We start from the raw sequence: 106,907 nt of genomic DNA, 5'->3' as shown, positions 1-106,907 counted from the left end.
GTTTGCGAGGAGAGTGACACTTCTGCTTTGCCGATGGGTGACATTATCGCTTTGCGCTTACATGTAAACAGCGTGTAATCCGTCTTATGTTAAAATTAACTTCCGGTCTGTCATGTCGCATCTATTAGGTCACAGGCCTCGGCCTCATGCGCACGGGTCGGATCGACTGGCCATCGAGTGCGTAGCGGCGGCATTGCTACCGGACAAATTCCGTCGCGGCCCCTTACCTTCGGGAAGCCCCGCTGTTACACGGCAACGTATACCAGACAACGGAGATACCCACATGACCCGCGACACCCGACCTGCCCGATGCAACCAGCTCGACCGCCGCAGCTTCCTAGGCCGGGGTGCGGCTGCAGGAGCGGCGCTGGGGCTCGGGGCGTGGCCCTCTGGCGTGATCGCGCAGGCCGAGGCGCAGGGCGGTGTGCTCAGGGCGCGGCTTTATGCGGATATCTCGAACATCGATCCGGCCTTCTGGACCTCGGCTGTGGATGCGCTGGTCATGCGGGCGATCTATGTTCCCGCGCTGGAGCACCAGACCGGCACGCGCGAATTCAATGCCCAGCCCAAGGCGTTCAAGTCCTACGAGGTTCTGGACGACACGCGCATCGCCTTCGAAATCCAGCCCGGACTGATGTATAGCGACGGCTATGGCGAGATGACAGCGGAAGACGCGAAATTCTCCTTCGAGCGGATCGCAGATCCTGAGCTGAAATCTCCCTATATCGACGATTGGGGCGCGCTCGATCACGTGGAGGTGACGGATAAATATACCGGCATCATCCACCTCAAGACGCCGTTCGCGCCGCTTTTTACCACCACCCTGCCGGGGATCAGCGGCGTCATCTTGCCGCGCGCGGCGATCGAGGCGGCGGGCGGGCGGTTCACCACGCAGCCGCCCTGTTTCTCCGGCCCCTACCGCATCCGCGAATGGCAGCCGAAGACCCGCCTGATCCTGGAGCGCAACCCCGACTGGACGCTGGATGCGCCTGGATATGACGAGATTCACCTCTTTCCCATCGAAGACCCCAAGACCGCCGAACTTGGCTTTGAAGCGGGCGATCTTGATTTCACCGAAACCAGCGTTTCGTCCCTGACGCGCTACAAGGATGCGACGCCCGACGGCGCGACATTCGATCAGTATGACGGGCTCAACTACTATTGGATGGGCATCAACGAAGACAATTGGCAGCTTGAGGATCAGCGCGTGCGCCGCGCCATTCAGCTTGCCGTGGATCGCAACGCGGTGGTCGATGCGTCCTTCCTTGGCGGCACGCAGCCCTCGGCGGGGATCGTCGCGCCCGCCCTGCCCGGCGCGCGCGAGGCCAATCTGTACGACCGCGATCTGGATCAGGCGCGCGCCCTGCTCGAAGAGGCTGGCTATGGCGGCGGGTTCCCCCTGACCATCGCGATCCAGCAGACGGCGGAGAACCTTGCCGCCGCGTCGGTGATCCAGGCCAATCTGGCGGAAATCGGCGTTCAGGTGCAGATCAACCAATATGAAAGCGGCACATTCTGGAGCCTCGGCGTTCGGTCCGAAGGCGATCAATGGCAGGATTTGCAACTCTTCCTGATGCGCTTCTCGATGCAGCCCGACCCAAGCTGGGCCACCATGTGGTTCACGCCCGAACAGGTCGGCATCTGGAACTGGCAGGGCTTCGACAATGCCGAATTCGGTGAATTGCACGAGGCTGCGCAGACCGAACTCGATACCGAAAAGCGCGCTGAGATGTACCGCAGGATGCAGGATCTGATGGAGAAATCGGGTGACTTCGTCTTCCTCAGCTTCGTGCCCATCGGCGTGCTTTACCGCAACGATGTCGATCCGGGGCTGAGGCCCGATGGAGAGCCGGTCTTCCCCGAATTCAAGCCCGCCAGCTAAGCGCGGCGCGCACACATGTGGCTCTATTTCCTTAAGCGGCTCGGGCTGGCGGTCATCGTCGTCTTGATCGTGATCGCGGTGCTGTTCGTGATGACCTACGCGATCCCCGGCGATCCGGCGCGGGTCGCGCTTGGCCCGCGCGCGAGCGAGGAACTGGTGGCCGAGTTTCGCGAACGGATCGGGCTGGACCGTCCGATCCTCGTGCAGATGGGCAATTTCTACCTGTCGCTGTTCCAGGGCGATCTGGGCCGCGACGCAATCAGCGGCGAACCGGTGCTGCGCATCCTGCTGTCGCAGTTTCCCGACACGCTCTACCTTGTTTTGGGCGCGGTGATCGTGGCGGTGGTGCCGGGCATCCTTTTGGGGATCATGGCGGCGCGCCATCGCGGCAGCCTGCTCGACCGGGTGACATCGGTGATTTCCGTATCGGTCATGTCGGTTCCGGCCTTCGTGATCGCCATCTACCTGCTGCTGGTCTTTTCGATCCAGCTGGGCTGGTTCCCGGCCATCGGCGCGGGTGAAGGGTTTTGGGACAAGCTGCACCGTCTGGTTCTGCCGTCGCTGGCGCTGGGGTTGGCCTGGATCGGCTATGTCGCGCGGATCCTGCGCGCCTCGATCCTTGAGGAGATGAACGAAAGCCATGTGCGCACCGCGCGGGCCTTCGGGCTGCCCGAAAACCGGATCATGTATGATTACGTGCTGCGCATCGCGATCCTGCCCACCATCACGGTTCTAGGCATCGGCATCGGGCACATGCTGTCCGGCGCGGTCTTTGCCGAGATCGTCTTTGCCCGCCCCGGCATCGGCAAGCTGGTCTTCGACGCGATCATCAGCCGGAACTATCCGCTCGTCACAGGTGCGGTGCTACTGACCACGGTGTTCTTTGTCTTCGTCAACCTGCTGGCCGATCTGCTGATTGCCTGGCTCGATCCGAGGGTGCGCCATGACCTTGCCGGCTGAACCCGATGTGACGCCGCCCCGGCCCTTGAAAAAGCCGCGCGCCAAGGGATCGTTCGCGCGGCTCGTCTCCGACCCGCTGGGGGCGCTGGGGCTGATCCTGATCGCAATCACCGTACTGGGCGCGTGTTTCGCGTTCCTCTCCCCATGGGAGCCGAACGCGCTCAACCCGCTTGACCGGTTTCAGGGGCCATCGGCGGCGCATTGGCTGGGCACTGACAACCTTGGCAGAGACCTTTTGACCCGCGTGCTTTACGGCGCGCAGATCGCGCTGACGCTGTCCATCGGGGCGACGGCGGTGGCGCTGGTGATCGGTGTGGCGGCGGGGCTGATCGCGGGGTATGGGCCGCGCTGGCTTGATAACCTGCTGCTGCTGATCTTCGATGCGCTGAAATCGGTGCCGACGGTCATGCTGGCGCTGGTGCTTGTCACCATTACCGGGCCAAGCGTCTGGGCCGTGCTGCTGGTGGTCGTCATCATCAACGCGCCCGCCTATGGCCGCATGGCGCGCACGCAGACGCTGGCCGTCCGCAACGCCGAATTCATCGACGCCGAACGCGCGCTCGGCGCCAGCGGTGCATGGATCGCCATCCGCCATGTGCTGCCCAACATCCTTGGGCCGATCCTGATCGTGGCGGCGATGGATATTCCCGTGGTCGTGGGCATCGAAGCCGGGATGAGCTTTCTCGGCCTCGGCGTGCGCCCGCCCACGCCCTCCTGGGGCAGCATCCTCTTCGACGGGTTTTCCTATATCCGCGAAAGCCCGTGGCCGGTGATCGCAGGCGGCCTGCCGATTATCATCACCACGCTGGGCTTTACCTTCCTGGGCGAAGCGCTGCGCGACACGTTCGATCCCAAGATCGCGGGGCGCAAATGACTGACAGACCTGCCCTTTCCGTGCGCAACCTCAGCGTAAGCTATGACACGCCCGAAGGCCGCCTGCGCGCGCTGCGCGGCGTCAGCTTCGATGTGCAAAAGGGCGAAATCGCCGGGCTGGTGGGGGAATCGGGCTGCGGGAAATCCACCCTGATGCAGACGATCCTCGGCCTTCTGGGCGGCGCGGCGGCGATTGAAAGCGGCGAAATCTGGCTGGGCGATACCGATCTTCTGACCCTGAACCGCCGCCAGATGCGCAGGCTTCTGGGAGACCGTCTGTCGGCGGTGTTCCAGGACCCGATGAAATCGCTCAACCCGGTGCTGACCATCGGGCGGCAGATGACCGACATCCAGTTCCGCCGCAAGGCCAGCCGCGCGGACAAGCGCGCCCGCGCCATCGAGATGCTGGACAAGGTGCAGATCCCCGATCCGGCAAAGCGGCTGGACCAGTATCCGCATGAATTTTCCGGCGGGATGCGGCAACGCGTGGCCATCGCCATGGCGCTCATGGCCGAACCGGATCTGCTGATCGCGGACGAGCCGACCACTGCGCTCGATGCAACGTTGGAAATCCGCACCATCGAACTTTTGCGCGAATTGCAGGAGGAGATCGGCTGCGCGGTCCTCTTTATCACGCACCATCTGGGCGTCGTGGCCGAACTGTGCGACCGGATCAACATCATGTATGCCGGCGAACTGGTCGAACACGGGGGCACCCGCGCGATTTTCGACGCGCCGCAACATCCCTATACCGAGCTGCTCTTCGCCTGCGATCCCGCCCAGATCAAGGAGCGCAGCCGCGCACTGCCCACCATCCCCGGCACCGTTCCGGGGCTGATCGACGTGCCGCCCGGCTGCGTCTTTGCCCCCCGCTGCCCCAAGCGGTTCGCCCCCTGCGACAGCCTGCATCCGCGCCCCGTCGCCTCGGGCGGGTCCGATCTGGTGCTTTGCCACCTGCGCGATCCAAAGGTGCCGGCATGAGCGCGCTTCTGTCCGTCCGCGATCTGGAGGTCGCCTTTCCCATCGGCGGACTGCTGTCGCGGCTACGCGGCGGACCTGCGGATATTCGCGGCGTTGCGGGCGTGTCCTTCGACCTCGCGGCGGGCGAAACGCTCGCGCTGGTCGGCGAATCCGGCTCCGGCAAGACGACGCTGGCGCGCGCGGTGGCCGGTCTTGGGCGCAACGTGTCGGGCAACGTCACCTTCGAGGGCAAAGACATATTGGCTATGGACGCCGCCGCGCGGCACAGGCTGCGGCGCGATGTGTCCTTCATCTTCCAGGATGCCGTCAGCTCGCTCAGCCCGCGCCTGACAGTGCGCCAACTGCTGGAGGAGCCGTTCCGCATTCATGGCGAGACGCCCGACAACATGGATGCGAAGATTGCAGACCTGCTCGATCTGGTAAGCCTGCCGCCCGCGATGGCGGACAGGCGGCCGCACGAGTTGTCGGGCGGTCAGGCCCGCCGCGTCGGCGTGGCCCGCGCGCTGGCGCTCGATCCAAAGCTGATCATCGCGGATGAGCCGACGGCGGGCCTTGATGTGTCGGTGCAGGGCGAGGTGCTCAACCTGCTCAACGATCTGCGCGAACGGCTGGGTCTGGCGCTGCTTGTCATCACGCATAACCTCAATATCGTGCGCCATATCGCGGATCGCATGGCGATCATGTATCTGGGCCGCTTCGTCGAACTGGGCGAAACGGACACCGTGTTCCACGACCCGCGCCACCCCTATACGGCGGCGCTTTTATCCGCGAACCCGGTCGTCGATCCCGAGGCGGCGCCCGAACGCATCACTCTGGAAGGCGAGATGCCGAGCCTTCTGCGGCGGCCCGCGGGGTGCGAATTTCACGGCCGCTGCCCCTTTGCCCGCGAGCTATGCCGCACCCATGCGCCCGAAGTCACGCAAGACGCGGCGCGGCGGTTCACCTGCCATTACCCTGTCGGCGTCGCGTCCTTTCTGTCCCAAAGCTGAGGTGTCCCATGCCCGGTATCGATGAAGCGCTCTGGGCGCAGGTCACGCCCTATTTGCCCTGGTCCTTGGCAAAGACGGTGCGCAACCGGCGGGTCGATCCGGTCTGGTTCCAGGATGGCGCGGCGTTCTGGTATCGGCGCGAGACAGAAACGTTGCCGGAGTTCATCTGCGTTGAGACGGAAACCGGCACGCGCCGCACCGTTTTCGACAGCGCCGCGCTGGCCAAGGCTCTTGGCGCGGTGACGGACCGGCCCGAAGCGGCGCTGGACCGCATCGAATTGCTCGACCCGGGCGCGGCCCGCATCGCGCTCGATGGCGCGATCTACGGCTTCGATGGCACAGCGCTGGTGCTGGAACGGCCCCGCCGTTGCGGGCCGGATGCGCTGCCCTCCCCCGACGGGCGGCGCGCGCTCTTTCGGCGGGCGGGCGATCTGTGGCTGCGCGATCTGGACAGCGGCGCGGAAACGCGGCTGACCACCACTGGCGCGGCGCATTTCGAATGGGCCAAATCCCCCGATCAGAGCCTTGAGACCCTCCATATCGCCCGGCGCGGCATCTCCCTGCCCCCCGTTGCCGTCTGGTCACCGGATTCGCGCAAGGTGTTGACCCATCAGCTTGACGAACGCCGCGTGCGCCGCCTGCCGCTGGTGCAGCATATCCCCGACGATGGCAGCCTGCGGCCGGTGCTGCACGATCTGCGCGTTGCCTTCACCGGCGATCCCGACCTGCCGATGATCCATCACGCGGTGATCGACGTGCTGTCGGGGCAGATCTCGCATCTGGACGTCCCGCCGCAACACGCCACCGAAACCACGACCATCGAGAAGCTCGAAACCTGGTGGAGCGCGGATAGCGCCCGCCTCTGGCTGCTGGATCATAACCGGTTCGAGACGCGCATCGCGCTGATCGAGGCCGACGCCACCACCGGCCGAACGCGCGAGATCGTGGCGGAGACATGCGAGACATTCGCCGATGTGAACATGGAATTCGGCCGTGTGCCGAATATCCGCATCCTCGATCGCAGCAACGAGGCGATCTGGTTCTCACAAGCGGATGGCTGGGCGCATCTCTACCTCGTCGATCTGGGAACCGGCAAGACGCTGCGGCAGCTCACGCGGGGGCCATGGGTGGTGCGCGACATCCTCGCCGTCGATGAAGCGGCGCGGCGTGTGCTTTTCCTGGCCGGCGGGATCACCGAAGGGGACACGCCCTATCAACGCGCGGTCTGCGCGGTGTCTCTGGACGGCGGCGCGGTGCAGGTCCTCACGCCCGAGCGCGGCGATCACGACGTTGCCATGCGCGCCCCCGGCTGGCGGGATATGGTCGAAGAGGCGCGGCGGCTGACGCCCCAACCGGCAGCGGTTGCGCCCGATGGCCGGCATTTCGTCAGCGCCCGCGCTCCTCTGGACGGCCTGCCCGTGTCTGAACTGCGCCGCGCCGATGGCACGCTGGTCGCGCAGCTGGAAGAGGCGACAGCGCCGCCGGAGGGGATGATCCTGCCCGAGCCGTTCACCGCCACCGCCGCCGATGGCGAGACGGTGATCCACGGCATGATCTGGATGCCCGAAGGCGCGGCAGAGGATCGCTCCATCCCGCTGGTCGAGATGGTCTATCCTGGCCCGCAATGTATCGAAGCGCCACTGTCGGCCTTTCCCGCCGATCCGTCCGAATTCTTCAAGACCGCGCTGGCGGGCGTGTTTGCCAGACTGGGGCTGGCCGCTGTCATCATCGATGCGCGCGGCACGCCGTTCCGGTCCAAGGCGCTCCACGATGCCTGCCACAAGCGCCTGCACGATCCCGGCCATCTGGAGGATCACGCCGCCGCGCTGGAGCAGCTTTGCGCCAGCCGCCCCGCGCTCGACCCGGCGCGCATCGGGATCATGGGCCATTCCGCCGGGGGCCACGCCGCCGCCCGCGCGGTGCTGGCGCATCCCGAGGTGTGGAAAGCTGCCGTCGCCACCGCCGGCAGCCATGATCCGCGCCTTTACAACCATGCCTGGCCGGAAAAGTGGAACGGCCCGCTTGAGCGCTTCCCCGATGGCAGCACCAGCTACGACGCCGCCGCCAACGCGCCGCTGGCGCACCGACTGCAGGGCGCGCTGTTTCTGGGCCATGGCGATATGGACGACAACGTGCATCCCGCCCAGACCCAGCGCCTTGCCGCCGCGCTGATCGACGCGGGCAAGGCGTTCGAGATGCTCATCACGCCGAATGACGATCATTACAGCTTCCCGCGCGCGCCCTACGTTGTGCGCCGCGAGATCGATTTTCTTCTGCGCCACCTGACCTGACCCGCGAAAGGACAGACCATGCCCGACACACCGCTTCGCAAGATCACCCATGACCGGCACATGCAGATCCCACTGGCTGATGGCACGCGGCTTTCGGCGCGCGTCTGGATGCCCGAGGGTGCGAGCGCAAACCCCGTTCCGGCGATCCTCGAATACCTGCCCTATCGCAAATCCGACGGCACCGCCGAACGCGACGCCGGGATGCATCCGTGGATGGCCGAACGCGGCTATGCGTGCCTGCGCGTGGACCGGCGCGGTTGTGGCGACAGCGAAGGGCTGTTCGATGACGAATATTCCGAAACCGAGTTGCAGGATGGCGCGGATGTGATTGCCTGGATCGCCGCGCAGGACTGGTGCAGCGGCGCGGTGGGGATGCAGGGCATTTCATGGGGCGGATTCAACAGCCTGCAACTGGCCGCCCGCGCACCCGACGCGCTGAAGGCGGTGATCACCATCGGCTCGACCGTGGACCGCTATGCGGACGATGTGCATTTCCGGGGCGGGATCGTGCAATCGGACAATATCGGCTGGGCGGCGACGGTGCTGTCGTGGTTCTCCATGCCGCCCGATCCCGAACTGATGGGCGACACATGGCGCGACACATGGCTGACGCGGCTGGACAACACCCCGCCGCTGGCGCGCATCTGGCACGAACACCCGACGCGCGACGCCTATTGGAAACACGGCTCCATCTGCGAAGACTTCGGCGCGATTAGGGCAGCGGTGCTGTCTCTGGGCGGGCTGCATGATGGCTATCGCGACACGATGGGCAAGATCGTCGCCAATCTGAGCGCTCCGGCGCAGGGCATCCTTGGCCCCTGGGGGCATAAATACCCGCATGTCAGCAATATCGGCCCCTCCATCGGCTATCTGCAACTCGCGCTGCGTTGGTGGGATCACTGGCTCAAGGGGGTGAAGAACGGGGCCGAGGATGATCCCGCCTGGCGCGCCTATGTGGTGCAAAGCGAACGGCCCGACACCGGCGCAGACCACCGCGATGGCCGCTGGATCGCCGATACGGGCTATCCCCTGCCAAGTGCGTCGTGGCAAAGCCTGACGCTGGGCACCGATCTGGCGGGCGCCCTGCCCCGCCGCCTTGCGGCCGATCTGCGCCACGGCCAGTGCTGCGGCGAGTTCTTCACCTTCGGCTTTGGCCCCGGCGAATTGCCCGACGATCAGCAGGCGGATGACGCCCGCGCCGCCACGTTCGATGGCGACGCGCTGACCGCCCCGATCGACATTACCGGGCGGCCGCGTTTGCGCCTGCGCCTTGCCGCCGACCAGCCGCGCGCACAGCTTGCCGTGCGGCTCTGCGATCTGCGGCCCGATGGCACCTCCATGCTGATCTCCATGGGGCTGCTCGATCTGCGCAATCGCAACGGGTTCGAGAGCAAAGAGCCGCTGATCTCCGGCGAGGAGATCGAGATCACGCTCGACATGGACGAGACCGCCTATCACGTCCCGGCGGGCCACCGGCTGCGCCTGTCGCTGGCAGGCAGCTATTGGCCCTTCGTCTGGCCCGAACCCGTCGCGGCGGAATTGACTTTCACCGCCGGCAGTCTCGACCTGCCGCTGCGCGCGCCGCGCGACGGTGATGAGATCAGCTTCCCGCCCCCCGTCTCGGCGCCGGGCCGCAAGACCCGCCAATTGCGCGAAGCGACGGGCGATGCCGAAACCGAGACCGATCCGCAAACCGGGCGCATCAGCTACACGATGACGGCCGATCATGGCCGGATCGAAGACCTGGAGACCGGCATCATCACCGCCAGCACCGTGCGCGAATCCTATTCCATCGACCCCGCCGATCCCGCGAACACCGAGGTGCACATCCTCTGGACCCGCAGTTTCGGGCGCGGCGATTGGGAGGTCGCAACCACCGCCGAAACCCGCATGACCGGCCATGCCGACCGGTTCACCATCACGCAGCGCCTTGACGCGCAGGAAGACGGGCAACCGGTGTTTTCGAAAACCTGGCAGGACGACGTGCCAAGATAGGCTTTTTTCTCGATGCAGGTGACGTCAGAGCGCCGCGCTGTGAACGCTTCATAGGCAATTCCCGCATCGCTCTTCACAGTCGAAAACTGGTCCTCATACGCTATCGACAGGGGCGGCCTGCGGTGCTGCCTGCCATCGTTCGGCTCTGGTCGCCCTTTTGGCGATGCACGCGCAAATCGGCACCGGTCGGAAACAAAATCCGCATGGTTGCAGTTGCCTAATTCAATGGCGCGCTATCATCGTCAGCCAAAAGATTGCCGTGGGACCAAAGACATGACGAAACCGCTATCCGCACCGCGGATGCGCCGCGCCGACGGCACCGAGCACCCGCTGTCGATAGACGGGCTGCAGATGCGCTACGGCGACACCGTGGCATTGCAGGATATCTCGCTCGATATCGAATACGGCGAATTCGTTTCCGTTCTCGGCCCATCGGGTTGCGGCAAATCCAGTTTGCTGCGCGCCATCGCGGGCCTTGAGCCGATATGCGGCGGCCGCATCGGCATCGGCGGCAAGGACGTCGCCCTTGTGCGTCCGTCGCAGCGGGGTGTGGCTTTCGTGTTCCAGTCCTACGCGCTCTATCCGCATATGACGGTGCGCGAGAACCTCGCCGCGCCGCTGACCATGACGGAGCTTGGCACATTGGGGCGGATGCCGGGGCTGAACCGGCTTGTCCCGACTGCGCGCCGGGTTCGGGCAAAGATCGACGAGCGGGTGAACACGACCGCCGAGATGCTCGAAATCGGGGCTTTCCTCGATCGGCGTCCCGAAGCCCTGTCCGGGGGGCAGCGTCAGCGCGTTGCGCTTGGCCGGGCGCTCATTCGAGAGCCCGACGTGTTCCTTCTGGACGAGCCGCTTGCAAACCTGGACGCGGCGCTGCGCCAGACCATGCGCGCGGAGTTGCGGAGACTCCAGCGGCGGATCGGCGCCACGACGCTTTTCGTCACCCACGATCAGGCCGAAGCCATGGCGATCAGCGACCGGATCGTTGTGATGTTCGACGGGCGCATCCTGCAAATCGGAACGCCGGACGAGCTTTATCGCAGTCCGGCCACGCTCACGGTCGCCCGCTTCCTGTCACAGCCGCATCTGAACGAATTGCCCGCCACATTCCTTGCCGGAACCATCGGCACGGCGACGCGCGATCATCCGATCCTGATCGGGGGCGCGCCGCTGGGGCAGTCGCAGGGGATCGTCGCGATCCGGCCCGAACATGCGGAGATCCGCGCTGCCGCGCGGCCGGGGCTGCCGAGTATTCCCGTCACGGTGGAGAGCGCGGAACATGGCGGGATCGACAGCCATCTCTTCGTGCGCGACACGTCCGGCCGCCGGCTGGCGATCCGTGTCCCGTCCGAGCGGCTGGCGGATTGGCCACCGGGCGCAGAGGGCATCTTCGGCTTCCGCCTGGACGCGGCGCATCTCTTCGATGAACCGGAGAGCGCCGTGCGGGCGGCCGCGTGACGCGAAGCAGCGCCGAGACCCGCGCGCGCCGTCGCTTCGGCGCGGTGCTCGCGCTGCCGGCGGCCCTACTGCTGCTCATGCTGGTGATCGGCCCGTCGCTGATCGCGCTCGGCCTGTCGGTGACGGATTACCGGCTGGGCATGGACGAGGTGCAATGGGTCGGAGCCGAGAACTATGCCCGGCTGATCGACGATACCGGGCTGCGGCAAAGCATTGTCAATACCGTGTCCTTCGTTCTGGTGGTCGCGCCGCTATCCGTGCTGGGCGGGCTCTGGGTTGCAGTGCTCGTGGCCGGGGCGGGCCGGTTGCAGGGGCTTTTCCAAACCGTCTTCTTCCTTCCCGTCACGGCGACCCTTGTTGCCATGGCGACTGCCTGGGAGGTCGTGCTGCATCCGAGCTTCGGCATGCTCAACGCGCTTCTCGAAACGCTCGGTCTGCCGGCGCAGCGCTTTCTGTCCGACCCGGACCTCGCGCTGTGGACGCTGGCGGCCATCGCGGTGTGGAAGATGCTGGGCTACAACGTGCTGCTGTTCCTCGCAGGCATGGCGACGATCGACCGGCAGCTTTACGAGGCTGCGGCGCTCGATGGGGCCGAGGATGGCTGGCGGCGCTTTACGCTGGTGACCTGGCCGATGCTGGCACCGGTCACGCTGTTCGTCACTGTCATCACGCTGATACGGGCGCTCGGCGAATTCGAGTTGGTGGCGGTCCTGACCAATGGCGGGCCGGACGGGGCGACGGAGATGGTGATCTTCAAGCTTTACCAAGAGGCGTTCCGGTTTTTCGACATCGGCGCGGCCTCGGCGCTTGCCGTGGTCTTCCTGCTTGCCGTGATGGTTTTATCGCTGGCGCAGGTGACGCTGGCGGAGCGGCGAAAATGACCGGCACGGTCCGCATACTGGCGCTGCTGGTCGTGGCAGCGATGACGCTCGTGCCGTTCGTGGTGATGTTCGCGACCTCGCTTGCCGGACCGGCGCAAATCTATGCCGGAGGCCTGCTTCCCGCGCCGGACGCGGCGGCGGCGGCGGACAATTACCGCACCGCATGGACGAACGTGCCGATGCTTCGCTACCTGCTCAATGGCACGGTCGTATGTTCCGCCATTCTCGTCTTGCAGATCACCGTGGCCGCTCCGGCGGGCTATGCGCTTGCGAAACTGCCCTTCAGCGGCAGGCCCGTTCTTCTCGCCGCGACGCTTCTGGCGCTGATGATTCCGATGCAGGTTCCGGCGATCCCGCTTTTCGTGGCGGTGGCGCAGGCGGGGCTTCTCAATTCCTATACCGCGCTGATCGTGCCCTTTGTCATCTCGGCCTTCGCGCTGTTCCTGTTTCGGCAGTTCTTCCTGTCCTACCCCGACGAGGTTCTAGAGGCGGCGCGGCTAGACGGCTTTTCCGAACTGTCCATCGTGTGGCGGCTCATGGTGCCCGCCGCGAAACCGGCCGTCGCCGCCTTCGCCACCATTTCGATCATCAACCACTGGAACGATCTCTACTGGCCGCTCGTCGTCATCACCGAGACCGAGATGATGACGCCACCGGTGGGCATCCTGGCGTTCCGCTCGACCGCCGAGAGCTCCGGCAATCTCGGGGCTCTGATGGCGGGCGGGGTCATCGTCACCGCGCCGCTCGTCATCGCGTTCCTGTTCCTGCAACGCAGCCTGATCCGAGGCCTGACCGCATCCGCACGCACCTGAAACCGTCGAAGGAGACACATATGCGCACGTTCATCATCGCAAGCCTTATGGCGACCGCCGCACCGGCCATCGCCCAGCAAACCGAGGTCACCGTCCTGCACGCATGGGCGCATCACGCCGAATGGCAGCAACAGCTGGCCGACGATTTCATGGCCCAAAACCCCGACATCAAGATCACGATACAGGCCCCTTCCGCCGATTACGACGAAGGGCTGGTCAGTGTCATCCGTCAGGATATGGCCGGCAGCGCCCCTGATCTGTTCCTTGCCGGCAGCCACCTTCTCGGCGAGGTCGCCGCGCGCGATCTGGCACCGCCGATGGATGATGTGATGCAGGGGCGGGACATGGCAGCGCTCGGCTATACCGATGCCGCACTAGCGCTGACGCAGATCGACGGCGTTCAGGTCGGCCTGCCCTGGACCTCATCGACCCCGGTCATGTTCTACAACGCCGAGCTGGTGCGGCAGGCGGGAGGCGATCCGGACGCGATGCCGACGACATGGGACGAGACCATCGCCCTGGCCAAGGCCATCGAGGATCTGGGCGACGATATCGAGGGCATTTACTATCCGCCGGGCGATGATGACTGGATGGTTCAAAGCCTTCTCGCCAGCGCCGGTCTTGCTCCGATCAAGGATGGCACCCTCGCGCTCGAGACCGAGCTGGGGCGCGAGGCCTTCGCGCTTTACGAACGCTTCCATGATGAGGCCGGGCAAGAGGCCATCCCTAACGCCGCCGCGCGCCAGATGATGTATGCCGGTCAGCTCGGTCTCTACTTCAATTCCACTGCCGCCGTGCGGTCCTTCTCCAGGGAGATCGGCGACCGGTTCGAGTGGGGAACCGCGCCGATGCCCACCCTCGTCGAGGGCGGCGGTGTCGCTTCCGGAGGGATGGCGGCGGTCATCCTCGCCGATGATCCGGCGGTGCGCGAGGCGGCGATGGAGTATATCCTCTACGCCACCGGGCCAGAGGGCCAGGCGACCGTGGTGCAGAACACCGGCTACATGCCCGTGAACACGGGAACCGAGGCGATCCTGGCCGATTTCTATGCGGAAAACCCCGCCTGGCGCACCTCGGCCACGCAAATGGACCGGGCTTTGCCCTGGTTCACATGGCCCGGCGAAAACGGCATCCGCATCAGTCAGGAGGTCGTTGACGCGCTCGGCGCCATCGCGAACGGGCGGCAGTCCAGCGACGAGGCCGCGGATCGTCTGGTCGCGGAGATCGGTCGCCTGATCGAGTAACGTCGCCGCTCTTCGTGCAGGGCGGCAGGCTCGTCCGCCCTGCGCACAGCGGCCCCCGACCCCCCCCCGCGTCAGAACTTCGCCGACAGGACCACATCAATGCTGCGCTCCGCGCCGGGAAGCTGGTCGAAGGGTCGATACGCCTCATCGAGGATGTTGTTCACCTGCACCGTCAGCGAGGCGTGATCCGTCAGATCGATGGAGCCGCGCAGGTTGAGCGTGGCCCAGCCATCCGTTTCCTCGACCAGATCACCGGTGGAATTGCGCAGCTTGGCGCGGCTTTCCCCTGTGGCGAAAAGATCGAAGGAAGCGGGCCGTCCGCGCAGATCGAATGCGCGGCGCAGGCCGAGCGTGGCCGAAACCTGCGGCGTGCCGCTGTCATGGGTCGCATAGCCATTGCCATATTGAAGCTCGCGGCCGAGGATCGCCGCCGACAGGTAGGGCGTCAGCCCGTTGCCCAGATCATGCTCGGCATAAATCTCGAAGCCCAGCGTTTCGGCGCCATCGACATTGCGATATTGCGCGCGCCTTTGCTCGCCGTCATCCGGCAGGCGCTGGCGCACGATGTAATCGCTCGCGTCGGTGTAGAAGAGCGTTGCGTCGAAAAGCGTGGCGCCATTGTCGAACCGTGCGCCGATCTCGTAATTATCCGCCGTTTCGGGATCGAGATCGGGGTTCGGCAGCGTCAGTTGCCCGCCTGCCGTGGTCCGGGTGAACAGCTGATTGAGCGTCGGGTAATTGTAGCCCTGCGAGAAGAGCCCGCGCAGGGACCATGTGTCGTTCGGCGTCCAGACGACACCGGCGCTGGCCAGAAATCGATCATCGCTGTTCTCCGAAAGCGGCGCGCTGTCGCTTTCCTCCAGCTCCGCCTCGACATCGTAATACCGCCCGCCGAAATGCAGCGCCCATTGCGGCGACAGGGTGATTTCGTTCTGTGCATAGACCGAGGTGGTGACGATCCGCGCCTCATCGCGGCGCAGCACGGGCGGCGGCGCAAGGGGCGCGCCCGGCAGCGTTGTCTGGCTGCTTGCATCCACATCGAGGAAATCATCCTCGTATTGCGCGCCGAGGATGGTGCGCCAGCTGTCCGCAAGCCGCAACTCCGCCGAGACGTTCAGCCCCCAGGTTTCCTGCTCGTCGTCATTCGCCGTCGCGATCACCGGCGCGCGCGGCCCCGGCGCGATCCGGTTGCGGAACTCGCGCTCGATCGTCTGGTCGAACGCATCCACCTTGAGCGACGGCAGCCAGGCCGCAAGATCGGTGCCCTCGTAGAAGAAACTGAGCCGCCGCAGGTCGCGCTTGGGCAGGTCGATCACGAAATTCGGATCGCCGGTATAGACCTCGGACGACAGATCGAACGCCTGCGCGTCCAGCCCGAAGCTGTGCTTGCCCGTCTCGAAGCCCAGATAGCCCGACAGGTTGCTGTCCTCGACGCCGGAGGGCACCAGCTCCCCCTCACCGGCGGCGAACTTGTTGCCCAGATCGGAGCGCCCCTGGCTCAGCCGCCAGGTGAACCCGCCCCGCCGGCCCGCCACCGAGAGGGATTCGCGAAACCCGTCCACCGCGCCGAAATAGGACAATGTGGCGGAGCCTTCGAAGGGCTCATCCGCGCCGCGCTTGGTGATGATGTTGATCGTGCCGCCGATGGCGCGTTGGCCGCTGATGACGGAGGAGGCGCCGCGCACCACCTCGATCCGCTCGACCGTGGCCGGATCGACGACGACGGGCGGGCCATAGGTCGTGTGATCGGTGATCGCCTGACCGTTGACGAGGATGCGCACGCGCCGCGCCTCCTCGCCCCGGATGCGGATACGGCTGGTCCCCTGCTCCTCGATCCGCACGCCGGGAACGTTGCGCAGGAAATCCGACACGCGCGCTGGCGGGATGCGCGAGATCTCTTGCTCGTCCACCACGGTCACGGCGGAGGGGTTTTCGAAAACGCTCGTCTCCAGGCCGGTTCCCAGCAGGGTCAGCGTGCCGAGATCTGTCGCGCCGCCGTCTTGCTGCGCCGAGGCCGATAGCGCGGACAGCGCAAACGCGCCGCCTGCGAAAATGCCGATAGTGTGAATCTGTGCCATTGCCTTTGTCCTTCGCCGGCCCGCCCGTTTCGGGAACGGTGCAGGGGTCTTGATCGTCGCGGCTGGCAGGGGGCTGGCAGTGACCGAGTGTTTCTGTCGGGTTAGACGCTCTATCGGCAATCGCGCGCGTTCTGTCAGAAAAACATGCGCGAATGTCATGACTATTTCGCCCGTCGCGATCAGGCAGAGGCCATATGCGGCAGCAGCCAGGTGGCCTGCCCCGCCGGCGCGCGGTTGACGCGCAGCGCACAGCCATAGGCGCGCGACAGGATCGCGTCGGTCAGAACCTCGGCGGGTGCGCCGGCCGCGATGATCCGCCCGTCATGCACCATGCGCACCGCATCGGCGAACATCGCCGTCAGGTTCAAATCGTGCATCACCGCGATCACCCCGCCGCCGCGCCGTGCGTAATCGCGCAGCAAGCGCATCACCAGAAGCTGATGCCCGATATCGAGGCTGGAGACAGGCTCGTCCAGCAACAACCAGCGCGGCATGCCCTGCGCCACCGGCTCCCAGACCTGCGTGAGCACGCGGGCCAGTTGCACGCGCTGCTGCTCTCCGCCGGACAGTTCCTGGTAGAACCGCCCGGCATAGCCGGCCAGACCCACCGTATCGAGCGCGCGCAGCGTCAAACGGTCCCGCCCGGCGGAGGTGCCGGCAGTTAGACCGAGCCGTATCACCTCGATCACGGTGAACGGAAAGGCCAGCGTTGCCGCCTGCGGCAATACCGCCCGCAACGCCGCCAGTTCCCATCCCTTCAGCCGCGCGGTATCCTGCCCGTTAACGGTGACGTACCCTGTAAAGGGCACCTCGCCGCATAGCGCGCGCAGCAGCGTGCTCTTGCCCGATCCGTTCGGCCCGACGATGGCGGTGAGCTGCCCGGCCCGCGCCTCGAACGCGGCGCCGTGCAATATGGCGCGCCGCCCGAGCGTGACGGTGATATCATGCCCGGCGAAGATCACAGATCGACCACCATGCGCCGTCGCAGCAGGATCCACAGGAACACCGGCGCGCCCAGGATCGCGGTAACGATGCCGATGGGCAACTCCGCCGGCGAGATCACCGTCCGGCTGACCAGATCGGCGCCGAGCAAAAGGCTCGCCCCCAGAAGCGCCGCGTTGGGCAAGAGCGCGCGGTGATCGGGGCCGGAGGCGAGCCGGAGCAGGTGCGGCACCACGATGCCGATAAAACCGATGCCGCCCGACACCGCCACCGCCGCGCCGGTGGCCCCCGCGACGGCGAGGATGGCCAGCGTCTTGACCCGCTCGACCGCAATGCCCAGATGCCCCGCCGCCGCTTCGCCCAAGGCAAGCGCGTTGAGCCCGCGCGCGAGCAGCGGCGCGCCCACCAGCGCAAGCGCGATGATGGGCGCGGCCGCCAGCAGCTTGGCCCATGTCGCACCGGCCAGCGAGCCGAGGCCCCAGAAAGTCAGATCGCGCAATTGCTGATCGTCGGCGGCATAGACCAGCAGGCCCGACACCGCCCCCGCCAGCGCACCGAGCGCGATGCCGGCAAGCAGCATCGTGGCGACGGATGTGCGACCGCCGCGCGTGGAAACGCGGTAAAGCACGATGGTCGAGAGCCAACCGCCCGCGAAGGCCGCCAGCGGCACGAGATAGGCGCCGAGCGCCGCCATCACGGCCGCCGGCAGCAGCGATGCGCCCAGAACGATGGCCGCGATAGCGCCCAGCCCCGCGCCCGCGCTCACGCCGACAATGCCGGGATCGGCCAGCGGATTGCGGAAGAGCCCCTGCATCACCGCCCCCGACACCGCCAGCGCCGCGCCCACCAACGCCCCCATCAGCGTGCGCGGCAAACGGATGTCCCAAAGGATCGTCCGGTCCACCACCGAAAGCGCCTCTCCGCGTGCGAGGCTCAAGAGCGCGGACCACAGGTTCGTGCCCGCCGCCCCGATGGCAAGGCTCGCCGCCATCACGCAGGCCAGCAGCAGCGCGAGCCAGAGGCTCAGCCGCCGTGCCGCCGCGACGCGGTCCTGCGGCACGGCCCCTGCGCTGCGATCAAAGGTTGCCAGCGTCATCGGGCTCCACCCCGTAAAGCGCATCGGCCAGGTCATGCACGGCTTCGGGCGTGCGCGGGCCAAAGCCTAGAAGGTATTGCCCGCCCATCCGGATCACAGCGCGGGTGCGCCCCGCCGGGGTCGCGGCAATCGCGGGAAGGGCGAAAAGCGCGTCGTACTCGATCATCACCTGCCCGCCCCGCGTCATCATCAGGATCACATCCGGCGCGGCAGCGATCACCGCCTCGTCGCCGACGGGTTTATAGCCCTCGAATGTCTTCAGCGCATTGACCGCACCGGCCATCTCGATCACCGCAGCCGCTTCGGTGCCGCGCCCGGCGGCGAGAAGACGGCCGCCTTGCGCGCTCAGGACGAAGAGCACGCGCTTGCGATCCTCGTCGGCCACGCGTTCGGCCCGCGCAGCGGCACGAGCAAGCTTCGCCTCGACCTCACCCGCAAGCGCCCGCGCCTGCGACTGAACGCCGAGCGCCTTGCCCACGGCGAGGATCTTCTCCGTTATGCCCTCGCCCGTCGGCGCGTCGGGAATCAGCGTGAGCGGCACCCATGCCGCCTTGAGCACGTCCAGCGCCTCGGGCGGGCCGGCATCGGCCTCAGCCAGAACGAGGCCGGGATCTACCGAGAGCACCCCCTCGGGCGAAAGCGCGCGCACATAGCCCACATCGGGAAGTGCCTGCGCCGCCTCGGGGTAATTGGAGGTCGTGTCGCGCGCGACCAGCCGGTGTTCCTGCCCCAGCGCATAGACGATCTCGGTGATCGAGCCGCCGATGGAGACGACATCCGGCTCGCTCGTCTCCGCAGCGGCGCTGCAACTTAGAGCCGCTGCCAGCAGCGCCGCGAGGCCGGTTCTCGGTCCTGCCCCGAACATCACGCCGCCTCGGTGCTTTCCGCGCCCGGCAGCGCGTCGACGATGCTCTTCCACGCCGCGCGGCTGTCGGGCAGATCGCGGCCCGCAGGCACCGGGAAGATCTGAAAGATCAGGCTGCCTTCGGCGTCGAACGCCTCAACCGAGATCGCCGCACCGCGCTTGGTCGGCTTGTCGACGGCATAGACCTCGGCGATATGATCGAGCCGCAGATGCATGTCGAACCCCGGATCGAGCACGTTCTGCCACGGCCCCATCGCCTTGAGCGTTTTCAGCGGGCCGGAGAAGATCTGGATACAGCCCTTGTTGCCCACGAAGATCATGATCGGGATGCCCGCGCCCTGCACATCCCGCAGCATCCGGTCCACCGCCTCGGTCGTCAGCCGCCGCACGAAAGGCGCGCCGACGATGCGATAGGCGCCCAGCCGGTTCATCTTGAGCCGCCCGGCCATGGCGAAGAACTGATGCGTATCGGTCATCTTCGACCACCCGTCGCACAGCGCATCGAGCTTGGCCGGATTGGATTTTGCCGGCTCCGGTGCCGCGCGATCGACGACGTGCAGCGCGTCGGATTGATCCTCGTGACGCAATCCGTCCACCGCGCGGGCGAACGCGGCGTCATCCGAACCATCGCGCAGGAAAATCTTGTGGATCGCATCGCCGGCGGCGTCGAACACTTGCAAACTGCGCCGCACGCCGCCCTCGATGGGCTTTTCCACCGCATAGGCATGTTGCCAGTGCTTGGGGAAAATCCGCAGATCGATCGGCTCGTTCAGAACCATCGCCGCGTGCGGGCCGGGGTGATAATTGGCGTATTGCCCCACAACCTCGCTTACGCAGGAGGCGTTACGCGTCAGCGCCATGACCTCGCCGAACGTGCCGGCGGCGCCGATGATCCCGTCAGGATGGTCCTTGAGCCGCGTTGCGCCCTGCCCGACATGCGCGGCGATCAGCTGCGCCTCGCTGATGCCGAGCGTATCGGCCAGATCGCGCTCGCGCGCCTTGGGGTTTTCGCTGCGCGTCGCGCGAATCTCGGAGGGTGTGGGAGTGTTGTCGAGTGCCATGCAAGCCACCATGCAATAAGGGTTTCGCTGGGTGTCTGGCGAAGGCCACAGCGGCGGCCCATGGCTGGATCGGTCATGCCGGATGCGTGACCTGTTGTTGTTGACACTTTTACTAGGTTAATTTACCTCCTGCAAGGATGAAGACGGGCGCTCTCCCTCACGGCCCGCTCATCGAGCCAGCCACCGGCCAGCCACCAGATCGCAAAGTTCCACACGCAGAGCGCCCTGCCCGGCGCACGTCTTCTGCACGCACAATGAACAGGTGGCCCATGCGTTTGCTTTCGTTTTGTCTTATCGGCCTTGCATTTGCCGGCGCGGCGCAGGCGCAGGACGCGCCGCAACCGAGACTGGCAGTCGAACTCAACGCCGCCGATGATGGCGATGATGCCTGCCGGCTCAGCTTTCTGGTGGAAAACAGCCTTGGCGCCGATCTCGACGAGGCAGTGTTCGAGACCGTGATCTTCGACGCGACAGGTGCGGTGGACCGGCTGACGCTGTTCGACATGCGCGATTTGCCGGAGGGTCGCCCGTGCGTGCGGCAATTCCTGATCGACGGAATCGCCTGCACCGGGATCGGGCGCATCCTCATCAACGGCGCGCAAAGCTGCAGTGGCGCGGGCCTGCCCGAGGGCGCCTGCACGGACAATCTGAACCTGTCCTCGCGCACGGGCATCGAGCTTTTGGGGTGATCATGTTTCAAGACATTCAAACTGCGCTGGTGGAGATCCTCGATCTGGGCGGGCCGGTTGTGGCCGTGCTGCTGGTCGTGTCGATCCTTACGCTGGCGCTCATTCTCTACAAGCTCTGGCAATTCCATGCCGCCGGGGTCGGACGGCACCGGGCGCTCGGCAAAGCGGTCGCCGCATGGGACGACGGCGCGCGCGAGCGAGCGTCGCGGCATCTGGGCGAAAGCACGAGCTACCTTGCCCCGGTGATCGGGCAGGCAATGAACCGCGCGGAACGCAGCGACGGGCTCGTGTCGCAACGGCTCGACGCGGAGGCCGAGGCGCGCTTTGCCCGGCTGGAAGCGGGGTTCAAGCTGCTCGACATGGTGGCGCAGCTCGCGCCGCTGCTGGGGCTGTTCGGCACCGTTCTGGGCATGATCGAAGCGTTCCGCACGCTGCAGGGCGCGGGCAGCACTGTCGATCCCTCGCTTCTGGCAGGCGGCATCTGGGTCGCGCTGCTGACCACCGCCGCCGGGCTGGCCGTGGCCATGCCCGCCGCGCTGGTGCTGTCGTGGTTCGAGGGCCGGATGCACCGCGAACGGGTCTTCGCCGAGCGCAGCTTGCGCACCATTCTCGCTCCCGGCACGCCGGGCCGGGACGTGCAGGCCCATGCCGCTTGAGATCGCCAGACCGCGCCGCCGCCGCTTGTCGATGACATCGCTGATCGATGTCATCTTCCTGCTGCTGCTCTTTTTCATGCTCACCTCGACCTTCTCGCGCTATGGCGAGGTCGAACTCTCTGGCGCGGCACGCGGCGCGGCGGGCGGCGATGATGCGCCACTCTTCCTGTCGGTGGATGAAAGCACGCTGCGCCTCAACGGAGAGCCGGTGGCGATGAACGCGCTGCCGCAACGACTGGCGGCGCGCGGAGAAAGGCGCCTTCTGGTCAGCCTGTCGGGCGAGGTGATCTCGCAACGGTTGATCGACGTTCTGGCCGTGCTTCGCGGTGTCGATGGGCTTGCTGTCACGGTGCTGCAATGAGCCGCCTCGCCCGCCCCGCCGCCGCGCAGACGCGCGAGCCGACCATCGCGCTCATCAATGTCGTGTTCCTGATGCTGATCTTCTTCATGATCGCCGGCACGCTCGCCGCCCCGATGGAGCGCGATCTGACACTCGTGAGAACCGAAACGCTCGAAGGGCGCGCGCCGCCCGATACGCTGGTGATCCATGCCGATGGCCGGCTGAGCTATCGCGGATCGCCCGTGTCGTCGGCGGCCGAATTTCTCGCGCAACAGCCCCGTGGCGGCCAAGGCCAGCCCGTGCGCATCGTGCCTGACCGCGCCTTGCCGGCGCGCCTGCTGGTGCGCCTGTCGAGCGAATTGCGTGCCGCCGGCGCAGAGCGCGTGCTTGTCGTGACCGAACGGGCGCTGCCATGATTCCCCGCTCGCGCTATGTCGCGGCACTTTGCCTGTGCCTCGCCGGCGCGCTGCACGCCGCAATCGCGGTGCTGCCGGCCGATGCGCCCGAACCGGTCGCGATGCAGGGCGGCGGCGCGGCCAGCATCGCGACCCTCGGCAATTCCTTCGCCGATATGGCCGAAGGCGTCTCTGCCCCCGATCCTCAGGACAGCCCGCGCGCAAAAGCGGCAAAGCCGGCAGTCGCCGCGCCATTGCCCCCGGAACCCGTGCAAGCGCCAGTGCCACAGGCCGCCCGCCCCGCGCAGGCAACGCAGATGGCCGCCCTCGCGCCGCGAGACGAAACGCCGCCGCTGGCCGTCCCGGATCGCGCCCCACCCGCCCCGGCAGAGCGCATCGAAGCCGAGCCAGACGGCGCAGCGCCCATCGCCTCCGCACGGCCCCAGCCTCGCCCGGATCGGCCAAAGCCGCAGGCCGCGCCCAGGCGGCAAATTCAGGAAAAAGCGCCCCCGAAACGCGGCAACGCGAGACAAGACGCCCGCGCAGGCGATGCCACCGGACAACGATCGGCGGTGCAGGACCGCGCCGGATCGGGCGGCCGCGCCGCGCAGGCACCCGGCACTGCGGCAGCGGAGAACTACCCCGGACAGGTCATGCGCCAGATCCAGCGCACCCGCCGCGAGCGCGTCAACGCGCGCGGTTCAGCGACGGTCAGCTTTACCATCGCCGGGAATGGCGCACTCGCGGCGATCGGGCTTGCGCGCAGCTCCGGCTCCGAAAGGCTCGACCGCATCGCCCTGCAGCAAATCCGCCGCGCCGCCCCGTTCCCGCCCCCACCCCAAGGCGCACAGCGCAGGTATACGATCCGAATCGACGGACGGTGACACGTGGTTCGCGCCGGACCTGCCGGTCAGGCGCGTTTCCACCGATCCTGGAAGTCGAAGGCATTGTCATAGCCGAACAGGGCCGCAGACCCGCCTGTATGCAGGAACACCACACGGTCGCCCTTCTTGAAATGGCCCTTGCGGATCAGATCGATGAAACCGGCCGCGCCTTTCGCCGAATAGACCGGATCGAGCAGGATGCTTTCGAGTTCGGCAAACATGCGGATCGCGGCGAGCCCGTCCTCGGTCGGGATGCCATAGCCTTCGCCGACATAGTCGGTATTCGCGACGACATCCTCGCGCTGAACGACGCCGGGGCAGCCCAGTTTCTCCGCCGTCTTCAGGGCAAGATTATATACGTTTTCCTCTTGTTTCGCCTTCGGCGCGCGCACGCCTATGCCGAGCAGCGGGATCTGAGCGTTCATCGCCTTGAGCCCCGTGACCAGCCCGGCCTGCGTGCCCGCGCTTCCGGTGGCGTGGACGATGTGATCGATTTTGAGCCCGCGTTCATTGGCCTGTCCCAGCAGCTCGAACGCGCAGTTGACATATCCCAGCGCTCCCGTCGCGTTCGATCCGCCGCCGGGAATGGTGTAGACTTTCTTGCCATCGGCGCGCATCTCGTCGGCCAGCGCCTCCATCTCTGCGTTCATGTCACCGCCGCCGGCGCGCTTTTCGGTGGTCGCACCGTGAAGATGATCGAGCAGCACGTTGCCGTTGTTGTTGTAATTGCTGTTGTCCGAGCCGGTTCGGTCTTCGAGCAGGATATGGCATTTCATGCCCATCTTGGCGGCGAAGGCTGCCGTCTGGCGCGCATGGTTGGATTGCGTGGCGCCTTGAGTCATCACGATCTCTGCGCCTTCCAGTTCGGCTTCGGCCATCAGAAATTCGAGCTTGCGCGTCTTGTTGCCCCCCGTCGATAGCCCGGTGCAGTCGTCGCGTTTGATCCAGATTTCCGGGCCGCCCAGCTCCGCGGTAAGCCGGTCCAGCCGTTCCAGCGGGGTGGGCAGATGGGCGATGAAGCGTCGGGGAAAGCGGGCGAGATGCATGGCAAGGCTCCTTCATATACGTTTGGCGCAAGTTATCGCGGCTCTTCCCCGATTGATAATGCCAATTCGCGTGCGTAAATTGCGCATATTGCAATTTACGGGAAAGGGGCGGTCATGCGGCTTGAATGGATCGACGATATTCTTGCGGTTCTGGATGGCGGCTCTCTGGTCAGCGCGGCCGAACGCAGGTTTCTCACGCAATCGGCCTTCACGCGGCGCGTGCGCATGATCGAGGACGCGCTCGGAACGCCGCTCTTCGATCGCCGCCGCAAGCCGGTCACGCTGCTGCCGGGCGTTGCCGCGCTCGAGCCGGAGCTTCGCGATCTTTCCGCCCGGCTGAAACGTCTGTCCCAGGATTTGCGCCTGTCCGCGAAGCAGGCCGAACGGCCCCTGGTGCTTGCCTGTCAGCATGCGATCACCGCCACCGTATCGCCCCTGATCGTGCAAAAACTGACGGCCGAAGGCGAAACTTCGGTGCGCGTGCGGTCTGGCAACCGGGATGAATGTCTGACGATGCTGGTGTCGAACGATGCGGATTTCGCAATCATGTATGATCTTCCGGGGAATCGCGCCAAGCCGCCGATGCGCGCCTTCGATGAGGTCCAGCTTGGCACGGACGCGCTGGTTCCGGTTTGCACGCCGCGTATCGCCCGGCAGGCGCGTTCGGGCGAGGTTCCGGTGATCGGCTATCCTCCCGATGTGTTCTTCGGACAGGTCTTCAACCGTGCCATCGTGCCAAGGATGCCCGACGGCACCACGCTGTCCATCCGGGCCGAGACCTCCCTGACGCTGGCAATCCTGCAATTCGTGCAGCGTGACATCGGCATCGCGTGGCTTCCCCAGTCCCTGGTCGAGGATCACCTCACCAGTCGCACGCTTCTCAGGCTGAGCGACAGATTGCCAGAGCAGCGTTTGGAAATCCGCCTGATCCGGCTGGCCGAGGATCGCGGCGCGGGCAAGGCTGCGCTGTGGGACAGGCTGGTGAGCAGGTTTACCGTGCCGCCGATCTAAAGCGCCTCCCAGAGCCGACGGCCCGTCTTGTCAAGCCGGTCCAAAGAACAGAAAAGCGATAGCGTCAGCGTCGTTTCCCATTCGGCGCCCCCGGCGGGAGCCAAGGCGCCGCGCGCGATATCGTCCTGCACGGAGAATTCCGGCAGCCAGGCAACGCCGCTTCCGGCAAGGGCACGGCGCTTGATCGCTTCGGCGAGCGCATCCATGTAGCGCAGCTCGAGCGGCGGCTTGCGCATGCCGATGGTCTGATCGACCACCGTTCCGAGAAAGCTGTCGGGATCGTAGCTCAGATAGGGGATTGCCTCCGAACCGGGGGCCGACAGGTTCCAGCCGCGCCTTTCGATTTCACGGGCAGCCGCAACGGGCAAAAGACGTTCGGTGCCGATATCCTTTCGCGCGAACAGGGTTTCGTCCAGCGTCGGGGACACGTCGCGATGCCGGTAATAGAGAAGCAGATCGCATGCCCCTTCCGTCAAAAGCTGGCAGCAGGTCCGAAGGTTGTCTGAATAGATCCTGACGCGGAGATCGGGGCTTTCCCGTTCCAGCGCGGCGATGCGCGGCGCGAGATAATTAACGGAAATCGTGTGAAGCACGGCGATGCGCTGGAAGGCCGTCTTGCCGCGTTCTTCCGCGCGTATCGCCTGCCGCGCATCGGTGAGGCTGGCTACGGTGTCGCGCGCGATGGGAAGGAATTGCTGGCCGGCCTTGGTCAGTTGAACCGGATAGGTCGAGCGTTTGACAAGCGGCACGCCCATCCAGTTTTCGAGCGATTTGATGCGCCGGCTGAAGGCGGGCTGGGTGATGTGCCGTTCCTCCGCCGCGCGCGTGAAGTTGAGCACGCGGCCCAGGCAGACGAAATCCTGTAACCAGTTGATATCCACGATGCCTCCGACACTCGCCTTAAACTATGCAAGCTTTGCATGAATATATCAAACTTCGGAATTGGCGTGCACCATGTGCTTTTGCGTAAGATTGCCCCAAGGTCACACGGCTGCGCATTGCATCGGGCCGGACCGAGACGATGACGTATGATGCGGAGGAGAACCGTCATGCGCCGTCATTCAGAAAGGGAGAAGAAGATGAACCTGTCCTGGACAAGAAACGCGTCCGCCATCGCGCTTGCACTGACCGCGATCGGCGGCGGCGCCCATGCCGAAACGACGCTGCGCCTGTCAACCTATGTGAACGAATCCGATATCCGCTACCAGGGCTTCCAGCATTTCGCCGAACTGGTCGGGGAAAAAACCGGAGGCAGCGTGAATGTCGAGATTTTTCCCTCCTCCACGCTCCACGGGTGGTCGGAAGGGGTGGATGCCGTGCAGGGCGGCGTGTCCGACATGAGCTGGATCAACGCCGATAACCGCCTGCCCTGCTACGCGGTGACCTCGCTCTTTCCGGCGAATGTGAGCCTTGACGAGCAGCCGCAACTCGATGCGGCCTACGCCGATCTCATCCGCGAGGAAGCCGCCGAGGTGAACCTCGTCCCACTGCTGAATTCGAACTATTCCTACGATCAGGAATGGTGGTTCGAAGATCCGGTCGATGATATCGGCAAGCTCGACGGCAAGCTGGTGCGCTCCATCGGGCCGCTGGTCAGCATGATGATCGAAAGCTGGGGCGGCGAGCCGGTTTTCGTCGCGCCGAAAGAGGTGTTTCAATCCGCCGAACGCGGCGTGGTGGATGGCATCAACATGGGCGTTGCCACCTACTCCTCATGGAAGCTTTGGGATGTCATGCCGCACATGATCAATGCCAATCTGTTTTATGGCAACATCATCTACATGATGAACAAGGACAAGTTCGACGCGCTTTCGCCCGAGGAGCAAACGGCGCTGACCGAGGCTGCGGCCGAGACCGAAGCCTGGCTTCAGCCGCGCTACGAAGAATGGGTCGATGAACAGATCGCCGCCGCCATCGAGGCGGGTGGAACCGAAACGACCCTGCCGCCCGAAAAGACCGCCGAGCTGATCGCCAGCGTCAGCGACAAGTGGAACGCCGAGGTCGATGAGGCCTGCGGCGCAGAGCTTGCCGGCGAAATCCGCACGCTGCTGGACACCCACGCGGCGAACTGATCCGTGAAGGGGCGGCCGGCGTCGCGCGCCGCCCGGGATCTTCAACTGCGAACCATGGGAGGAAGGACCGATGGAAGACGGTCTGGATCGTTTCGTGCGATCTGTTGAACGGGTGGTGATCTGGGTGGCCGGGGCCGGCGCGATCATTGTGCTGATTCAGATGCTCTGGATCTCCTACGGGGTTTTCGTGCGCTACGGTCTGGGCAAGCCCGACCGGATGGTAACGGAGGCAACCGCTCTTCTGCTGTTCCCCGTCGCCTTTGCCGGGCTTGCCTATGCGCTGCGCGAGGATGCGTATCCCACTGTCACCATGGTCACCGATCTTTTCGGCCGCAGGGTGCGCAAGGCGCTGCGTGTCGTCAATCTGGCGCTGATGCTGGGGGTGGGGCTCTTCTTTTCCTATGCCGGCATCAGCGCCACGATCCGCGCGTGGAATTCGGGCGTTGCCTCCGAAATCCTGCACTGGCCGCGATATCTGTTCTGGGCACCCGGTGCCGTCGCGCTGGTGCTTTTCTCATTCTATGCCGTGCTGCGCCTGATTCAGGCGATCCGCAAGCCGGCCGAAGCGGAGTATCACTGATGGAATGGTATACCGTCGCACTTGGACTGTTCGGCCTGCTGATGCTGCTCATCGTCATCGGCCTGCCCATCCCCTTCGCGCTTGCCGCGGCGTCCCTGCCGTTCCTGTGGCAGATCCAGGGATTCGAGACATCCATTGTCTCTTCCGAGCTAAAACTATGGGGCGTCTGGATCGATTATATCCTGCTCGCGGTGCCGCTATTCGTGTTTCTGGGCGAATTGATCGGGAAATCGCGGATCGGGCCGAACCTCTATCAGTTCCTTCATCAGGGCGTGCGTCTCAAGGGATCGGCAGCCTATGGCTCCATCGGCGCGAGCGCGGGCTTCGGGGCGGTATGCGGCTCTTCCATGGTCGGCGCTTTGACCATCGGCGGCGTCGCGCTGCCCGAAATGCTGCGTCTGGGATATGGAAAACGGCTGTCGAGCGGCGTTCTTGCGGCGGGCGGCACGTTGTCGGTGCTCATTCCGCCGAGTCTCATCCTGCTGTTCTACGGCATCGTCACCGATCAAAGCATCGGCGATCTGTTCATCGCCGGTGTCATTCCGGGGCTGATCCTCGTGTCGAGCTTCGTCGTTGTCGTTCTGGTCTGGGGTGCGCTCAAGCCCGAGGACATTCCCACAAGCGAAGACGCGACGAAAATGCCGCTGTTGATGATCCTGAGCACGGTCGGCCCGGTCATCCTGATCGGCCTCGTCATCACGGTTGCGATCTATGCCGGCATTGCCACCCCGACCGAAGCGGCCGCGGTCGCGTCCCTGCTGACGGTGGTTCTGGCTTTCGGCGTCGGCGGGCTCACATGGAGCGGTTTCAAACAGGCGCTTTTCTCCACGATGCGGACGATGGGCTATCTCGGCCTGCTGCTCTCGGCCGGTGTGCTGTTCGGCTTCGTTCTGACCTATTACCGCGTGCCGCAGCAATTCACCGAACTCTTCCTTTCGCTCGATCTGTCACCGACGACGGTTCTGATGATTGTCATCGTCTTCTACGTCATTCTCGGCATGTTCCTCGAACCGGTCTCGATGACCTTCATCACCCTGCCGACGATTTATCCCCTCATGAGCGCGGCAGGGTTCGATTTGATCTGGTTCGGGGTCGTCTACACCATCACCATGGAAATCGCCGTGCTCACGCCGCCGGTCGGGCTCAACCTCTATGTCATCCAGGCGATCAGCCGCGAGCAGGTATCCATCGGGGACGTGATCGTCGGCTGCCTGCCTTTCATCGGAGCAATGATCCTTTTGATCGCCATTCTCATCATCGCCCCGCAGGTCGCGTTGTGGCTGCCGGAGCAGATGTGATGATGCAGAACGGCATCCTTCCTCACCGGCGGAGCGGTCAGGGTGTTCCTTTCGTGCTCGTGCACGGGTATCTTGGCGGATCGGCGCAATGGCAGGCGGAGATCGCGCATTTCTCGGACCGGTTCGATGTGATCGCACCGGATCTGCCCGGCTTCGGAGAGGCGTCATCGCTTCGAGGATGTGACCGGATCGGCGATATGGCCGCCGCCATTCTGGGCACACTGGACGGATTGGGCGTGACAGAGTTCATCCTGATGGGCCATTCCATGGGCGGCATGATCGCACAGGAAATCGCCGCCCGCGCCGGCGCGCGGGTGCGCAAGCTGATCCTCTACGGCACCGGTCCGCTCGGTCTTATGCCCGACCGTTTCGAGCCGATCGGTCTGTCGCGCGAGCGTCTCGGATCGGACGGAATCGCCCGGACCGTCTGCCGGATCGGAGCGACATGGTTCCGGCACGGGGAAGAGGCGCCCGGTTTCGCCGTCGTCACCGAGATCGGCCAGCGCGCCAACCCGCAGGCGGCGCGTGCCGCGCTCGATGCGATGGCCGAATGGGACGGCCGCGCGGCCCTGTCCCGGCTCGGTATGCCGACGCTGGTGGTCTGGGGGCATCACGACCAGTCCTACAAGTGGCCGCAGGTCGAAACGCTATGGCGAAACCTGCCGAACGCGACCCTATCGGTCATCCCGGGCGCCTCTCATGCTGCCCATCTGGAAAAACCGCGGCTCTTTCACGCGACGATCGAGGATTTCCTGTTCGATTGAAAAGAAGCAGGCACCCCCCGCTCAGGTCTCGGTTCTGAGCGTCGGATCGAACCGGTCGCGCACCCAGTCTCCGACGAGGCTGATCGACAGGGCGAGCAGAAAGATCACGATGCCCGGAAAGACCGTCAGCCACCACGCCGTCAGAAGCCGGTCGCGCCCTTCGCTCATGATCTGGCCAAGGCTCGTCAGAGGCGATTGCACGCCGAGGCCAAGAAAGCTCAGCGCTGTTTCCAGAAGCACGGTCAGCGGCAGGTTGACGGTGAACTGCACCAGCGCGACGGAGATCACATTCGGCAGGATATGACGCAGGTAGATGCGATAGGGCGAGGCGCCGAGCGCGCGCACTGCGGTGACGTAGCCTTGTTCCCTGGCCGCCAGAACGGCGCCGCGCATCAGGCGCGCGTAGACTTCCCAGCCCGTCAGGCCGATCAGGAAAAGAAACAACGTGAAGCTGCTGTCGAACATCGCCAGCACGAAAAGCGCGACGACGATGATCGGCAGGGAGGCCTGCACATCGATGGCGCCGACGACGATGGTTTCAACGATCCCGCGCCGCGCGGCGGCCAATATGCCAAGAAGCGATCCGAGGATCGCGCCGATCAGCGTGCCGACGACGGCCACGATCAGCGTGATCTGCGCGCCGACCGCGAGACGCACCAGCAAATCGCGCCCGCGCGCATCTGTGCCAAGCGGATAGGTCCAGTCTCCACCAAAGCCCACCGGCGGTTTCAGCCGGTCCATCAGCGACGTTGCGCGGTATTCGTGCGGCGACAGCCATTGCCCGAACAGCGCGAACAGCACGAAGAGGATCAAAAAACCGAAGGCGAGTTTGACCGCCAGCGGGATCGGCGTCTTGCGTTCTGCCATCAGCGCACCCTGATCCTTGGGTCGAGCACCAGATAGAGCAGATCGACGATGAGATTGGCGGTGATCATGGTCGCGGCGATGGCCAGCACCAGAAATTGCACCGTCGCGATATCGCGCGTGGCGACCGACCGCACGAGGAGTTGGCCGACACCTGGCCAGGCAAAGACCTGCTCGGTCACGACCGAGCCGGCGATCAGGCTTCCGACCGACAGACCGACGAGCGTGACGAGGGGGATCGACGCGTTCGGCAAGGCGTGGCGGATCAGGCGCCTGCGATAGGGAATGCCGCGCGCCTCGGCGGCGAGCATGAACGGCTTGTTGATCGTCTCAAGCAGCGAGGACCGGGTGAAGCGCGCGTAGCTTCCCATCGAGGCAAGGCCCAGCGTCAGCGCGGGCGCAAGCACGCCGGCCCCCTGCCCGCCGAGATAGACCTGAAAGGCCAGCGAGCCGATCAGGATCATCCCGAGACCGAAGAGAAAATTCGGCATCGCGAAGGCGAAGACGGAAAACCCCATCACCGCCCGGTCGATCGGCTTGCCCCGGTTCAGCGCGGCAATCGCGCCGAGCGAGAGGCCAAGAACCAACGCGATGAGCAGCGCCGTTCCGCCGAGGTAAAGCGTGGCTGGCAGGCGGTCGAGAAAGACTTGCAGCGCAGGGCGGCCGGAATGGATCGAATAGCCGAAATCGCCCTGAAGGATGCGCCCCAGATAGCCGGTGTATTGCGCCCAGAGCGGCTGGTCGAGCCCGAGCGCGCGGCGGTATTGCTCGATCACCTCCTGCGGCGCGTCAGGTGGGGCGAGCGCGGCGGCCGGATCGCCGGAAAAGCGGATGAAGATGAAGACAAGCGTCACGGTGACAAGCAAAGTGATTGCGGCGCGGGCCAGCCGCGAAAGCACATATCCGATCATGCCGCCAGCCCGCCTTTCCGCCCCGGCGCGGAGTTGAGCAAATCGCGCGTGTAGTCCTTTTGGGGGTGCTCGAAAACCTCTGCGGTCGGCCCCTCTTCGACCACACGGCCGTTCTGCATCACCAGAACCCGGTCCGAGATCGCGGCGGCGACATGCAGGTCATGGGTGATGAACACCATCGAAAATCCGAGCGATTTCTGCAACTCGGTGAACAGATCGAGGATCTGCACCTGAATGGACACATCGAGCGCGGAAACGGCCTCGTCCGCGATCAGAACCTCGGGTTCGAGGACGAGTGCACGGGCGATGCAGATGCGTTGCCTCTGGCCGCCGGAGAATTCCTGCGGATAACGCGCGGCGGCTTGCGGGCCGAGCCCGACACGTTCGAGCATTTGGCGCGCTCGCTCGTGCGCCTGCTTGCGCGGCACGCCGTGGATGATCGGCCCTTCGGCCACCGCGTCGAGCGTCCTGAACCGCGGATCGAGCGCGCCGAACGGGTCTTGCAGCACCACCTGCACCCTGGCCCGGAAATCGCGCAGCGCCCGGCCGCGCTCATGGGTGATGTCCTGCCCCTTGAACGCGATCGTGCCGCTTTCCACGTCCTCGAGCCGCAGCAGGCATTTGGCGAGCGAGGATTTACCCGACCCGCTTTCCCCGACAACGGCAAGCGTCTGCCCCTTGTGCAGGGTCAGGTTCACGTCGCGCACGGCGGCGACCTCTGTGCGATTGAAGAAAAAACCGCGCCTGTAGGTCAGGTTCAGATCGCGCACCGTCAGAACAGGCGCGCCGGCATCCCCACCCTGCGCGCGCCCCTCCAACGAAGCGGCGTCGAGCAGGCGTTTGGTATAGGCGTGTTGCGGTGCGCGCAGAACCGACTCCGCCGCGCCGTGTTCGACGATCAGACCGTCCTTGAGCACGACGACATGATCGGCAATATCCGCGACCACGCCGAAATCATGCGTGATGAACAGGACCGATGTGTCGAACTTCTTCTTCAGTCCGTCGATCAGGTCGAGGATTTCCGCCTGCGTCGTCACGTCGAGCGCGGTGGTCGGCTCGTCCGCGATGAGCAGCGCGGGGTTCAGAAGCAGCGCACCTGCGATGACGATCCGCTGCGCCTGCCCGCCCGACATCTCGTGCGGATAAGATCTGTAGGCGCGGTCGGGGTCGGGCAGTTGCACCGCCGCCAGCATGTCCATCACCCGCTTGCGCCGCTGCGATTGCGGAACACCGTGAACCTGAAGGATCTCTTCGAGCTGGCGGCCGACACGCTGGATCGGGTTCAGGCTCGATACCGCGTCCTGAAACACCATTGCGACCTGCGTGCCGCGCAGCCTGTTGAACCGATCCGACCGCTGCGGCGGGGTTTCGGTGCCTTGCAGGGTGATCCGGCCCCGCTCCATCCGCAGCACCGGGGGGAGCATCCCCATGATCGCCTGCGCGATCACCGATTTGCCCGAGCCGCTCTCCCCCACAAGGCACAGTGTCTGGCCCGGCGCCATGGTCAGATCGATTCCGTCCGCCGCATGATCGCGGTCGGCGCCGGGCGGCAGCGCGATCCGCAGATCGCGCACCTCCAGCACGGGGGGCGTGGGAGAAGCGGCCATTGCGCGTGCGTCAGCCCATGTAGAGCCGGTCAAAGACGGTCACGGAATCGTTGCCCGGATCCCAATCGAGATCCTCGCGCACTCCGTAGCTGACCACGTTGCGCCACAGATACATGCCGGGGGTGACGTTTTCCCATTCCTCGACCAGATCGAGATAGGCCGCCTTGCGCTCCTCGAACTCCTGCGCGGCGGCGAAGCGTTCGCCAAGCTCCAGGAAACGCTCGGTCGGTTTCCATGTCTTGTGTGCTGCCGTGGCGCGGGACGAATTCGGCCCCCAATCGAGCCAGAGCGGGCGGTAGGGATCGCCCGAGAATTCGCTCGACATGGACATGTTGAGCAGGTGGAACGGGCGCTGATAGGCCAGCGAGAAATTGTCCACGATGCGGATGCGGACGTTGACGCCAATGTCGCGCCACTGCTCGACCATAAATTCGGCGGCGACCTCGTAATTGGGATAAAAGCCCCGCACGATATGCCAGATCAGTTCCTCGCCGTCATAATCGCTTTGCGCCAGCAACTCGCGCGCGCGCTCTGGATCGAAACCGTAACGCGCCTTGCGGCCCTCATCGTAATAATCGCCGTATTCCGGGAAATTGAACGGCGCGGGAACAAAGGTCGCCCCATCCCAAAGAGCCGCCGCGATTCCCTCGCGGTCGATGGCGGACACCATCGCCTTGCGCAGGTTGGCATCGGTCAGGGGGTTGTTCGGCAACTCCTCGGTTTCGAGCGTGTTGAAGGCGAACATCGGGTAATTCTCGATGGATTTCTCCATCACCCGCACGCCGGGCGTGTTGCGCACCTGTTCGATCTGGTCCGACGGGATGTTGACGATCACGTCGAACTCCCCCGCGGCCAGCCCCGCATAACGAGTGGAGAATTCCGGCACGATGCGGAAGGTCAGGCTGCTGGCCGGGACAGGCCCGTTCCAGTAGTCGTCGAACGCCTCCGCGCGAAGCTCGGTCGAGGGGTCGAAGGAGACCAGCTTGTAAGGGCCGGTGCCCATCGGGTTTTGCCCGAAGGCATCCTTGCCGACCTCCTCGTAATAGTGCTTGGGCAGAACGAAACCGATGGGCGTGACCATACGGTAGGGAATCGACGGATCGGGCCGTTCCGTCTCGACCTCCACGGTGAGCGGCCCGACGGCCTCGACCCGCACGATCCCGGCGACATAGCGCGTGCCGCGCGGCGCGTCCGGCTCATCGCCCCAGAGGCGCTGCTCGGAGATCGAAAACGCCACGTCCTCGGCGTCCATCACATGCCCGTCATGGAACTTCACCCCCTCGCGTAGCTGGAAGGTCCAGACTGTCGGCGACGTGCGTTCCCAGCTGGTGGCAAGCCACGGCACAAGCTCGGTGCCGTCAGGATCTTCCCAACGGTTTCGGCGCACGAGCGTATCGAAGATGTTGGTATGCACCCGCCCGCCCGATGTGGAGATGCCGATCACCGGGTCCATCGTTTCCCAGAGGTTGTCGACCGCGATGACGAGATCTGGGCGCGCGTCTTGCGCAAGCGCGGCGAGCGGCCGGAACGCCGATGCGGTGCCGATGGCGGCGGCGCTGGCAAGAAGGGTTCTGCGTGTCGTCCTCATGAGATGTCCTTTCGGGTTCGTCAGTTCAGGCCATCATGGCCGGCCACATGATTCAAGTCATAGTCTCGTTCATTCTTCAGCGACGGGATCTGCTCGCGCGCCCGCCTCACATGGTTCAGATCGAGATCGACAACCGCAAGCCCCGGCTCGCGCCCGCCCATGTCGAGCAGAACCTTGCCCCAGGGATCGACGATCATCGAATGGCCCCATGTCTTGCGCCCGTCATCGTGATGTCCGACCTGCGCCGCCGCGACGATGAAGGCGCCGTTCTCGATTGCCCGCGCGCGCAGCAGCGTTTCCCAATGCGCCTCCCCTGTCGGCACGGTGAAGGCCGAGGGCACGAAGATCACCGTCGCGCCGCGCTTTGCGTAGTCGCGGTAAAGGTGCGGGAAGCGCAGATCGTAGCAGATCGTCAATCCCCAAGGCCCCCAAGGGGTCTCCACCAGAACGGCGGTTTGTCCAGCGGCGTAGCGCTTCGATTCGCCCGTGGCCGGACGACCTTCAAGAAAGACATCGAAAAGGTGGATCTTGTCGTAGCCCGCAACGGATGAGCCGTTCGCATCGATCAGGTTCCCGTGGTTGAGAAACCGCCCGTCCCCGCTGGCAATCGGCGTGGAGCCGGTCTGAATCCACAGGCCATGCTCGGCCGCCAGCCGCCTGCAAGCCGCAATGAACGGGTCGTCCTCCTCGCGCGTGATCCGGCTGCGCGCGTCATCGACATCCTTGTTCATCATCCCCGCCGCCTCGGGCAGCGCCAGCAGATCGCAGCCCTTGGCAGCCGCGTGCCGCGCGGCATCCTCGGCAAAGGCGATATTGCCCTCGTGCCGGTTCGTCGACGTCATCTGCGCAAGGCAAACCCGCAGGTTCTCGGCCATTCGCCCACTCCTTCAGCCTGTTACCGTCCAAGCGATGAATACACAGCATAAGCCCGAAAGCACTGGAAACGCGATGGCCTATTTTCGGGTCGGAACGCCTGAAAACCCGATGCCGAACCTTCGCAGGTCGACGAACTTCAGACCTCTGCGGATCAAACCGCTTTTGAAAACGCTGTGGCGTCCGAAGGGCAATATCTCACAAGAAATTCGAAACCGATGCAGCCCCGGACGCGTTGGACACCCTGATATCGCGTAACATCCAAGGATTGCAGACAGGCCATGCGACTCCGTTCATCGCGTCTATCCCACATGGATCGCCGCCGTGGTTTTCCGGGGCGGGCGGCGCCGGGGGAAAGCGCTCCAACTTTTCGGTTCGGTCGCACCTGTGATGGGTGTTAGCCTGTTACGACACGAATAGAAGACGACGCTTTATGCCAGAGACATGGAACACGATATATTGCGGCGCAGCGCCCCTACCCGATGAAATCTGGGCGCGGTGGAATTTCGATCCCGTGCTGGTGGCGGCGCTTCTGGTCCTGGCGGTGCTGCTGCGTCGCTCGCCTTCGGGGCTGCTCGGTGTGGCGGTGCTGGTGGCGGCGTTCGTGTCGCCGCTTTGCGCCTTGTCGTCAGCGCTCTTTGCAGCGCGGACCGTGCATCATGTGCTGATCATTGCGCTCGCTGCGCCGCTTCTGGCATTGGCGGTGCCGGCGCGCAGGCCCGGACCGGCGATGCCGGCGTTCCTCGTTTCGACGGCGGTCCTGTGGCTTTGGCACTGGCCGGCGGCCTATGACGCGGCGTTGTCTTTCGTGCCACTTTATTGGGTGATGCAGCTGTCGCTGCTCGGAGCGTTCTTCTGGTTCTGGCGGGCGGTGCTGCATCCCGCCGGGCCGCTCATGCCGTCGGTCCTGACAATCCTCGCGGGGTGGATGCAGATGGCGCTGCTGGGCGCACTGCTGACCTTTGCGCCCGCGCCGCTTTACGAGGCGCATCTCGTGGCGCCGATGGAATGGGGTCTGACCGCGCTGTCCGATCAACAGCTCGGCGGGCTCATCATGTGGGTGCCCGCGGGCCTTCCGTTCCTGATTTGGGCGGCGCTGTCGATGCGCGGCCTCTGGCGCCGGATGGCGGGAGCCCCCGCATGATCGACGCGCTGGTCCCGGCGATTCCGCATATCAAGGCGCTGCATGTGTCGATGCTGTCGATCTGGTGCGCAGGGCTTTTCGCGCTACCGCTCGTGTTGGCACGGCACGATCCGGCGATCGGTCAGCAGGACTATGCCATCATCCGCCGTGTGGGCCATTACGGGTATATCTTCCTGGTGACGCCATGCGCACTTTTCGCCATTGGCAGCGGGCTTTTGCTTCTGTTCCTGCGCGAAGCGTTCGAGCCCTGGATGTTCGCCAAGCTGGTATTCGTCGCTTTGCTGGTGGCGCTTCACGCCTGGGTCGGGCGCGCGGACATGAGTGTTGCCGAGGACGCCCGCTCCGAAAAGCCCCTTTCGCCGCGTATTCCGCATGTGGCGCTGACGGCGCTGATCGCCGCCATTCTGACGCTCGTTCTGGCCAAGCCGGATCTTGGTGCCATACCGATGCCCGGCTGGCTGACAGAGCCGGTCGGCCTTCACTTGCCTTTCGATGTGCCCAGACGATGATCGAAGACCAAAGCGCCCCCGTGCCAGCCGGTCGCCATGACGACCAGCGTGTTGAAGCCCGAAAGCAGGATGCCATAGGGCAGAACGGCGCTCTCGTAGCCGTAGAGCCGGTATCCCCAGTTCGCCCCCAGAAGCGACAGCAGCAAAACCGCAATCACCGCATGCGTCCATGCAGCGGCGTGAATTCGGATGCCGGAGACCAGCAACAGTTCGGCCGTGCCCGTCGCGGCGGCGATGAGGCCGAACAGGAACGCCGTTCCGGCCGCCCAGACGCCGGCGCGGGCCCAGAAAAGCTCCCCAGACAGCCAGTAGAGCCCGTCGGCCCCCAGCGTGCAGAAGGTCAAAGCCACCGGGAAGGCGACCGTCATCGCATGGAGCGGATGGCCCCATATGCCGATTATCGTTTCGGTCTGGTCGATCCCCGGATAGTCCTCGATCGGATCGTCCAGCGCCTCGATCTCCTGCCGCGTGGATTTCTGCGCCATGTGACGGGTCTCCGTTTTCGTTTCGTCGTCCTGTCGGGCGCCGCGCTTGCCCTTGGCGGATGCGACGCCGCGCTGTCGAGCCTCGATCCCGCCGGTCCGGCGGCAGAGGTCATCGCGCAGCTATGGTGGGTGATGTTGGCGGGAGGCACAATCATCTTTCTGATGGTGATGACCCTTCTTGCGCTATCCTTCCGCAGGGGCAACGAACCGCGGGGGCCGGACGGTGCGGCAGGCGAGCGGTTATGGATCGCCGGGCTGGGGCTTGGGTTCTCCATCACGGTGCTGGCCGCTTTGCTGGGATATGCGCTTTTCGTCGGGGAACGGCTGCTGCCCCGATCCGCGCCCGATGTGGTGGCCGTTTCGGCCGAGGCGCGGCAATGGGCCTGGAGCTTCACCTATACGGACGCGCCGGGCCGCGTGACGCAAGACGTGCTGCATATTCCGGCCGGGCGGCCCGTCGATGTGTCCATCACCAGCGCCGACGTCGTTCACAGCTTCTGGGTGCCGCGTCTGGCCGGCAAACTGGACGCGATCCCCGGACACACGAATGTGCTGCGGATCGAGGCGGCCACTCCCGGCGATTATGCCGGGGTCGGTGCCGAATACAACGGCCCCGGCTATCTGGGGCAGGTCTTTACCGTCCGCGCACATGACGAGCAGGGCTGGCAGGCCTTTCTGGCAGGGGGCACGCCATGAACGCATTGCGCCGCCATCGCGCGCTGACGCGCATCTGGGCCTCGGAGCCGGGCTGGAAAGGCTGGTTCACCACGGTCAACCATACCGATCTGGGGCGGATGTTCCTGACGGTTTCGGTGATCTTTTTCCTGATCGGCGGGCTTCTGGCGATGCTGATCCGCGCGCAGCTCGCCTCGCCGCGTTCGGCCTTCATGGGGGCGGAGACCTATGCGCAGGTCTTTACCATGCATGGCACGATCATGATGTTCCTCTTCGCGATTCCTCTTTTCGAAGGGATGGCGATCTATTTCCTGCCCAAGCTGCTCGGCACGCGCGATCTCGCCTTCCCGCGCCTCACCGCCTACGGCTTCTGGTGCTACGTCTTCGGCGGCGCGATGCTCATCTTCGCGCTGCTGGCCGGGATCGCGCCGGATGGCGGGTGGTTCATGTATCCGCCGCTGACCTCGGCGATCTATTCGCCGGGGATCAACACGGATTTCTGGCTGATCGGCATCACCTTCGTCGAGATTTCGGCGATCTGCGCGGCTGTGGAGTTCACCGTGACGGTGCTGCGCTACCGCGCGCCGGGGATGAGCCTTGCGCAGATGCCGATCTTCGCCTGGTATGCGCTCGTCACCTCGGTGATGATCCTCACGGGCTTTCCCCCGCTCATCCTCGGCTCGATCCTGCTGGAGCTGGAACGCGCCTTCGGCATGCCCTTCTTCCAGGTGGTGCAGGGGGGCGACAGCCTGCTTTGGCAGCATCTGTTCTGGCTATTCGGGCACCCGGAGGTCTACATCATCTTCCTGCCCGCGGCCGGGGTGATCTCGACCATCCTGCCGGTGCTGGCGCGCACGACGCTGCTCGGCTACGGCTGGGTGGTTGCTGCCGCGGTCTCGCTCGGAGTGCTGAGCTTCGGGCTCTGGGTGCACCACATGTTCACCACCGGCATCCCGCATATGGGGCTGGCGTTCTTTTCCGCAGCCTCGACGCTGGTGGCGGTGCCGACGGCGGTGCAGATTTTCGCCTGGATCGGCACGCTCTGGAAGGGACGGCCCCGGCTCGTCCTGCCGATGAAATGGCTGCTCGCTTTCTTTGCCACTTTCGTCATCGGCGGGCTGACCGGCGTCATGGTCGCCGTGGTGCCGTTCGACTGGCAGGTGCATGACACGCATTTCATCGTCGCGCATCTGCATTACGTGCTGATCGGCGGTTTCGTCTTTCCGATGCTGGCGGCGCTCTATTACTGGATGCCGCAGGTGACAGGGCGCAGGCGGTTCTTCAAACTGGGGGAAACGGCGTTCTGGCTCGTTGCGGTCGGGTTTCACGCGACCTTCCTCGCGGTGCATTGGGCCGGGTTGCTGGGCCAGAGGCGGCGCACATGGACTTATGAGGAAGGCCAAGGCTGGGAGATCATCAACCTGGTCGCCTCCGTCGGAGGGTTCGTGACCGCCATCGGCTTCGCACTGGTGATCCTCGACATTTTCATCAACGCCATCGTCGCCACGCGCGGAGCGCGCAACCCGTGGGGCGCCGGCACGCTGGAATGGGCCATGCCGACGCCGCCCGCCGCCTATAATTTCGCCAGCCTGATCGAGGTGCGCGGGCGCAATCCGCTGCATGACGATCCCGATCTGGGCGTCCGCATCGCACGGGGTGAGGGCTATCTCGGAGACCCGGAGCGCGGCGCGCGCGAGACGCTCATGGTGGACGTGTCCACCGGACAGCCCGCGCAGATCGTCACCTTTCCGGGCAATACCGCATTGCCGATCGTGATGGCAGCAGTGACGGGATGCGCGTTTCTGGCCATGCTTCTCAAGCTTTACTGGCTGGTCCCGCTCGCGGTTGCGGGGGTGGCGGCGCTGGTGATGCGCTGGATCTGGGTCCAGCGGCCAAGGCACCCCGCCAGGCATCTCGACGCGGGGCGCGGCCTCACGCTGCCGGTATCCGGCTGGGTAATCGATCCGCCCGGATGGTGGGGGTCGGTGTTCCTGCTGGTGGCCGACGCGACGCTCTTCGGATCGCTGCTCTTCGGCTATGCGTTTCTTTGGACCGTCGCCCCCAACTGGCCGCCCCCCGCCTGGCTCATTGCCGAGGGATGGGGCGTGACACTGGCCGCCGCCGGAATCCTGCTGGCTCCCGCCGGGGCAAGGCTCGCGGCAAGGCGCGCAATGGCAGGTCTTGCGCTCGCGCTGACTGGCGCCGCGTTGATCTCGCTGGCCGCGGCGGGGCTTCTTGCCGCTGCCAACCCCGCCGCACACGCTTTCGATGCGACGGTGACGGTCATAGGCGGCTATATCCTCCTTCACGCCGGTATCACGGCGCTCGCGGCACTTTATTGCGCGGTTCTCACGATCAGGATGCCCGACCCGCCGCCCGGCCCCTTCCGCATCCTGCGGCTCTGGACCGACTACGCCGCCATCGCGGCGCTGATCGGGCTCTCCGCCGCTTGGCTGCCCGGAGCGGTCGCATGATGGATATCCTGCGCCTGTCCCTACCGCTCGCGCTCTGGCTCGCCAGCTTCAGTGCGGTCTACGGGCTTCACGGCCTCATCTGCTCGGGCAAATGGGCGTCGCTCGGGCTGACCGAACTTTCGGCCCGCGCCGCCCTCCTCATAGCGACTGCGCTCGCCGTTGCGGTTCAGGCCGCGCTGGTCTTCGCCTTGCGCAGCCCGCCATTCGCCTCGCCCTCGCCCTCGCTTCGCCGGGTCTCGCTCACCCTTGCCATCGTCGCCCTGATCGCCACAGGATGGACGCTCTTCCCGGCGGCACTGATGACGATGTGCGGACCGGCCGACTGGTAGGCGTCATCACAAACCTCGCACGGCCTTCGCTCACGATGCCAGGGGTTCATTCAGACGATCCAACGCGCTGAACCGTGCCGTATGCTTGTCCACTTGGTAACAGTCTGCATGGTCCGGCGCGGTGCGGGCCAGCCTGTCCACGGACTCGATGATCGCATCCGCCTTGGCGTCGCTCATCAGGGCAGAGAAATTCAGCCGCACCCAACCGGGCTTGGCGGTTTCCTCTCCACGCTCAAGCGCGGCAATGGTGGCATCCGACGCGGCGCGATCGAGCCCGAGCAGCCGGTGGCCGTAAGGTCCGGCGCAGGCGCAGCCGCCTCTCGCCTGGACGCCGGCCAGATCGCTCAGCAGGCGGGTGAAGAACTGGTGGTGAACAAGCCCGCCCTGCCCGTCGCGGACCTGAAAGGAGAAGATCGGCAGCGCTTCGGCCTCCGGCTGTCCGAGCAACACGATCCGGTCATTGGCGCGCCAGACCTTCAGCGCCCTTTCCCGCAGCTGCGCCTGCCGCACCGTGAGCCAATCCTGCCCCAGCGCCTCCTTGACGAGCAGCGCCAGCGCAGCGCGGATGTCGCCGATCACATTGGGCGTGCCACCCTCCTCGCGCGCGGCAAGCCGGCCCGAATAGACATGCCCCCAGGGCGAGACGAAACTGACCGTGCCACCACCGGGCAGCGTCGGGGCGCTGCGCTGTGCGATCTCGTCGCGGATCACGGCCACGCCGCTGGCACCCGGCCCTCCGGGGAACTTGTGGCTTGAAAAGACGATGGCATCCTTCTGCGCATCGCTGCCGGCGCGCATGTCCATCTCGCAATAGGGGCCGGCGCAGCCGTAATCCCAGATCGCCAGCGCCCCATGCGCGCGCAGCGTCCGGGTCACGGCATCGACATCGCTCAGCGCGCCGGTCACGTTGGACGCCGCCGAGAAACTGCCGACGATCCTCGCCGCGCCGCGCGCGTGTTCCAGCGCGCGGACCAGATCGTCCAGATCCACCCCGCCACCCTGCGCTTCGGCGATCTCGACCACCTCTGCGCCGCTCTCGCGCCAAGGCAGGATGTTGGAATGATGCTCATACGGCCCGATAAGCACGACCGCCCGACGGCCCGCGCGCACCAGCGCTGCCAGATCGAGCAAACCGACGATCCGGTTGATCCCGGCGGTCGAGCCGGCGCCCGTAAACACGACGCTCATCCCCGGCGCGGCCCCGGTCAGGCGGGCGATTTCGGCCCGCGCGGCCTCGCGCAGCTTGCTCATGTATGCGCCGCAGAACGACGCCTGCGTGTGGGTGTTGGCATAATAGGGCAGCACCCGGTCCCGGATGAAATCCTCAACCTGCGCAAGCGCGCGGCCCGAAGCGACGTAATCGGCATAAATCATCGTGCGCGGTCCGAACGGCCCGTCGATCCGCAAATCCTCGCCAATCAACCCGGCGCGAATACGGTCATGGATATCTGCACCGCTCAGCATCGTCTTGAATTCGTCGAGCGCGGTCATGAAGCCTCCTTGCCATCGCTGTGGTTCATGCAGGATGAACCAAACATACGCAGATATCTTCACAGATTTTGGCCCTTGATCTGTCACTAACGGGTCATATGATCGACATATGACCGAACGTATGGATCATTTCGATTTTCGCATCCTCGAAGAGTTGCAGCGCGATGCGGGACAATCGCAACGCGCGCTCGCCGATAAGGTCGGCCTGTCGCAAAACGCCTGCTGGCGCAGGCTCAAGGCTTTGGAAAGCTCCGGCGTGATCCGCGGGCGCACCGTGGTCATCGACCGCGAGCGAATGGGCGCGGGTTTCGTCGTCTTTTCGCTCATCAAGACGCGTCATCACTCCGCCGATTGGCTGCGCGGCTTTCGCAACCATGTGTCGGCAATTCCCGAAGTGATCGATTTCTACCGCATCGGCGGTGAATACGATTACCTGCTCAAGATCATCGTCAGCGACATGGCGGGCTATGACCGCGTCTACAAGCGTCTGATCGAAACGATCGAACTTGAAACCGTAACGTCCTATTTCGCGATGGAAAGCATCGAGGAACAGCGCCCTATCCCGCTGCGATAGCGAAAGACTGACTGCCAGAAGCCCGCTACGCGCTTGCGCGACGCGGGCCGGGGCGGGTCAGAACAGCACCTCGGGAAGCCATGTCGCCAGATCGGGCAGCAGCCAGATCAGCGCGATGCCGACGATCTGCAGGCAGATGAAGGGCAGGACGCCGGCATAGATTTGCCCGGTCGTGACCTCTCTGGGCGCCGCGCCGCGCAGGTAGAAGAGCGAGAAGCCGAAAGGCGGCGTCAGAAAGGAGGTTTGCAGGTTCACCGCGATCAGCACGCCGAGCCAGATCGGGTCATGGCCCAGAAGGATCAGCGAGGGCGTGACCAGCGGCAGCACGATCACCGAAATTTCGACGAAATCCAGGAAAAAGCCCAGAACGAAGATCACGATCATGCAGAAGACAAGCGCGCCATTCGCGCCGCCCGGCATTTCGGCAAGGATCGCGGCCACGCGCTCCTCTCCGCCCAGACCGATGAAGACGAGGCTGAAAAACCCGGCGGCGATGATGGTTGCAAAGATCATGGAGGTCATCGTCATGGTCGATCCGACCGCCTCCTGCATCACGCGCTTTCGCAGCGCAGCGCGCAGGGCCAGTAGCACCGCCAGCGCACCGAGGATGGCGAGCCCGGCGTAAAAGAGCCCGAGCGTGTAGGCACCCATCGTCAGGTCGCTACGCTGAAAGCGGACGGGAAACGCGCCTGCGAGCAGCCCCAACAGGATCAGCGCGACCGTTCCGAGCACGATGATGCTGCGGGCCGCGCCGGTGCGATGCCCCGTCATCAGCAGCGCGCCGACCGCCCCGACAGAGGCCGCTTCGGTGGGCGTCGCGATGCCGCCGAGAATGGCGCCCAGAACCGCCACGATCAGCAGCACGGGCGGGATCACGGCACCGACAACCTCGCGCCAATCGGGCTTTGCCATGTCCCCCGGGGCCGGGGGCATGTCCCTGGGGCGCAGGATGCCGCGCGCGACGATATAGATCAGGTACAGGCAGACCAGCACCAGACCGGGGATCACGGCGGCGGCAAAGAACTGGCCGACCGACAGCGCCTCCACCGAGAATTTGCCCTGCTCGTATTGCGCCTGCTGAAACGACGTGGACATGACGTCCGCCAGGATGATGAGCAGCGTCGAGGGCGGGATGATCTGCCCCAGCGTGCCGGCGGTGCACACGATGCCCGACGCGACGCGCGCGTCATATCCCGCGCGCAGCATGGTCGGCAACGCGATCATGCCCATCGCCACAACGGTCGCCCCGACGATGCCGGTGGAGGCCGCCAGCAAGGTGCCGACCAGCACAACCGATATCCCGAGACCTCCGCGAAGCTGCCCGAAAAGGCGCCCCATCGTATCGAGCAATTCCTCGGCGATGCGGCTTTTCTCCAGAAGTGCGCCCATCAGCACGAAAAGCGGGATCGCGATCAACACCGGATTGGTGAGAACCCCGAACACCCGCTGGCCCAGTGCGCCAAGCAGCCCGATATCCATTTGCCCCAGCGCCCATCCGAGATAGGCGAAGATCACCGCGACGCCTGCGATGCTGAACGAGACCGGAAAGCCAAGCAGGATGGCGGCCATTAGCGCCGCGAACATGATCAGGTCGAGATATTCGATCATCGGCTCTCTTTCACGGCCAGCAGGCGGATCAGCAGGGCCAGCGATTGCAGCATGACCAGAACGCAGAAGGCCGGGATCAGGGATTTGAGCAGGAACACCGCCTCGATCCCGCCGACCGAGATCGGCCCTTCGAGGATCGCCCAGGAATTGCGCACCGAGGGCCATGACCAGTAGATCAGCGCCAGCATCGACGGCATGAGAAGGCAGAGATGGCCGAAAATGTCGATCCGCCGCCGCGTGCGGCGCGAGGCTTTGGCATAGAACACATCGACCCGCACGTGCTTGTCGACCAGGAGCGTATAACCCGCCGCCAGCATGAAAAGCGCGGCGTGCATGTAAAGGACGCTTTCCTGAACCGCGATGGAGTTGACCCCGAACGCGTAGCGTCCGATGACGATGGCGAACTGCACCAGCATCATCGCCAGCGCCAGCCAGCGCACCACCCAGGCCACGCCCGTGTTCACCTTGTCCAGCGCGTTCGCCAGCTGCTCCATCCTGCCCCCTCGCCGGAAAAGGACAGGGGCGCGATCATCGTCGCGCCCCTCTCAATGGGTTCAGTAGCCCATCACCATATTGCGGGCGTTCATCTGGCCGTTATCGGCATAAACCATGTATTGGCCGACCAGATCGCGATAGGCGACGAAGCTTTCGGTGATCCGCTTGACCAGTTCGTCATCGTCGTTGCGCAGATCGTCGATCACGCCCTCTGCGGCCTTGCCCATGGCCATAATGACATCCTCGGGGAACATCTTGACCTGAACGCCATGCTCGGAAACCATCGATTGCAGCGCTTGCGCGTGCTTGGTCGTGTATTCCGTCCAGACCTGGTTATAGAGGCTATCGCAAGCGACCTTGACCACCTCTTTAAGATCGTCCGGCAACTCGTTGAATACACTCATGTTGACGCCGCATTCCTCGGCGGAGGACGGCTCGCCGACGCCGGGCCAGTAGTAGTTCTTCGCGACCTGGTAATAGCCAAGCGCGCTGTCGGTCCACGGGCCGATGAATTCGCCCGCATCGAGCGCGCCGGTCTGGAGCGCCTGGAACATGTCCGGCCCGCCCATCGCTTCGGCCGCCATGCCCAGTTTGGCAGCCATTTCCGAGGCGAGGCCCGTGGTTCGGAACTTCATGCCTTTCAGATCTTCGGCGGAGTTGATTTCCTCGCGGAACCAGCCACCCCATTGCGGGCCGGAATTGCCGCACAGGAACGGCTTGATGCCGAAGCGGCCATACATCTCGTCATAAAGCGCCTGACCGCCGCCATGCACCATCCAGCCGACCTGTTCATCCGCGCGCAGACCAAAGGGTTGCGAGCCGAAAAGCAGGATGCCCTTGGATTTGGAGCCCCAATAGGCCGGAACGGCGTGATACAGTTCCGCCGTGCCTTCGCTTACCGCGTCGAACACGCCGCGACCGGGAACAAGCTCTCCGGCGGGGTAGAGCTTCACCTCGATCCGGCCCCCCGAAAGCGTGGTGATGCGGTCGGCAAGCTGCTGCGCGGCGACGCCCGGTCCGGGCAGGTTCTTGGGCCATGCCGTGACCATCTTCCACTGGCGCTTGTCCTGCGCGATGGCAGGGGTGGCCAGAGCCGCAGCGGCGGTGCCGATGGCGCTGGTTGTCAGGAATGTCCGTCTTTGCATGTGCCTCTCCTCCAGTCGGGCGATCGCGACCTTGGGCGGGGCTTGGCCGCGCCAAGGTAACATTGTGCTTATTGCTATTATGTAAATACATAAGCAAGTCAATCATTGCAGCGCAAAAAGCCGATTATGCCAGCAAACCTCTCGCGATGATTGTGCGCTGAATCTCGGACGACCCTTCATAGATGCGGAAAATCCGCAGATCGCGCAAGTAACGCTCGAGCGGGAAATCACGGGTGTAGCCATAGCCGCCATGGATCTGCAGCGCCCGGTCCGCGATCCGCCACGCCGCTTCGCTGGCATAAAGCTTGGCAAAGGCGGATTCGCTGGAATAGCGCACGCCGGTGCCGCGCAAGGTGGCCGCCTGCATCGCCAGCGCGCGGGCGGCCGCCAGTTCGGTCGCGCAATCGGCGAGCATCCATTGCAGTCCCTGGAAATCGGCAATGGGATGACCGCCGACCATGCGTTCCTTGGCGTAGGAAATCGCGGCCTGCAGCGCCGCATCCGCAATCCCGGTCGCCTGCGCGGCAACCTCGATCCGGCCATTGTCGAGAACCTTCATGGCGGTGCGAAAGCCCGTTCCTTCCTCGCCAAGACGGTTTTCCTCGGGCACCCAGCAATCGAAACTGATGCCGAAGACATGCCCGCCCTTGAGGCCCATCGTCTTTTCATGCGGCGCAACCGAAACGCCCTCGGTCTTCTTCGGCTCCACGACAAAGGCGCTGACGCCGCGCGCGCCGGCATCGGGATCGGTCTTGGCATAGACGACGATAAAATCGGCGGCCCCGGCGTTCGAGATGAAGCATTTGGAGCCCTTGATCCGGTATCCGCCCTCTTCCCGCTTGGCCGTGGTGCGCATATCCGCCGGGTTCGATCCGGCCTGCGGTTCGGTCAGGGCGAACGCGCCCAGAGCCGTGCCTGCCGCAGCGTCGGGCAGTATACGCGCATGAAGATCGGCATCCGCCCCGATCAGCAGCGAATCCGTCGCCAGGAAATGCGCCGTCAGCATGGACGCGGTGGACCCGCACGCCCCGGCAACCGCCTCGACCGCGGCATAGAGCGCGGGGCCGGAGAGGCCGATGCCGCCATGCTCTTCGGGCAGGTTGAGGCCCATGAGCCCCATCCCGGCCATCGCGTCCAGATGCACGGTGGCAAAAAGCGCCTTCTCGTCGATCCGGGCGGCGTCGGGGGCCAGCACTTCGGTCGAGAAGCGTTCGATCTGCGCGACAAGCGCGCGTTCGTCCTCGCTCATGGGGTAGGTGGTCATGCGTTTCGATCCTTTGTCAGACTGTCCAGAATGTCGGCCGCATCGGCATTGAGCGCCGGAGCCGGTTTGCGCCCGCCGCGCGGCGCGCCGCTGAAATGCACCGGCTGTTCGGGGATGTTGAGCGGGCCCAGATCGGGATGCGCAACCTCGGAGGCCAACCCCCGCTCGCGCGCCTGCGGCGAGGCCCAGGCTTCAGCGACGGATTCAATGGGCGATGAGGGGATGCCCGCGGAGGATAACGCCTCGACGACCCGCTCCACCGGCAGGGTGCCGGCCCATAGGTCGATATATTCGGCCAGCGCAGGTTCGTTCTCGCGGCGCAGGGCGTCGCTGGTGAAGCGGGGATCGCTTGAAAGCGCAGGCTGGCCGATCACATTGCAGAAACTGGCGAAGAGCCGGTCGTTCAGAACCGCGACCGCGAAATGCCCGTCCGCCGCCGGATAGGTGCCGAAGGGCGCCGATAGCGGATGGCGGTTGCCGGTGCGCACGGGCGCCTGCCCGTCCATCAGCGTGCGGCAGGCCAGAATGGGCATCATCGACACCAGCGCATCGAACAGCGCCACATCGACATGCCGCCCCTGCCCGGTCCGGCTGCGCTCGAAAAGCGCGACCATCGTGCCCCAAGCGGCGAACAGCCCGCCTGCCACGTCTCCCAGAGCCTCGCCCACCATCGTCGGCGCGCCATCGGGCTCGCCCGTCGCGTCCATCAGACCGCTCATCGCCTGCACGATGATGTCATAGGCGGGTTTTTTCGTGTTCGGCCCGGTCTGCCCGAAACCGCTGAGCGAAACATAGACCAGATGCGGAAACGCATCGTTGAGCGCGTCATAACTCAGACCCAGCTTCTCCATCACGCCGGGGCGGAAATTCTCGATCAGCACATCGCAATCGGCCAGAAGCGCCTTCACGGTCGCAATCGCCTCGGGCGATTTCAGATCGAGCGCGACGGACCGCTTGCCCCGGTTGATCGCCTGAAAGAGGAGGCTTTCGCCATCCTTGAACGGGCCGATATGTCGGTAATCGTCACCATGCGCGGCCTCGATCTTGATCACATCCGCGCCAAGGTCGGCCATCATGGCGGTGCAATAGGGGCCGGCCAGAACGCGCGTGAAATCGAGCACGCGCACCCCGCTCAGGGGCTTTTGCGATTGGCTGTCGGGGGGCTGGGTGCTCATCAGGTTCTCCGGTGTCATCCGGTTGAGCATAGGCCGCGTCATGCTATAAGCGAAAATACACATTCCTGATAGAGCGATGAATGCAGCCTATACCCATCAGCCTGCGCCAGATCGACTACGTGATCGCCGCTGCCGAAGCGGGCAGCACCGCCGCCGCCGCGCGGGCGCTCAATGTCTCGCAACCTTCGGTCTCGCTCGCCATCGCCAAGGTCGAGGATCATTTCGGCCGCCCGCTTTTCGCGCGCAGCGCCGGGCAAGGCATCGCGCCGACCGAATTCGGGCGGCGCAAGCTGGGCGAATTGCGCAGCCTGCGCATTCAGGCGCTTTCGGCTCTGGATCAGCGCGGCAGCAGCTCGGACATTCTGAACCTCGGCGTTTTTTCAACGCTCGGCCCGCGCTATGCGCCCGCACTGGTGAGCGGCTTTCAGGAAACCGAACCGCACGCGCGGATCACGCTGCACGAGGGCGATCTGGGCCACCTGACGCACTGGCTGGAAACCGGGCGGATCGATCTCGCGCTAATTTACGATTTCGGCCTGCCCTCCGCGCTGGAGATCACGCCGCTGGCCGATGTGCGCCCCTACGGGCTTGTCGCGCGCGCGCATCCGCTGGCCGGGCGCGGGACGGTGGCGATGGCCGAATTGCTGGCCGATCCGCTGATCCTGATGAACCTGCCGCACAGCCGCGATTATTTCCTGACGCTGGCGCAGATGAACGGCATCCGCCCGCGCATCGCGCAGGAAACCGGCTCGGTCGAGATGCTGCGCGCGATGGTGGCCAACGCAATGGGCGTCGGGCTGCTCGCCACCGATATCGCGCAGGACACCGCCTGCGACGGCAAGCCGCTCGCCCGGCTGGAGCTGTCGGACCCGCTCGTGCCGCACCGCATCGCGCTGGCGCGCGCCCCGCATCCGCACATCGCGCCGCTGGTTGCGGCGTTTCAGGCCCATGCCGCCCGCGCCTTCGCCGCCTGACGTCATGTCTGGCCTTTTGCGCATTATGTCCATATCTTTCGCATCCAAACGGTCGGGAAATCCCGAGGTCGCACGGTCGAAAGGCAGGGCATGTCCATAACCTATCGCGAGGTGAAAGCCGATATCCTGCGCCAGATCACGCGCGGCGATCTGCCCCCCGGCAGCGCCATGCCGAACGAGGTCGATCTTGCCGCCAGCTACGGCTGCGCGCGCGCTACCGTCAACCGGGCGATGCGCGAGCTGGCCGATGACGGGATCATCGAACGCCGCCGCAAGGCCGGCACGCGCGTCCGGCAAAGCCCGCTTCGGCAGGTGCGGCTGAACATCCCCATCGTCGGGCAGGAGATCGAGGAGGCAGGCGCGGCCTACCGCTATGCGCTGGTGCAATGCGGGGCCGAACCCGCCCCGGACTGGCTGCGCGCGCGCATGGCGCTGAAACGGGCGGACCGGGTGCTGCACCTGATCTGCATGCATTACGCCGATGGCGCGCCCTACCAGCACGAGGACCGCTGGATCAACCTGACCGCCCTGCCCGAAGCCGAGGCGCATGATTTCTCAGGGATCGGCCCCAATGAATGGCTCGTTTCGACCGTGCCCTTCACCGACGCGCAAATCAGCTTTCAAGCCGTTCAGGCCGCGCCGGCGATTGCCGATTACCTCGGATGTGCCGAGGGCGACGCGCTGTTCCAGACAGAGCGGACGACATGGCTAGACGGTCAGACGATCACCTTCGTTCAACTGACCTACCGCCGGGGCCACCGCGTGACGATGCAGTATTAGGCTTTTCAGCCGTCGTTAGCCGTAAGCCGCATCAACGATGATCTCGACTTTCAGTTCGGGCCGCGCGAGCTTCGCCTCACCGCAGGCACGGGCAGGCGCGTGACCATCGGGCACCCAGGCGTTCCAGACTTCGTTCAACCCGTCGAAATCGCTCATATCGGCCAGCCAGATCGTCGCGCGCAGCATCTTTTCGCGGGAAGATCCCGCCCTGGTCAGAAGCGCATCGACGCGGCGGAGACATTCGGCGGTCTGGTCTTGAATGGTCTCGCCCTCTCCGACCTGTCCGGTGATATAGGCGATGCCATTGTATTTCACGATTTTCGACGACCGTGCGCCGGTATCGATGCGTTCGATCATGGTGGGGTCTCCTGTAATTCAAACGGGGGGCGGAACGCGCCCCCCGCGGATCATTACAGAATCCCCGGCAGGTTCAATCCGTTCTCCCGCGCGCACTCCTTGGCGTCCTCGTAGCCAGCATCGGCGTGGCGCATCACGCCGGTGGCCGGATCGTTCCACAGCACACGCTCGATCCGGCGATCCGCGTCTTCGGTGCCGTCGCAGCAGATCACCATGCCGGAATGCTGCGAAAAGCCCATGCCGACGCCGCCGCCGTGGTGCAGCGACACCCATGTCGCGCCCGAGGCGGTGTTGAGCAAGGCATTGAGCAGCGGCCAATCGGACACGGCGTCGGAGCCGTCCTTCATCGCCTCGGTCTCACGGTTGGGCGAAGCCACGGAGCCGGAGTCCAGATGGTCGCGGCCGATCACGATGGGTGCCTTCAACTCGCCATTGCGCACCATTTCATTGAACGCCAGCCCCAGCTTGTGGCGCACGCCCAGACCGACCCAGCAGATGCGCGCGGGCAGGCCCTGAAATGCGATCCGTTCCTTCGCCATGTCGAGCCAGTTATGTAGGTGGCTGTCCTCGGACAGGATTTCCTTCACTTTGGCGTCGGTCTTGTAGATATCCTCGGGGTCGCCCGACAGCGCCGCCCAGCGGAACGGGCCGATGCCCCGGCAGAAGAGCGGGCGGATATAGGCCGGCACGAAGCCCGGAAAATCGAACGCGTTGTCCAGCCCTTCTTCCAATGCCATCTGGCGGATGTTGTTGCCGTAATCGACGGTCGGGATACCTTGGCTGTGGAAATCGACCATCGCCTTGACCTGCACCTTCATCGACGCGCGCGCGGCCTTCTCGACCGCCTTCGGATCGCTCTCGCGCTTCTCGCGCCATTCGGCCATGGACCAGCCCTGCGGCAGGTAGCCGTTGACGGGGTCATGCGCGCTGGTCTGGTCGGTCACGATATCGGGGCGAATGCCGCGCTTGATAAGCTCTGGATAGATATCGGCCGCATTGGCCCGAAGCGCGACGGATTTCGCCTCCCCGGCGGCGGTCCAGCGCTCGATCATCTCAAGCGCCTCATCGAGGCTGTCGGTCTTTTCGTCCACATAGCGCGTGCGCAGGCGGAAATCGATGCTGTCGGGGTTGCATTCGACCGCCAAGCAGCACGCCCCGGCCATCACCGCCGCGAGCGGTTGCGCGCCGCCCATGCCGCCAAGCCCGCCGGTGAGAATCCATTTGCCCTTCAGGTTGCCGTCATAGTGCTGGCGACCCGCCTCGACGAAGGTTTCATACGTGCCCTGCACGATGCCCTGCGATCCGATATAGATCCACGACCCGGCGGTCATCTGGCCATACATCGCCAGACCCTTTTTATCGAGTTCGTTGAAATGATCCCAGGTGGCCCAATGCGGCACGAGGTTGGAATTCGCGATCAGCACGCGCGGCGCATCCTTATGCGTCGGGAACACTCCCACCGGCTTGCCCGATTGCACGAGAAGCGTCTGGTCTTCCTCCAGATCGCGGAGCGTCGCGACGATCTTGTCGAAATCGTCCCATGTGCGCGCCGCGCGCCCGATCCCGCCATAGACGACAAGCTCATGCGGGTTTTCGGCCACATCGGGATGCAGGTTGTTCATCAGCATCCGCAGCGGAGCCTCGGTCGTCCAGTGCTTGGCGGTCATCTCCGTGCCGGTGGCGGGATAGATGTCGCGGGTGTTCTTGCGCGGATCGCTCATGATGTTCCTTTCAGGTCGGGAGCCATGTCAGCCAGGGTGGTCAGAATGGGTTTGAGGTGCCTGCGCAGCCGCGCGGCCTTGTCCTCGTCATAGGTCCAGGGGGCGGCTTCTTCGGTCAGGTAGGTGCTTTGCGCCAGTTCCATCTGGATCGCGTGCAGCCCGTCGCTGGGGCGCCCGTAATGGCGCGTCGTCCAGCCGCCCTTGAAACGGCCATTGGTGACGGTGGAATACCCCTCCGCCGCCTCGCACAGGCGCTGCACGGCGCTCTCGATCCGCGGCGCGCAGGTGGTGCCGAGATTGGTGCCGATGTTGAAATCAGGCAGCGTGCCGTCGAAGAGGAACGGGATATGCGAGCGGATGGAGTGGCAATCGTAGAGGATCGCGATGCCGTGCAGATCGCGCACGCGCGCCAGTTCCGCCTCAAGCGCGGCATGATAGGGCGCGTGGAACGCCTCGCGCCGCGCCTCCACCTCGTCCTCGCTCGGCGGGCTGTCCCAGATCTCCTGCCCGTCGAAATCGGTGAGCGGCACGAGCCCGGTGGTGTTCTGCCCCGGATAGAGCGATTGCCCGGAGGGATCGCGATTGGCGTCGATCACATAGCGATGGAAGGTCGCGCGCACGGTGGTCGCGCCGGGCAGGAGGCCGTCGTAAAGCCGGTGGATGTGCCAGTCGGTATCATCGAGCCCCCGCCCCCGCGCGTTCAGGCGCGCCTCGATCTCGCGCGGGACATGGGTGCCGGTATGCGGCAGGCCGAGGACAACGGGGCTGTCGCCTCTTGAAATCTCTACGGGGGTCATGGGCGAAGCTCCGGCATGGATGTCGTGGCCGCCGCCACGATGGCACCCGAGCCGACAAGCGCCGCCGCGCGTTCGAGATCGGGCGCGAGGTAGCGATCCTCTCCGAGCCGTGCGACCTCGCTGCGCAGCGCGGCGATCACCGACTGCAAAGGCGCGCTTGTCGTCAGCGGCGCGCGAAACTCGATGCCTTGCGCCGCGCACAAAAGCTCGACGCCGAGGATACGTTCAAGATTGGCGACCATGCGCGACAGCCGCACCGCGCCATGCGCGGCCATGCTGACGTGATCTTCCTGATTGGCCGACGTGGGCGTCGAATCCGTCACGCAGGGGTTGGCCAGATGCTTGTTCTCGCTCATCAGGGCGGCGGTGGTGACTTCGGCGATCATGTAGCCCGAATTCAGCCCCGGATCGGGCGTCAGGAAGGGCGGCAGATCGTGGCTCAGCACCGGATCGACGATCAGCGCGATGCGACGCTGCGCGATCGCGCCGATCTCGGCCAGCGCGAGCGCGATCATGTCGGCGGCGAAGCCCACCGGCTCGGCATGAAAATTCCCGCCCGACACGATCAGGCCCGCCTCGCTCAGCACCAGAGGGTTGTCGGTGGCGGCATTGGCCTCGATCTCCAGCGTCCGGGCGGCCATGCGCAGCATGTCCATCGCGGCGCCCGTCACCTGCGGCTGGCAGCGGATGCAATAGGGATCCTGCACGCGGGCGTCGCCCTCGCGGTGGCTTTCGCGGATGACCGAACCGGCCAGCAGCGCGCGCATGGTCGCGGCCGCCTCGATCTGGCCGGCGTGGCCGCGCAACTGGTGGATTTCGGGCTGCAAGGGCGCCGTCGATCCCATGATCGCATCGGTCGACATGGCCGAGGTGACCAGCGCGCCGCACATCGCCCGCCACGCGCCGAACAGCCCGATCAGCGCATAGGCGGTGGAGAATTGCGTGCCGTTGATGAGCGCAAGCCCCTCCTTCGCGCTCAGCACGATGGGCTCCAGCCCGGCGCGGCTCAACGCCTCGCCGCCGGGCAGCACGGTGCCTTCGTAGCTCGCCTCGCCCTGCCCGATCATTGCCGCTGCCATATGCGCCAGCGGCGCCAGATCGCCGGACGCCCCGACCGATCCCTGCACCGGGATCACCGGCGTCACCCCGCGTGCAAGCATCTGCTCCAGCAGGTCGATCAATTCCATCCGCACGCCCGACGCCCCGCGCCCCAGCGACAGCAGCTTGAGCGCCATCATCAGGCGGGCGTGCGCTTCGGGGATCGGCGCACCGACGCCGCAGCAATGTGACAGGATGAGGTTGCGCTGTAGCGTCGAGGTGTCTTCGGCGGCGATCTTGACCGAGGCCAGCTTGCCGAAGCCGGTATTCACACCGTAGACCGCATCGACCCCATCGGCGGCAGCAGCGATCCGGTCCCGCGCCGCGCGGATGCCCTCGTGACAGGACGGATCGAGCCGAACGGCCAGCCCCTCGCGCCAGACGCGTTCCAGATCGGCAAGGCTTGCCGCGCCGGGCGTCAGTGTCAGAACGGTCATAGCACACCCCCTTTGATGCGGACCGCCAGCGGGTTGAAGCCGATCCGGTAGGACAGTTCCGCTGGCTCCGCGATATCCCAAGCCGCCAGATCGGCCACCTGACCCACGGCAATCGTGCCCAGATCGGCCAGCCCAAGGGCGCGGGCGGCGTGTTGCGTGACGCCGCACAGCGCCTCTTCGGGCGTCATGCGGAACAGGGTGCAGCCCAGGTTCATCGTGAGCAGGATCGAATTGAGCGGCGAAGTGCCGGGGTTCAAATCCGTCGCCAGTGCCATCGGCACGCCATGTTTGCGAAGAAGATCGAGCGGCGGCTGTTGCGTCTCGCGCAGCGTGTAGAACGCGCCGGGCAGGATCACGCCCACCGTGCCCGCCTCGGCCATCGCGCGCACGCCGTCCTCGTCCAGATACTCGATATGATCGGCGGACAACGCGCCATAGCTCGCGGCCAGCTTCGCGCCGCCAAGGTTGGACAACTGCTCGGCATGCAGCTTGACCGGCAGACCAAGCTCGCGCGCCACGTCGAAGACGCGGGCGATCTGGTCGGGCTGAAAGGCGATGCCTTCGCAGAACCCGTCCACCGCATCGACCAGCCCTTCGGAATGGGCCGCGCGCAGGGCGGGGATGCAGACCTCGTCGATATAGGCATCGTCGCGCCCGGCATATTCAGACGGCGTGGCATGGGCGCCAAGGAAGGTGGTTGTTACCCGAACGGGCCGCTGATCGGCAATCGCCCGCGCGGTGCGCAGCATCCGAAGCTCTGTCTCGGTATCGAGACCATAGCCCGATTTCACCTCGATGGTGGTCACGCCTTCGGCGATCAGCGCATCGACGCGGCGCAAGGCCTGCTCCAGAAGCGCGCTGTCGCTGGCGGCGCGGGTCGCCTTGACGGTAGAGACGATCCCGCCCCCGGCGCGCGCGACCTCCTCGTAACTGGCCCCGTTCAGCCGCATCTCGAATTCGACAGCACGGTCGCCGCCATGCACGATATGCGTATGGCAATCGATCAGCGCCGGCGTCACCACCCGCCCGCCAAGCGGATGCCGTTGCAGATCGGCGAAATCCTCGGGCACCTCCGCCTGCGGTCCGACCCATGCGATCCGCCCATCGCGAAGCGCAATCGCGGCGTCGCGGATCATCCCGTAGGGCGCATCCCCGCGAGCGAGGGTGGCTGCGTGAAGATCGGTCAGAAGGCGAGGCATGGCGGTCATGGGATCGGTCCTTTCGCGCGAAGTTTCGTCTTTTCTGGTATAATTTAATGTGCAATATGTCTATACATAAAACGCAGCACCGAGGATAGACCCATGATCCATGCCCGTCAGGCCCTGCTTGCGTCCGGTTGGGCGCAGGACGTTCGCATCACGCTGAAAGATGGCCGTATCGACCGGATCACGCCCGGAGCGGTAGCCGAGCCGGGCGATGCGCGGGTCGATACGCTGCTGCCCGCGTTGGGCAACCTTCATTCGCACACGTTCCAACGCGCGATGGCCGGCATGACCGAAACCCGCAAGGCCGGGCGCGACAGTTTCTGGACATGGCGTGAATTGATGTATCGCTTCATGGACCGTCTGACGCCCGACCAGATCGAGGCCATCGCCGCGCTGGTCTTTGTCGAGATGCAGGAGGCGGGCTATTCCGCCGTGGGCGAGTTTCACTATGTCCATCACCAGCGCGGCGGCGCGCCCTATGACACGCTGGCCGAGCTGTCCCTGCGCGTCATGGCGGCGGCGGGGGAGACGGGCATCGGGCTGACCCATCTGCCGGTGCTCTACACCTATGGCGGAGCGCGGCAGGCGCCGCTGACAGAGGGGCAGCTGCGTTTCGGCAATGACACCGACCGCTTTGCCGAACTGGTGCAGGGCACCCGCGCCGGGCTTGCCGGGCTGCCGGACGATGCCCGCGTCGGCATCGCGCCCCATTCGCTGCGCGCGACCGGACCAGACGATCTGCGCCGCGCGCTGGCCGATCATCAGGGCGGGCCGATCCATATTCATATCGCGGAGCAACCCAGGGAAGTCGAGGATATCAGCGACTGGCTCGGCGCGCGGCCCGTCGAATGGCTGCTGGCGAACGCGCCCGTCGATGACGGCTGGTGCCTGATCCACGCCACCCACATGACCGATGACGAAACCCGCGCCATGGCCGCCTCGGGCGCGGTCGCGGGGCTTTGCCCGATCACCGAGGCCAATCTGGGCGATGGCCCGTTCAACGGCCCCGCCTATCTGAACGCTGGGGGCGCGTTTGGCGTCGGCTCGGACAGCAACGTCAACATCTCGCTCACCGAGGAATTGCGCATGCTGGAATACTCCCAGCGCCTGCGCGACGTGGCGCGCAATGTCATGGTGGTCGGCGAAGGCTCCGTCGGCGCGACGCTCTACACCGGCGCGGCGCGCGGCGGGGCGCAGGCTTTGGGCCGCGACGCGGGCGAGATCGCGCCGGGACGTCTGGCCGATCTGGTCGCCATCGATGCCGCCGATCCGGCGCTTTGCGTTTTGGCGCCGGATCAGATCCTAGACGGTCTGTGCTTTGCCGCGAAGGACAGCGTCGTCACCGACCTGTGGTCCGCCGGGCGGCACAACGTGACGAACGGGCGGCACATCGCGCGGGACCGGGTCGTGGCGCGCTATCGCAAGGCAGTGTCGGAACTGCTCGCCTCGCTCTAGCCCGTTCGCTCCAGCGTGATGGCCAGTGCCACCGCACCTTGCGCCAGATCGATGCGCAAAGGCGCATCGGCGATCAGCGTGTCTCCTTCGCCCAACGTATTGGTGGAGGCCCGCGCCTCTTCCGCGATCACGTGCAGCACGGCGGTCTGATCGCCCTGGCCGATCTCATGCACGCCGGCCGCGCGCAGAATCTCCGCCGCACCGCTGCACCGTGCGGTGTCGAACATCAGGTTGAAATCCCGGATCGGCCCCTGCGTCAGGCGTGCGTGCACCGGCGCGCCGCCATCGAAGCGCACGGGGCTGGCATGGTCGGCGCGTATCTCGGCCTCGGGCGTATGCAGCACCATGCCATCCCCGCCGACCACCGTGAGGATACGCGTCAGCCCAGCAAAGCTGGAAAACGCGCCATCCCGGTCCACATCCGCCATGCTGAGCCGCCACAAAATCCCGTCCGCGTCGCGCTGCACGGCAATGTCGCGCGTGACGCCGCCGCCGTTCTTCCACGGCATCTCCACCAGATCGCACCTTCGGATGAGTTTCATCGCTGCCCCCCGCGTCTTCCGCTCCCCTTATGGCGCAACGGCGCGGTAGAGAGAAGCTGCACCCGCTCAAGCCAACGCAGTTTCCTCGACATCGAGCGTAATCAATCGGCCCAGCGTTTCGGCAACGGCGACCGAATCGCGCCGGGGCGTCATCAAGCGATGCCCGATCAGCGCAAATGTCTCCCTTTCCCGTGGGCGGAATGGCCGCATTACGAGACCGAGATCCTGCGCATAGCCCGAAGCCAACATCCGGTTGACGACCCCGATCCCTTCGCCATCGGCCACCATCCGGCAAATCGGTCCGACCCCGTCCATTGAAACCTCGGACACCGGTGCCATGCCTTGCGCCGCAAAGGCGCGCAAGACCGCCTGCCAGGCCGGCGACGTCGTGCCGGTGCGGATGATATGCCGTTTGCCGATATCCGCCGCACCGATGCTCTTCAGTTCGGCCAAAGGATCGCTCGCCCGTATCACCCCAACGAGCGGCGCGCTGCCGAGCGTCAGGTGATGCACGCGCGGATCTTCGACCGGCAGCTTGACGATGGCCTGATCGAGCTGCCCTTCGGCGACCGCCTCGATCAACTCACGATAGGAGATGAAGCGCACGGTGATCGGCCTGAGCGGATCGCGTTTGCGCAAGGCGCGGACAAGCTGCGGCACCACGGTCATGGAGAGCGAGCGCGTTGCGCCGATACTCAGGCTTTCCGCCTTGCCCCCGCGTGAAAGGTTCATCGCATCGTCATAGGCGGCAAAGACCGACAAAACCTTCGGATAAAGCGCCTCCGCATTGGTCGTCGGCAATAGCCGCCCGCCTTGACGCATGAAAAGGGTCAGATTCATACCCGTCTCAAGCCTACGGAGATCTGCGGAAACCTGGCTTTGCGAACGGCCGAGAATCTGCGCAGCGCGCACGGTGGAGCCATGCAGATAGACCGCGGCGAAACTTCGCATCTGACTGAGGCTCATCGGATCACCTAGCGATAAACAGGTAGAATTACCGATATGCTAGTAAGCTTTCGGGTTGGCTGCAAACCTGTCACAGACGGGACAGGGGAGAGAATCAATGGCGTCCTATTTGATCAGACGGCTCGGGCAGGCAGCGTTCGTGTTGCTTCTGGTGTCGTTCCTGATTTTCATGGGCGTCTACGCCATCGGCGATCCGGTCGAGATGCTGGTGCCGCCCGACGCGACGACGGCGGAAGTCAACCGCGCCCGCGAGGCGCTGGGGCTCGATCAGCCGATCCTGATCCAATACGGACTCTACCTCAAAGGGCTGGTTCAGGGCGATCTGGGCACCAGCTTCGTCTATAACCAGCCGACCATTGATCTGGTGCTGCAACGCCTTCCCGCGACGGTGGAGCTTGGCCTCACGGCCTTTGTCTTTTCGCTCATCATCGGTTTGCCGCTTGGGCTAATCGCTGGGTATCGCGCGGGATCGGTCACCGACGACGGCATCATGAACGGCTCAATCCTCGCGTATTCGCTGCCGAATTTCTGGCAAGGGCTGCTGCTCATCCTGCTCTTCGCGGTGCAGCTGCGCTGGCTGCCCTCGGGCGGGCGGGGCGACACGGGGATTCTCTTCGGCATCGAGACGAGCCTGCTGACGCTCGATGGCTGGCAGCATATCTTCCTGCCCGCGCTCAACCTCGCGCTGTTCAATTCGGCGATGGTCACGCGGCTGACACGGGCGCAGGTGCAACAGGCGATGGGCAGCGAATATGTGCGCTACGCCCGTGCCAAGGGCATCTCCGAACGGCGTATCCTGATCCGGCACGCGTTTCGCAACGTGCTTATCCCGCTGGTCACGGTTCTGGGGCTGGAGCTGGGCAACCTGCTGGCCTACGGGATCATTACCGAGACGGTGTTCAACTGGCCCGGCATGGGGCAGCTTCTGATCAACTCGATCAATATCGTCGATCGGCCGGTGATCGTGGGATATTTGCTGATCGTCGTCGCGATGTTTGTCGTCATCAACTTGATTGTCGATGTTCTTTATACCCTGCTCGATCCGCGCATCCGGCTTGGGGGGAACAAGGCATGAAACGGATTTTCGGTGCGCTGAAAGCCTATCCCTTCGCGCTGTTCTGCCTTGCGGTGTTTGCGCTATTGGTCGTGCTGGCGCTACTGGCGCCCTGGATCACGCCGCAGAACCCCTATGACAACGCCGCTGTCGATTTCTTCGACGCCTCCTTGCCGCCGGGCACCGAAGCGGGGACCGGAGAGTTCATCTACCTTCTGGGCACGGACGCGCTTGGGCGCGATCTTTATTCGGCCATCCTCTACGGATTGCGGATCACGCTGCTCGTGGCCGGATCGGCCAGCCTGATCGCGCTATGCGTGGGCGTTCTGGCCGGGCTGGTCGCGGCCTATGCGGGTGGCTGGGCGGACACGATCATCATGCGACTGGTGGATATCAAGCTGGGCTTTCCCACCATCCTCGTCGCGCTGACGGTGATGGCGGTGGTCGGCACCGGGCTCGGCAACCTGATCTTCGCGCTCGCCTTCGCGCAATGGCCGTATTACGCGCGCACCACCCGTTCAGCGGCTTTGGTCGAGGTGAGCCAGGAATATATTGAGGCCGCGCGGTCGTTGGAGCTGCCGCCCTGGCGTATCCTGATGCGGCATCTGCTGCCGAACTCGATCTCGCCCATTCTGGTGGTTCTGACGTTGCAACTGGCCCATGCGGTCGCGATCGAGGCGTCGCTGTCGTTCCTGGGTCTCGGCACCTCCATCGAGGAGCCGTCGCTTGGGCTGCTGATCGCCAACGGCTCGCGCGAAATCCTGTCGGGCCACACGTGGCAGCTCATCTGGCCGGGCGTGGCGCTCGTGCTGCTCATTTTTTCGGTCAATGTCTTCGGGGATCGCTTTCGCCGTGTCCTGAACCCGAAGGAGGCGTGAGCGATGCTGAAGGTTGATAATCTCGTTACATCGCTCCATCCGGGCAGCCGCGATCAGGTCGATATCGTCCGCAGCGTGTCCTTTTCGCTGGAACCGGGGCAGATCCTCGGCGTGGTGGGCGAATCCGGTTCGGGCAAGTCGATGATGGCCTATTCGCTGATCGATCTGCTGGATCGGAAAATCGCGATCACCGGCGGTTCGATTGTCTTTAATGGAGAAGACCTCTCCGCCGCCAAGCAAGCACGGATGCGCGAGCTGCGTGGCAACCGGATCGCGATGATCTTTCAGGATCCAATGGTCGCGCTCAACCCCGTTCTGACCATTGGTGAGCAAATGATCGAGGCGATCCAGGCGCATCGCCGCATGTCTCGACGCGACGCCGAAGCGCATGCGATCAAGACGCTGGCCCGCGTCGGTATCCCCTCGCCCGAGTCCCGGATGAGCGCCTATGCGCATGAGTTTTCCGGCGGGATGCGGCAACGCGTGGTAATCGCCATCGCCTTTCTCAACGAGCCGGACCTCATCATCGCGGACGAGGCGACAACCGCGCTCGATGTGACGATCCAGAGCCAGATCCTCGCAGAAATTCAGGGGCTGGCCGAGGAAACCGGCGCGGCGATCCTGTGGATCACGCATGACCTGTCGCTCCTCTCGGGGTTCGCCGATGCGGTGATGGTGATGTATGCGGGTCAAGTAATTGAGATCGCCCCGGCGGATCGCCTGTTTGGCGCACCGCGCCATCCCTATACCGCTGCGCTGATGCGCGCCGTGCCGGTCGCCGGGCGAACGCGGCTGGAAAACCTCGAAGGGGTGCCGCCCTCGCTGGCCGATCTGCCGCCCGGCTGCGCCTTTGCGCCGCGCTGCCCGCGCGCGCAGCCCCGTTGCTCGCAGAACGTCCCGCCGTTTGAGGGTGACACGACACTGGGCTGGCGCTGCTTTTTCCCGCTGGAGGAAACGCCATGACCGCCCCCGTCCTGGAATTGAATGATCTCAGCCGGGTTTTCGCGCGGCGGGACGGATGGCTCGACCGCATGCTGAACCGGGCCGGGCTGGGCAAACCGCCGGAGCGGCTGGTCGCGGTAGACGGGGTCAGCCTGAGCCTGCGCGACGGCGAGATGTTGGGCGTCGTTGGTGAGAGCGGGTGCGGCAAGTCCACGCTGGGCCGCATGGCGGCGCAACTTCTGCCCGCCAGCGGCGGCGAGGTGCGGTTTCGCGGCCGCGCGATTTCCGATCTGCCGCGTTCCGAGGCGAGGGACGCGCGGCGCAATATACAGATGGTGTTCCAGAACCCCTATGCCAGCCTGAACCCGTCGCTGAGCGTGGGCGACGCGATCATGGAGGCGCCGTTGACGCATGGCCTCGTGCGGCGACGCGAGATCCCGGATCGCCTGGCCTCGCTTCTGTCCAAGGTCGGGCTCTCACCGGAAATGGCGGATCGCTTTCCGCACGAGTTGTCGGGAGGCCAGCGCCAGCGCGTCGGCATCGCCCGCGCGCTCGCGGTCTCGCCCGAGGTCATCATCTTCGACGAGGCAGTCGCCGCGCTCGACGTGTCGGTGCAGGCGCAGATCCTGAACCTGCTGGCCGATCTGAAGGAACAGGGCGGGTTTTCCTCGATCTTCATCAGTCATGACCTGAACGTCGTGCGCTTCATCTCGGACCGGATCGCGATCCTGTATCTGGGCCGCCTGGTGGAGCTGGCCGATCGCGATACGGTCTTTGCCCGCCCGCATCACCCCTATACGCGCGCGCTTCTGTCCGAGGTGCCGGTGCTTGGCGCTGCACGGCGCCGGTTCACGCCGCTCAAGGGCGAATTGCCCTCGCCGCTCAGCCCGCCGCCGGGGTGCCATTTCCACCCGCGCTGCCCCTTCGCGCAGGAGATCTGCAGGCGGGAGTCGCCGCGCCTGCGCGAGGTGCAGGAAGCTGGCGGCACGACGCATCTGTCGGCCTGTCATTTCGATTTGCCGCAACCATCCCCAGAAGCGGGGCCAACCCCGCCACCCCATCCAAAGGAGGACTCACATGACACGTAAACTTCTGCTTTCCACAGCACTGATCGCGGCCGGCGCCGCCACGGCTCACGCCGACAGCCTCACCATGGGGCTGAAGGCCGAGCATCCCAGCATGGACCCGCATTTCTCGCGGACCTCGCCGGGCCAGAACACGGCGGCGCATATCTTCGAGGGCCTGACCGCCATCGACGAGAACATGCAACTGACCCCAGCTCTGGCCACCGAATGGACCAATATCGATCCGACCACCTGGGAGATCAAGCTGCGGGACGGCGTGACCTTCCATGATGGCAGCACGCTCGATGCGCAGGACGTCATCACCACCGTGGCGCGCGTGCCGAAGGTGGAAAACTCGGCAGCGAGCTTTGAATCCAACGTCGCGATGATCGACAGCATCGAAGCCGTGGATCCGCTGACGCTGCGGATCACAACCAAATCGCCGTCGCCTGACCTTATGCAGCAACTCGGCTCGGTCTATATCCTGCCGTCCGAGCTGGGCGAGCAGATCGCCAGCAAGACATTCGACTCCGGGGAGGCCGCCATCGGCACCGGCCCCTACACCTATGGCGACTGGACACCCAACGAAAAGCTGACGCTCAGCGCCTATCAGGATTACTGGGGCGACGCGCCCGCCTTCGACGACGTCACCATCCGCTACATCCCCAATGACGCGAGCCGTGTCTCGGCCCTGATCGCGGGTGATGTCGATTTGATCGACGCCATGCCGGCGGGCGATCTGGAGGCGGTAGAAAGCCGGATGGACGCCAATATCGTGCGCAAGACCTCTGGCCGGATGATCTATCTCGGGCTTGACAGCGACCGCGCGCAAAGCCCCTTCGTCAAGGGACCGGATGGCGGCGAGATCGAGAACCCGCTGCGCGATCCGCGGGTGCGCCGCGCGCTGTCGCTGATGATCGACCGCGGCCAGATCTCCGAGCGGATCATGGACGGCACCGCGACACCCACCGGCCAGATGGTGCCCGAGGGGTTCACCGGCTACACCTCCGCCGTCGAGGCACCCGAGGCCGATATCGAGCGCGCGCAGGCGTTGCTGGAAGAGGCGGGCTATGGCGACGGGTTCACCATCACGCTGCACGGGCCGAACAACCGCTATCAGAACGACGCGAAGATCCTTCAGGCCGTCAGCCAACTCTGGGCGCGCGCGGGGCTGAACGCGTCGGTCGAGGCGATGCCGAAGAACATCTATTTCAAACGTGCCACGGCACGCGATTTCTCGGCGTTTCTCGTTGGGTTCGGAACCACAACAGGCGATTCCATTCGCGGTCTGCAACAGGTGATCGGAACCTATGACGAGGAAGCCGGCACCGGGCGGTTCAACCGCGGGCGCTTCTCGAACGAGGAATTCGATACGCTGGTCAAGCAGGCGGCGGAAACCTTCGACGACGAAGAGCGCCAGAGACTGCTCGAGGAGGCGACCGCCATTGCCTTCAACGAGGAGCAGGCGATCATCCCGATCCATCTTGAGCAGCAGATCTGGGCGATGAAGGACGAACTTGCCTTCGATGCGCGCCCGATCGAGCGCACGTTGACACAGGACGTGCGCCCCTCCGAGTGATCGCGGCAAAGGAGGCCGGGCGGATGCTGACCCGAATGGTAGAGATGCGGGACGGTGTCCGCCTGGCGACCGACATCCACTTGCCGCCCGACGCGGCCCCCGGCGCGTGCTTCCCGGTTATCGTGGAGCGCACGCCCTACGGGCGGGCCGATATTTCCGGCTCGGAAGTGAGCGCGGAGCGTGACGATCCGCTGACGCGCGCCGAATTGGCCGCGATCATGACGCGGCGCGGCTATGCCGTGGTCATGCAGGACGTGCGCGGGCGCGGTGGCTCGGGAGGTGTGTTCGCCAAATATGTCAACGAGGCCGAGGACGGCGTCGATTGCATGGACTGGATTCTGGCGCAGAATTGGTGCGACGGACGCATCTGCACCATGGGGCTGAGCTATGGCGCGCACACCCAGCTTGCCGCCGCGGTGGGCGGTGCGCGCGGCATCGCCGCGATGGCGATCGACACCGGCGGGTTGATGGATTTGTGGCGTCATTCGCTGCGACTTGGTGGCGGGTTCGAACTCAAACAGGTGACATGGGCTTTCCGCCATGCCGCCAAGGCGCTGCGAGCCAAGGGGCAGGAGGCCGAGGCGGAGGCGCTGGAGCAGACCGATATCCGCGCCGCGATCCTGAATGGGGATTGGCGGGCCGGAGGCTCGCCTTTGGCGGCCGCGCCGGATTACGAGGCAACGCTTTTGCACATGTGGGCGCTTGGCCCGCAGGATGCTGAACTCTGCGGCCCGGCCACCCGCGCCGCCGCGCATTTCGATGCGTTTCCCGATGTGCCGGTGCTGCTGTCGGGGTCGTGGTTCGATCCCTATGCCAGCAACATGATGGAACTGGGCGACGCGATTGCCGGCCAAAACACCGCGCCGCTGCGGAGGATCATGGGGCCGTGGCTGCATGGGAAGCGCAGCACCGGCATGGTGGGCGCCGCCGATTTCGGCGCTGCCGCAACACTGGACGAGGTGACAGGCCGCGACTGGATCACGCTGCGGCTGGACTGGTTCGATCATGCACTGGGGCGCGGGCCGATGCCGCTGGCGCATGACCTCTTTTTCGAAATGGCGCCCGCAGAGCCGCCCGCCTGGCCGCGCATGACCGGCACTTGGCGCGAATGCCTGCCCGAACCGCCGCGAGGAATGCCGGTTCCGCTGCCGGTGCAGCCGGTTGATCTCCGGTTCGATCCTGCATCGCCCTTCCCCACGCTGGGCGGCGGCGTGACCTCTGGCGGCACGCTGATGCGCGGCGGGATGTTCGATCATTCCAGCGCGGAGAAACGTCTTTGCGAGATGGCGGCGGTCTGTTCCGGCGGACCTTTGGCAGAGCCTGTCACTCTGACAGGCCGACTGCGGATCGCCTTTGACATCGTTGCGGTATCGCCGCCCGGCCCGGTGGATGTCGCCGCAGTCCTGATGCTGCGCACAAGCGATGGCGCGCTGGTGAACGTGACCGACGGTTTCGCGCGAATGGAGGCCGGCGCGCAAAGCGGGCAGCTCGACATGCTGGCGACCTGCATCGCCATGCCGCATGGCGCCGAACCGGTGCTGTTTCTGGCGACCGCGAATTTCCCGCGGCTCGATGTCGCCCGGCGCGAGAGCTATCGCATCACCCTGCGCGTCACCGCGGCGGAGTGGCGCGACTAGGCGGGCAGGTGCGCCCTGCCCGCCTGTTGCCTCAATAGCCGCGTGCGGCCGAGCTGGTCTGCCGCGTATCGGCCCCGCCGAGCAGAAGATCGCTTTCGCTTTCCACGACGATCGATTGCGCCGAGCCCATGGTCGACATCACCTCGACCTCGTGGCCCTTGGCTTCCAGTGCGGTGATGGTGTCGCGGCCAAGCCCTTCCTCGACGCGCAGCACCTCGGGCAGCCACTGGTGATGGATGCGCGGCGCGACGGTCGCTTCGGCGATGTTCATGCCGTGATCGATCACATTCATGATGATCTGGGTCACGGTGGTGATGATCCGCGATCCGCCGGGGCTGCCGGTGACCATGAAGACCTCGCCATCCTTCATGACGATGGTTGGGCTCATCGAGGACAGCGGCCGCTTGCCCGGCTCCACCGCGTTGGCATCGCCGCCGATCAATCCATAGGCGTTCATCACACCGGGCTTCGCGGCGAAATCGTCCATTTCGTTGTTCATGAGCACCCCGGTGCCATCCGCGACCATGCCCGATCCGTAGGAAAAGTTGATCGTATAGGTGTTGGAAACCGCGTTGCCGTCTTTATCGACGATCGAGAAATGGGTGGTCTGATCGCTTTCATAGGGCGCCAGATCGCCGGGTTTGATCTCTTCCGAGGGCGTCGCGCGGCCAAGCGAGATTCCCTTCCGAATATCGGCAGCATAATCCTTGGAAATCAGTTCGGCCTGCGGCACGTCGTAGAAATCCGGATCGCCCAGATATTCGGAGCGGTCCGCATAGGCGCGCTTCATCGCTTCGGCCATCAGGTGAATGGTGTCGGAGGAATTATGACCCAACCAGCCGATGGGATACTCCTCCAGCGTGTTGAGGATCTGCACGATGTGAATCCCGCCCGATGACGGCGGCGGCATGGAGACGATCTCGTAGCCGCGATAGGTGCCGCGCACCGGATCGCGGGCAATCGGCTCGTAGCCGGCCATATCTTCCATGGTGATCCGGCCATCCGCAGCCTGCACCGCATCGACGATGGCTTGCGCGGTCTCGCCGGTATAGAAGCCCTCCGGCCCCTCATCCGCGATCTTCTGCAGGGTCGCGGCCAGATCGGATTGCACCAGCGTATCGCCCGGCTCGAAAAACGCGCCGCCCTCCTTGTAGAAGATCGCCTCGGAGGCGGGCCATTTCTTGAGCCGGTCCTCCAGCCCCTTGAGGCTGTCGGCCAAATCGGCGGTCACGGTGATCCCGTCGCGGGCCAGACCGATGGCGGGCTCCATCACCTCGGCAAGGCTCATCGTGCCGTATTGATCGAGCACCATCTGCATCCCCGCCACCGTGCCCGGCACACCCGTCGCAAGCCCGGTGAAGCGGGATTTGTTGCTGTCGGCATTGCCGTCGGCGTCAAGGAACATATCCCGATCCGCGCTCATCGGGGCCATTTCGCGGTAATCTATCGCCTTGGTCTCGCCGCTCTCGGCATCATGCACGATCATGAAGCCGCCGCCGCCCAGATTGCCGGCGCGCGGCAGCGTCACCGCCAGCGCGAAGGCAACGGCAACCCCGGCATCGAACGCGTTGCCGCCCGCCTTCAGGATATCGCGCCCGATTTCGGCTGCGACCTCTTCCTGTGCGACGACCATACCATTCGCGGCCCATGCGGGATGGATACGGTCCATGCCGCTATAGATCGCCGCCTCCTGCGCGACGCCCGCCGCCGGGGCCAGTGCCACCGCCCCGCTCACGACCAATCCGAATACACGTCTCATCGCCAATCCTCCTCCGGTTGCCTTTACCGAGCAAAGGCTAACCCAAGGTCAATTGCAACATCTACCTGTGAAACGGCGGGGGCCGGAGCGGAAGCCGTCAGCCCCCCATCGTCACGCCTGCCCGGTGAAGGGCCCCCCGGTGGGGAAATCATAGCCCAGATTGCGGAAGGCGGCGATCATGTCGTCGGACAGGCCCGGCGCTGCCGGATCGAATGGCGGCGTGGGGTAGTCGTGAATGATAGATGTCTCCGCGCGGGAGCGATCCCCGAGGCACTGTTCCAGGACGTTCAGCGCCGCGACGATCGGGCCTGCGGTGTTCGGCATGTCCGTGAAACTGGGATTGACCACCATCTCTTCCGAAACGTAGTTCAACGCGCCCCGGAAGTTGCGGATCTCGGGGGTATTGATCGCTTCGTAGGATTCCTGCGCCTGCTCAAGGCTCAGTTTTGCGACCGCCCGCGCCATGGCCGCATCGGCCTCGTCCGCGCTGGTGTCGATATCCAGATCGCGGCCTCGCAGCGATCTCAGGACAAAATCCCGGTCGCTTGCCGATTTTCCGAGCGCGCCAACCGCGTCAAGAAAGGCGGACGGGGTTGCATCGATCCTGCCAATGACCGTCGCCACGTCCCTCGTCAACGCCGCGTCCCCTTGAGCCAGCCGATCCCGGTAAGCATCTCGGAAGGCACCGGGCAAGGCATCTTCGGTCTTGCCGCCGAGCCGGAACAGCGTCGCGGTCAAGGTGCCTAGCTCGTCAATTTGCAGCGCGTCGAGGGTCTTGAAATCAGGGGTTTCCTGCGTCTGGAGGGCGCTGTGCAATTGCGCGATCTTGTCAGTCACCGGTTTGTCCGAAATCCCGAGCGCCGTCTTGAAATCATAGGCGATGTTGCCCAGTTCCTCGGCCGCGTTCAGGGCTTTTGCGAAGGTCGCGGGCGCGGTTTTGAGCGTGTCGGTCTGGCGCAGCACGGGATCGACGATATTGGCAAGCCGGGTTTCGATGTCTGACATGCGCTGGCGCGCTTCGGACGCGATATCCGACGATATCTCTGCCCCCGCCGGGCCAGGATCGATCTTCGACAGCCCTGACAGGATTGTCATATCAAGACGCGGCAGGATCTGCGCGCGGTCCGTTGCGGGAAGATTTTCCAGGATGTTGAACATCAATCTGGCTTGAACGTCTTTCTGGGCCTGTCCGAAACCGGCATCGTATTTCGAACCGATGGGCTTTACCGCGCTATTGAATATATCCATGAGTGCCTGATCGACGCCGGTGGTCGATGGCGTCTGTTCGACATGGTTTTTCAGCTGAACCGCGGCGCTGTGCAATGCCGGGCCGGTGAAAAGCCGTTCGGCACGCGCGCTCTTGATGGCATTGGCGACTTCTCGCTCGATCATGCTGTATCCAAGCTTGGAGGCGGCTTTTCCGGCCTTGTCCAGTTCTTCGCTCGACAGCGATTTCAATTGCGTATCCAAGCGCTGGCGGGGGGTCTGTTCGAACGGGCCCAGTTTGGAAAACGCCGCTTCGTCCTTTGCCACGGCTGCCATCAGCGTCTTGAGATCTTCGGCTTCCCCGGTTCTGAGCGCATCCAGAAGACGGCTGATCGAGCCGTTCAGCGCCCTGGCGGCCTGCGCCTCCTTTTGCTGGCCGGTGCCCATGACATCGCCGCGCGTCAGGATCACTTCGTTGCCGATGCGCAGGTCAATGGTGTCGGCGTCGTATTTCGCGATCACGTCTTCGCGGAACTTGTTGACCAAAAACTTCGCAGATTGATAGTCCGCAGCCCCGACCTTCGGGTCGTCAAACTTGGCCTCCACCGCATCGATATTGGCCTTCATGACCCGGATACCGGCGGATTTGTCTTTCGGATCCAGGTTCAACAGCGGCGCCCGGAGGCTTTCAGGCATGTGTTCGAGGAGGAAATTATAGCCCTCGATCGCGGCCTTCGGGACGCGCTCCTTGCGCGTGTCCGCCCCGTGATCGCCGCTCTTGCGCGCTGCGGACCCTTCCAGGAAGCTGCATGCGTGCAGGATGGACTCCTTGATGTCATGGGATGACAGTAGCTTGGGGGCCTTGGGCGCATTGCTGTCCTGAAGGAACGGCAACGCCCGCTGGTTCAGCTTGCAACCGTGGCTTTCCAGCTTGATGAACAGCATCTCGGTGGGCATCACCGGGCCCTTCTTCGGATCGTGGTTCTGCGCGAGCCGACCATATAGCACGGTCTTGCGCTCGTTCGGCAAGAGGGTGTCCACGTCCTCGCCCTGGGCCGTCATGTCGATGCCGCGCTGTGTGCCCTCGGGCATCTTCTGAAAGCCTTTCACATGCGACGAGCCGCGCTGATAGGCATCGGGGCATTTGTCGAGCCACTGGCGCAGCGCGCCGCCCGGATCCTCGATGGTCACGGCGCCCGACTTGAAGGACTGGCCGGCCTTGTTCTCTGCCGTGGCCTGAAGGAACCACATGACATTCGCCACATCTTCCTTCGTCGGCTTGGCCTTCGGATCGACCCCCTCGGTTTGCAGGCTTTGCACGAGCGCGGCACCCAAATTGATCTTGTCCTGTATCTTCGCCTCAAGTCGGGGAGTATTTGCCAGCGACAGCGGCAATGCGGCGGGCGACAGGTGGAAACCCTTCGTGGCGGACGGCGGCACAGAGAACGACATGGAAGCGATCGGATGGCCCTGCCGCGCCTCTTTCAAGATCGCGCGGCATTCGCAGTCGGACAGTTTCTTGTCGAACTGCGCTTCGATCTTCTCCGCGATATGATCGGCCCCTTTGAAACTGTCGCGCAGCATGGCGGCGAAGGCGCGGTTGAAATCCGCGGGTTTCACGGCGTCCTGCGCGGGGGCCGCGATTTTCGACAGGCCGAGTTTCTGGACGAAGAAATCCTTGACCTGCGTGAGGACCGACCCCTTGGACGTGGTCGCGGCCGGGGCCGCGGCGGGCGTCATCGGCGCGGCGGGCGGTGTGGCGGATGGCGTGATCGAAGTCATGGTCTGTCCTTTCTCAAACGCGGATCATATCGAGATCGAGCGGCGCGGCGGCGGTGCGCGGCGGCATGTCGGCATCGGCGGCGTCCGAGGCAGCTTCGCCCAGGGCGGGCATCGCGCCCTGCCAGGATCGCGCGAGGTTGGCGAAGTCCTCCAGCCTGCGTTCGAGCAGATCGGCGCTCAGCCCGTCGGTTCCCGCGCGCAGATTGAGCGATACCGTATCCCCCTCGGGATCGACGGCGATGGCGGCGCCGCCGGTCAGCCGGCCCATGTGATTGCCGGCCAACAGAATGCGCAGGAAAGGCTCAGCACCTTCATCGGGAACGGCCCCGAGCGGCGTATAAAAATGCACCTCGTCTGTCGCGGCGACATAGAGGATGGCGATTTCGATATCGTCGAGCGCCACGGCCAGCCGCCCGTCATTATCAAGCGCCAATTCGGTTCCCAGCCGCGCGCCGAGCGCCTCGATGGCCTGTTCCAGATGTGATCGCATGTGTTCCGTCCCTTCATGTGCTGTTTGAATAAGGGGGTAACACAGGTTGCGGGGGCCGCCGGGTGTCGGCTGTCACCTGCAAGCAGGCGGGCCGGATCACGCCAGAACAGACTTCGTGCAGTGCATGCGCACCGCCGTTCAACACTCTATGAAAGCGGAGAAATCCTTAGTGCTCTGACGCCGCGCCGGCGTGTCGCGGCGTGCGTCTCAGATAGTAGTCGAGGCTTGCGCGCGCCTCGTCGTCCAATGCGCCGGTCAGGGCAAAGGACGCTCGCGCCTTCATGAAGGACCGGATGCGCGCACGATCTTCGTTGCGGGCGGTGGCGGTGGCATCCGCCGGATCGATCCGGTCGAGCCGGGTGAGGCATTCGCGCACCGCCTCGTAATCGCCCCGGCGATAAGCGATCACCGCGCGGGCGAATTCGGCGTCGGGATCATCGGCGCTCAACTGCGCCAGCGCATCGGCCAGCACCTGCGCTTCGTCGAAGCGCAAATGCTGGACGCGCACGAGGATCGAGAGCAGAAGGTAATCCCGCTCCCGAGGGGTCAATCGGGTTGTCGCCGGTTCAGGCAGCGGCAGGAGGGCGCCGGGCGATCCGTCCATGCTCAATTCGCCGCCCGATGCGTCACGCGACGTTGCGGACGATTGTTTTCAGCGTGTCGGAGACCGACTTCATGATGTTGGTGCGCAGGTTCGTCACCGCCGACCACGTGTTCATCGCCATCTGCATCGAATACATCTTTTCGGTGTCCGACAGGTTGGCGTTCTGTTCGATCAGGCGGATGTCATCTTCGATATTGGCGATCTGGGTTTGCAGGTATTCCTGCCGCCAGACCAGATCGAACCCGTCACGTTCTTTGAAGGTTCTGCTCCCGGCGACCGGGGTGGTTCCCGGCGCTGTGCTTTCCGAGAACGGCGTGCTGATGTTGAGAACGGCCTCTGTTCCTGCCATGTCATGTTTCCTTCGATGAAATTGGTGTTTCCAGTATGGTGTTTGCCGCATCAAGCGCGCCCAGCAGCGCGGTTCCGGCAGCGTGTTCGTCCGGGCTGACCCCGGTGTCGATATGGCGCTTGACCGCCTGCCGCGTCTGCGCGATCCAGCTCAACCGCTCGGCGAGAACGGCGCCGGCCCCATCGCCAAGCAGCGCCTCTTCCAGCGCGGAGAAGCCCTGCGGCATGTCGTCTGTCTGATCCGAAACCGGTGTCACGATGCCTCCGTCAGCGATGCGGTCCGCGGCAGCTTTGCGCAGAACGCCGCCGCGCGGCGTGCCAAACGGCACAAGCCGTCAATCGGTCGAGGTGGCCCAGCGGATCTGTTGCGTCAGGCTGGTCAGGCCGTGGGAATTGCGCACCACGCGAGGGGTGATCATGATGAGCAGTTCCGAGCGCGATTGCAGGTTCGACTTCTGATTGAAAAGCCCGCCCAGCAGCGGCACCTTGCGCAGCACCGGCACGCCGCCTTCGCTGGTATCGGTGCGTTCGCTGATGAGCCCGCCCAAAAGCACGGTAAAGCCCGAATCCACGTTGACCTGCGAATTGACGCTGCGCTGCGAGATGACCGGGTTTTCCCCCGCCGCGGTATTCTCGCGCCGTGCCGCGCTGACCGTCTGCGCGATGTCGAGCAGCACCGAGTTGTCGGGCCGGATCGTCGGCGTGACGTCAAGGATCACGCCCACATCGACGGTTTCGATCTCCTGCGTGACCACGACATTGCCGTCCGAGCTCGACGATTGCGACGCGGTGACGAACGGGATCTGATCGCCCACCGACAGCCGCGAGGTCGCGCCATCGACGACGGTGACGTAAGGCGATGAAATCACACGCACGTTGGTTACCGATTGCAGCGCGGTGATCACCGCCTGAATATCCGTGCCGCCGCCCGTCGTGTCGCGGATGATCGCGGCCAATCCCTGCCCGCCGGGATCGCTGGCGCTGGCGCCACCACGGGACGATCGGATGCTGAAGCCCTCACCGTCCAGAAAAGTCTGCACGCCGTAGGACAGCTCGTCCGAGATATCGACCTCAACGATGGTCGCTTCGATCACCACCTGCGCCAGTGGAATATCGAGCGCCTTGACGACCTTCTGGATGCGCTGAAACTCGCGATAGGTCGAACGGATGAGCAGCGCGTTGTTGCGCGGATCGGCAACGACTGAAACGCCCTCGCCCGATGGTAGCGCCGGATCGCCCGCCGGGGCGCGCGCCACCGCGACGGCGGCCGGCGCGGCCTCGTCACCGCGTAAGGCCGCAGGGGCGCGTATCCCCGTGGCTTCCGCCGCGCTGGTCGATCCGCGTTCGGCCGCAGCGCTGAGGATGGCCGATTGGTTCTCCGGCTCGGTCGCGCCATTCGCCGTGGCGATCCCCGCACCGAAAACCGTTGCAATCTGGTTCGCGACCTCGGTGGCCCGCGCATGGGTCAGCTGGATCACCCTGAGCGAGACGGAATCGCGCCGATCCACATCGAGCCCGCGCGCCAGCCGCCGCACCTCGCCAAGCGCGGCGTCGGAATTGGCCGCGACGAGCAGCCCCTGACGCGTGCTGAGCGGGATGATCGTCACGCCCGAAATGCCCCGGTCGGCATAAAGCGCGTTCAGCTCATCTGCGACGACGCTGGGATCGTTTTGCCGCAGCGGCAGAATCGCCACCTGTTGCCGCGCGACGCCGGTATCGACGAGCGTGCGCACCAGATCCTCGACCGAGCCGAATTGCGTGGAATCGCCGCGCAGCACGATCTTGTTGGTATCGGGCACGCTGGCCACGCTGACCGAAGGCGGCGCGAGCGCGGTCAGCAGCGAGGCGATCGCCTCGGGATCGCCGCGTTCGATCGGGATGGTGGTCAACTGATCGCTCCCCAGCCCCGACCGCGAACGCGTCTGCGCCAGGCGCTCGAGTTCCTCGGGCAGGCCGACCTGGTAGACCCCGTTGAGATACTGTATCGCATAGCCGTTCCGCGCGAGGATATCGGCCAGTATCTGAACCAGCTGCGCGCGGGTGAACCGCGTGTTCGACTTGAACGTGACGCGCCCCTGCACAGCTTCGCCGATGATGAAGTTCTGCCCCAAGATACCGCCGAGGATGTTCTGGATCACCTGCGTCAGCGCCTCGTCCTCGTAATTGAGCGTCACCGAAGGGGTATTGGCATAGCGCGGCTGCCATGCCGCGCCCTGAACGCGGGCTGTCTCCAGCGGGCTGATGACAGGACCGGCCTCGTTGATCTCTCCGAGGAAACTGCCGTCCGGCCCGCGCGCGTCAGGCCCGGCATTGATGCCGCTGGTGTTCACGAACCCCGTCGGCGCATTGTCCTGCATCCTGGTCAGGCGCGGCTCGGTGTCTCCGCTGAACAGCGTCTCGCGCTGGAAGGCGGCGGTGAAGAAGCCGGGATCGCCATAGGCTTCCTTCGAGGTGGTGATGACCTCCGCACCTGTGACAGGATCGACCGCGACGACAAGCGGCGGCGGCGCGTCCCCCGCGCCGCGCTTTGCAGCCTCGTCCGCCGCGCAGCCGGCCAAAAGCAGGGTGCATATAAGCCCTAGAAGCGCCGCGATAGGCTGCAACGACGGGTTTCGGCGGGGCAAAGCCTCTCCGCCCGGAATGGGCCATGTCACTGTGATCTGTTCCCCCGCGCGGGTCATTGCCCGCAATCGCCTGTTTCATCTCTGCCGCGCGGTCCGGCGACGCCCTGGCAGGGGCTGCGCACCGATCCGCATATAAGAGGCGTGATAGCGCCGATCCGCCGGGCGATGGTGTGTTCTTTGTCTCACCCCCCCGGCGTGCAAGCCGCCTAGAACGGGGAAAACACCGCGCGGCGAACGCGGCGCGTGCCCGCTGCCACGGGCGGAAACAGCCGAGCCCGGCAGGATCGAGCCGGGAAATGACGGGACCATCCATGGCGCAGACGTCCGACACCCTGCTTCTCAAGATCCTCGGCGGCGCCCAGTTCGGCGCCGAAGTCGCGCTTGAGCCGGGAACATACACGTTCGGTTCGGGCGAGGAGTGCGATCTGGTCTTCGCCGACGCCCTACTGGCCGAAGCGCATGGCGCGGTGCGGCTCGGGGAGGGCCGGATCGAGATTCGCGCCGATGGCGGCGCCTTGCAGACCGCGGCGGGGCTGACGCTGGAGCCGCAGGACGGTGCGTGGCACGAGATCGCGCAGCTCGACACCGTCACCGCCGGCACGACCCGTTTCGCGATCGCCGCACGCGGCGCAAGCTGGTCGCGGCTCGAAACCGCCGCCGCGCGCGGGGAGACGCTGCCGCCTCCCGAAATCCCCGACAGGCGGCACCGGCGCTATCTCATGCCCGGTGCGCTGACCGCGCTGGCGGCGGTGTTCGTCATCGGATCGGCCCTGCTGAGCAGCGACGGCGCATCGAGCCGCATCGCCAACCTGGTCGGCACGGCGCGTCTTTCGGAAGAAGCCCGCGTCACAGGCGCGCTGGAGGATCTGCCTTTCGCCCACGCCATCACGGTCAGCGCCGCCGAAGACGGCCGCGTGAGCGTGCGCGGCTATGTCGAGAATGTCGCGCAGCGCCGCGCCGTGCGGCAGGTGCTGTCGCAGACCGGCAGTTCGGTTGCGCCCAACATCTCGGTGATCGAGGTGATGGAGAACGACATTCGCGGCCTGATCCGCGCGCGCGGGCTGGACCTCGCCGCGATGGTGGCGCGGGACGGCACCGTCACGCTTTCCGGCAAGGCGCTGTCCGACAGCGCCGTTTCGGATCTGGCCGACACGATCCTGACTCAGGTGCTTGGCGTGACGGCGGTGCGCGACGATGTGCGCAGCGCGTCCGACATCCTCGCCGATGCGCGAGAGATGCTGGACGCCGCTCGGCTCGATGGGCCGGTGATCCTGCGCCTCGCGGACGGAATCGCGGAGGCCACGGGCGTCGTGCCCTCCGCCAAGGTCGATAACTGGGTCGGTTTCGTCAGCGGCTATGCCTCGCGGTTTGCAGGCGACGTGCCTCTGCGGTCCTTCGTGGCGCTAGAGGGGCGCGGCGCGCCGCAGCCCATCGTCATCGCGGCCGGTCAGCCGGTGCGGCCCGATCTGGGCCGGGTGCTTGGACCGGCGCTGAACGAAAGCGATATCCTGAACGCGCTGTCAACGGGGCCGGAAACGCTGGACCCGCCGCGCCAAGACGCCGCGCCGGAGCGCGGAGCCGAGGTCGGCCTGCTGTCATCCGAGCAGATCGCCGCCGCGCTCGTGCCCTTCCGCGCAGCCTTCGAAGCGGACCCGGACGCGATGCTGGCCCGGCTCGGCCTGCCGCCGGGCGATTTCACCGCACGCCGGCTTCTCGCAGCGCTCGATATCGCCCAGGCTGATCCCGAGGCCGCCGCCGCAGCCTTCGCGGATTTGCCTGAAACCGTGCAACTGTCGCTCCGCGCCGTTCTGGAGGAGTTGGGCGAAACCGGGCCGGAGGCAGCGGCGGAGGCGAGAGCCGCGCCGCGCGGGGCTCAGACGCCATCCGCGCCGCCCGGCTGGACCTCTTTGCTCAGTCTCGCGATGGGCAATCCCGCCGCCGATCTGGAAGCCAAGGCGCGAAGCCTCCCGCCGATCTCCTCCGCGCCTGTAGGTTCCACCGGCGATCTTGCCGCACCAACACAGGACGCCGCGCCGGAAACCGTGCAGGACGCGCTGCTGCGCCGGTTGTCGCAAACGCTCGACCCATCGAATGACGCGCCAAGCGGGGAAAACATCACTGGCGACATCACCGAGACCCTTCTCCCGCCCGCGCCGAGCGCAAGGGAAGAGAGCGACGCCCGGCCGCAGGGGAGCAACACCGCCAGCGGGCGTCAGGGCGGGGGCGTCCCGAACCCAAGCGGCGCAGGCGCAAAGAGCGGGCCGCTTCCGGCGACCGCCAATGCCTTCGACGCGCCGTTCCGGCGGCTCATCCAGGCGACCGACCTCGTCCTGTCAGAGCAAAGCGAAACCGTTGAGAAAGCCGGCCCGGATGTCCGCAAGGCGCTCGCCACCCTGTCAGAAACGCTGATCGGGGCGGTGCGCTCGCAACAGGCCGCGCTGTCGCAGGGCCGCACGCTATTGCCGGCGCAGCCAAGCCAACAGGCCAGCGGCGCGGAATGCTGGCCGGGGGCCCCGATCACCCCGCCGCAAATCCCGACGGTGCTTTTCTGGCTCGATTACTTCAGTGTCGATGCCAGCACCGATCTTTCGCAGCTCGATGGCCCGAACCAGCGCATCCTGCTCGAAGCGGCGCTGTCGCCGAAACGTCTGCGCGCCTGTCTGAAACGGCTCGATAGGCCGCTCGCGGACACACTGCTGCGCGAATCGATCTTCCTGCGCGAGACGGCGGTGAACGACCGGTTCGGCGGCTTCCTGCTGCGCGGTATTCCGCAGGTCGATCTCGATCTCGTGGGGATCGATTTCACCGGCACGCGCTATATCGAGCTGCGCGACGGGCGGCTGCTGCGCCCCGGCTCCGCCCCCGATCTGGAAAGCCGGATCGCGGCCATCGGCGATCTGGGCGTGGTGCTGCGCGTGCCGGGGCGCTACGCCGCACGCCTCTTTGGCCCCGAAATTGGATGGCAGATCGACGAGTTCTGACATTGCTGAGCGAAAACATGCCGTTATAGCGGCTTTGCCTGTGTCGCATGACGCTCCCCAAAGACAAAAGATCGGTAACCTGTTAGCGTCGCAGGCCTAGACGGTATCGTTTCAGTCACTTTGTTTCAGGCAGGCGTTCATGAGTATTTTTTCCGGAGACCCTCCCATGCAGGACAGCCTCAATCCCTTGCCGCCGACACGCGCGGCGAAGATGGTCGCGCCCGGCTTTGCCGTCGAAATCGCGCCGGAGGGGCCGTCGCTCGATGGGGCGCGGATCACCTTTCCCGGCCAGACCGAGGATTTGACACTGCTGTCGCTTCTGCGTGGCGCCATCGCTGCGGGCGATCTTGCCAGCGATCTGCAGCCTCCCGCCGATCCCGATGCCGCCTATTCCGATGCGCTCCGCGCCGCCAGGGACGGGCAGACGGCCGCCGCCGGCACGCTGTTTCTCGCCCTCGCGCTCAGCGGTCATCACGTCGGCGGTGCGCTGCACGGGTTGGCGAGCGCGCTGTGCAAGGCCGGGCGGCACGACGAGGCGTTGCGCCTGTCGCTCACATTGGGCGATGCGGGGTTCACCGATCCGCGCGCGCTGATCCTGGCCGGGTTCGCGGCGCAAAAGACGGGCGACAAGGCGCTGGCGCGCAAATGTCTTGCCCGCGCCGCGCGGATGGCCCGCGGGCAGCCCGAATATGTCGAGGATCTGCATTTCGCGCAGCGGCTTTTGCTCATGCAACAACTCGGGGATTGATCCATGGCGATTTGCCCCACCTCCCGCGCCACGCGCCATTTCCGCGATGCCGATCTGGGCGTTGCCGGCATCCATCGCTGGCGCGTCGAGGACGAGGTGCATCTGCCCGGCGGCCCCGCCTCGGCCCCTGGTTTCCTGCCGCAGGAGCGTCCGCTCGATGCGGTGCTGCGCCGCGATACGCTGGACGAGCGGCTTGTCGATCACATGGTGCCGGCGCAGATCGATCCCGAACTCCTGTCGCCGCCGGTGATGACCCGCACACGCGAGACACTGGCCGGCAAGCTGGCGCTGGCAGCCGATGCGGGCGGGGGCAGCACGCTGGACCATGCAGCGATGCTTCTGCAGGAGGAAGTCCTGCTCGATGAAGACGTGCGCGCCGCGCTTTCCGCGTTGTTGAAAGGCTAGGGTATGGCGCTGGACGGACCGGATGATGCGCTGCGCGTTCTGGAAACGGCATTGGGCGGCGCGGCCCTCGGTTTCGACGAGGGCGGCGTCTGCCAGGTCACCGTGCAGGATGCGTTCGTTCTCAACCTTGTCAAAAGCAGCGATGCCGCGCTTCGGCTCGTCACCTATCTCGATGCGCAAATCCAGCCGATGACCGCACGGTTCCTGCTCAATGCGATGACGGAAAACCACCTCGGCGGTGCGGGTCCGCATGGCCGCTTCGGGCTGCACCGCGATATGGGCATCCTAGCGCTTGAGGAAACCATCGCTTGCCAAGGGCTCGATCCTGCCGTGTTCGAGGCGCGGGTGCTGGGTTTCGTCAAGACCGCCGCCTATTGGGTGCTGAACGCGGACAATCTCTTCGACGATCCCAACGCGCTCGAAGATCAGGTTCACGCGACGGGCGCGCGCATGGCCGAGGATGTGTTTGCCTCTTACGCCAGCGACGACGCGGATGCGTTCGTCGTGAAGGTCTGACGCGATGATCCCGCCGCGCATCGGAGGCCCGTCCGGCCCGCCACCACCCGGATCGCCCCCCGGCCCCGGTTCCGATAAGGCCGCAAGGCTGCGCGAACTGGCAGGGGCTACCGATCTGTCCGCGATTTCCATGCGAACCGGCGCGAAAGGCGATGCGGTCGGGCCGCAGATGCCGGACGCGGCGCGCCTCTCGCGGCTTCAGAATGGTGGGCCAACCAGCCTCAAAGAGGCGCTTGGCACGCGCGTGGTAGAGGTTCAGGCGCAGCGCGCCGAGGCCTTCGCCGCCCGCGTGAAGGACGCGCTGGCCGCCCTGCCCGGCCCGACCGGGCGCGTGGTCCATCTCGATTTCGACAAATCCGCACCGCTGTCGCTGCATGGCGTGACGGCAGGCTTGTCGCTCGCCACCGAAACCCGCGCACCCCTGCAAGGCGATGCGCCGAGCCTGGCCGCCGGGTTCGCCGCGCTCGATGCCGCCGACGGGATCGACGCCGATCCGCGTGCGCGCATCGTTCCGGATGCGTCCGGCACCACCGGCGCGCGCCACGCCGCCGCGCTCGGCGCTCTGATCGGCACCGGCGCGCCGCTTGTCGAGACCATCCGCATTGAAGGATCGGGGCCGGATATGGTGGCGGTGCGCACCGGGCTGTCGGGCCGGATCGATCTTGCCGCAACATTGGCGCGGCGCGATTGACGGTCAGCCACGCGCCTTGTGATCGCCGCGCTCCATGTCGATATCGCCGCGCCGGGCGGGGCCGTCATAAAGCTCACCCTCGTGCCGGGCGATCCAGGCCAGGATTTCGGCCACCACCGAAAACATCTCGTCCGGCACGTAGTCGCCCGGTGCGGTATCGGCATAAAGCCCGCGCGCCAGAGCGATATTGCGAAACACCGGCACGCCCGATTGCTCGGCCACCACGCGCAGCCGCTGCGCCTCGGGCCCGCGCGCGCGGGCGGTGACCATGGGCAGCGGCGTCTGCCCCTCGCGGTAGCGGATCGCCACGGCGATATGGGTCGGGTTGACCACCAGCGCCGAGGCGTTCTCCACCTGCTTGGGCGCATCGCCCATCACCAGTTCCTGTGCGAATTGCTTGCGCTGGCCCTTGGTCAGCGGGTCGCCCTCGCTTTACTTGAATTCGCGCTTGACCTCTCCTTTCGACATCATCAGCGATTTGGTATGCGCATGGCGCTGGTACCAGAAATCGAACAACGCGACGATCAAAAAGGCCAGCGCCGAATAGGCGACCACCTGGTAGAGCACCCGCACCGTTACCGATTGCAAACAGGTCATGCCGCAACTGATCGCGGTGAAATAGGCGCCGATCGCGTGATAGGTGACGTAATAAAGCAGCAGCGACAGAAAGAGGATCTTGACCACCGATTTGATCAGCTCGACCACCTGCTTCATGCTGAAAATGCGTTTGAACCCCTTGTTGATCGAGATTTTCTCTAGCTTGGGCGTGATCGCCTCGATGCTGAACAGCGATCCGAACTGGACGTAATTCGCCGCGATCCCCAGCGCCAGCGTGACGCCGATCACCGGCAAAAGCGCCAGCGTGCCGATATCGAAGGCGGCGGCGATTCCGGTCTTAAGCGCGGCGACGCCGCCCTCCGCCGCCAGCAGCGCCACGGTGTCCATCAGCCCCACCAGCCGCCACCAGATCTCTCCGCCCAAGGCAAGAATGACCACGATCACGCCGAACAGCGAAATCGTGGTCACCACCTCCTGACTGCGCGCCACCTGCCCCTTTTTGCGGGCATCGCGTTCCTTCTTGGGGGTTGGCTGCTCTGTCTTCTCGCCGGTCTCGGACATGGGCGCTATGCCTTATCTCAGATCAAGCGCCGCCGAACCGCGGGGGCCACCACATCCGCTCATGCGCAAGCTCAGAGACCCGATACGAAGGTCAGCAACTGCGCATCCACCGTCTTTTTCAACGAGTCGAAGGCAGCCTTGATCGCGGCATCCTCCGCGCTTGTCATGTTCGCGCTTTGCGGCGCCACATCCTCGGTTGCCATCGCCATGATCATGCCGACGGACCGGATCACGGCTGCGCTTTCCGCATCGTAATCGGCGCCGACCTGGTGAAAGGCCGGTCCGAAGCGGTTCAGCAAAAGGTCTTTCGAAAGATCCTGCATCGCCTGCCGAAGCTGATCGCTGGACAGCCGCTTTTCGGCGCCCTCCCCTCCTTCCGGATCGGGGCCGGTTGTCGTGCGCAACGTCTCCATCGCATGTTTGAGCTGTTCGAGATGCGGCTCCGCGATCACCCCGGCCATCCCGTCGCGGGCGGCAAGCTGCCGGCCGTAACGCGGCGCGAAGGTATCCTTGACGATCTGCTTTGCCGCGTCGAACAGGTTTTCGAAATCGGACTGCGTCAGCTTGTCGTAATCGAGCTCGCCATCCGTCATCTTCGCGGCGGGATTCTCGACAGCCGTAAGAAGCGCCTTGGCGTGCAGTCCGACCTGCACCCTGGCAAGCGGTTTGAACGCCTCTATCTCGCCGCCGAGCGTATCGAACGCTTGCGCAAGCTGCTTGTTGTTGCGAAGCGCGCCGACCTCGGCTTGCTCCGGGGCCGGGAAGAGCGTCGCCCCCAGATAGTGCTTGATCTCGAAATTGATACGCTGTTCGGCCTTCGCCCGCGATCGCGGATCGATCTTGACCTCGATTTCATCGGCAAACAGGCTTTTGGGTTGCAGCGCGGCAACGCGCGCCGGATCGGCGGCCCGCGCGGGTGTGGGGGAGGGCGCGGCCACGGTTTGCCGTTGTCCGAGCTTATCGAGACACGCCTTCATGTCGCGGAAGGTTGCAACGACGCCATCCTTGATCGAACTCAGGAAATCCTTGACCTTGTCAAAGGCACCGCCCCCGGCAACAGGCGCCCCCTGTGCTGTGCCGACTGTCGCGGCGGCGAGCCCGGTGGGCTGCGCGCTGACAGATGCGGCCTGTGCGGTTGCGGTCGTATTGCCGGTGGTTAGAGGTGTGATCGCCATGTCTGATGTCTCCTTGTCACTATGCCCCCGACCCCTCGGGTGTGATCCTGTCCGCGGCGCTTCAGGCGCGCAGGATGATGTCGTTGTCCGCCCCCGGCATGAACGGTGCCTCCGCCTGCCCGGAATCGAGCGCATCGCGGCCCGGCCCGGTGGTCCAATAGGCAGCATGGGCCACGAAATCGCGCAGCGCGGCATCGAGTGCGGTTTCTCCCAGCCGGTCCAGATGGATCGCGCGTGTCAGAATCGCCTCGCCCTGCTCGGTCAGCGCCATATGCGCAGCCCCGGTCTCGCACCCGTTCAACGTCGCCTCCAGAAGCCGGCGCGCGACCGCAGCGTCGACGCCTTCGGCGATCCGCGCCTCGAGCCGGATCGCCCCGGTATCGAGAGCCGTCAGGCGCAGCGGAACACCCGCATCGAGATCGACACCGCCCGAAGTGGCCGATCCCGCTTGATCCAGCGCGTCGCAGGCGTATCGAATGGCGTCCCGAGAATTCATCTTCCTGTCTCCATCTGTTGAGGATGTTATGCACCTTGGCGGCGCGGTCGCGGGTGTCATGCGATCCATGACGACAGCGCGCGCCTGTCGCGGTGTATCTTTCGTCACGCCACCTCTAGGGTCTGCGCCCGGCCAAGCAGCCCTTCGATTTGCGAGGTCAGGGAGGCGTCATCGCCGTCGCGCAGCTCGGCGCACAGAAACACCCGCCCGCTGCCCGGCTCCGCCGCAATCCGCGTGCCGTCGGTCAAGCCGCGATTCATGCGCAGCAGGGTCAGTGCCCGGTCTGGCTCGCGCGCGACATTGGCGGGCAGCTCCACGCTGGCCTCAAGCGCATCGTCGCGTCCGGTGAAGAAATAGACCGACGCGCCATCGACGATCAGTTCGGCATGGCCTTCGGCATTGGCGGCAAAACGGCGCTGCCCTGCGATCTCTCCGATCCGGGCAAGCAGGCGGTCATTGTCTTTCATGATCTTTCCTTATTCAGACGCGTCAGTTGATGATCGACCGCAGGATCGTCGTCATCTTGTTCAGAACATTGGTCGCAATGTCGTAATGGCGGTTCTTGATCCGGTTGAGTTGCGCGATCTCGCCCATCAGGATCTGATTGTCCTGCCCCAGTTGCCGCGCCCCCTCGCTCAGCGCGATGGCGAAACGGTCGAATTCTTCCTTGTAGTGCGCAACGCCGGTATTGCCCGGATCGGTGACGAGCCGGCTCACCGGACGGTCGAGCCCGACCGCCGCTTCCATCGGATGCACCGCGCTGCCCGACAGCCCCTTGTCGAACATCGCAACGGTGCGCCGTGTTTCCGGGCTCGAAAGATCCACCGTTTTCTGCTCGCGCGCGTTCGGATCGCTCAGCTTGCTGGCATCGAACTTCGCCAGCGCGGCGTTCACGATCTTTTGCATGCGCGTGTAATCCTGCAACAGCAGGTTGCGCTGGTTCAATTCCTCGGTCTTGGCCTCGGCCTGTGCTTCGTTGCGGTAATTGGCGAAGGTCTGCAGAACGAAGGTCAGGCCGGGTGTATCCAGCCTCTTGCCCTCGAACACCTGCGTCTGCGCCACCTCGCGCGACAGCCGCGCCAGATCGTAAAGCTGCAATTCGATCCGCACCAAAGTATCGCGCCCGGCGATGATGCCCGACGGTCCGTTCACCGCGTTCACATCGGTCGGCATCGTGCCGCGCGTGCCTTCGGCGGGCAGGTTGAAAAAGCGCTCCAGCCGAATGAACCGCTCCGACAGCGCGCCCAGATCCTGTGAAATCCGGTCCAGATCGAACACCGCCATGGAATTGAGCGCATCCAGCATCAGATCGTATTGCGCAACGAAGGCCTGTTGCCAAAGCTGCGCGCGCTTGCCCGGATCGTTCAGGAATTCCGTCAACTGCGCCGCGGCATCGCCGCCCAGACCATCGGTCACATTCGTGCGGGCCGCCTGAACAAGATCCTGCGCCGCCTTGCGTGCCTCCGCCACCGTCTCGCCCCCTGCGGGGCGCAGATCGAAACGCGCGGCGACGACCTCGGAATAGGCGGGATGCAGCACCAGCGCGCGCTGGTCGTCCAGCGGCAGTTTTGCAATATCGGCCGGTTGCAGATGGTTCAGCACGACGATCCGTTTGCTGTCCTGCGTCAGCAAGACATGCAGGTTCGACAGCGCGTCGGGGGCGGTGCCGATGGTGCCGTGCCGAAACGTGACATCACCCACACCGTCATTCGCGGTCGTGGCACTGCCATGCTCGTTCAGCCACGCCATCCGATGCGCGCTGTGCCAAAGCAGAAACGCCGCCTTGTCAGGCGTTGCGCCATAGCCGGGCGGCCGCGAGCCGATCAGCTCGCCATCGGCATCGAATGTGGGAAACAACGCCTCGGCATCGGCGGCGCGCTTTGGGTCGATCACCGCAGGATCGCCGGTGCCGCGCAGCAGGGTCTGCGGGTTCACGACACCCGGCACCTGCGCGCGCCCATCGCCCAGCGTCGCCTCGTAATAGCCCGCGCCACTTGTGGACACGGGCGGCGGCAAGGTCGGAGGTAGCGCCATCACATCCGCCCGATCGCCTGAAGCATCTCGTTCATCTTGCTCAGCGCGTTGTTGCCAAGGTCGAAATGCCGGTTCCGCTGCTTGGTCGCGTTCTCGATCTCGTTCTGCTTGATCTGGTTCTGTTGGTTGAGCTGCGTGACGGTATCGGAAAGCTGGGTGGAATATCCGTCCCAGGAGGTTTTCTTGTATTGCTCAAGCCAGCCGAGATATTCTCCTTCACTGATAAACCCCTGTCGAGGGCGCTCTATTCGGTAGAGGGCTTCGATCGGATGGGCTACGCTCTCACCAAACCACTCGGTGTCCAGGGAAAACATGGATACCGCCGCCAAATCTTCGTCTGACAGTCGAGAAGCGAGAGAAGAACCCGTATCGGTTCTGAACCAGTAAGGTGGCGCAACCCTAGCACCTTCGAAGGCATGCGGATAATGAACTTTTCCGTCAAACTTTACCGAAAATGAATAATTGGTTAAAAATACTTCTTCATTCGGCGGTGACGGATCGGTGAAGACTGAATTATCGTAATCCGCCCCGATAAGCCCCAAGGTCTGATCTGTATTACTGGGATCGAATAGCTTGACGGTTTCAGTGACCATGCGTTGCATTCGTGCATAGTCGTTCAGCAACCTGTGAAGCTGCTTGATCTCTTCCGTGCCGGAGTCGGCAACACCTTCGGCCTGCGTCTCGTAAAGCGATTGCAGCCGGAAAATCAGGTTCGCGACATCCATACGAGGATCGCGAACACCGCCGGAAAGAGGCGCCATGGCATCGCGGGCCATCGTACTTGCCCGAATGGCGCGTTCGGCACGCATGAACTCCGCAAGTCCTTGTTTGATTGTGGCGTTTCCATCGGTCGAACTCGCCCGTCCGAATGTTCCTATATCGTTTTCTACGTATAGGGCGAATTCGGTTTTCGAATTTACTCTAAGTCCCAGCAGGTACTGGCTGATCGTCATTTTTGCCGGCTCGGGCACGCTCGCGAAAGCCAGCGCCCTGCGGAACCGCTCGCCAATCGCGCCCGCCTCGCTATCGAGCAGATCGCCTGCGGCGATCTTGCTCGCCCCGGCGCGGCGCGCCAGCAGGTCGAGCTGGTCCATGAAGACCTTGGCGTTGCCCGCGCCGAGGGTCGTTTCCGCTTTGGTGATCTCTGACCTCAGGGCGGACATCACGTCGGTGTTATAGGTGGGCGGCGGACCGCCTGATGGCGCCACCTTGGTCAGGTTCAGCCGCGCGGCCAGGTCTTTCCAGATCGTTGCGTCGGTCAGCGACGACTGGTCCGCCTGGCTCAGCCTCGCGATATCCGAGATTGTCAACTGGTCCACCGGGATCACCGTCTTGCCGTCATTCGACAGCATCACGTTCACCTTGGCCGCGCCCAGATCGATCTGTTTCACCGCGCCGGGGGCCACATTTTGCGACAACAGCCATTCGGCCTGAACCGCGCTGTGCCATTGCAGGAAGGTCTTGGGGTTCGCATCGCCGAAATCGGCGGGCCGCCCGCCCGGCACTGTCACATCCTTGCCATCAAGATGCTGGAACACGCCGCGCGCGGTGACGGTCGAAGGGTGCATCCCGCCCGCGATCAGGGTTGCGGCCTTTTCCTTGAGCGTCTCGATATTGGTGGCGATGCTCGTCTTGGCCGTCTCGATCGCCTCTTCCGCCGTCTCGATCGCGGCCTTGAGCGTCTTCACTTTCTCCGCATCCGGGGTCGGCTTGGCGTTCTCCGCGGCCAGATCGGCCTGCAACGTCTTGATCTCGGCCCGCCTGGTGTCGATTGTCTGGAGCAATGTCCGGTTGGTGCGCACAAGCGTATTGCGCTCGGCCAGAACCGTCGCGAGATCGCCCGTGGGTTCCGCCCCGAGCCCGCCGGCAGCCGCGCCGGGAATCTGGCGATGCGCGGGCGTTTCGACGCCATTGGGCGACGGCACCGCAATGATGTTCGAGACATTCGAGGACCAGAAATTCACCATCTTGCCTTTTTTCCCTTCAAAGTCGCAGCACATCGCGGCGGGCCAGGCGCGGCGCGTCCTTGTCGCCTGCAATCGCGAAATCGTCGCCAGAAGGCCCTCCTGCGCCGCGCCGGCCACTTACGGGCCGCTGCACGCTGGGCGGCGGCGCCTCGCCTGTCAATTCGGCGTGGAAGGCCAGCTTTGCATCGACATATTCCGCCAAACGGTCGAGCCGCAGGTTCATCTCTTCGAGGTCATCCGCCGACAGCGCCTCGACCAGCCGCCGCTCTGCCTCGATATCGCCCGCCAGAAACGGATGCGTGGCAAGCGCGGTCGCCGCATCGCGCAATTGCCGGAACAGCGTCTGCCACTCCGCCTTGCCGATCCGCTGCGCCGCACGTTTGATCCGCGCCAGATCGGCGGCGGCCATATCGGGGTCGAATGTCTCCATGTTCAAAGCGCCATCCTCATCCGCTCGCCCGCTGCGGCCGGAGGTCCGGCGATGGCCGAAAACAGCCGGTCATCGCCCACCAGCCAGTGCAGCGCCGACATGACGGAACCGGCCCCCGCCGCCATGCCCGCGCCGATCCCGGCGACCCGCGCGGCCGTGCCGGGGGCGGCACCGGCTTCGGCCAGCGCCTCGCTCAGGGCGCTTTCCAGATCGAGCAACGCCGCATCCGCGCTTTCGCGCCGCGCGGCCAGCAGAGTGAACACCTGTTCAAGATCGATCTGCCCGCCAGACGCGCCATCGACCAGATCGCGCTGATCACGGCTGGTCTGTGCTGCGGAAAAAGCGGTCGCCACCAGCACCCCGGCCAGCCCGGAATCGATCCGGTTGTTCAAATCCTCGATCTTCTGTTCCGATGCGGCAATCTTGCTTTCGGCGGTGGAAATGGCGGTCTTTTCCGCATCGGCCTTGCCGCTTTGGGTTTCGATCACGCCATCAAGGCGCGCGATCTCGGCGCTGTCGGTGGCGTTGGCCGCCTGCCACGCCGCGATCTTGTCGGTGTCTGGTGTCTCTTTCGCGCGCTCCGCCGCGATCTTGTCGGTGCGCCCGGCAATCGTTTCGTTCAGCGTTGCGATCTTGCCGGTTGCATTGTCAACCTTGCCCTGCGCCGCATCGCGCCGGGCGGTCGCCGCGTTCAGTGTTTCCTGCTCGTCTTTCATCACCGCCTTTTCGGCGTCGACCTGGCCGGTCAGCCCGGCAAGCGCGGTATTCTGCATCAAAAGTGCCAGCAGCCCCGTCCGGCTGCTTTCGCTGCCCGCAACGCTGCCTTCCGCCTCGTTCGCCTTGACCGTCTTGCCAAGCGCCAGGCTGATCTCTGCGAACAGCGCCTCAAGATCGCCCGCCTCGCGCGGGGCGGCCAGACCGGCGCGCGCCGCGCTGCCGCCGCCCGAAAACCCGGCCGGCAGGACAAGCGCGCGGAGAGCGGCGTTGACGCGATCCACCTCGGGCTTCGGATCCGTGGCCTGATGGGGGGTCGGGACAATCGGGCCGGTGCCTGAAACGGGGATCGACATAAGCATGGGTCCTTTCAACAACGTCTTCGCGCCCGTCCACCCTAGCGCGCCGTCGCACCGCCCCCCTGTGTCTTGCAACACCCCGGCTCAGCGCACGATCTCGGGGAAATCGTCGAACAGCCCTTCGGTGTAGTTATACATCTCGGTGCCCAGTATCCCCGCCGTCGCCGCCAGCGTGATCGCCACCGCCACCAGCTTGAGCGCAAAGCTCAGCGTCTGCTCCTGCACCTGGGTCAAGGCTTGCAGAAGGCTTACGATGATCCCCACCACCGAGGCCACGATGATCGGCGGCATCGACAGCAGCATCACCAGCAGCATAGATTCGCTCAGTTGGAAAAGGGCGTCTTCGGGGCTCATGGCGGGCTCATGTATAGGTCGTGATCAACCCGAGGATCAGGCGCGACCAACCATCGACCATCACGAACAGGAATAGTTTGAACGGCAGCGAAATCGTCAGCGGCGAGACCATCATCATGCCCATCGCCAGCAGGATGTTCGACACGATCAGGTCGATCGCGATGAAAGGCAGGTAAAGCAGGAAGCCGATCTCGAACGCCTCGCGCAGCTGGCCGACGACAAAGGCCGGCAGCATGATCGCGAGGTTTTCCTCGTTCACCGATCCGCCCATTTCGGGCGGCCAGATCTCGCGCGCCGCCTCGATGAAGAAGGTCAGCTCGCGCTGATCTGTATGCCGCGTCAGCCAGTTCAACAACGGGTCCTTGGCGGCGTTGAAGGTCTCGGTCACCGCCTCGACCGAGTTGAACCCGTATTCGCCCGATGACAGGATCTGGAAGGTCGCGACGAACACCGGCGCCATGATATAGCCCGCGATGATGATCGACAGCGCGTTCAGCACCATGTTGGGCGGGATCTGCTGCACCCCCAGCGCGTTGCGCACGAGCAAAAGCACGACCGAGATCTTGATGAAGGCGGTCGCGACCACGGCGATGAAGGGCACTAGCCCCGCGACCACCAGCCCGAGAATGAGGTTGAGCGGATCGATCACCGTCTAGGAACCGGTTTTGCCGCTATCGATCGCGGTGATCCGCACGGCGGGCATGCCGTCGATCTCGATCAGCGTGCCGCGCCCCCAACGCCGCCCGTTGACGAGAATGCGCATCTGCGTTCCGGGCGCGGCCTCCGCGCCCGCGGCGATGTCGAACGGGATCGCACCGCCCTCGGCCAGCGCGCGCAGACCGGCAAGCGTGGTGTCCGTTTCCGCCAGAACGAAGGTCAGGCGCACGGGCAGATCGTCGAGATCGGTCAGGGGGGTATCGCCCGCCTCCGGCGCTTCGGCCATGCCGGGCGCGAGATCGGACGGGTCGTCGTCTTGGGTCATGTGTCGGTCCTCGATGGTCCATCCGCCTTCGCCCCGGCTCAAATGCAGCACGATACCGGGCGCGCGCAGGCGCGGGATAGGGTTTGGCAGAAGCGCATCGCCCGCGCGCAGGCCGCGCAGATCGCAAAGCGGCAGGTCGAGCCGCCCCAGATCGAGAGCGATGCGCAGCGTCACCGCCTCCGCGGCGGCGACGGCAAGCGGGTGCGGCCCCAGATCGGGCAAGCGCCGCCCCGCACGAACCAGCGCCGCACGCGTGCCGCCGAGCAGCAGCCGCGCGGGCCGCTCCCAACCGGGGGCGATCTCGGCGGCGATCCAGACCAGACCGGCGGGCGGCTCCACCGGCGCGCCGATCTCCGGCAGCGGCAGGCCAAGCGCCTCGCGCAGCGCGCCAAACGCGGCCTCCTCCAGCGCGCGCGCCAAAAGCGGCGGCAGGCCCGGCAGATCAGCATTATCAATTTGCGCGCCAAGCGTCTCGGCAAAGGGAAACTCTGCCAGCGCCGCGAATAACTCACGCCCTACGGGGCGCGCAGCAAGCCCCTCGGGCGGAGCATCCACCTCGCTCAGGCGCAGGGTGCCGTTGGGCAGGGCAATGTCGCGATCGAACAGCCGCGCGAGCGTCGTCCAGCCGGCCGGCGCGTTTGCCCCGGTCATGCCGCGTCGCACTGTGCTTCCATCGGCCACGGCTCAGACCTCCCGGACACGTGGTTGCGGTGTTCCGGGGGCGGATGGCAGGGCCGGATCGGCTTCAGCCTCTTCGCGCCGCACGCGCACGGTGCGGTTCGGATGGCGCTGCGCCAGTGATGCCGCCAGATCGCGCAGCGCCGCCTGCTGCGCGGCACCCAGCGGCCCCTGGCCAGCCAGGGTCACATCAAGCGCACCCTGCGACAGCATCAGCGTCACCCCCGCAATCCCAAGGCCCGGCACCGCAAGCGGAAAGGACAACGACATCCCCCGCCCGCCATGCAGCGTGGGCGCAGCGGACAGTTCGCCCTGCACCGCGGCCAGCACCCGTTCGACCCGCGCTTCCATCCGCGCGGCGTCATAGTGCGACGGCACCGGGGGCGCGGCGGGGCGTTCGCCGGGCAGGATGGTGACCACAAATGCCATATCGGACCCGCGCCGCGCGTCCTCGTCCGTCCGGGGCGGCCCCGATTTCGGCGCGTCGGCCTCGGCCATGCCGGACAACAGCGCCGAAAACGCCTGTTCGGCCCGCGCCACATCCCCTGCGCGCTGGGGCGGGCCGGGGCGGTCTGGCGCCTTGCCTTCGGATTTCGCCTGCATCTGCGATTGGGCCTGCCCGCGCGGATCCCGCGGCGCATCCCGTCCCGTGCCATCGCCCATGTCGCGCGGCGGCTGGCCGCTGCCGGGGCGGTCCGGTGTCAGTCCGGTCATGGCATCCCCCGCACCGCATCGGGCGGCGCGCGACGGCCCGACACGCTTTCCTCGATCTCGGCCTCTTCGGCATGAAGAACCTCTGCCGCGCGCGCTTGCGCCAAATCATCGGCCACCATATCGATCTTTTCGGTTTCGGCCCGCCGCGCGGCATGATCGGCACGCGCAACCTCAAGCGCCGCCTCGCACCGCTTCAGGTGATCGCGGGCGCGGGTGGCGCGGTCTTCCAGCCGGCGATGCGCCTCCATGAGCGCCTGAACGCGTTCCTTGGCATCGTCGATCGCGCCCATGCCGACGACACGGCGCATGATCTCGGCATAGATCGCCGCCTCGCGCGCAGGCAGGGTCGTAGCACTCTCCGCCACCGCCGCGCGCGCGGCCTCAAGCCGGTCCCCGGCGCGCGCCACCTCGCGCCGCGTCGCCTGCACCGCGCGCAGGGCCTTGTCCTCGCGCAGCCGCTTGACGCGGCCAAGGGTCGCCACCTGCGAGATCATGCCGCCAGCGCCTTGAGCTTGGCCAGCGTGTCCGCATAGCGCTCGAGCGCACCCGTCGGCTGGCGCAGGAAGTCGCGGATCGCGTCCTGCTTGTCGATGGCCAGATCGGCGCGCGGATCGGTGCCGCGCTGGTATTCGCCGATCTTCACCAGCAATTCGTTTTCGGCATAAAGCGCCAGCCATTCGTTGATCCGCCCCGCCGCCGCGATATGGTCGGGCGCAGCCACCTTGGTCATCACCCGCGATTTCGACGCCAGCACGTCAATCGCCGGATAATGGTTCTGCGCCGCCAGCTTGCGGCTGAGCACGATATGCCCGTCGAGGATCGAGCGCGTCTCGTCGGCCACCGGCTCGTTCATGTCGTCGCCCTCGACCAGCACGGTATACAGCGCGGTGATCGAACCGCGATCGTTCATGCCCACCCTCTCCATCAGCTTGGGCAGGTTGGCAAAGACCGACGGCGGAAAGCCGCGCCGCGTCGGCGGCTCTCCGGCGGCCAGCCCGATCTCGCGCTGTGCGCGGGCGTAGCGCGTGACGCTGTCCATCAGGAACAGCACGCGCTTGCCCTGGTCGCGGTAATATTCTGCGATGGACGTGGCCACGCTCGCCGCCTTGGCTCTCTCCATCGAGGATTTGTCGGAGGTGGCGACCACGATCACCGATTTGGCCAGCCCCTCGGGGCCCAGATCATGCTCGATGAATTCGCGCACCTCGCGGCCGCGTTCGCCGATCAGCGCGAGCACCGTGATATCCACATCCGCGCCGTTGACCAGCATGGCCAGCAGCGTCGATTTCCCGCCCCCGGCGGCGGCAAAGACGCCCATCCGCTGCCCCTCGCCGCAGGTCAGCAACCCGTCGAGCGCGCGCACCCCCAGCGACAGCGGCGTGTCGATGATCCGCCGCGTCATCGGATCGGGCGGGTCTTGATAGACCGGATACTGCGTCTCGGGTGCAAAGGGGCGGTCGAGCCCGTCGATGAAATTGCCGAACCCGTCCAGCACCCGGCCCTGAAGCCCCGGCCCCACGCCAACCGTCTGCACGCGGCCGGTCGGGATAACCTCGGTGGCGGGGGACACGCCCTGCGTCTCGCCAATGGGCGACAGCAGCGCCTCAACCCCCATGAAGCCCACCACTTCGGCGGCCAACCGGTGCCCGGTGGCGCGGGTATAAAGATCGACCAATTCGCCGATCTGCACATCGGGGGCGACGGCATGGATGATGGTCCCCACCACTTTGCGCACCCGGCCCGTCATCCGGTAGGGATGAAACTGCGCCGCCCGTTCGGCAAGGCGCGCTGCCATGCGCTCGGGCGCTGCGGCAACGCGCGCCATGCGGGCCTGCGCCATGTGGTCGATATGATGCGCCTCTGCCATGCCTCAGCCGCCTGGATACAAAAGCGCGCCAAGCTCGGCTTCGGTGTCATCCAGATCGAAGCGCACGACGCCCATGTCGCTTTCCAGCCGCAATTGCGGCGGCACGAGAGCGGCATCCTCGATCACGTCGATCATCTCAAGCCCCGGCAGATCGGCATGCGCGGCCTCGACCGCCGCGCGCGCCTCATCGGCCGCGCCATGCGGCACATAGAGCCGCACCCGCCGTTCCGTCCGCAGCGTCGACAGCGCCGTGCGCACGGTGCGCGTCACCAGATCGCCATCCTCCAGCGTGCCGATGATGCGCAGCACCGAAGCGCTGACCAGTTCGGCCAGCTGCCCCTCGATCCGCGCCAACGCCGAATCGAGCGCCACTTCCTCCACGGCCATCCGCTGCGCCGCCTCGCGTGCGGCCTGCGCCAGACCTTCGGCATGACCCTCGCGCCGCGCCTCTTCGCGCACGGTTTCGGCATCGGCGACGATCGTTGCCGCGCGCGCCTCGGCCTCCTCGATCAGGGTTAGGGCGCTCTCGGCCTCCGCAATCTGCGCGGCGCGCAGGATACCGCCGTCGGCGGCGGTGCGCAGGTTCAGGCCGGTCAGGCTCAGGCGGCGATCCATGACGGCTCCTTCGCGCCCAGCAGTCGGGCGATCTGGCGCGGTGCCGCGCCATCGGGCAACGGATCGGGCATCGGACCGCCGATACGGGCAACCCAGATCTGCGCCGCCAGCACGCTCTGCCGCGCGAGCCATGCACCCAGAACGGCCTCGGCCCGGTCCATCGCGCGCGCGGGTTCGCCCTCGGCCAGCCGCGCCACCGCGCCGTAAAGCACCGCGCCCTGCCGCAGCGCCAGATCAACGCCGTCACTGCCTACACGGTCGATCCAGGCTTGCCGGTCCGCCTTGCGCAAAGCGCCGCGAATGGCGTCTTGCCAGACGGCCCCCGCCAGTGCGCGCAGCACCCTGTCCAGCCGGTCGAATGGGGCAAGCGCCATACGCAGGGCGCGCGCCTCGGCACCATTCGGCTGATGCGTCACCGGCAGCGCGCGCAGGTTCAAAACCTCTGCGATATTCCGCCCAAAGGCCGCCGCGCAGGCCGGAACGCCGATAAGGGGGGCTGCCGCCCCGGCCAGATCGCGCAGGCGTCCCGCGCGCAGGCGTTCATCGGGCCGCGCGCAGAACCGCGCCAGATCGCGAAGCTCGGCACCGCCGGGGCCGGTGATCTGCAACACGGCATCAGACAAGGTCCGCGCCCTCATCCTCGGCCGGCACGGACGCGCGGGGCTTCATCACCCGCCACGCCAGGAACCCGACCGCCCCCGCCAGAAGCGCGATGATCGTCGCCGCGCCGATCCCCAGCATCCGCATCTGTGACACCGCCGATGCCTCGACCCGCACGCCCGGCATAAGCTCGGCCAGTTCCGGCCCGGCGGGGCGGTCGGCCACGACAACCGGCTGCGCCTCGACCAGCACGACGGTCACGGCATCGTAGGACACGCCCTCGATGGCGTTGGCCACCAGCCTGCGCACCTGCGGCATCAGGAAATCGAGGTCATAGCCCGGCTTTTGCTTGATGAACACCGCCGCCGAGGACGGTTTCACATCCTGCCCCAAGGCGGGGTCTTCCGGCATGACGATATGCACCCGCGCGACGGTGACGCCATCGATCTGCTCCAGCGTGCTGGAGACCTCCTCGCTCAGCGCATAGACGAAGCGGATGCGTTCCTCGAAGGGCGAGGACACGATGCCCGACTTGGCAAACACCTTACCCAGCGATTGCCGCGACCCTCGCGGCAGGCCCTGCGCATCGAGGATCGACAACGCGCCGCGCACCTGTCCGTCCGGCACGCTGACGGAAAAGAGCCCATCCCCGGCGGCCACCTTCTGCGCATCGATTCCATCGCCCAGAAGCGCGGCCAACATCTCGTTCGCCTCGCGTTCGGTGAGGCCTGAATAGAGATCGGTCTGGCACGCCGCCAGAAACAGCACGAGGCCGAGCATCGCCAGCGCCCGCGAGGCGCGTTTCACAGGGGTTAGGACAAGGGACATCACGCCGCCTATTGCGCCTTCATCAACGTATCCATCGCCTGCGTGGACTTGCCCGCGAGCTTGCTGCTGACATCGACCATCATGGAATACTGCACGACTTCCATCTGCAGGCCCATCATGTCCGACACATCGAGATCGGTGGCCGCGACCTTGCTGTTCACACGCTCCAGCCCGCCATCGAACGCGCCCCGGATGCGCGCCAGCCCGTCGAGGATCGTCTGCCCGGTGCCGATCCCGCCCTCGGCGGCGGCGCCCGCCGCACCCGCGACCGGCGCGTCAAGTTCCAGACCGTCGATGGCGCGCTGACGGACCGCTTCGTCGCTCGCGGCGGCGGGGGAGGCACTCTGCACCCCGCTTGGCGCCTGCGCCGCCTCCGCGCCCGGCACGAATTGCACCGGCGTGATCTGCGCGGGGCCATGCGCGCCCGATGCCGCGTCCATGGCGTTCGCGAAAGCGCGCAGCGACGATCCGCCCGGCGCTTGCGGCGCGGCGCCCGCGCTGCCCGCCGCGTCGGCAAGACCGCCCTGGCCGACGCTTGGCGGCAGGTAGACCGAATGGCTCATGATCGTCTCTCCTTGTGTTGAAACGCCGCGCGGCTCAGCCGCAGGCGGCGGCGCGGGCGATGCCGGTCAGTTCAGAGCCGGGCGCGATAGTGTCCAATTCCTCGAAAATCTCCCGCGCGCCGGCGCGGTCGCCCTGCCGGGCCAGTGCAACGCAGGTGAAGGCCATCACCGCCTCGGTCTGCGGCGCCTGCGACAAGGCCTGCCGCGCCGCCGCCGGATCGCCCGCCCCAAGCCGCGCCATGGCCAGCCCGACCGGCCCGACCTCCTCATCCGGGCGGATGAGCGTCAGCGCCTCGAAGATGCGCGCGGCCTCTTCGGGCCGGCCCCGGCTGATGCCGAGAAAGCCGATATCGGCCAAGACCTTCACTGCGTCGGAATCAAGCCCGATCGGCATATGCTCTCCTCTTGCGGCTCTAACGGGCGGTGCGCCCCGCCTCTTTGACGGACGCCTGTCGCCCTTTCCCTTCCATCGCGCATCCCGATGCGCGCAGTGAGTGTCAAACATCACCCGCAAGGCACCGGCCGCCGCGCGACATAGAGGCTTCGCACCGATCCACGCCTTTCGATGTGCGCGATACCCGCCGCACCGGCTTTCAGGACCAGACCGAACCCGACATGACCCGCCTTTTGCAAAAGCTGTCCAAGCGCAATGACGTGGTGCTGGCATTCCTGCTGATCGCCATCGTCTTCATGATGATCCTGCCGCTGCCGACGCTGGTGGTGGACATTCTCATCGGGATCAACCTCGCGCTGTCGGCGATCCTACTGATGGTGGCGATCTACCTCAAAGACATCGTCACCTTTTCGGCCTTCCCCTCGATCCTGCTGCTGACCACGCTGTTCCGCCTTGCGCTGTCGATCACCACGACGCGACTGATCCTGCTTCAAGCCGACGCGGGCGAGATCGTGGAAACCTTCGGCAATTTTGTCGTCTCGGGCAACCTTGTCGTCGGAGCGGTGATCTTCCTGATCCTGACCATCGTGAATTTCATGGTCATCACCAAGGGGTCTGAACGCGTGGCCGAAGTGTCGGCACGCTTCAGCCTCGATGCCATGCCCGGCAAACAGATGAGCATCGATTCCGACATGCGCGCCGGCATGATCGACATCACCGACGCCAAGTCGCGGCGCGGCAAGCTGGAAAAGGAAAGCCAGCTTTACGGCGCGATGGACGGGGCGATGAAATTCGTCAAGGGCGATGCCATCGCCGGGCTGATCATCATCTGCGTCAACATCATCGGCGGCATCACCGTCGGCATGACGCAATATGACATGACCACCGGAGAGGCGCTGGAGGTCTATTCGATCCTGACCATCGGCGACGGGCTGGTGGCGCAGATCCCGGCGCTCTTCGTGTCGATCACCGCAGGGTTCATCGTCACCCGTGTCGCGTCAGAAGAAAACGAGGATCTGGGCGCCGATATCGCCCGGCAGGTGGTGGGCGAGCCCAAGGCGCTGCTGATCGCCGCCGCCATCATGCTGGGCTTTGCCGCAATCCCCGGCTTTCCGACGCTGGTGTTCCTGACGCTGGCGGCGATCACCGGCATCGCCGGGATCACCATCATCCGCGGCACCGCCCGCCGGGCCGAGGAGGACGAAAGCCGCTCCATGCCCGCGCTGGCCAGCGCCGCCGCGCCGACGGCGATGCCCGCCTTTCCCGAAGCGGGCGCGCCCGACACTGCGCCGGAGGTCGAGCCGGTGAGCTTTGCGCTCACCGTGCCGCTGATCGTCGATGTCGCCTCCGGCATCCGGTCCGAAATCCAGCCCAAGGTTCTGGATCGCGAGGTCGCACGTGTGCGCCGCGCGCTCTACTTCGATCTGGGCGTGCCCTTTCCCGGCGTGCATCTGCGCCTCAACGATACGCTGCCCGACGGGGCCTACCGCATCCTCGTCAACGAAATCCCCGTCGCCTCGGGACAGGCGCGCGAGGGGCATTTCATGGTGCGCGAGACGACGCAGAACCTCGATATGTTCCAAATCCCCTACGAACGGGGCGACGATTTCCTGCCCGGCACACCGTCGCTCTGGGTGGCGATGCGCCACGCCAATCTGGTGAAACGCGCGGGCGTTCAGGCGATGGCGCTGCCGGGGATGCTGACCTTTCATCTGGCGCATGTGCTCAAATCCCATGCGGGTGAATTCATCGGGGTGCAGGAGACCATGTTCCTGATGAACCAGATGGAAAAGGATTTCGCCGAACTGGTGCGCGAGGTCACCCGCGCGCTGCCGGTGATCACCATCGCCGATGTCCTGCAACGGCTGGTGTCCGAGGAAATCTCGATCCGCGACATGCGCACCGTGCTCGAAGCGCTGGTGGAATGGGGCCAGCGCGAAAAGGATGCGATCCTGCTCACCGAGCATGTGCGCGCCGCACTTGGGCGTTACATCACGCATAAATTCTCGGCCGGGCAATCGGTGATCCCGGCCTATCTGCTGTCCAAACCCGTCGAGGACGAAATTCGCGGCGCGATCCGCCAGACCTCGGGGGCGAGCTACCTCGCCCTGTCTCCCGACACGCATAAACAGCTGATCGGCGCGCTCAAACGCGCGGTCGGAGAGGTGGAGCGGCACACGATGGCCCCGGTGATCCTTGCCCCGATGGATATCCGCCGTTTCCTGCGCAAGATCGTGGAACGGGAATTTCCAAGCCTTGCCGTGCTGTCCTTTCAGGAACTGTCGGCCAATGTGAACGTGCAACCGCTCGAGCGGATCGAACTTGTCTGACGCCGCAGCCCTCCCCGATCCGCGCGGCGCGGCAATACTGGCGGGGCTTGGTGCCGCGCTTTACTGGGGCGGGCTGACGCTTGGCGCGGGCGGTGCGGGTGTGGGTGCCGATACCGCGATGGGCGCGCTTTATCTCGCCGGTGCGCTATGCGCTGCGGCGCGGGACGATAGGCTGCGACGGCTGGCTGTTGCCTTCATCGCCCTGGCCGCGCTCTGGGCTGTGCTGGCCCCTCTATCGGCGGCGGTGCTGGCGGGCGATGCATTGCCGCGCCTGTCGGGGCTGCGGCTTTGGCCGGAGGCGCTTTCGGCGCTTGCCGGAGGTTTGGCACTATCCGCACTGTCCCAGAGCGATGCGGCGGGGCCGATGGATTTGGTCTTCGGCGCGGCGCTCGGCATCGCCATTCTGATGGCCCTCGCCCTGCTCTGGCCCGAGGCCGCAACGGTTCTAACGCGCAGCCCGTTGCACCTCGCACTGACGCTGATCGCCGCCAGCACAATGGCCTTGCTGCTCCGCGCATCGCTTGCCGGCCTCACGCCACGCAGCCGCCGCATGGCGAGCGGGCTGATCGCGCTTTTGCCGCTCTTGGGCTTTGCCGGAACGATCCTCGGCATCATGGGGGCGCTGGCGGCCCTGCCCGATCTTTTCGCGGGCGGGACGGCAGGCAACGACACCGCCGCGCTCGGTGCGCTCTTGGGCGGACTGTCGGGCGCGTTCGAGACGACGCTGATCGGCCTTGTCGCCGCTGCCGCCGCCAGCCTCGCGCTCACCCTGATCGAAACGGCGCGCGATGGCTGAGCCCGATCACGGCGGCGTGCCGTCACTGGCCATGGCCGATATCATGATCGGCCTGTCGGCCATCCTGCTGGTGATCGTGGCGGCGCTTTCGACGCAAGCCGCGCAGCTGGCCAGTGCCGCGCTACAAAGCAGCGCGGATGCTGAAGCGCGGATCGCCCGCGCGGCACAGTCCCATGCGGCGCAAAGCGGCGACCCGGTGCTGATTGCGCAGGCGGATGGGCTGTTATTCGTCGCTCCTACCGGCGACACCGCGATTCCGCTTGATGCCATCGCCACATGGACCCCGCCGCCCCTGCCCGCCGCGCCGCTGCTGATCGTCGGGCCGCGCGGGCTTGAGGCGGATTTCCTGCTTGGTCCGGCGCTCGCCCGCGCGGGCGTGGAGCAAGCGCAACGCCTGCGCATCGCGGGTGCCTGCGCCCGCTTGCTGCGCGGCGCGACGGGGTCGCTGCGCTGTGAGTGATCCTGGCGCGCCGGGCGGCGGCATCTGGATCGCCGACATCGCCGCGAACCTGCTTTGCGTCGTGGTGATCGTGATGTCCCTGATCGCGCTGGCCAATCCGCCCGGCCTGTCGGCGCAAGCCGGCGCACCGGCCCGCACAGCCGCGCCACTGGCCGGGGCCGCGATGGTGGCGATGCTGCACCGGCGGCTGGTGCCCGAACCGGGGATCGGCGCGGTCGATCTGTTGGCAGTCGGGCCGCGCGCGGCGCATATGGAGGGTGCGGCAGAGGTCGATCTCTTCGTCTTCGACCATGCCGCCTATGGATCGCTGCCAGATGCGGGCCTGCCCCGGCAGGAACTCTCCGTCCCCCGCGCGCTGCGGCGGGCCGATGGGGGCGATTGGTCGGGCGCCTTTCTGGCCCTGCGACGCGCGGGCGCGGATCGGGCGGCGTTTACCGAAGGGTTGATCGCCTTGCTCGCTGCGCCAACCGAAGGCGCTACGCCGCAAAACACGCGCCGTTCGCTGCTGCCCCGGATCAAGACGGCGCTCAACGCGCTTGCCGCCGCGATGACGCTGGCCCTGATCCTCGGTCTGGCGCGCCGACGACGCCGGATCAGAGCGTGATCCGTCGCCGCCCCGTGGCATCCGCGCCCTGCCAATCGCCCGGCGGCACCACCTCGCGCAGCGCGGCCAGAACGGTGTCGAGCAAGGCGGCCAGCGCCGCGATAGCGTCGCGCGCCTGCCCCGCCGCCTGAGCCTCGACGATCCGCAGCGCGCGGATTAGCCGCGCCAGATGGGCGGCGACACGGGCCAGATAGGCGGCGGTCTCCTCGGGGGTCATGCCCGCACACTGCTCGGCCATCCGCGCCGGCACAGCCGGTTCCGCCCGCGCAGTGGCCAGGCCGGGGATCGCCGCCAGGTTCACAACGAGCGTAGAGGGATCCGGAACACCGCTCACCGTGCCTGCCGCGCCGAAGGCAGCCGACAGAAGCCCGGCCTCCTGCTGCGAAGGCTCCATCCGGCTCAGGAAGGCGAGGATCGCCTCGGTCGAAAATCCCGCCAGCGCGCCCAGATCCTCCGGCAGCGGCGATGGCGCGGGGGCGGGCAGCCCCGAAAGCGCCGCGAGCCCGAGCGGATCGTCCTCCGCCCCGGCGAAGGACTGAATCATTCCTGTATCAATATCGCCGCCCGCGCCGATCACACGCCCCGCCAGCTCGGCGGCGGCGAGCCCGCGCATGAGCGCCAACGCGTGCCGCGCGTCGAGCTCCATCAGCCGGCCAGCTCCGCCATCCCAAGGCTCCCGGCGATCCGCTCCACCAGAGGCGCGAGCGCCATATGCCCCGCATCGCGCGGCGTGGCGCGAAAGGCGCGCACCGCACGCGCCGCGCCATCCCTGTCGCCCATCGCGAGCCTTGCGCGCGCCAGGTGCCCCTGCGCCGCACCGCTGCCCGGATCGAGCGATATGGCCGTATCGAGCGCCGCGCCGGCCAGATCGAACGCGCCCGCCTCGATCAGCGCGACACCAAGGCCCAGCCACACCGCCGCCCCGCCCGGATCGAGAACGCAGCAGCTCTGGAACAGCACCGCCGCCCGCCGCGCTTGCCCGGCATCGAGCCGCGCATAACCCTGCGCATAGAGTAGATCGGCCACCCCCGGCGGCAGGCCGAGCGTATCGGCGATATCGCGCCCCTCGGCCAGTCCGGCCAATACCGGGGCGAGTGGACCCGCATCAGGCACCAGTTCGGCAAGGCAGTGGCGCAAGAGCGCGCCCTGATCCTCCGCCGCGGCGAGGGTCACGACGCGCGCCGCGCCTGTGCCGCAGCCAGCCCGCCGCGCGCGGCATCGGCCAGCGCGCTGCCATCGGGCGCGCGGTCGAGCGCGCTCTGGAAATCCTCGATGGCGGCGTCGGTCTCGCCCATCGCAGCGGCGGCGAGGCCGAGGAGCAGGAAACCTTCGCCCCGCGCGGGGTGCAGCATCACGATCCGCGCCGCGGTGTTCATCGCCACTTCGAACCGCCCTTCGGCCATCGCGCAGCGGCACAGACCGGCCTGCGGGCCGACGGCACCGGGATCGAGCAGCGCCAGCACAGCAAAACGCACCGCCGCCTCGGCGCTGCGCCCAGCATCGAGATCGGCTTCGGCGGCGCACAGCCCCGCTGCGATCTCGCTCGGGCCGAGCCCGAGTTCGCCTGCCAGGTCGAAATCCGCCAGATGCTGCGCCGCAAGATCGATAAGCGCCTCTTGAGTATGTGTCATGGTGTGCCTCTATCCTCTTGGCCCCGTGGTCAGGGGCGGAAAATCATCATTTCGTCCGGGTCCGTGGCGGGACGGGCCGGCGGTTGCGACGGAACGCCCTGCGCCATCATGGCTGCCCCTGCCAGAACACCATCGCTCTGCCCGGCCCAGTGAAGAAGATCGCGCAGCGCCTCGCCGGCCTGCGCCGGATCGAACCGCCGGATCGCGCCGAGCGCGGTGGGGCGGCCCTTGCCAAGCGCGATATCGGCCAGCCGTGCGCTGCGGTCCGCCACGCTCGCGTCGCTGCCCAGGACCGTCAGCGCGGCGCGATTGACCGACGGCAGCGCGAGCCCGATGCGCAACAGCCGCGTGACCTGATCCTCGGCCCGGCGCGGATCGGGATCGAGCCAGCCCAGCCGCGCGGTCATCAGCGCATCGCGCCCGTCGGGGGCGGCGACGATCTCGATCTCGATACCGTTCGCTTCGAGCGTGTAGCTGGCGCTGACGGCTTCGGCCGGAGCGCCGAGCCCGAGCGCCGCGCGCAACGCGGCCGCCGCACGCGGGACCGGGCCGGTTGGGGATGCGGAGGCCATGTTGCGCCTAGACCCGCGTCATGTTCATCATCATGTCGGTTTCGGCCTGCCGGATCTGGCGCATGAATTCGAGGGTCGCGCGGATCATGTCGGCCAGTTCTTCCATGTTCTTCTTGGCCATTTCCTCGTTCGACTGGCTGACCTGCGCGGCAGCGGCATCCTCCATGCCCTGCGCTTCGTCTATCTTGGCCTGGCTGTCCAGAATACCGCCGGTGAGGTCACCCGAGCTTTTCGCGATCTGGTTCGTCGCGTTGGCCCCGGCCTCAAGGCCCTTTCCAAGGGCTGTTATGCCCGAGCCGATGCCGTTCAGGATTTTTCCAAGCACCTTGTTGGCGTCACCGGCCAGGCCACCCATCCCGCCAAAGGCCGCGCCTTGCGCTGCGGTGATCATGCCAATGGCCGACGCCCCGATCGATACGACGCCCGTGGCAATTCCTATGGCGGCTGTCACGATGGCCGCTTTCAGCGCCTTGTCGGCGGCTTCACGCGTTTCACCGGCCTGTCCAAGAAGCTGCGATTGCGCCGCATCCCGCGCCGAAAGGCGCGATTCAAGGGCCTGTTCCCGGCTCATCGATGCGAACTCGATCAGCAGCTTGCCCAGAATGTTGTCGGACCGCAACGTCGACAGGAACGCCTCCAGCCGCTGCATCGGCGTGCTGTTTTCGTCTTCCAGCACCTTGAGCGCCGATTCCAGCCGCTTCGCACTGGCATCGCCTGCTTTCGAAGCGCCCTCGCCGCCAAGCGCGGCTGACATCGTGGCGCCCGCCGCGGCGTTGGCATTGGCGTCCGGCACGGCCCCCGATGCCGATCCGGCGCCAGCCCCGGTTGCACGGGTCTGCGCTGGGTCACCGGCGCCGGACTGGCCCTCTATGCCGCCCGCCCCGGCAAGATTAGAGGCAGGGGTGGGCAGAGTGCTGTTGATGGGTTTCATGTGTCGCTTCCTTCCTGAAATTCGGGTTAAACGGCAAAGCGCTGGTTGGACATCACGTCGCCGGTGTCCTTCATCATCGAAATTGCCTCGTCGATCATAGCGTTGAACCGCTCAGACGAGGCCATCATCATGGCAAGCGCCTGATCGATCAGGTCGTCAAGCGCGGACATCATCGCATTTAGTTCGTCGCTTTCGGCGAACATATCTGCCGCCTCGTGCTGAAGCTTGGCCGCCTGTATATTCGTCACGCCCCGGGCGATGTCTCCCACGCCGTTGGTGATACCGATGGAGCTCTGGATCATGGTGGGTGCAAGCGATGCAAGCGCAGCGACCTGCGCCGCGCCGCCGCTGAAAATGGCAAATGGCAACATTGCAAGACCCACGGCAAGTGTTGCCGCGGCGACGGTGACCGTTGTGGCGATATTCAGACCCATGATCCACTCATCGCTCAGCTCTGCTCCGAAAAGTTCGACGACGGATGCGACAATGCCCTTGCCGTCGTTCCACTGCTTGCAGGCTTCGTCTGCCCCCGAAAACGCCATGAGCGCACCGGACATGACGATGCCAGCCCCGATCGGAACCGCCACGAGCGCGGAAGCGCCCCCGGTAAATACAGCAACCCCGATGCCAGCGGCGATCGTCACGGCACCCGCCGCCATCACCGCCAAACCGCCCAGGATCTGGGCGACGGCGGTGAATTTGCCCCAGAACCCGCCATCGTCGCGCTTGGCGTTGGCCTCGTCCATCTTCTTTTGGGCCTCCTCAATCCTGGCCTGGTTTTCCAGAAGGTTCTGTTTCTTGATCTCCTGATCGGTCACGACACGGTCGGTTTCGGAATTGCCCTGGGTTTCCTTCATCTTGGCGGCAATCTCGGCCAGGCGGATTTCGAAATCGGGGGCGTTGGCGGCAGGCATGAAATTGCGCAGCGCGCCCAACAGCGACAGACCGGCGGCCAGCGTGGCTTCGGGCAGGGCCGCATCGCTGGCGGCGGTGGCCCCGGCCCCGGCGGCGGGCTTGGCCGCGTCGGCCTCGTTTGTCTGCATCTGCGTGCGGGCCAGCGCGCCCTGGTTCTCGATCCGCATGTTACACTCCTTCACTTTTGAATTCGTTGTCGAAACGCGCCAGCTGCGCCTTGGCCTGTGCCACCGTTTCGGCATGATCGGGCGCATCGCCCGCAAACCTGAGCGTTTCCTGAAACAGTGCCTTGGCCTCATCCAGTTCACCCGCCGCAAGATGCAGTTCGGCCAGCCGCATGTATCCATCCGGGTTGGTCGCATCGAGCGCGAGGAACTGCATGTACATATGCGCCGCGGGCTGCAGCTTGCCCTGAAGCTGCAACACCAGCGCCATGCAGTAGCGATGCCGCGCCTCCAGCGGGTCGATCTGGCCCAGATTGGCAAAGGTATCTGCCGCCTTGTCCAGATCACGCGCCTCGATCTGGCGGATGCCCAGGGCATAAAGCACCTCAAGGTCCTCGGCCGTCAGGCCCATGATCTGCGCAAGCGTTTCGCCATCGCGCAGGCGCTGAAGCCCGTCGCGCAGGGGCGTGCCCTCGTCCAGTGATTGCACGGCCGCGCCAAGCATCGGGTCCACACGCGCCATGACCTCTTGCAGGTCCGTGCCTTCGAAGGGCAGATCGTCGAGTAGCGCCATTCAGAGAATCCTCGTATCACCATGTTGTTGCTTGTGATCCTGCCCGATGTGCAGCCCGCCGGTTGTGCCGGAAGGCACAGCGCGGATCACAGACCGGCCTGCGTGAACAGCTCGTCAAGCGCGGTGAAGCCTGCATCCAGCGTCGGCAGATCGAAACCGCGCGGGGGGAAGGCGAGCGTCAGAACCGGCTGGCCGCTGCGCGTCAGCCCCGGCATGGCGGTCAGGCCAAGCGCGGCGTGAAACCCGCCAGCGGCCAGCGCAGCGCCCTTGCCGATCAAATCGCGCAGGATCACCGGGCGCGTCAGGCTGACCAGCACATCGCCGCTTTCGGCGGCAAGGATGCTCAGCCGCCCGGCCTTTTCGAACGCGAAACTGTAGCCGCCCGCCGCGTCGGGCGCGGCCTCCAGCCCCATCTGGGCGGCAAAGGCGGCAACGGCATCGGTTTGGGCTGCGTCAAGTGTTGGCATGTCAAAGGCCCCCCGTGATACGATCATGCGCCATAGCTGGCCTCTTCCTGTTCGACGACCTGATCGGACAGCGTCAGCAGCACCTGCGCCTGCGGCGCGCGCTGCCCCTCGGTCAAAAGCGCATCGGGCATCGCGGCGTGCAGATCGCGCACGAGATTGACGGCAGCGACGGGCAGATCGGCAGGCTCCGGCCCGAACCCGTCGATCAGGCCGCGCGCGCCCTGCAGGCTGGCGACCGGCGCCCCGGCAAAGCCCAGCACGCGGCCCGCCAGATCGGTGGCATCGGGGCGGGCGTCATCCGCACCGAACATGCGGTCGATCTTGCCAATGGCCTCGGTCGAGGCATCCAGCACCGTGCGCATCTGCTTGAGCCGCGACAGTTCGGTCAGCACCCCGCCCAGCTGCGCAGGCTCGGTCGAGGGGCCGAAACTGGCCATGTCATCGCCCGCCACGCGGATGAAACTGTCCAGCACCGCCTCAAGCTTTTCGGTCAGGGAAAAGTCGCGCAGCGCGGAAAAGATGCGCCCGGCATCGGGCGTGTCGCGCAGCATCGCGCGGTAGCTGTCGCGGTAATCCT

The 106,907-nt window shown here is 65.5% G+C and carries 105 protein-coding genes and 1 pseudogene (1 of these 106 running past the window's edge); 45 read left to right on the top strand and 61 right to left on the bottom strand.

Annotation, left to right across the window (positions count from 1 at the left end; genetic code table 11):
* The first annotated feature begins 283 nt into the window (after positions 1-283).
* The 11 genes from M3465_RS13910 (at position 284) to M3465_RS13860 (ending at position 14,369) form a co-directional block, all read left to right on the top strand.
* On the top strand, positions 284-1,882 hold the full coding sequence (locus tag M3465_RS13910; RefSeq protein ID WP_249502369.1) for an ABC transporter substrate-binding protein: 1,599 nt from the start codon (positions 284-286) through the stop codon (positions 1,880-1,882).
* 15 nt (positions 1,883-1,897) lie between these two features.
* Positions 1,898-2,842: an ABC transporter permease gene (locus M3465_RS13905; RefSeq protein ID WP_249502368.1), complete on the top strand. Its 945-nt coding sequence runs from the start codon at positions 1,898-1,900 to the stop codon at positions 2,840-2,842.
* A complete protein-coding gene (locus M3465_RS13900) occupies positions 2,826-3,716 on the top strand; it encodes an ABC transporter permease (protein ID WP_249502367.1) in 891 nt (296 codons plus the stop codon). The genes M3465_RS13905 and M3465_RS13900 overlap by 17 nt, the downstream gene beginning before the upstream one ends.
* On the top strand, positions 3,713-4,696 hold the full coding sequence (locus tag M3465_RS13895) for an ABC transporter ATP-binding protein (protein ID WP_249502366.1): 984 nt from the start codon (positions 3,713-3,715) through the stop codon (positions 4,694-4,696). The genes M3465_RS13900 and M3465_RS13895 overlap by 4 nt, the downstream gene beginning before the upstream one ends.
* Positions 4,693-5,685: an ABC transporter ATP-binding protein gene (locus M3465_RS13890; RefSeq protein WP_249502365.1), complete on the top strand. Its 993-nt coding sequence runs from the start codon at positions 4,693-4,695 to the stop codon at positions 5,683-5,685. Before M3465_RS13895 ends, M3465_RS13890 begins: the two co-directional genes overlap by 4 nt.
* A gap of 8 nt (positions 5,686-5,693) precedes the next feature.
* Complete coding sequence (locus tag M3465_RS13885) at positions 5,694-7,976, top strand: S9 family peptidase (RefSeq protein WP_249502364.1); 2,283 nt, start codon at positions 5,694-5,696, stop codon at positions 7,974-7,976.
* Positions 7,977-7,994: 18 nt separating this feature from the next.
* The gene (locus tag M3465_RS13880; protein ID WP_249502363.1) at positions 7,995-9,971 is read left to right on the top strand and encodes a CocE/NonD family hydrolase; all 1,977 of its coding nucleotides are present in this window, start codon (positions 7,995-7,997) and stop codon (positions 9,969-9,971) included.
* A gap of 273 nt (positions 9,972-10,244) precedes the next feature.
* On the top strand, positions 10,245-11,432 hold the full coding sequence (locus tag M3465_RS13875; protein ID WP_249502362.1) for an ABC transporter ATP-binding protein: 1,188 nt from the start codon (positions 10,245-10,247) through the stop codon (positions 11,430-11,432).
* Complete coding sequence (locus M3465_RS13870) at positions 11,429-12,313, top strand: carbohydrate ABC transporter permease (RefSeq protein WP_249502361.1); 885 nt, start codon at positions 11,429-11,431, stop codon at positions 12,311-12,313. The genes M3465_RS13875 and M3465_RS13870 overlap by 4 nt, the downstream gene beginning before the upstream one ends.
* Positions 12,310-13,125, top strand: coding sequence for a carbohydrate ABC transporter permease (locus tag M3465_RS13865; RefSeq protein ID WP_249502360.1), 816 nt, complete (start codon positions 12,310-12,312; stop codon positions 13,123-13,125). The genes M3465_RS13870 and M3465_RS13865 overlap by 4 nt, the downstream gene beginning before the upstream one ends.
* A 20-nt stretch (positions 13,126-13,145) precedes the next feature.
* Entirely contained in the window at positions 13,146-14,369 is a 1,224-nt protein-coding gene (locus tag M3465_RS13860; RefSeq protein ID WP_249502359.1) for an ABC transporter substrate-binding protein, read from the top strand.
* 71 nt (positions 14,370-14,440) lie between these two features.
* Here the strand turns inward: M3465_RS13860 and M3465_RS13855 are convergent, their stop codons facing one another.
* The 5 genes from M3465_RS13855 to M3465_RS13835 all read right to left on the bottom strand — a co-directional run bounded on the left by M3465_RS13855 (position 14,441) and on the right by M3465_RS13835 (position 20,411).
* A complete protein-coding gene (locus M3465_RS13855; protein WP_249502358.1) occupies positions 14,441-16,447 on the bottom strand; it encodes a TonB-dependent receptor in 2,007 nt (668 codons plus the stop codon).
* Between the two features lie 179 nt (positions 16,448-16,626).
* Positions 16,627-17,406 (bottom strand): heme ABC transporter ATP-binding protein, encoded by a 780-nt coding sequence (locus M3465_RS13850; RefSeq protein ID WP_249502380.1) that lies wholly within the window; start codon positions 17,404-17,406, stop codon positions 16,627-16,629.
* Complete coding sequence (locus tag M3465_RS13845; protein ID WP_249502357.1) at positions 17,406-18,485, bottom strand: FecCD family ABC transporter permease; 1,080 nt, start codon at positions 18,483-18,485, stop codon at positions 17,406-17,408. The genes M3465_RS13850 and M3465_RS13845 overlap by 1 nt, the downstream gene beginning before the upstream one ends.
* Entirely contained in the window at positions 18,466-19,350 is an 885-nt protein-coding gene (locus M3465_RS13840; protein ID WP_249502356.1) for a heme/hemin ABC transporter substrate-binding protein, read from the bottom strand. The genes M3465_RS13845 and M3465_RS13840 overlap by 20 nt, the downstream gene beginning before the upstream one ends.
* Positions 19,350-20,411: a hemin-degrading factor gene (locus M3465_RS13835; protein ID WP_249502355.1), complete on the bottom strand. Its 1,062-nt coding sequence runs from the start codon at positions 20,409-20,411 to the stop codon at positions 19,350-19,352. Before M3465_RS13835 ends, M3465_RS13840 begins: the two co-directional genes overlap by 1 nt.
* A 269-nt stretch (positions 20,412-20,680) precedes the next feature.
* Between M3465_RS13835 and M3465_RS13830 the strand changes: the two genes are divergently transcribed.
* Genes M3465_RS13830 through M3465_RS13810 form a run of 5 tightly spaced genes read left to right on the top strand, consistent with a single transcriptional unit; the run spans position 20,681 to position 23,375 of the window.
* Positions 20,681-21,100, top strand: a complete 420-nt coding sequence (locus M3465_RS13830) for a hypothetical protein (RefSeq protein WP_249502354.1) — start codon at positions 20,681-20,683, stop codon at positions 21,098-21,100.
* 2 nt (positions 21,101-21,102) lie between these two features.
* Complete coding sequence (locus M3465_RS13825) at positions 21,103-21,756, top strand: MotA/TolQ/ExbB proton channel family protein (RefSeq protein ID WP_249502353.1); 654 nt, start codon at positions 21,103-21,105, stop codon at positions 21,754-21,756.
* Positions 21,746-22,117: an ExbD/TolR family protein gene (locus M3465_RS13820; RefSeq protein ID WP_249502352.1), complete on the top strand. Its 372-nt coding sequence runs from the start codon at positions 21,746-21,748 to the stop codon at positions 22,115-22,117. Before M3465_RS13825 ends, M3465_RS13820 begins: the two co-directional genes overlap by 11 nt.
* Positions 22,114-22,512 carry an ExbD/TolR family protein gene (locus M3465_RS13815; protein ID WP_249502351.1) on the top strand — a complete coding sequence of 133 codons (399 nt, stop codon included), beginning with the start codon at positions 22,114-22,116 and terminating at the stop codon, positions 22,510-22,512. The genes M3465_RS13820 and M3465_RS13815 overlap by 4 nt, the downstream gene beginning before the upstream one ends.
* On the top strand, positions 22,509-23,375 hold the full coding sequence (locus tag M3465_RS13810) for an energy transducer TonB (protein WP_249502350.1): 867 nt from the start codon (positions 22,509-22,511) through the stop codon (positions 23,373-23,375). The genes M3465_RS13815 and M3465_RS13810 overlap by 4 nt, the downstream gene beginning before the upstream one ends.
* A 26-nt stretch (positions 23,376-23,401) precedes the next feature.
* On the opposite strand, the gene cuyA is transcribed toward M3465_RS13810, so the two are convergent.
* Entirely contained in the window at positions 23,402-24,421 is a 1,020-nt protein-coding gene (cuyA, locus tag M3465_RS13805) for a D-cysteate sulfo-lyase (RefSeq protein ID WP_249502349.1), read from the bottom strand.
* Between the two features lie 114 nt (positions 24,422-24,535).
* On the opposite strand from cuyA, the gene M3465_RS13800 reads away from it, so the two are divergent.
* On the top strand, positions 24,536-25,432 hold the full coding sequence (locus M3465_RS13800; protein WP_249502348.1) for a LysR family transcriptional regulator: 897 nt from the start codon (positions 24,536-24,538) through the stop codon (positions 25,430-25,432).
* On the opposite strand, the gene M3465_RS17160 is transcribed toward M3465_RS13800, so the two are convergent.
* Entirely contained in the window at positions 25,429-26,313 is an 885-nt protein-coding gene (locus M3465_RS17160) for a LysR family transcriptional regulator (RefSeq protein ID WP_249502347.1), read from the bottom strand. The genes M3465_RS13800 and M3465_RS17160 overlap by 4 nt on opposite strands.
* Positions 26,314-26,481: 168 nt before the next feature.
* Here M3465_RS17160 and dctP point away from each other — a divergent pair, with 168 nt between their 5' ends.
* From dctP to M3465_RS13775, 4 genes are all read left to right on the top strand, one after another.
* On the top strand, positions 26,482-27,504 hold the full coding sequence (dctP, locus tag M3465_RS13790) for a TRAP transporter substrate-binding protein DctP (protein WP_249502346.1): 1,023 nt from the start codon (positions 26,482-26,484) through the stop codon (positions 27,502-27,504).
* A 70-nt stretch (positions 27,505-27,574) separates the two neighbouring features.
* Positions 27,575-28,084 (top strand): TRAP transporter small permease, encoded by a 510-nt coding sequence (locus tag M3465_RS13785; protein ID WP_249502345.1) that lies wholly within the window; start codon positions 27,575-27,577, stop codon positions 28,082-28,084.
* Entirely contained in the window at positions 28,084-29,382 is a 1,299-nt protein-coding gene (locus tag M3465_RS13780) for a TRAP transporter large permease (RefSeq protein ID WP_249502344.1), read from the top strand. Before M3465_RS13785 ends, M3465_RS13780 begins: the two co-directional genes overlap by 1 nt.
* Positions 29,382-30,146: an alpha/beta fold hydrolase gene (locus M3465_RS13775; RefSeq protein WP_249502343.1), complete on the top strand. Its 765-nt coding sequence runs from the start codon at positions 29,382-29,384 to the stop codon at positions 30,144-30,146. The genes M3465_RS13780 and M3465_RS13775 overlap by 1 nt, the downstream gene beginning before the upstream one ends.
* Before the next feature lie 21 nt (positions 30,147-30,167).
* Here M3465_RS13775 and M3465_RS13770 read toward each other — a convergent pair whose 3' ends face one another.
* The 5 genes from M3465_RS13770 to M3465_RS13750 are packed head-to-tail and all read right to left on the bottom strand — an operon-like array spanning position 30,168 to position 35,991.
* Positions 30,168-31,013, bottom strand: coding sequence for an ABC transporter permease (locus M3465_RS13770; RefSeq protein WP_249502342.1), 846 nt, complete (start codon positions 31,011-31,013; stop codon positions 30,168-30,170).
* A complete protein-coding gene (locus tag M3465_RS13765) occupies positions 31,013-31,921 on the bottom strand; it encodes an ABC transporter permease (protein WP_249502341.1) in 909 nt (302 codons plus the stop codon). Before M3465_RS13765 ends, M3465_RS13770 begins: the two co-directional genes overlap by 1 nt.
* Positions 31,918-33,528, bottom strand: a complete 1,611-nt coding sequence (locus tag M3465_RS13760; RefSeq protein WP_249502340.1) for a dipeptide ABC transporter ATP-binding protein — start codon at positions 33,526-33,528, stop codon at positions 31,918-31,920. The genes M3465_RS13765 and M3465_RS13760 overlap by 4 nt, the downstream gene beginning before the upstream one ends.
* Before the next feature lie 10 nt (positions 33,529-33,538).
* A complete protein-coding gene (locus M3465_RS13755; protein ID WP_249502339.1) occupies positions 33,539-35,116 on the bottom strand; it encodes an ABC transporter substrate-binding protein in 1,578 nt (525 codons plus the stop codon).
* A 20-nt stretch (positions 35,117-35,136) separates the two neighbouring features.
* Positions 35,137-35,991, bottom strand: a complete 855-nt coding sequence (locus tag M3465_RS13750; RefSeq protein ID WP_249502338.1) for a carbon-nitrogen hydrolase family protein — start codon at positions 35,989-35,991, stop codon at positions 35,137-35,139.
* A 431-nt stretch (positions 35,992-36,422) separates the two neighbouring features.
* On the opposite strand from M3465_RS13750, the gene M3465_RS13745 reads away from it, so the two are divergent.
* Both M3465_RS13745 and M3465_RS13740 read left to right on the top strand, forming a co-directional pair.
* Positions 36,423-37,133: a cytochrome c oxidase assembly protein gene (locus M3465_RS13745; RefSeq protein ID WP_249502337.1), complete on the top strand. Its 711-nt coding sequence runs from the start codon at positions 36,423-36,425 to the stop codon at positions 37,131-37,133.
* Complete coding sequence (locus tag M3465_RS13740; protein WP_249502336.1) at positions 37,130-37,642, top strand: CopD family protein; 513 nt, start codon at positions 37,130-37,132, stop codon at positions 37,640-37,642. The genes M3465_RS13745 and M3465_RS13740 overlap by 4 nt, the downstream gene beginning before the upstream one ends.
* On the opposite strand, the gene M3465_RS13735 is transcribed toward M3465_RS13740, so the two are convergent.
* Positions 37,612-38,127: a DUF2231 domain-containing protein gene (locus M3465_RS13735; RefSeq protein WP_249502335.1), complete on the bottom strand. Its 516-nt coding sequence runs from the start codon at positions 38,125-38,127 to the stop codon at positions 37,612-37,614. The two genes, M3465_RS13740 and M3465_RS13735, sit on opposite strands and share 31 nt — an antisense overlap.
* Here M3465_RS13735 and M3465_RS13730 point away from each other — a divergent pair, their 5' ends adjacent.
* Genes M3465_RS13730 through M3465_RS13720 form a run of 3 tightly spaced genes read left to right on the top strand, consistent with a single transcriptional unit; the run spans position 38,128 to position 41,605 of the window.
* Positions 38,128-38,823, top strand: a complete 696-nt coding sequence (locus tag M3465_RS13730; RefSeq protein WP_249502334.1) for a cytochrome c oxidase subunit II — start codon at positions 38,128-38,130, stop codon at positions 38,821-38,823.
* Positions 38,820-41,276, top strand: a complete 2,457-nt coding sequence (gene ctaD, locus M3465_RS13725; protein ID WP_249502333.1) for a cytochrome c oxidase subunit I — start codon at positions 38,820-38,822, stop codon at positions 41,274-41,276. Before M3465_RS13730 ends, ctaD begins: the two co-directional genes overlap by 4 nt.
* Complete coding sequence (locus M3465_RS13720; protein ID WP_249502332.1) at positions 41,273-41,605, top strand: hypothetical protein; 333 nt, start codon at positions 41,273-41,275, stop codon at positions 41,603-41,605. Before ctaD ends, M3465_RS13720 begins: the two co-directional genes overlap by 4 nt.
* Positions 41,606-41,635: 30 nt before the next feature.
* On the opposite strand, the gene M3465_RS13715 is transcribed toward M3465_RS13720, so the two are convergent.
* Complete coding sequence (locus M3465_RS13715; protein WP_249502331.1) at positions 41,636-43,096, bottom strand: aminotransferase class V-fold PLP-dependent enzyme; 1,461 nt, start codon at positions 43,094-43,096, stop codon at positions 41,636-41,638.
* Positions 43,097-43,205: 109 nt separating this feature from the next.
* On the opposite strand from M3465_RS13715, the gene M3465_RS13710 reads away from it, so the two are divergent.
* The gene (locus M3465_RS13710; RefSeq protein ID WP_249502330.1) at positions 43,206-43,670 is read left to right on the top strand and encodes an Lrp/AsnC family transcriptional regulator; all 465 of its coding nucleotides are present in this window, start codon (positions 43,206-43,208) and stop codon (positions 43,668-43,670) included.
* 57 nt (positions 43,671-43,727) lie between these two features.
* Here M3465_RS13710 and M3465_RS13705 read toward each other — a convergent pair whose 3' ends face one another.
* The 5 genes from M3465_RS13705 to M3465_RS13685 form a co-directional block, all read right to left on the bottom strand.
* Positions 43,728-45,278, bottom strand: a complete 1,551-nt coding sequence (locus M3465_RS13705) for a TRAP transporter large permease (RefSeq protein ID WP_249502329.1) — start codon at positions 45,276-45,278, stop codon at positions 43,728-43,730.
* Positions 45,275-45,772: a TRAP transporter small permease subunit gene (locus M3465_RS13700; RefSeq protein WP_249502328.1), complete on the bottom strand. Its 498-nt coding sequence runs from the start codon at positions 45,770-45,772 to the stop codon at positions 45,275-45,277. The genes M3465_RS13705 and M3465_RS13700 overlap by 4 nt, the downstream gene beginning before the upstream one ends.
* Positions 45,773-45,832: 60 nt before the next feature.
* Entirely contained in the window at positions 45,833-46,918 is a 1,086-nt protein-coding gene (locus tag M3465_RS13695) for a TRAP transporter substrate-binding protein (RefSeq protein WP_249502327.1), read from the bottom strand.
* 124 nt (positions 46,919-47,042) lie between these two features.
* Positions 47,043-48,182 (bottom strand): acyl-CoA dehydrogenase family protein, encoded by a 1,140-nt coding sequence (locus M3465_RS13690; protein ID WP_249502326.1) that lies wholly within the window; start codon positions 48,180-48,182, stop codon positions 47,043-47,045.
* Positions 48,179-49,357, bottom strand: coding sequence for a CaiB/BaiF CoA transferase family protein (locus M3465_RS13685; RefSeq protein ID WP_249502325.1), 1,179 nt, complete (start codon positions 49,355-49,357; stop codon positions 48,179-48,181). The genes M3465_RS13690 and M3465_RS13685 overlap by 4 nt, the downstream gene beginning before the upstream one ends.
* A gap of 80 nt (positions 49,358-49,437) precedes the next feature.
* Here M3465_RS13685 and M3465_RS13680 point away from each other — a divergent pair, with 80 nt between their 5' ends.
* Positions 49,438-50,331 carry a LysR family transcriptional regulator gene (locus M3465_RS13680; protein WP_249502324.1) on the top strand — a complete coding sequence of 298 codons (894 nt, stop codon included), beginning with the start codon at positions 49,438-49,440 and terminating at the stop codon, positions 50,329-50,331.
* 90 nt (positions 50,332-50,421) lie between these two features.
* Entirely contained in the window at positions 50,422-51,111 is a 690-nt protein-coding gene (gene hutC, locus M3465_RS13675) for a histidine utilization transcriptional repressor HutC (protein WP_249502323.1), read from the top strand.
* 15 nt (positions 51,112-51,126) lie between these two features.
* Here hutC and M3465_RS13670 read toward each other — a convergent pair whose 3' ends face one another.
* Genes M3465_RS13670 through hutI form a run of 5 tightly spaced genes read right to left on the bottom strand, consistent with a single transcriptional unit; the run spans position 51,127 to position 56,729 of the window.
* Positions 51,127-51,468 carry a RidA family protein gene (locus M3465_RS13670; protein WP_249502322.1) on the bottom strand — a complete coding sequence of 114 codons (342 nt, stop codon included), beginning with the start codon at positions 51,466-51,468 and terminating at the stop codon, positions 51,127-51,129.
* 53 nt (positions 51,469-51,521) lie between these two features.
* Complete coding sequence (gene hutU, locus M3465_RS13665) at positions 51,522-53,189, bottom strand: urocanate hydratase (RefSeq protein WP_249502321.1); 1,668 nt, start codon at positions 53,187-53,189, stop codon at positions 51,522-51,524.
* The gene (gene hutG / locus M3465_RS13660) at positions 53,186-53,986 is read right to left on the bottom strand and encodes an N-formylglutamate deformylase (protein ID WP_249502320.1); all 801 of its coding nucleotides are present in this window, start codon (positions 53,984-53,986) and stop codon (positions 53,186-53,188) included. Before hutG ends, hutU begins: the two co-directional genes overlap by 4 nt.
* A complete protein-coding gene (hutH, locus tag M3465_RS13655; protein WP_249502319.1) occupies positions 53,983-55,521 on the bottom strand; it encodes a histidine ammonia-lyase in 1,539 nt (512 codons plus the stop codon). Before hutH ends, hutG begins: the two co-directional genes overlap by 4 nt.
* A complete protein-coding gene (gene hutI / locus M3465_RS13650) occupies positions 55,518-56,729 on the bottom strand; it encodes an imidazolonepropionase (RefSeq protein ID WP_249502318.1) in 1,212 nt (403 codons plus the stop codon). The genes hutH and hutI overlap by 4 nt, the downstream gene beginning before the upstream one ends.
* Before the next feature lie 93 nt (positions 56,730-56,822).
* On the opposite strand from hutI, the gene M3465_RS13645 reads away from it, so the two are divergent.
* The gene (locus M3465_RS13645) at positions 56,823-58,181 is read left to right on the top strand and encodes a formimidoylglutamate deiminase (RefSeq protein WP_249502317.1); all 1,359 of its coding nucleotides are present in this window, start codon (positions 56,823-56,825) and stop codon (positions 58,179-58,181) included.
* On the opposite strand, the gene M3465_RS13640 is transcribed toward M3465_RS13645, so the two are convergent.
* Both M3465_RS13640 and M3465_RS13635 read right to left on the bottom strand, forming a co-directional pair.
* Positions 58,178-58,723, bottom strand: coding sequence for a HutD/Ves family protein (locus tag M3465_RS13640; protein WP_249502316.1), 546 nt, complete (start codon positions 58,721-58,723; stop codon positions 58,178-58,180). The genes M3465_RS13645 and M3465_RS13640 overlap by 4 nt on opposite strands.
* A gap of 66 nt (positions 58,724-58,789) precedes the next feature.
* The gene (locus tag M3465_RS13635) at positions 58,790-59,689 is read right to left on the bottom strand and encodes a LysR family transcriptional regulator (protein WP_249502315.1); all 900 of its coding nucleotides are present in this window, start codon (positions 59,687-59,689) and stop codon (positions 58,790-58,792) included.
* Between the two features lie 97 nt (positions 59,690-59,786).
* Between M3465_RS13635 and M3465_RS13630 the strand changes: the two genes are divergently transcribed.
* The 6 genes from M3465_RS13630 to M3465_RS13605 are packed head-to-tail and all read left to right on the top strand — an operon-like array spanning position 59,787 to position 66,843.
* The gene (locus M3465_RS13630; RefSeq protein WP_249502314.1) at positions 59,787-60,764 is read left to right on the top strand and encodes an ABC transporter permease; all 978 of its coding nucleotides are present in this window, start codon (positions 59,787-59,789) and stop codon (positions 60,762-60,764) included.
* Positions 60,761-61,621: an ABC transporter permease gene (locus M3465_RS13625; RefSeq protein WP_249502313.1), complete on the top strand. Its 861-nt coding sequence runs from the start codon at positions 60,761-60,763 to the stop codon at positions 61,619-61,621. The genes M3465_RS13630 and M3465_RS13625 overlap by 4 nt, the downstream gene beginning before the upstream one ends.
* A 3-nt stretch (positions 61,622-61,624) precedes the next feature.
* Positions 61,625-62,584: an ABC transporter ATP-binding protein gene (locus tag M3465_RS13620; RefSeq protein ID WP_249502312.1), complete on the top strand. Its 960-nt coding sequence runs from the start codon at positions 61,625-61,627 to the stop codon at positions 62,582-62,584.
* Complete coding sequence (locus M3465_RS13615; protein ID WP_249502311.1) at positions 62,581-63,651, top strand: ABC transporter ATP-binding protein; 1,071 nt, start codon at positions 62,581-62,583, stop codon at positions 63,649-63,651. Before M3465_RS13620 ends, M3465_RS13615 begins: the two co-directional genes overlap by 4 nt.
* Complete coding sequence (locus M3465_RS13610; protein ID WP_249502310.1) at positions 63,641-65,206, top strand: ABC transporter substrate-binding protein; 1,566 nt, start codon at positions 63,641-63,643, stop codon at positions 65,204-65,206. Before M3465_RS13615 ends, M3465_RS13610 begins: the two co-directional genes overlap by 11 nt.
* 23 nt (positions 65,207-65,229) lie before the next feature.
* Positions 65,230-66,843, top strand: coding sequence for a CocE/NonD family hydrolase (locus M3465_RS13605; protein ID WP_249502309.1), 1,614 nt, complete (start codon positions 65,230-65,232; stop codon positions 66,841-66,843).
* Between the two features lie 31 nt (positions 66,844-66,874).
* On the opposite strand, the gene ggt is transcribed toward M3465_RS13605, so the two are convergent.
* The 7 genes from ggt to M3465_RS13570 all read right to left on the bottom strand — a co-directional run bounded on the left by ggt (position 66,875) and on the right by M3465_RS13570 (position 75,713).
* Complete coding sequence (ggt, locus tag M3465_RS13600; RefSeq protein WP_249502308.1) at positions 66,875-68,602, bottom strand: gamma-glutamyltransferase; 1,728 nt, start codon at positions 68,600-68,602, stop codon at positions 66,875-66,877.
* 111 nt (positions 68,603-68,713) lie between these two features.
* Positions 68,714-71,590 carry a hypothetical protein gene (locus tag M3465_RS13595; protein ID WP_249502307.1) on the bottom strand — a complete coding sequence of 959 codons (2,877 nt, stop codon included), beginning with the start codon at positions 71,588-71,590 and terminating at the stop codon, positions 68,714-68,716.
* A gap of 13 nt (positions 71,591-71,603) precedes the next feature.
* Positions 71,604-72,080, bottom strand: coding sequence for a type III secretion system chaperone (locus M3465_RS13590; protein WP_249502306.1), 477 nt, complete (start codon positions 72,078-72,080; stop codon positions 71,604-71,606).
* Between the two features lie 166 nt (positions 72,081-72,246).
* Positions 72,247-72,684: a hypothetical protein gene (locus M3465_RS13585; RefSeq protein WP_249502305.1), complete on the bottom strand. Its 438-nt coding sequence runs from the start codon at positions 72,682-72,684 to the stop codon at positions 72,247-72,249.
* Between the two features lie 22 nt (positions 72,685-72,706).
* Positions 72,707-73,033 carry an EscF/YscF/HrpA family type III secretion system needle major subunit gene (locus tag M3465_RS13580; RefSeq protein WP_249502304.1) on the bottom strand — a complete coding sequence of 109 codons (327 nt, stop codon included), beginning with the start codon at positions 73,031-73,033 and terminating at the stop codon, positions 72,707-72,709.
* Position 73,034: 1 nt separating this feature from the next.
* Positions 73,035-73,289: a hypothetical protein gene (locus tag M3465_RS13575; RefSeq protein ID WP_249502303.1), complete on the bottom strand. Its 255-nt coding sequence runs from the start codon at positions 73,287-73,289 to the stop codon at positions 73,035-73,037.
* Positions 73,290-73,367: 78 nt separating this feature from the next.
* On the bottom strand, positions 73,368-75,713 hold the full coding sequence (locus M3465_RS13570) for a secretin GspD/PilQ domain-containing protein (RefSeq protein WP_249502302.1): 2,346 nt from the start codon (positions 75,711-75,713) through the stop codon (positions 73,368-73,370).
* A 254-nt stretch (positions 75,714-75,967) separates the two neighbouring features.
* Here M3465_RS13570 and M3465_RS13565 point away from each other — a divergent pair, with 254 nt between their 5' ends.
* From M3465_RS13565 to M3465_RS13545, 5 genes are all read left to right on the top strand, one after another.
* Positions 75,968-78,637 (top strand): FHA domain-containing protein, encoded by a 2,670-nt coding sequence (locus tag M3465_RS13565; protein WP_249502301.1) that lies wholly within the window; start codon positions 75,968-75,970, stop codon positions 78,635-78,637.
* Between the two features lie 139 nt (positions 78,638-78,776).
* Positions 78,777-79,385, top strand: coding sequence for a hypothetical protein (locus tag M3465_RS13560; RefSeq protein ID WP_249502300.1), 609 nt, complete (start codon positions 78,777-78,779; stop codon positions 79,383-79,385).
* 3 nt (positions 79,386-79,388) lie between these two features.
* On the top strand, positions 79,389-79,790 hold the full coding sequence (gene sctX / locus M3465_RS13555; RefSeq protein WP_249502299.1) for a type III secretion apparatus assembly protein SctX: 402 nt from the start codon (positions 79,389-79,391) through the stop codon (positions 79,788-79,790).
* A 3-nt stretch (positions 79,791-79,793) separates the two neighbouring features.
* The gene (locus tag M3465_RS13550; protein WP_249502298.1) at positions 79,794-80,306 is read left to right on the top strand and encodes a type III secretion system chaperone; all 513 of its coding nucleotides are present in this window, start codon (positions 79,794-79,796) and stop codon (positions 80,304-80,306) included.
* A gap of 4 nt (positions 80,307-80,310) precedes the next feature.
* Positions 80,311-80,997, top strand: coding sequence for a hypothetical protein (locus M3465_RS13545; RefSeq protein ID WP_249502297.1), 687 nt, complete (start codon positions 80,311-80,313; stop codon positions 80,995-80,997).
* A gap of 3 nt (positions 80,998-81,000) precedes the next feature.
* Here M3465_RS13545 and sctU read toward each other — a convergent pair.
* The 19 genes and pseudogenes from sctU to M3465_RS13450 form a co-directional block, all read right to left on the bottom strand.
* Positions 81,001-82,116, bottom strand: a pseudogene (gene sctU, locus M3465_RS13540) (type III secretion system export apparatus subunit SctU).
* Between the two features lie 71 nt (positions 82,117-82,187).
* Entirely contained in the window at positions 82,188-83,291 is a 1,104-nt protein-coding gene (locus tag M3465_RS13535; protein ID WP_249502296.1) for a hypothetical protein, read from the bottom strand.
* A gap of 61 nt (positions 83,292-83,352) precedes the next feature.
* Positions 83,353-83,787: a type III secretion system chaperone gene (locus M3465_RS13530; protein WP_249502295.1), complete on the bottom strand. Its 435-nt coding sequence runs from the start codon at positions 83,785-83,787 to the stop codon at positions 83,353-83,355.
* Positions 83,788-83,891: 104 nt separating this feature from the next.
* Entirely contained in the window at positions 83,892-84,254 is a 363-nt protein-coding gene (locus tag M3465_RS13525) for a type III secretion system chaperone (RefSeq protein WP_249502294.1), read from the bottom strand.
* A gap of 22 nt (positions 84,255-84,276) precedes the next feature.
* Positions 84,277-85,821: a hypothetical protein gene (locus tag M3465_RS13520; protein ID WP_249502293.1), complete on the bottom strand. Its 1,545-nt coding sequence runs from the start codon at positions 85,819-85,821 to the stop codon at positions 84,277-84,279.
* Positions 85,821-87,788: a hypothetical protein gene (locus tag M3465_RS13515; RefSeq protein WP_249502292.1), complete on the bottom strand. Its 1,968-nt coding sequence runs from the start codon at positions 87,786-87,788 to the stop codon at positions 85,821-85,823. Before M3465_RS13515 ends, M3465_RS13520 begins: the two co-directional genes overlap by 1 nt.
* Before the next feature lie 16 nt (positions 87,789-87,804).
* Complete coding sequence (locus tag M3465_RS13510; protein ID WP_249502291.1) at positions 87,805-88,218, bottom strand: hypothetical protein; 414 nt, start codon at positions 88,216-88,218, stop codon at positions 87,805-87,807.
* 2 nt (positions 88,219-88,220) lie between these two features.
* The gene (locus M3465_RS13505) at positions 88,221-89,288 is read right to left on the bottom strand and encodes a coiled-coil domain-containing protein (RefSeq protein WP_249502290.1); all 1,068 of its coding nucleotides are present in this window, start codon (positions 89,286-89,288) and stop codon (positions 88,221-88,223) included.
* A gap of 87 nt (positions 89,289-89,375) precedes the next feature.
* Positions 89,376-89,645: a type III secretion system export apparatus subunit SctS gene (gene sctS, locus M3465_RS13500; RefSeq protein WP_249502289.1), complete on the bottom strand. Its 270-nt coding sequence runs from the start codon at positions 89,643-89,645 to the stop codon at positions 89,376-89,378.
* Positions 89,646-89,652: 7 nt separating this feature from the next.
* The gene (gene sctR, locus M3465_RS13495; RefSeq protein WP_249502288.1) at positions 89,653-90,294 is read right to left on the bottom strand and encodes a type III secretion system export apparatus subunit SctR; all 642 of its coding nucleotides are present in this window, start codon (positions 90,292-90,294) and stop codon (positions 89,653-89,655) included.
* A gap of 3 nt (positions 90,295-90,297) precedes the next feature.
* Complete coding sequence (locus M3465_RS13490; RefSeq protein ID WP_249502287.1) at positions 90,298-91,278, bottom strand: FliM/FliN family flagellar motor switch protein; 981 nt, start codon at positions 91,276-91,278, stop codon at positions 90,298-90,300.
* Positions 91,279-91,311: 33 nt separating this feature from the next.
* Positions 91,312-92,019, bottom strand: coding sequence for a hypothetical protein (locus tag M3465_RS13485; protein WP_249502286.1), 708 nt, complete (start codon positions 92,017-92,019; stop codon positions 91,312-91,314).
* Positions 92,016-92,513, bottom strand: a complete 498-nt coding sequence (sctO, locus tag M3465_RS13480; RefSeq protein WP_249502285.1) for a type III secretion system stalk subunit SctO — start codon at positions 92,511-92,513, stop codon at positions 92,016-92,018. The genes M3465_RS13485 and sctO overlap by 4 nt, the downstream gene beginning before the upstream one ends.
* Positions 92,510-93,886 carry a type III secretion system ATPase SctN gene (gene sctN, locus M3465_RS13475; protein ID WP_283255048.1) on the bottom strand — a complete coding sequence of 459 codons (1,377 nt, stop codon included), beginning with the start codon at positions 93,884-93,886 and terminating at the stop codon, positions 92,510-92,512. Before sctN ends, sctO begins: the two co-directional genes overlap by 4 nt.
* 3 nt (positions 93,887-93,889) lie before the next feature.
* The gene (gene sctL / locus M3465_RS13470) at positions 93,890-94,501 is read right to left on the bottom strand and encodes a type III secretion system stator protein SctL (RefSeq protein ID WP_249502284.1); all 612 of its coding nucleotides are present in this window, start codon (positions 94,499-94,501) and stop codon (positions 93,890-93,892) included.
* On the bottom strand, positions 94,486-95,124 hold the full coding sequence (locus M3465_RS13465) for a hypothetical protein (RefSeq protein ID WP_249502283.1): 639 nt from the start codon (positions 95,122-95,124) through the stop codon (positions 94,486-94,488). The genes sctL and M3465_RS13465 overlap by 16 nt, the downstream gene beginning before the upstream one ends.
* Positions 95,117-95,929 (bottom strand): type III secretion system inner membrane ring lipoprotein SctJ, encoded by an 813-nt coding sequence (sctJ, locus tag M3465_RS13460; RefSeq protein WP_249502282.1) that lies wholly within the window; start codon positions 95,927-95,929, stop codon positions 95,117-95,119. Before sctJ ends, M3465_RS13465 begins: the two co-directional genes overlap by 8 nt.
* Before the next feature lie 8 nt (positions 95,930-95,937).
* Positions 95,938-96,492 carry a type III secretion system inner rod subunit SctI gene (gene sctI, locus M3465_RS13455; RefSeq protein WP_249502281.1) on the bottom strand — a complete coding sequence of 185 codons (555 nt, stop codon included), beginning with the start codon at positions 96,490-96,492 and terminating at the stop codon, positions 95,938-95,940.
* A 34-nt stretch (positions 96,493-96,526) separates the two neighbouring features.
* Complete coding sequence (locus M3465_RS13450) at positions 96,527-96,886, bottom strand: tetratricopeptide repeat protein (protein ID WP_249502280.1); 360 nt, start codon at positions 96,884-96,886, stop codon at positions 96,527-96,529.
* Positions 96,887-97,059: 173 nt separating this feature from the next.
* Between M3465_RS13450 and sctV the strand changes: the two genes are divergently transcribed.
* The 4 genes from sctV to M3465_RS13430 are packed head-to-tail and all read left to right on the top strand — an operon-like array spanning position 97,060 to position 101,076.
* A complete protein-coding gene (sctV, locus tag M3465_RS13445) occupies positions 97,060-99,216 on the top strand; it encodes a type III secretion system export apparatus subunit SctV (protein WP_349305043.1) in 2,157 nt (718 codons plus the stop codon).
* Positions 99,209-100,012, top strand: a complete 804-nt coding sequence (locus M3465_RS13440) for a MotA/TolQ/ExbB proton channel family protein (RefSeq protein WP_249502279.1) — start codon at positions 99,209-99,211, stop codon at positions 100,010-100,012. Before sctV ends, M3465_RS13440 begins: the two co-directional genes overlap by 8 nt.
* Entirely contained in the window at positions 100,005-100,472 is a 468-nt protein-coding gene (locus M3465_RS13435; RefSeq protein WP_249502278.1) for a hypothetical protein, read from the top strand. Before M3465_RS13440 ends, M3465_RS13435 begins: the two co-directional genes overlap by 8 nt.
* A complete protein-coding gene (locus tag M3465_RS13430) occupies positions 100,465-101,076 on the top strand; it encodes a hypothetical protein (RefSeq protein WP_249502277.1) in 612 nt (203 codons plus the stop codon). The genes M3465_RS13435 and M3465_RS13430 overlap by 8 nt, the downstream gene beginning before the upstream one ends.
* On the opposite strand, the gene M3465_RS13425 is transcribed toward M3465_RS13430, so the two are convergent.
* From M3465_RS13425 to M3465_RS13385, 9 genes are all read right to left on the bottom strand, one after another.
* Positions 101,066-101,722: a hypothetical protein gene (locus M3465_RS13425; protein ID WP_249502276.1), complete on the bottom strand. Its 657-nt coding sequence runs from the start codon at positions 101,720-101,722 to the stop codon at positions 101,066-101,068. The genes M3465_RS13430 and M3465_RS13425 overlap by 11 nt on opposite strands.
* Positions 101,722-102,249 carry a tetratricopeptide repeat protein gene (locus M3465_RS13420; protein WP_249502275.1) on the bottom strand — a complete coding sequence of 176 codons (528 nt, stop codon included), beginning with the start codon at positions 102,247-102,249 and terminating at the stop codon, positions 101,722-101,724. The genes M3465_RS13425 and M3465_RS13420 overlap by 1 nt, the downstream gene beginning before the upstream one ends.
* On the bottom strand, positions 102,246-102,707 hold the full coding sequence (locus tag M3465_RS13415; RefSeq protein WP_249502274.1) for a hypothetical protein: 462 nt from the start codon (positions 102,705-102,707) through the stop codon (positions 102,246-102,248). Before M3465_RS13415 ends, M3465_RS13420 begins: the two co-directional genes overlap by 4 nt.
* Before the next feature lie 29 nt (positions 102,708-102,736).
* On the bottom strand, positions 102,737-103,279 hold the full coding sequence (locus tag M3465_RS13410) for a hypothetical protein (RefSeq protein WP_249502273.1): 543 nt from the start codon (positions 103,277-103,279) through the stop codon (positions 102,737-102,739).
* Positions 103,280-103,286: 7 nt separating this feature from the next.
* A complete protein-coding gene (locus M3465_RS13405; RefSeq protein ID WP_249502272.1) occupies positions 103,287-104,210 on the bottom strand; it encodes a hypothetical protein in 924 nt (307 codons plus the stop codon).
* Between the two features lie 26 nt (positions 104,211-104,236).
* On the bottom strand, positions 104,237-105,292 hold the full coding sequence (locus M3465_RS13400) for a hypothetical protein (RefSeq protein ID WP_249502271.1): 1,056 nt from the start codon (positions 105,290-105,292) through the stop codon (positions 104,237-104,239).
* A gap of 1 nt (position 105,293) precedes the next feature.
* Entirely contained in the window at positions 105,294-105,863 is a 570-nt protein-coding gene (locus tag M3465_RS13395; RefSeq protein ID WP_249502270.1) for a tetratricopeptide repeat protein, read from the bottom strand.
* Between the two features lie 86 nt (positions 105,864-105,949).
* Positions 105,950-106,330 (bottom strand): type III secretion system chaperone family protein, encoded by a 381-nt coding sequence (locus tag M3465_RS13390; protein ID WP_249502269.1) that lies wholly within the window; start codon positions 106,328-106,330, stop codon positions 105,950-105,952.
* Between the two features lie 23 nt (positions 106,331-106,353).
* Positions 106,354-106,907, bottom strand: partial view of an HrpJ domain-containing protein gene (locus tag M3465_RS13385; protein WP_249502268.1) — the 3' portion only. 619 nt of this gene lie beyond the right edge of the window; only the last 554 of its 1,173 coding nucleotides appear in the window; its start codon lies off the right edge, out of view; its stop codon occupies positions 106,354-106,356.

Source organism: Marivita sp. GX14005, from assembly GCF_023370775.1.
GTDB lineage: Bacteria > Pseudomonadota > Alphaproteobacteria > Rhodobacterales > Rhodobacteraceae > Marivita.
Note: the sequence above shows the minus strand (reverse complement) of the source record. Positions and strands in the feature narration are given on the sequence as shown.

Coding starts and splice junctions, on each gene's coding strand:
- M3465_RS13885 (WP_249502364.1), top strand. CDS start 5,694: ATGCCCGGTATCGATGAAGCGCTCTGGGCGCAGGTCACGCCCTATTTG.
- M3465_RS13630 (WP_249502314.1), top strand. CDS start 59,787: ATGGCGTCCTATTTGATCAGACGGCTCGGGCAGGCAGCGTTCGTGTTG.
- M3465_RS13395 (WP_249502270.1), bottom strand. CDS start 105,863: ATGGCGCTACTCGACGATCTGCCCTTCGAAGGCACGGACCTGCAAGAG.
- M3465_RS13680 (WP_249502324.1), top strand. CDS start 49,438: ATGCAGCCTATACCCATCAGCCTGCGCCAGATCGACTACGTGATCGCC.
- sctI (WP_249502281.1), bottom strand. CDS start 96,492: ATGAGCCATTCGGTCTACCTGCCGCCAAGCGTCGGCCAGGGCGGTCTT.
- M3465_RS13530 (WP_249502295.1), bottom strand. CDS start 83,787: ATGAATTCTCGGGACGCCATTCGATACGCCTGCGACGCGCTGGATCAA.
- M3465_RS13905 (WP_249502368.1), top strand. CDS start 1,898: ATGTGGCTCTATTTCCTTAAGCGGCTCGGGCTGGCGGTCATCGTCGTC.
- M3465_RS13910 (WP_249502369.1), top strand. CDS start 284: ATGACCCGCGACACCCGACCTGCCCGATGCAACCAGCTCGACCGCCGC.
- sctO (WP_249502285.1), bottom strand. CDS start 92,513: ATGATCTCGCAGGTGGCGACCCTTGGCCGCGTCAAGCGGCTGCGCGAG.
- ctaD (WP_249502333.1), top strand. CDS start 38,820: ATGAACGCATTGCGCCGCCATCGCGCGCTGACGCGCATCTGGGCCTCG.
- M3465_RS13505 (WP_249502290.1), bottom strand. CDS start 89,288: ATGTCGATCCCCGTTTCAGGCACCGGCCCGATTGTCCCGACCCCCCAT.
- M3465_RS13550 (WP_249502298.1), top strand. CDS start 79,794: ATGGCGCTGGACGGACCGGATGATGCGCTGCGCGTTCTGGAAACGGCA.
- hutC (WP_249502323.1), top strand. CDS start 50,422: ATGTCCATAACCTATCGCGAGGTGAAAGCCGATATCCTGCGCCAGATC.
- M3465_RS13485 (WP_249502286.1), bottom strand. CDS start 92,019: ATGACCGGACTGACACCGGACCGCCCCGGCAGCGGCCAGCCGCCGCGC.
- M3465_RS13900 (WP_249502367.1), top strand. CDS start 2,826: ATGACCTTGCCGGCTGAACCCGATGTGACGCCGCCCCGGCCCTTGAAA.
- hutH (WP_249502319.1), bottom strand. CDS start 55,521: ATGACCGTTCTGACACTGACGCCCGGCGCGGCAAGCCTTGCCGATCTG.
- M3465_RS13840 (WP_249502356.1), bottom strand. CDS start 19,350: ATGTTCGGGGCAGGACCGAGAACCGGCCTCGCGGCGCTGCTGGCAGCG.
- M3465_RS13860 (WP_249502359.1), top strand. CDS start 13,146: ATGCGCACGTTCATCATCGCAAGCCTTATGGCGACCGCCGCACCGGCC.
- sctX (WP_249502299.1), top strand. CDS start 79,389: ATGGCGATTTGCCCCACCTCCCGCGCCACGCGCCATTTCCGCGATGCC.
- M3465_RS13880 (WP_249502363.1), top strand. CDS start 7,995: ATGCCCGACACACCGCTTCGCAAGATCACCCATGACCGGCACATGCAG.
- sctJ (WP_249502282.1), bottom strand. CDS start 95,929: ATGTCCCTTGTCCTAACCCCTGTGAAACGCGCCTCGCGGGCGCTGGCG.
- M3465_RS13895 (WP_249502366.1), top strand. CDS start 3,713: ATGACTGACAGACCTGCCCTTTCCGTGCGCAACCTCAGCGTAAGCTAT.
- M3465_RS13415 (WP_249502274.1), bottom strand. CDS start 102,707: ATGACACATACTCAAGAGGCGCTTATCGATCTTGCGGCGCAGCATCTG.
- sctL (WP_249502284.1), bottom strand. CDS start 94,501: ATGGATCGCCGCCTGAGCCTGACCGGCCTGAACCTGCGCACCGCCGCC.
- M3465_RS13570 (WP_249502302.1), bottom strand. CDS start 75,713: ATGACCCGCGCGGGGGAACAGATCACAGTGACATGGCCCATTCCGGGC.
- M3465_RS13845 (WP_249502357.1), bottom strand. CDS start 18,485: ATGACGCTGGCAACCTTTGATCGCAGCGCAGGGGCCGTGCCGCAGGAC.
- M3465_RS13890 (WP_249502365.1), top strand. CDS start 4,693: ATGAGCGCGCTTCTGTCCGTCCGCGATCTGGAGGTCGCCTTTCCCATC.
- M3465_RS13780 (WP_249502344.1), top strand. CDS start 28,084: ATGGAATGGTATACCGTCGCACTTGGACTGTTCGGCCTGCTGATGCTG.
- M3465_RS13625 (WP_249502313.1), top strand. CDS start 60,761: ATGAAACGGATTTTCGGTGCGCTGAAAGCCTATCCCTTCGCGCTGTTC.
- M3465_RS13450 (WP_249502280.1), bottom strand. CDS start 96,886: ATGCCGATCGGGCTTGATTCCGACGCAGTGAAGGTCTTGGCCGATATC.
- M3465_RS13435 (WP_249502278.1), top strand. CDS start 100,005: ATGGCTGAGCCCGATCACGGCGGCGTGCCGTCACTGGCCATGGCCGAT.
- M3465_RS13640 (WP_249502316.1), bottom strand. CDS start 58,723: ATGAAACTCATCCGAAGGTGCGATCTGGTGGAGATGCCGTGGAAGAAC.
- M3465_RS13760 (WP_249502340.1), bottom strand. CDS start 33,528: ATGGCCGCTTCTCCCACGCCCCCCGTGCTGGAGGTGCGCGATCTGCGG.
- M3465_RS13405 (WP_249502272.1), bottom strand. CDS start 104,210: ATGAAACCCATCAACAGCACTCTGCCCACCCCTGCCTCTAATCTTGCC.
- M3465_RS13635 (WP_249502315.1), bottom strand. CDS start 59,689: ATGAGCCTCAGTCAGATGCGAAGTTTCGCCGCGGTCTATCTGCATGGC.
- M3465_RS13815 (WP_249502351.1), top strand. CDS start 22,114: ATGAGCCGCCTCGCCCGCCCCGCCGCCGCGCAGACGCGCGAGCCGACC.
- hutU (WP_249502321.1), bottom strand. CDS start 53,189: ATGAGCGATCCGCGCAAGAACACCCGCGACATCTATCCCGCCACCGGC.
- M3465_RS13690 (WP_249502326.1), bottom strand. CDS start 48,182: ATGACCACCTACCCCATGAGCGAGGACGAACGCGCGCTTGTCGCGCAG.
- M3465_RS13710 (WP_249502330.1), top strand. CDS start 43,206: ATGACCGAACGTATGGATCATTTCGATTTTCGCATCCTCGAAGAGTTG.
- M3465_RS13535 (WP_249502296.1), bottom strand. CDS start 83,291: ATGGCGATCACACCTCTAACCACCGGCAATACGACCGCAACCGCACAG.
- ggt (WP_249502308.1), bottom strand. CDS start 68,602: ATGAGACGTGTATTCGGATTGGTCGTGAGCGGGGCGGTGGCACTGGCC.
- hutG (WP_249502320.1), bottom strand. CDS start 53,986: ATGACCCCCGTAGAGATTTCAAGAGGCGACAGCCCCGTTGTCCTCGGC.
- M3465_RS13425 (WP_249502276.1), bottom strand. CDS start 101,722: ATGGAGCTCGACGCGCGGCACGCGTTGGCGCTCATGCGCGGGCTCGCC.
- M3465_RS13670 (WP_249502322.1), bottom strand. CDS start 51,468: ATGATCGAACGCATCGATACCGGCGCACGGTCGTCGAAAATCGTGAAA.
- M3465_RS13595 (WP_249502307.1), bottom strand. CDS start 71,590: ATGACTTCGATCACGCCATCCGCCACACCGCCCGCCGCGCCGATGACG.
- M3465_RS13700 (WP_249502328.1), bottom strand. CDS start 45,772: ATGGAGCAGCTGGCGAACGCGCTGGACAAGGTGAACACGGGCGTGGCC.
- M3465_RS13615 (WP_249502311.1), top strand. CDS start 62,581: ATGACCGCCCCCGTCCTGGAATTGAATGATCTCAGCCGGGTTTTCGCG.
- M3465_RS13775 (WP_249502343.1), top strand. CDS start 29,382: ATGATGCAGAACGGCATCCTTCCTCACCGGCGGAGCGGTCAGGGTGTT.
- M3465_RS13720 (WP_249502332.1), top strand. CDS start 41,273: ATGATGGATATCCTGCGCCTGTCCCTACCGCTCGCGCTCTGGCTCGCC.
- M3465_RS13525 (WP_249502294.1), bottom strand. CDS start 84,254: ATGAAAGACAATGACCGCCTGCTTGCCCGGATCGGAGAGATCGCAGGG.
- M3465_RS13585 (WP_249502305.1), bottom strand. CDS start 72,684: ATGGACGGATCGCCCGGCGCCCTCCTGCCGCTGCCTGAACCGGCGACA.
- M3465_RS13750 (WP_249502338.1), bottom strand. CDS start 35,991: ATGGCCGAGAACCTGCGGGTTTGCCTTGCGCAGATGACGTCGACGAAC.
- M3465_RS13545 (WP_249502297.1), top strand. CDS start 80,311: ATGATCCCGCCGCGCATCGGAGGCCCGTCCGGCCCGCCACCACCCGGA.
- M3465_RS13755 (WP_249502339.1), bottom strand. CDS start 35,116: ATGAGGACGACACGCAGAACCCTTCTTGCCAGCGCCGCCGCCATCGGC.
- M3465_RS13855 (WP_249502358.1), bottom strand. CDS start 16,447: ATGGCACAGATTCACACTATCGGCATTTTCGCAGGCGGCGCGTTTGCG.
- M3465_RS13865 (WP_249502360.1), top strand. CDS start 12,310: ATGACCGGCACGGTCCGCATACTGGCGCTGCTGGTCGTGGCAGCGATG.
- M3465_RS13515 (WP_249502292.1), bottom strand. CDS start 87,788: ATGGTGAATTTCTGGTCCTCGAATGTCTCGAACATCATTGCGGTGCCG.
- M3465_RS13520 (WP_249502293.1), bottom strand. CDS start 85,821: ATGGCGCTACCTCCGACCTTGCCGCCGCCCGTGTCCACAAGTGGCGCG.
- M3465_RS13765 (WP_249502341.1), bottom strand. CDS start 31,921: ATGATCGGATATGTGCTTTCGCGGCTGGCCCGCGCCGCAATCACTTTG.
- M3465_RS13740 (WP_249502336.1), top strand. CDS start 37,130: ATGATCGACGCGCTGGTCCCGGCGATTCCGCATATCAAGGCGCTGCAT.
- M3465_RS13745 (WP_249502337.1), top strand. CDS start 36,423: ATGCCAGAGACATGGAACACGATATATTGCGGCGCAGCGCCCCTACCC.
- M3465_RS13875 (WP_249502362.1), top strand. CDS start 10,245: ATGACGAAACCGCTATCCGCACCGCGGATGCGCCGCGCCGACGGCACC.
- M3465_RS13580 (WP_249502304.1), bottom strand. CDS start 73,033: ATGGCAGGAACAGAGGCCGTTCTCAACATCAGCACGCCGTTCTCGGAA.
- M3465_RS13735 (WP_249502335.1), bottom strand. CDS start 38,127: ATGGCGCAGAAATCCACGCGGCAGGAGATCGAGGCGCTGGACGATCCG.
- M3465_RS13400 (WP_249502271.1), bottom strand. CDS start 105,292: ATGCGGATCGAGAACCAGGGCGCGCTGGCCCGCACGCAGATGCAGACA.
- M3465_RS13705 (WP_249502329.1), bottom strand. CDS start 45,278: ATGATCGAATATCTCGACCTGATCATGTTCGCGGCGCTAATGGCCGCC.
- M3465_RS13715 (WP_249502331.1), bottom strand. CDS start 43,096: ATGACCGCGCTCGACGAATTCAAGACGATGCTGAGCGGTGCAGATATC.
- M3465_RS13390 (WP_249502269.1), bottom strand. CDS start 106,330: ATGCCAACACTTGACGCAGCCCAAACCGATGCCGTTGCCGCCTTTGCC.
- M3465_RS13810 (WP_249502350.1), top strand. CDS start 22,509: ATGATTCCCCGCTCGCGCTATGTCGCGGCACTTTGCCTGTGCCTCGCC.
- sctN (WP_283255048.1), bottom strand. CDS start 93,886: ATGGCAGAGGCGCATCATATCGACCACATGGCGCAGGCCCGCATGGCG.
- M3465_RS13800 (WP_249502348.1), top strand. CDS start 24,536: ATGCGGCTTGAATGGATCGACGATATTCTTGCGGTTCTGGATGGCGGC.
- M3465_RS13560 (WP_249502300.1), top strand. CDS start 78,777: ATGAGTATTTTTTCCGGAGACCCTCCCATGCAGGACAGCCTCAATCCC.
- M3465_RS13830 (WP_249502354.1), top strand. CDS start 20,681: ATGCGTTTGCTTTCGTTTTGTCTTATCGGCCTTGCATTTGCCGGCGCG.
- M3465_RS13565 (WP_249502301.1), top strand. CDS start 75,968: ATGGCGCAGACGTCCGACACCCTGCTTCTCAAGATCCTCGGCGGCGCC.
- M3465_RS13490 (WP_249502287.1), bottom strand. CDS start 91,278: ATGACCGGGGCAAACGCGCCGGCCGGCTGGACGACGCTCGCGCGGCTG.
- dctP (WP_249502346.1), top strand. CDS start 26,482: ATGCGCCGTCATTCAGAAAGGGAGAAGAAGATGAACCTGTCCTGGACA.
- cuyA (WP_249502349.1), bottom strand. CDS start 24,421: ATGCATCTCGCCCGCTTTCCCCGACGCTTCATCGCCCATCTGCCCACC.
- M3465_RS13820 (WP_249502352.1), top strand. CDS start 21,746: ATGCCGCTTGAGATCGCCAGACCGCGCCGCCGCCGCTTGTCGATGACA.
- M3465_RS13685 (WP_249502325.1), bottom strand. CDS start 49,357: ATGAGCACCCAGCCCCCCGACAGCCAATCGCAAAAGCCCCTGAGCGGG.
- M3465_RS13590 (WP_249502306.1), bottom strand. CDS start 72,080: ATGCGATCACATCTGGAACAGGCCATCGAGGCGCTCGGCGCGCGGCTG.
- M3465_RS13785 (WP_249502345.1), top strand. CDS start 27,575: ATGGAAGACGGTCTGGATCGTTTCGTGCGATCTGTTGAACGGGTGGTG.
- M3465_RS13510 (WP_249502291.1), bottom strand. CDS start 88,218: ATGGAGACATTCGACCCCGATATGGCCGCCGCCGATCTGGCGCGGATC.
- M3465_RS13610 (WP_249502310.1), top strand. CDS start 63,641: ATGACACGTAAACTTCTGCTTTCCACAGCACTGATCGCGGCCGGCGCC.
- M3465_RS13605 (WP_249502309.1), top strand. CDS start 65,230: ATGCTGACCCGAATGGTAGAGATGCGGGACGGTGTCCGCCTGGCGACC.
- M3465_RS13410 (WP_249502273.1), bottom strand. CDS start 103,279: ATGGCCTCCGCATCCCCAACCGGCCCGGTCCCGCGTGCGGCGGCCGCG.
- M3465_RS13770 (WP_249502342.1), bottom strand. CDS start 31,013: ATGGCAGAACGCAAGACGCCGATCCCGCTGGCGGTCAAACTCGCCTTC.
- M3465_RS13825 (WP_249502353.1), top strand. CDS start 21,103: ATGTTTCAAGACATTCAAACTGCGCTGGTGGAGATCCTCGATCTGGGC.
- sctS (WP_249502289.1), bottom strand. CDS start 89,645: ATGAGCCCCGAAGACGCCCTTTTCCAACTGAGCGAATCTATGCTGCTG.
- hutI (WP_249502318.1), bottom strand. CDS start 56,729: ATGACCGCCATGCCTCGCCTTCTGACCGATCTTCACGCAGCCACCCTC.
- M3465_RS13695 (WP_249502327.1), bottom strand. CDS start 46,918: ATGCAAAGACGGACATTCCTGACAACCAGCGCCATCGGCACCGCCGCT.
- M3465_RS13645 (WP_249502317.1), top strand. CDS start 56,823: ATGATCCATGCCCGTCAGGCCCTGCTTGCGTCCGGTTGGGCGCAGGAC.
- M3465_RS13620 (WP_249502312.1), top strand. CDS start 61,625: ATGCTGAAGGTTGATAATCTCGTTACATCGCTCCATCCGGGCAGCCGC.
- M3465_RS13835 (WP_249502355.1), bottom strand. CDS start 20,411: ATGGCACTCGACAACACTCCCACACCCTCCGAGATTCGCGCGACGCGC.